Raw genomic sequence first — 93,005 nt, 5'->3', positions numbered from 1 at the left:
AGGATTTATATAATAGAACTTAAGAATTATCTAAACACTGGCTTTGAATTATAAATAAAAACTACTGACAAAAATTTCTATAATACTGACAGATCGCACTCAAAAAACTATTAATAACAGTTACCTAAGTTCGAATAATAACTATAATTAATCAAATATTCATATTTTTAATACTAGAGACATCGGTAAATATTTATTATTATCAGACTCATTTATTAACAGCTTTAATAACACAAGAAACCTTTACTATTAATGAGTTTTGGGGAAATCTAGAAGTTAATATAACGACTAGACTTTAAGTATGGCAGTTTCATAACGTCACAAGAAAACATTAAACTGTTAGAACCTTAATGAGTTCGCTACTGAAATATAAACTACATCGTTGATAATTTGCATACAGTATTTACAGACACCTTTGAGTAAAAACGGCTTATCATTAAATATGAGTTATCGTTTTTAATTATTACTAATAATACATATGGGAGCTTTATAATGAAAAAGAATATTTTATCGTTAATTTTAGGTACTACGCTTGCATTGCCTACACTTGCAATGGCTATGCCGACCAACAGCAGTGATTCTATGCAATCACGTATGCCAAGTAGCTCTGTCAAAAGCAATGTACAAGTCGGTGTAGAAGGACCAACTGGTAAATTGGGAGCTGCACAGCCTAGCCATGTCAATATCAATGACTCTAGCAATAAGATGAACAACTCTCGTAGTGAGATGAATGATTCGAACAAGAGTATGAACAACTCTGACAACAGAGTGAACGAATCTAATGACAAGATGAATGATAAAGCTGGCACTATGAGCAATAGTAATATGCCTACTATGAACGGTAACGTGCCAACGACAACGGGTGCAGCCTCTACACAGTCTACCCAACGTACGCAAACGCCAAACATGCAGCATAGCAATGCAGACTATCAGCCTTTAATCGCTGGTGAAGCCGCTTCTAACAATAAAACGGCAAATGCTACTAGTACCTTGCAAGAAAAGAAAAAAGACAACCGTGGTGAGTTATTAGCCACTCAGCCAGCAAATGTACAGTTTAAAGAAAACCGCCGTATTGCTGTAAATCGTTAATATGGCCATTAATATTTAAGTATATTAACAAACATAAAAAGGGCAGCCTATTGGCTGCCCTTTTTTATATTAAACTATCTATGCTAGCTATTTCAATTTTGATTATTTCTTATTTTTAGTCACGCCAGCTTTTTGTAATAAGGCACCAAGTGTACCCATTTTACTTGGGGCTTCAGCTTTATCATTTTTTACTGGCTTACTACGATTGCTCGCGTTGTCTTTATCCTGACGCTTGCCACGTGGCTTAGACGGACGTTTGTCAGCAGCTGGACGGCTATTATTTGGACGGTCACTATTTGCGTTATTATTGCGTGGACGACTGGTTTTCTCGCCATCTGTACTAGCTGTCGTAGACTTGGCAGCCGTACGTACAGGTTTTTCAGATTCAGGTTTCATGCTAAATCCGATACGACCACGTTTTTCATCGATGGAGATAACACGAACCGAAACGATATCACCAGGTTTGACACGATTCATAGGATCGGCGACAAAGTCATTGGCCATCTGCGAGATATGTACCAGACCATCCTGATGTACACCAACATCAACGAAACAACCAAAGGCCGTTACATTGGTGACTACCCCTTCTAACGTCATGCCTTCGCTCAAATCTTTAATACTATTGACGTCATCACGGAAATTGGCTGTTTTAAATTCAGGACGAGGATCGCGAGCAGGTTTAGCTAGCTCTTCGATAATCGCTTTTACGCTGACATTATCATCGTTAGCAGCCAATGTAGTCGTATCAATCGTATTTAGCACACCGTCGTTACCAATAACTTCTGACAACGGCTTGCCCGCTTGTGCGAGTAAGCTATCGACCAATGCATAGCTCTCTGGATGCACACCAGTAGCATCTAATGGATTGCTACCATTATGAATACGCAAGAAACCAGCTGCTTGCTCAAATGTCTTAGCGCCTAGACGTGGGACGTTTTTGAGCGCTTCACGGCTATCAAATGCACCGTGCTCTTTGCGATAGGTGACGATTTGCTGCGCCACATTGCGGTTAAGACCTGCGATGTGAGCCAAGATAGCTGGGCTGGCTGTATTTACATCCACACCCACAGCATTCACGCTATCTTGAGTTACTTTATCAAGACTATCGGCAAGCTGGTTTTGATTGACGTCATGTTGATATTGACCCACACCAATGGCTTTTGGATCAACTTTAACAAGCTCTGACAATGGATCTTGCAAGCGACGTGCGATAGAAACCGCTCCGCGTACAGAAACGTCTAGATTGGCCAGCTCATCACTAGCGAGTTCACTCGCTGAATAAACAGACGCACCCGACTCATTAACGATGACAGCTTTGGCTTTTAGTGCATCGTTCGCAGCCAAAATCTCTTTGATCATCGCATCTGTTTCGCGACTTGCCGTACCATTACCGATAGCGACCAAATCAACGTTATAAGTGCTCAACAGCGCATCGATGACTTTCTTGGCTTCATCCATCTTATTATCAGGTGCAAACGGATACACTGTCGCTATGACGGGCTTCTCTTTGCTATCTGACATGACATGACCTTGCGCATCAACGATGGCCATTTTTACGCCATGACGGATACCAGGATCGACACCCAAGATTACTTTAGGACCTGCAGGTGCAGACATTAGCAAATGCTGTAAGTTGCTAGCGAACACATCAATCGCATCCGCTTCTGCGGCTAGGCGCTTTTCAGTTAACAAGCGGTGCTCGATATGCGGACGCCATTTGTCTTTCCACAAGCTACTGGCTGCCTCTGACAAAAACTCACGGCGGGCTGCTGGCGCTTTGGCATCAACATCGAAATGATTGATAATTTTTTCGATAAATGGTGCGTCTTCGCCTTCAATCTTTAGACCCAAGACGTTTTCTTGACGACCGCGTAACATTGCTAATAGGCGATGATTTGGTAGTCGAGCAAGGCTTTCGCTATGCTCAAAGTAATCTTTGAATTTTTCGCCAACTTCGCGCTTTTCTTCGCTCGCGACGCTCGATACGATACTGGCAGTTTTGGCAAAACCACTGCGTAAGTTGTCCAACAAGCCCAATGCTTGTGTCCATTCATCAACGATAATCGCTTGTACGCCTGCGAGTTGTTTTTCGATATCGCTAAAATCAACCTCGATTTCATTACCACTGTCATCAGTGATACTTGACTGGACTTGATAATCAGCCAAGGCATCCGTCGGGGTGATTTCTTGGGTCAAGACCGCTTGGGCAGCAGTATCAAGACCAGCGGCGCGAGCTTTGGCAGCAGGTGAACGACGACGCGGACGATATGGCAGATAGATGTCTTCAAGCTCAAGCTTAGAAGTCGCGTTATCAATGCGCGTCTGTAGCTCGTCAGTCATATTGCCCTGTGTGCTTAACAACTCAGTAATTTTGAGGCGACGTGTTGCCATGTCACGCTCATAATTAAGCGACTTCTCTAAAGCACGCAGCTGCGCATCATCAAGATTCTGAGTCTTCTTTTTGCGATAACGCGCAATAAAAGGAACCGTCGCGCCTTCATCATAAAGTTTGACAAACGCATTGACTTGAGCAGTCTTAATGCCAAGCGCGCGAGCAAGCTTGTCGTGAATATTCGCGTGTGTGGTTGCATCTAAAACCTGTGCATTTGTCGAGGTTTGAGATGACGTTAAGGTATCAGTGCTACTCATATACGTATCAATCGTTGAGAAATGTAGCTTTGCATTATAGCAAAAGCTGCATGAATAAAAATCCTTTTTATCTTTTCGTTATTTATTGCGCATTTTAGGACGCAAATCGTTCTATATCGCACATCCTATGGACTTGTTAAACAAACGCATACAGCATTTATTATCATGGGTGATGCAATTCTCGATGCAATCTTATACACTAAAGTATCAATAACACAAATATTGATATGTGCTGACATATTGAACAATAGTTTTTAATTTTATGAAGTGCTTATTCGTAACCAATAATTAAATAATGATAATTAATGGCAGTGTTTTTGCTCATAGCTATTTACTTGTAGTTTCTGATAACAATAATTTTTATAAAAGGATGCCTGTATGACTGATAATAACAGCCCTGACACGTTGACTCAGCGTATTTTAGTCGTCGATGACGATGCTCGTCTGCGCTCTTTGTTACAGCGCTTCCTAGAAGACGACGGCTTTGTCGTTCGTACCGCTCATGATGGTAGTCAGATGGACAAGCTCATGCAACGTGAACTTTTCTCTTTGGTCGTACTTGATTTGATGCTGCCAGGCGAAGACGGTATCAGTATCTGTAAGCGTCTGCGTGAAGACAATGCAGATATTCCTATCATTATGCTGACTGCCAAAGGTGGCGATGCTGACCGTATCGCCGGTCTAGAAGCGGGTGCAGATGATTATCTGCCTAAGCCTTTTAACCCAAAAGAGCTATTGGCGCGTATCAAAGCGGTGTTGCGTCGTCAAAACCGTGAGCTTCCAGGGGCACCAAGTCACCAATTAGAAGTGGTTGAATTTGGTCCATGGACACTAGATCTATCGACTCGCACGCTCAAACGTGATGGGAATGTCGTCACTTTGACGACAGGTGAGTTTTCGGTGTTAAAGGCTTTAGTTCAGCATCCACGTGAGCCGTTGACCCGTGACAAATTGATGAACCTTGCTCGTGGTCGTGAGTGGGGTGCGATGGAGCGCTCTATCGATGTGCAAGTATCACGCTTGCGTCGTCTGATTGAAGACAATCCTTCACAAGCGCGTTATATCCAGACCGTCTGGGGTGTGGGCTATGTATTCGTTCCTGATGAAGCTGAGGTAGAAACCGTCAAGAGTGAATAACCTTTGACTGATGACATTTCTTTTAATATAGGCCGTGTTTGGTTATTCATAAACACGTGCCGATATGATGAGCATACCTGTGAAAAACCCTATTATTTTTCAAAACATACCCTGCACGTTAGTGACAGGGTTTTTAGGTGCTGGCAAAACCACCGTAATCAATCAGTTACTGGCCACAAAACCTGATGACGAACGCTGGGCTCTCTTAATCAATGAGTTTGGCCGTATCGGTATTGATGGCGCACTCCTTGCAAGCTCCCAAGATAACGAGCTTGAGCAAAAGAATATCGCCATTCGTGAGGTAAGTGGTGGCTGTATTTGCTGCACCAGTCAGCTACCCTTACAAATTGCGATTAGTCGTCTGCTCAGTGAGCATCATCCGCAGCGATTACTCATTGAGCCTACAGGATTGGCACATCCACGTGAGCTGATACTACAACTTAGTGCGCCGCACTGGCAAACTGCTCTAAAGATGAATGCGGTGATAACCGTACTGAGTGGCGAGCAGTGGCAACAGATTAAGTATCGTGACCATGATGGTTTTCAAGCGCATGTCCGTGATGCTGATGTGCTGATAATCAATCGTTATACCCAATTAGATACTAGCGAAAAACAAGCCTTAGTAGAATGGATAACCAATCTAAATTCACAAGTAAAAACCATTTGGGCAGCATCAGAACTAACGGCACCTGAAACAACAGACTCACCAGATGTCCATTCATCAGATAAGTTTGTAGCAAATAAACTTGTAGCAGATGCATACTCGACCACGTTAAACGACCAACTGAACAAGCCCAGCTATATCATTTCAAACCAACGCAAAGTCAGTATCGCTCAACCTCAAAAATCAATGATTGGTTTACAGTCTCAAGCTAATTCTTTAGCAGCTATGCCATTGTCGCGCTCATCTACAGATGAAAACGAAGCTCAGACCAATGCTGATAGTGATATGCCCTATCGCTATCACGAAGAACAGCAAGAATTTCAATTGGCTGGATGGCGATTACCTGCATACTACATATTAAACGCTGACGATTTACAGAATTGGTTGTTAGCATTGCCAAACTGGCAACGTATCAAAGGCTTGGTACATACTTCTGATGGCTGGATACAGATCAATTTTAATCCTGGTAGTCTAACCACCAAAACCATTGACCCACAGACGGATAGTCGATTGGAAGTTATTTTGCAATTAGGCAATACTGTCGATACAAATGCTGTCGATAAAGCTACAGAAAAATCAGCAACTGAGAATGATGCCAAAGCGTCATCAGTATTGATAGATTGGGAAGAGTGCGATCGCGAACTGATGGCACTGGTTATATAGCAACAGACAAAAAAAGGGCGTGTCCTCATTTTAAAAATGGTGATAAAAATGAGATAAATCGCAGTCAAACAAGGAAAATAGCGCAGATAATATCGAGATATTAGTCAGCTATTTGACGCCGTTTGGCAAGATTTAGCCATTTTTAACCTATTTAGATGACTATCGATTGAATTGAGGACACGCCCTAACTATTTTTTAACGCAGTTGACTGTCTTTACTACCACGACGATTAAACAGCTCAGCCGCTTTTGCTTCTTGTTCAAGCTCCGTCTGGCAGCTAACACAATGCTGAATACCAGGCACTGCCAGTCGCCTTGCCTCTGGAATAGGCTTACCACATTCGTCACACAACTCAGCACTCACTCCTGTCGGTAATGAACGTCGCGCTCGCTCCAACGCATCATTGACCGTTGCATCCATCTGTTCGTGCTCAGCACCATCTCTTGACCAGCCACCTGCCATAATCTTATCCTATTTTTTATTCATTATAATTAGACAATACAAATGTCTTTAATAATAAATAGATGGGGCTAGCTATGATTAATTACAACCTGCGATAGTGCATAAAACCATCAATAAAGAATGACGCAGTTATTTCGACTCAACTTAAAACTTCGCCACTAGTCTTTTGGTTGTAGCTCAATCACTTGACCGCGTACGCCAATGCTTTCATCACTCATCAGACAGACATAGCCTGCCATGATATCTTCAGGTGTTTTTAAGCTCATAGGATTTTCACCTGGATACGCATGTGCGCGCATGTTGGTACGAGTACCACCCGGATTAACGCAGTTAAAACGTAGATTGGTTGTGTTCTGAGTCTCTTGAGTAAAGATATCACTCATACCTTCTACTGCTTGTTTGGAAAGTGCATAAGCACCCCAAAATGCGCGAGGATGTGTACCTACAGTGCTAGAGGTAAAGACAACAGACCCATGATCAGCATCTTTTAATAGTGGCAATAGCGCTTGAGTCAGCATAAAAGTCGCTGTGAAATTGACTTTCATCACTTGGGCAAAAGTATCGACGTCATACATCTCAAGCGGCGTCAATTGTCCTAATACACCAGCATTATGCAAGATACCATCTAACTGGCCGACTTCTTTATTGATTAGCCCTTCGAGCTGCTGCATTTCGGCGTAAGTCGCCCCTTCTAAGTTCATCGGCAGCATAGCAGGCTGCTTACCACCAAGACTCTCAATCTCATCGTAGACGTACTCAAGCTTGCTACTAGTGCGGCCTAACAATAAGACAGTGGCGCCATAACGAGCATAGGTCAATGCAGCAACACGGCCAATACCATCCCCTGCTCCAGTCACCAAAATAGTCTTACCATCTAGGCAATTACTGGACGGTACAAAGCTACGAATATCATCATGAGTCAAAGGCTGAATAGAACTTTGAACCGTTTTTTTATTGTCTTGTGGATCGACTGATTGATTATTATTGTCACTCATGGCATTGCTCACTACTTATCATTAAATCGTTGAGGATATGTGCTTATAGTTGTAAAACTGGTGATATATAGTAGTCTATAAATACTCAAACTTACCAGACGATAGCAGTAATTTATTTAACTGCTCAGGCGTGTCAGTAATATAGTCGGCGCCCCATTTTTTCAAAGACTTTTGATCTTCAGGTGGAATATATCCATAAGCGGCCAAAATCGTTGGCATGCCAGCAGCGTTGCCAGCTTCGATATCGCGTATATGGTCACCAACATAGAGCACGCAGCCTGCCGCGCCTCGAGGGATACCCAGTTTTTCTAGCGCCATATACATTGGCTCTGGATCTGGTTTGGTACGTGATACATCATCTGGACAGACCAAAACTGCACAGCGCTGATCCAGTTGCATCTCACTTAATAGCTTTTCGGCTAAATAACGCGGCTTGTTGGTAACGATACCCCATGGCACGCCCTTTGCTTCAAGTTCAGTCAGTACCGCTTCAAGCGCCTGAAACACGCAGCTATCGACACAGATATCTGCTTCATAATCATCTAAGAACTGCTGACGAAACTCAAGCAATGCTTCCTCGCTGACTTCGAGTTGATCGTTATGTCTTAGCATCAATTGCACCATGGCCGAGGCACCCGCAGAGACTTGCTCGCGGATTTCCGCTTCAGGCGGTGCCTGCCAGTCATTTTCGAGACTCATTTTACCAATGATACGAACAAAATCAGCAGCAGTATCGATTAATGTCCCATCAAGGTCAAATAAAACAGCTTTTACAAATTGGGTCATAGTGAATGCTCTTGAGATTGATGACGTGTTTAGTGAAAGTATGGCAAATAAATAGCTGCGTGCAGCATTAAACCAATGGCTTTTGTACGGCTATCATATAATTAACATCGACGTTTTGGGCAAGCCAGTAGCGTTTGGTCAGCGGATTGTAATGCAAACCGATAATATCCTGACGAACAAATCCAGTATTGAGTGCCATTTTGTCTAATTCTGCTGGCGTGATAAATTTGGCATAGTCATGGGTGCCGCGATCAAGCAACCGCAGTACATACTCTGCACCAACGATGGCAAACAGATAAGACTTAGGATTGCGATTAATCGTTGATAGTACACAGACACCGCCAGGAGCTAACAACTCATAACAAGCCTGCACGATCGAGCTAGGATCTGGCACGTGCTCTAGCATCTCCATACAAGTCACCACATCAAACTGACCAGCATGTGTTTTTGCCAACTCTTCAACGGGTATATGCTGATAGCGTAGCGTGTTCTCTAACTGGCTTTGCTCCGCATGTAATGCTGCAGCTTTTAGGTTTTCTGTACCTAAATCAATCCCTGTCACATCAGCACCGCGGCGTGCCATAGATTCTGACAATATTCCACCGCCGCACCCTACGTCGAGTACTTTTTTGCCAGCAAGTCCTTGCTCAGCGGTTTTATTAGCAGCATTTTGATAGCCACGTTTGACGTTTTCTTCTATCCAATTTAGACGTAATGGATTGATCTCGTGTAGCGTTGCAAACGCCCCTGTATTGCTCCACCATTCACTCGCCAAGTTATTAAATTTTTCGACTTCGCTAGGATCCACGTTGATGGTGTTAGACTCTGTATTATTGAAAGCACTATTATTATTCTGATCACTCGAAGTTGCTGAAGAATTTAAAGCTGAGCACATGGTATGTTCCTTGATTGTCACTATCGTTATCATCGTTTACAGTGCACGATTATGTGCTTAATATTAGCATGAGAGTAGCAGTTTTGTCGTAAGCACATCGTCACCGATTGTGAATAGGCTCAAACTTTACCCTATTTTTTAGGCAGTATCTCAATATAAAAGAGCTTGTCATTCTCGTGACAATATCGCATCCTGATACTTTCAAATCTCTTAAGTTCCATATAGAAATAAAGCAGACGTTTAAGAAACAGTAGGTTCAGAAAGTAACAAGCAATATACCTTAAATAATAGCTAACAGCTTTACAACTATCGGTTAAGAATGCGATTCACAAGTACATACATTTTACGTTATCATAGTCGATACTTTGCTATTGTTCGATTATACTCGACACTGTCTGGTTTAGACGCTTTAAAAGCTATATATTTTAGAGTGTCACATGTTTAACAACCATATAGACACAAACCTCTTAACCCATTCTAAGTCTCCACACCTCAAGGATAAAGTATGAAACGTGTCATCACACTGACTGGTCTAGCCATGGCCATTGGACTTGCCTCTATGGGCGCACAAGCTGCAGACTATGTCGCTGGAAAAGATTACCGTGTGCTAGACAACCCAGAGAAAATCAGCGGTGATGCTATCATTGTTCGTGAGTTCTTTTGGTATGGTTGCCCACATTGTAATGTGCTTGATCCGCATATGGAAAAATGGGCAAAGACTAAAGACAAAGATGTCGTATTCTTCAAAACACCAGCGGCACTTAACCCTGTTTGGGAAGCCAATGCACGCGGTTTTTATGCGGCTCAGCTTTTAGGGTTCGAAGACAAAACTCATTCTGCATTATTTGATGCTATCCACAAAGATGGTAAAAAACTGTTTGATCAATCATCATTGAGCAAATGGTACGCGTCAAAAGGCGTGAATGAAAAGAAATTTAACAGCCTATATAACTCATTCGCTGTTGGTACAAAAATTGGTCGCTCACAAGAAGGCGCTAAACGTTATCAGCTTTCTGGCGTACCAGCTGTGGTGGTGCAAGGCAAATATGTAGTCACTGGTGAGAGTGCTAAAGTACCTAAAGTCGTCGATTACTTGGTCGACAAAGCCCGTGCTGAAAAGAAATAACTCAAGCAATAAATACTTGAATAATAGTAACGCACAGTACATCCGTACGTCATGCACAAAAAAGCCAATCATAAATTGATTGGCTTTTTTGCATCTTAACATTTTAGCTATTCATTTTTTAACTACTAACCTGTCAACTAATAATCTTTCAATTAATAACCTTCTAGCTTGGTGTAGGTATTATTTTTTCAGCTGCGACAAAATAGCCACTTCACGAATATAACTCGCTAAATCTGCTTTAGATTCTGCCAGCAACTCATCGTCTTGCATATGTTTGGCATATTCTATCCACAACAGCAACTGATACATACTGTGGTGCTCAGAAGCTTTATATTGCTTCACAAACTGCTTGAGCGTACCTTCATCATTGATATTTAGACGCTCGTACCAGCTCTCTATTTTTGAGACTTGTTCTTTAGGAAAAAACGCATCAAATAACGCCTTTATCAGCTCATGGCGATTCTCTTCAATCATCAGCTTGCCAACACGTTTGGTCTGACGATTGCGGGCATTGGCGCTGGTAATATCAGCCAATGCCATTAGCTCTGCCATAAAATAATCACTGGCAGGTAAAGCTTTTAGCTGTTTTTTCGATAAGCTAGCAAGCGGTATCGATAACTGCTGCAAGCGCTCATGGGCTTTTTTGAGCTCTGTGCGCGAGACGCGCATATCCTGTTCTTTCCAGTCGATCATAAAAGCTTTCCAAAATAATAATTAATAAATTAAATAGTGTCTGATATCACTACCAGCGACTTTTTTCGCGGTGTTTTGCCAATACCTTCACACCTTTAGGCATGGCATCAGTAAGGCGGCGTTGTAGATGATCAGTGATAAAAACAGAGCGATGTTTGCCGCCCGTACAGCCTATGGCAACCGTGACCGTATGACGATTATTATGCAAAAACTCTGGTAGCCAACGGGTCAAAAACTTATCAATATCACCCATCATTTCTGCTACTTCTGGATAATCTGAAAAGAATGCGCCTACTTCGGTATCCAGACCTGTCGAGTCACGTAACTCAGGGTTCCAATGCGGATTCGGTAAAATTCTAACATCGAATACAAAGTCAGCATCAATAGGGCTACCGTATTTAAAACCAAAGGACAGTAGATTGATGACAATCTGATTGTCCATGCCTATGTGTTCACGCAGGCTGTCTTTTAACTGATGAATATTTAGGCTACTGGTATCAATCCTAATATCAGCATGACTAGCAATTGGCTCTAATAGCTCAACTTCTTTTTTGATAGCAGCAGGTAAATTAAAGGCTATATGCTTAGCGTTATCACTATCGATATCTTGTGACATTAGAGGATGTACGCGTCGCGTCGCATTGAAACGAGCTACCAGCGTACTCTCTTGTGCAGTCACATATAAAATCTGTACCGCATGAGACCCATAAGTCTCCTTGAGAGAAGCATATGTCACTGCAAAGTTAGATAAATCAGCACGTGGCGTTCGAATATCGACACCCAGCGCAATACGATGAATGCCGCTTTCATTGACCAGTTTATGAGCAGCATTAGGTAACAAAGACAGCGGCAGATTATCAATAGAGTAATAGCCTAGATCTTCTAAGATATTCAATACTGAGGTTTTACCAGATCCTGAACGCCCTGAGACCACCAATATACTGAGCTTATTCGTAGACGTCTGATCCGCTATCGTTGCTGCTGCATTACTATTTTGATCCTGACTTACACCCATGATCTACTCATCCAAGTCTATTTTATCTAGTCTACTGCTATGTCATAAAAGCTAATTTACCACTACCAACTGATTGTCTAACAAACGCGCTTTTCCTAGCCATGCTGCGACTAAAATAACGATGTTTTTGTTTTCTATATTAAAGGTTTTAGAGTCACTTACGATAGAACCTAACTCCTCAGTCTTTATTTCCAGATAATCAATAATAAAACCTGCGTCACTAATACGTGTCCGCGTCTCTACTAATAGTTGGTCATATGCTTGTTGACTAAGAGCCCTACTTTTCAAACTCTGCGCTAAGTCTTGCAATGCTTGATATAATACAGGGGCAACTTGTCGTTCAATTGCACTTAAGTATTGATTGCGCGATGATAGCGCTAAGCCATCATCAGCACGAATAATAGGCGCACCAATGATATTAATAGGATAACTCAAGTCACGTACCAATTGCTTAATGATAGCAAGCTGCTGATAGTCTTTTTGTCCAAATACTGCCACATCTGGTTGTACGATATTGAATAATTTAGCGACCACAATACCAACACCATCAAAGTGTCCAGGACGTGATTGACCACATAACTGATTGGCAATAGCCCCAGCTAATACAGCAGTAGGTGGTGGTAATACTGGATACATCGCATCAATGCTAGGTGCAAACACGTAATCTGCATCAACTGTCGCAAGCTTAGCCACATCGGCATCTAATGTACGCGGATAGCTGTCAAAATCTTCCCCAACGCCAAACTGAGTGGGGTTAACGAAAATACTGACCACCACTACATCTGCATGCTGCTTGGCAATTTTTACTAGCTCAAGATGACCGTCATGCAGATTACCCATCGTTGGTACTAGCGCAATGCGCTGCTGACGGTCTTGTTTGTCACATTGCTGGCCACGATAAGGCTGAAGCGCTTCACGTAATGACGAGATATCATGATAAATAATTGGAGACATGATTACTTTTCTTCTATTCAAACGTTCTGTTGTTCAATAGCTTAAATAACTTTGATAACTTCAAAATCAGCTAAATTGGTGCTGCTCAGTCGGGAAGCTACCTTCGCGTACTGACTGCTGATAGAGCGCAAAAGCACCTTCGATACTGTGAGCGCTATTACGCTCATCTGTTAAAAAATCATGGATAAAACGTGGGACTCGGCCATGCGCCATACCTAGCATATCGTGCATAACCAATACCTGACCATCAGTATCGGCTCCAGCACCAATACCGATAACTGGCACGGCAACGGCTTCAGTAACGGCTTTTGCAAGCGCGCCTGGAACACATTCTAGTACTAGTAATGCAGCACCAGCATCGACGACTGCTTTGGCATCAGCAAGCAGTTTATCAGCCGCTTCATCACCGCGACCTTGAATTTTATAGCCACCAAACACGTTGACTGATTGCGGAGTCAAACCAAGATGCACACAAGTTGGTGTACCTGCTTGCGCCAAGGTCGTTACCAATTCACACAGCTCGCTACCACCTTCGATTTTTACGACATGCGCCCCTGCTTGCATTAGTGTGCGGCTATTAGCGACGGCTTCTGGCAGTGTCACATAACTCATAAACGGCAGGTCAGCCAATATCAGCGCGTGTTTGTTACTACGGGCAATATTGGCGGTGTGATAAGCCATATCATTGACTGTCACAGGTAGTGTCGAGTCATGGCCTTGTACAACCATGCCCAAGCTATCCCCAATTAAAATCGTATCAATTTCGGCTTTTTCCATCATTCGTGCAAACATCGAGTCATAACAGGTCAAGCAAGTGAACTTGGTACCTTCTTTTTTAAACTTATTTAGAGTAGATAATGTTGTCATATGACCCTCAATTAATCTGCAATGCCTTTGATTATCAATATTGCTACTATTCTAGCTGTGATCGAGAGGTCTCAGACCAATCTCCCAATCATCTATCACTTAGCATCATTTACTTATAATCAATCGCTTGATAGTAATGTTAAACCTGTCCAATCGCGACTTTGTGAATAGTCACCTATCAACTTACCTGCGATGGTTAAGTGTGGTGACATCTCTCGCAGTGGTATTAAGACAAAATTGCGCTCACTTAAACCAGCGTGCGGTATTGTCAGTGTTGGATCGGTAATCTGTATCTCACCGTATAGCAAAATATCAACATCTAGACTACGTTCGCCCCAACGGCGCAAACGTGCCCGCTTAGCCATGCTTTCTAAATGCTGACAAAAAGCAAGCAGCTCATAAGGGGCAAACGTTGTCTCAAAACCAGCTACTGCATTAACAAAATCTGGCTGATCTTGCGGACCCATCGGTGCTGAAGCGTAAAAAGAAGAGACACTTACTTTACGTACCTGCTCATGTGCTCGCATTACTGCAAGCGCCTGCTGCAAATGATCAGCAGGCGAACCCAGCTCATTAGCGAGGTTGCTACCCAAACCCACATAACAGGTAACCCAGTTACTATTATCTGTACTGTTATCCATATTATGCGCTTTCAGTACTAGGCTGACGGCGGCGGCGCTTCGATGGTACAGGGCCTTTACTATCAGTTACTTTCACAGCAGGCATCTGATCATTCGTATCTTGCTTCGCTTTAGCAGCCTTTGCAGTAGTTGCTTTCACCGATTTTTTGGCTCTCGCAGGTGCAGCAGTTTTTGTCGCGTCTTTGCTACCTACTGCCTTGCTAGCTACTTCCTTTACACTTTTAGTATCGCTTTTAGCAGTTGATTCAACTGCAGGTTTAGGCGCTTTTTTCGCATACTTCGCTGCTGGCTGTGCTTTGCCTTTACTATCCCTCGCATCGCTATTGCCTTGTACCTCGGTATTGCTCGTATTATCTACAGTAGGTTGACGACGGCGACGCTTATGCGGGATCGGCTCGTTATTCATACTAACTAACGCAGGTGATCTTGCGATCGAGCGAGCTGGTCTAGCCTGACTAGCTGACGCTTGAGCTTCTGGCTTATTAGTATTAGACGGCTGAACATTATTTGAGCATTCAGACTTAACCGCTTGCTTTAATGCATCTTGATTGGTTGATGCTGGCTTTCGTACAGGTGCTTTACTACGCTTCGACGTATCATCAGCTGACAGCTGCTTCTGCAATGGTGGCACTACGTTCTCGTGCTCGATAACAAATAATGGCTTAGGCTTTGCCTGTTGACTTGCTGATTGTTTGTTATTAGCAAGAGACAACTGCTGTAGCTGAGCAAGCTCATTATTGTCTTGCTCTACTTGCTGCACGTTATGTCTACCACTGTCAGTGCAACCAGCTTTAGATTGACTTGCAGCGCGGCGGCGGCGAGCTGGAATATTTGACGAATCATTTACCATTGATTGCTCATTTCTACCTTTTTCAGCACGGTCATCGGCTTTATTTTGCTTTGTACTGTTCTGATTGGGTGCTGCATTATCAGTAGTCTGTGTTTTTGATTCTTGACGATTACGTCCGCGACCACGTTGCCCTTTTTTATAAGCACCTCGGCGAATATTTTCGTCAAACTCATCAATCGCTTGCTGCTGCTCTTGTTCAGACAAGGTTTGATACGTCTGCCACCAGTCACCCATATCGTTGGTTGACTCTGATAGCGGATGCTCTGCATCGCCACATTGCTCACGCAATAACAAAAAGTCAAAGCCCGCACGGAAACGCGGATGCTCTGATAGCTGAACGATTTGTTTGCTACGCGGGGCTGCAAGTTTCGGCTGCAATATCCAGATATCACGGATAAATTGCTCAGCAAATTTCGGAATAGCGGTTTTGATACGCTGACGGTCAATGACTTTACCAGCCGCATGCATTTGCGCTTCGGCAAACGGCATATTACGCTTCTTGGCTTTTGCCAATTGATGCAGGTAATTTTCCCACAGTAAGGCAGCATAGAAGAACGCAGGGTTGATACTCTTGCCCGCTGCAATACGCTTATCGGTATTGATAGCTACCTGATTGACTAAAGCACTTGGCTCAGACGGTGGATAGATAATGAGACTATCAATCGCACCTGATTCAAACAATAATGGCAACAGGGGTACTAGATAGCCACCAGTAAACATCTTTTGCGTTTCATCATAGAGACGATGCGGTGATATTTGCTCAAGCAGCGCCCAGTTCCCGTCATTGAACTGCTCGGACAACGCTTCATCAAATTCAAAACCTAACTTGGCTTTGAAACGTAAGGCACGGAGCAAGCGCACAGGATCTTCTTCGATACGTACTGGCGCATTGCCCAATAGACGAATGATTCTGTTATCAATATCATCAAGCGCGCCGCAGAAATCATGAACGATGCCTTTGAGCGGTTGATAATAAAGCGCATTGATAGAGAAATCGCGACGGGAGAAATCTTGTTGAATATCGCCCCAAACATTGTCGCGCAGAATCATACCGTCTTGATTGGTATTAGCATCACTGGTTGGTGGACCACGGAAAGTAGCAACTTCAATCAACTCGCGACCTGAATACACATGTGCTAACTGGAAGCGGCGACCGATAATGCGGCAGCGCTTACCAAAGACATCTTTAATCTCATGCGGCTTGGCATCAGTGACGGCATCAAAGTCTTTCGGGCGCAGACCTAGTAAAGTATCGCGCACACCACCACCGACGATATACGCATCAAACCCAGCACGGGTCAATGTGGCAATCACTTCAGTAATGGAATTGGGTAATTCAGATTTGTTCAGTTCTAACTGCTTGGCGGCACGCTCGGCCATGCATCTACTCCTCGCCGGTATTCTTTAACTACCCCTGAATAACACAGCGTTTATCAGGCGGATGTACCCGCTAGTTTAACAAATTTTGGACCTACTGGGGGTGTTATGACATTTACTTACATGCTATTTTGTCAATATTGGGGTTAATTAGTGCAAAACACCGCCATTAATCACGCACACTTAAACGTCTTTGGTTTTTCTCGACTGTTTTTGCACCGATACCTTTCACTTTTGCTAACTCATCCACTGTCTTAAAATCACCAAACATATCACGATATAAAATTATCGCCTGCGCTTTACTGCTACCGATACCATCTAACGAAACAAGTTCACCTTCATTGGCTCGATTGATATTGATAACTTTCTGCTCACGCGCTTGTGTAACAGCTTTTTCTTTTGCGATTAAATACTCATAAGCACGCTGAGGGTCGTCAAAACAAGGATCTGCATTGGCGTTATTGAGTGCGACCACAGACAATAGGAGACTAAAAGCGGTGGTCGTCAGTAAGCTGGTAAATGAAAATTTACGATGAGCGTTCATGTCGTTTCGCCGCTTCCCACAGTGCATCCATTTCTGTTATATCGCTGTCTTCAATACGCTTGCCAGAGAGTTCTAGCTGCTCCTCAATATAACCAAAGCGAGATTTAAACTTGTGCACGCAGGTTAAGGTAGCCGCTTCTGCATCAAGGTTTAATTTGCGTGCAACATTTACGAGTGCAAACATACAGTCGCCTAATTCTTTTTCGACCTCTCTGATGTTAGCTTTGACCTCAGCTGTAGACTTATCTGTTAGCTCATGTTTTAGCTCAGCAATCTCTTCGTCTAACTTGTCTACAGCACCTGCAATACCTTCCCAATCAAAACCTAACTTTGACGCTTGCTTTTGTACATCCTGCGCCTGCATCAATGCGCTACCCGCTTTGACTTGATCTAAGCGACGCTTTGATTTACCACGTGCTTCGCGTGCCTGCTGCTCCTCGAGCTTAATTTCGTCCCAGCGTACTTTTACTGCCGCATCGTCTTTGAGCGTTTCGGCTTCAAACACATGTGGATGACGGCGAATCAGTTTTTTTTGCAAAGTACTGATAACATCACTCATATCAAAGCGCCCTTGCTCCGCATACATCTGACAGTGGAAGATGACTTGCAGCAGCACATCACCAAGCTCACCTTTGATGTCTTCATCATCGTCGCTTTGTACCGCTTCACCTAGCTCATAAGCCTCTTCGATGGCATACGGAATAAGGCTATGGTTGGTTTGCTTTTTGTCCCACGGACAGTCTGTTCTTAGTCGTGCCATCAACGCTAACAAATCATCAAGCTGGCCAGTGGCGTCTGGCGTTCCTTGTACAGGCTTAGGCACGGTAATTTTATTGTCTGAGATACTCATAAGGGCGGCTCTTATCGTTTTATATGTTGTTTGATGATTCGTCTAATAGTTAGTGTATCATTGAACACAGCTTGGCTTATAATTGTGCTACTAACCTCTTCATTTTACCACTGCTCATGCGCGAGGAACTTTATCATTATGTCCACTTCTGCGACCACCAGCTATCAACCAGCTGCGACATTCGACCCTATTACTATCAGCTCATTTAAAGCCTATGACATTCGGGGTGAGCTTGGGGTCAATCTCGATGAAGAGATTTCCTACCGTATCGGGCGCGCGTTCGCACAGATTTTGTATCAGCGTTATCAGGCAGCAGCTCAAACCCAAGCCGATGATATAGCAACTCTAAAACCTGCTATCGTTATCGGTAGTGATATTCGCCACTCTAGTGAGCAATTAAAACAAGCCGCTATCAAAGGCATCGTTGATGCTGGCGTTGATGTGATTGATTTGGGCATGAGTGGTACCGAAGAAGTATATTTTGCCACCAGTCACTATCAGGCGTTAGGTGGTATCGAAGTGACTGCCAGTCATAACCCTATCAATTATAATGGCCTAAAACTGGTTAAAGAACATTCAAAACCAATCAGCGCTGATGATGGGTTGGCAGAGATTCAAGCACTGGCAGAATCTGGGCAGTTCACTACGGATAATCAATCAGGCAAATTGCAGTTATTGACGGATAAAAGCGCGTACATCGATCATGTTATGACTTTTATTGATACTGATAAACTAAAACCACTCAAACTGGTCGTTAATTCAGGCAATGGTAGTGCAGGTCCTGTGGTCGATTTATTAATTGATAAGTTAGCACAAGCAGAAGCACCGATTGAAGTGATTAAATTGCATCATACACCAGATGGTAGCTTCCCTAACGGCATCCCTAATCCAATGATTGAAGCCAATAGAGTGGCTACCCAGCAAGCCGTTTTGGAAAATAACGCGGATCTTGGCATTGCCTTTGATGGTGACTTTGATCGCTGCTTCCTATTCGATGAACGTGGTGAATTTATCGATGGTAGCTATATCGTCGGTATGCTCGCTCAAGCTTTTTTAAACAAATACCCGAATGAATCAATCGTCTATGACCCACGAGTAATTTATAATACCGAAGCAGTGATAGAGGAACATAATGGTAGGGCTGTCATTAGTAAATCTGGACACTCATTTATCAAGCAAGTCATGCGGGACTCAGGTGCTGTATATGGCGGTGAAATGTCTGCCCATCACTATTTCCGCGACTTCTTCTATTGCGATAGTGGCATGATTCCATGGTTATTGACCATTGAGCTGTTGTCTAACACTGGTAAAACACTGTCTGAATTGGTCACAGGCTATATTGCCGCCTATCCCAGCTCAGGTGAGCTAAACTTTCGTCTTACAACCTATGACGCACCAACAATTATTAGCGCAATTGAAGATAAATTCAGCAACGAGCAACCAGTTAAATCGACACTTGATGGTTTAAGTCTGAATTTTGGCGAATGGCGCTTCAATCTGCGAGCATCGAATACCGAGCCGCTTATCAGATTGAATATCGAAAGTCGCGGTGAGCAACTGTTACTGGCTGCTAAAACTCAAAAAATTCAGCAATGGCTAGCAACGCAAGGTGCCGTACCAGCATAAAGTCATTAGCCCAGTAAAAATAATTCTGATTGTCAGTCGAAAAGGCTCGCTAATGAGTATTAGCGAGCCTTTTTTCTATACACAGAAAACCTTAAATCAAACTATTTAGTTCGACCAATACCCATATAGTCACCTACTAAGCTATTAATTTGTGAGCGTGTCAGGGCATTTTGCGCATCAAATACGGGCATGGCTTGTTGATTAATTTTGCCAATATCTAATTGATCTCGCGGTGACCAACTAACGATAAAAACAGCATGAGTATCGCAAAGCTGTTGATAAGGACTAGCAATCAGCTCAAGCAAAGGTTGTTGCTGATAAAGCTCGGCAAGTTCATGCTGTGCCTTATCGCTATAAACCAGTGTGCGAATATTATAAGACCACAGTAATGCTAACAACGGATGGATAGCTGAACCAGCGGTACGTCCTGAGCCTGACTTATAACTACCGCCCCAAATCATCACAGTTTTATTGTCAATGAACCCATCAAAATACTGCCAAAACTTACGGAATATCAGCTCTTTTTGATCTTCGTTAATATGTACATTAGATTGCAATAAAGGCATATCCAAACTGTGTGTACGGCTTGATTGTTGCAATTTAGCCAGCTCGGTGGGCAAAGTATTACCACCGAATCCCCACCCTGCTTTTAAATAACTGCTGCCTACCCGCTCATCCAATCCCATAATACGACTGACTTGACTGATATCAACATTTTGACTATCAGCCAAACGTGACATCTCATTCATAAAGCTCACTCTAGTCGCTAGCATCGCCATGATACTACTGCGAGCAAACTCTATCGTTGCGATATCAGCATGATGGGTAGCGCGTGCATGCTGCATTAAAGGCTTCAACACATTCAAGTGCTGGCTACTACTTGCTGTCTTTTCACCTAGTAGCCATAACGAAGGATTCAACATCGAGCTATAAGCATCACCATCCTGTAAGAATACAAATGGCACATAATAGACCCAAGCACGCTGTAAACGCTGAGCCAAACCAGCTACATGTCCTAATTGCTCAATGCCACTCATAATCACAGGGATTGCTTGCTGATAGCTGTGATTAAAAGCAGTAATCCAATTATCTTCTTTCCACACAAGCTTAATACTATCTAAGAACAACCAATAAAGCGTCACCGTATTTTGAGCATCAGTTTCATTATGACCAGCTGCTTCATAGCCTCTTATTAGCATATCGGCACTAGTTGGTAATTTCTTACTAATAATGACCTGCTGCTGCTCATACATTTGCCATAGGGCTTGCAGATGATGCTCAAAACCATACTGCTGTATCTGCTGCGTTAGTAGCGTCTTGTCTGCGTAGAGATGCACACGCTGACCGAGACTTGCTAGCACCACTGCACTGGTAATTACCTCTATGCTGTGACCAATAAGCACACAAACTGTGGAATCAGTTAATTGGTTTGGTTCAGATTCATTATTGTATTTATTCATATGGCTACCATCTAAAACCGTTTCCATGAGCGTGCTTTCCTATATTATTGACACACCACTATCGCTAGGACAGCTGTTTGATACGCTTTAGTAATTGGTCAGTAGATGTATCGAATAGACCTTGAGAATCTTGCTGGATATGCTGCATAGCATGGTGTACGGAGTCTGCCATTTGCTTACCCATCTCGACGCCCCATTGATCAAACGGATTGATATCCCAGATACTGGCCATGACATAGACCTTATGCTCGTAAAGCGCTATCAATGCGCCTAAGCTATGCGGCATCAGCTCATCAATCAGTAATGTGGTTGACGGTTGGTTACCACGGTAGTACTTATACTTGTCTGCTTCGGACACTGTCTGTGGATCGACCAGATCTATTACAGCAGCATTACCAAATGCCAATACTCGACTTTGCGCCAAGCAGTTGGCTAAAGACAATTCGTGCTGTTGCTGCAATGAGGAGTTTGGCGCCTCATCACCGTAGCGACGTATGCAAGCGATAAAGTCACAGGAGACCTGCTGCGTGCCTTGATGTAGCAGCTGATAGAATGCATGTTGCGCATTTGAGCCAATTTCACCCCATAGAATCGGACACGTATCATAGTCAATACGATCCCCATTCCGAGTAACTGACTTGCCATTACTCTCCATCTCTAGCTGGGTAAGATAACTCGGCAAATAGCCTAGCCTACCGTCATAAGGCAATACGGTATGCGCATTTACTTTTAAAAAAGTACTGTTCCAAACAGCTAGCAAGCCTAACAGTACGGGTAAATTGTCGGCAAAGTCAGCTTGTGCAAAATGCTCATCCATACTATGAGCACCGCTTAATAAAGCTTTAAAGCCATTCATACCAATACGAATAGCAATGGCAAGGCCTATCGCCGACCATAAAGAAAAGCGCCCGCCGACCCATTCCCAAAGCTGCAACTGATGCTCAGGATGAATTCCCCAAGCACTCATTTTTTCACTATTGGCTGAAATGCCGATAAAGTGTCGACGCAATACACTATCTTCTGTGCCTGCACGGAGTTTTGCCGTCGCAAGTAGCCAAGATAATGCTGTCTTAGCATTTGATAAAGTATCAACCGTACCAAAGGATTTGGAAGAGATAATAAATAGTGTGGTTTCAGGATTTAAATGCTTGAGCAAATTATCAAGCTGCGTACCGTCCATATTGGAGACAAAATGCACCTCAATACTGGTATCTGCCCATTCATCAAGCGCTGTAGTTGCCATCAGCGGTCCTAAATCAGAGCCGCCAACCCCAATATTGACAACATCTGTAATTGCCTTGCCAGAAAACCCGCGCCACGTGCCATTGCGCACGCGCTCTGATAAGCGTGCTACTTGTGACAAACTATGATGTACATCAGCGACAATATTTTTTCCATCAACTTGTAATGTCGCTGTCGCTGGCAATCGTAATGCTGTGTGCAAGGCAGCACGCTGCTCGCTGGTATTTACCATCGCCCCTTGTAGTAACGAATCAATACGAGCATCTAGCTCACAACTATCAGCCAAACTCAGTAAGTTAGACAATACTGTCTGATCGATACGCTGCTTACTAAAGTCCATATACAGCGCACCAGCCTGCACGCTAAAATGCTTGGCACGCTTATCATCTTGTGCAAATAGCTGTGCAAGTGACCATGGATGCTTTGCAAGCGCTTGTAGTTGCTGCCAGTATTTAGAATGTCGAGCACTACTATATGTTTTGTCGCCCTTTATTTCTTTCATCAGTTACTCATCATCTGCTAGTTGCTGCTCAGCAAAATAGATGAATGCCTGCATATACGAACGCATATCGCCTGCATCGTAGCTATTGCCGCGCATAGTTGTGACATGGGCACCATATTCACTAATGAGCGCATCAATCGCATCTGTCAGCTGAATCTCACCACCGACAGATGCTTTAGTATTGGCTAAGTAATCAAAGATATGGTTACTAAATACATAGCGCCCTACCACAGCCAGATTTGAAGGAGCATCAGCTAAATTGGGCTTTTCTACAAAACCAGCCACTTTAAAGCTAGCATTAATATTTATTTCTTCATCAATCTCATTAGTATTGCTGAGTTTTTCATCTAGTTGAGCGATACCATACTTATGTACGTCTTCATCCGCTACTTGATCAACCAATATCTGTGAATGACCATCTGTAGCAAAGGCATCCAGCATAAAGGCCAAATTATCAGCAGACATATCAGTGGTAAATGGATCAAGCACGACATCAGGCAGTAATACGGCAAAGTCATGCTCACCAATGATTGGCCTAGCAGCAAGTACTGCATGTCCCAAACCTAACGCTTTACCTTGGCGTATCATCGATACCGTTACGTCTTCTGGCAACCAGTTTAAGCTATCAGCCAACTCATCTTTGCCTTTATGACGTAATTGATTATCCAATTCAGCATTGATATCAAAGTAGTTTTCTATCGCGCTCTTTTGCGCATGACCGACCAAGACAATATGCTTGATACCCGCAGCGATAGCCTCTTCAACCACGTAGTGAATAGCAGGGCGACTGCCTAGCGGTAACAACTCTTTTGGCACAGATTTTGACAATGGCAGCATACGTGTGCCGAAGCCTGCGACAGGAATAACGGCGTGAGTGATTTTTTTCATAGTGTGTTAGCTATATTAAGAAGGTGGGTAAGGATGAGTCAATCATAACGCATTATTAGGCAGCTGTAACGCCATACGACTTAAGAGACATCGTAGCCATTCGGGTTCATGCTCTGCCAACGCCATGTATCTTGACACATATTAGTAATCGATAATTCAGCTTGCCACCCTAACAACGTTTTCGCTTTATCGGCACTGGCATAACAACTCGCGATATCACCTGCTCGACGATCTGTAAACTGATAAGCAATAACCTTTCCAGATACATCAGAAAATGCAGATACCAATTCCAAGACAGAAGTACCTTTACCAGTTCCTAAGTTAATAGGTAAAAAGCCTATTGAGTATTGTTGTGTCGTACCACTTTCGTTTGGTCTGGTTTGTTTATCTAGATAATTTAATGCAGCCACATGACCTTGAGCCAAATCAGTAACATGAATAAAGTCACGGACACCTGTTCCATCGACAGTAGGATAGTCATTACCAAAGATACTGAGCTTTTCAAGTTTGCCGACGGCTACTTGAGAAATATAAGGCATCAAGTTGTTAGGAATGTCATTAGGGTCTTCGCCAATCTGTCCTGATGGATGCGCGCCTACTGGATTAAAGTATCTAAGAGCAATCAGGTTCCAGCTGCCATCAGACACAGCTAAGTCTTCTAATATGTATTCGACAGCAAGCTTACTTTGTCCATAAGGATTGGTACAAGAACGCTTTGAGCTCTCATCGATAGGTAAGGATTCAGGATCACCATAGACAGTGGCAGACGATGAAAAAACTAAATTCTTCACATTATATTCTGCCATAACTTCTAATAAGGTTATGGTGCCGCTGACATTGTTATTATAATACAGCAATGGCTTTGCTACTGACTCCCCAACTGCTTTTAACCCAGCAAAGTGAATCACACCAAAAAATTCATGCGAAGCAAAGACCTCTCTGAGTAACTCAGGATCTCGTATATCCCCTTCTATAAAATCAACTGTCTGTCCAATAAGCATAGAGACGCGATTGATCGCTTCACGGCTACTATTAGATAAATTATCATAGACTACAACATGATAGCCTGCTTCATGCAATGCTATGCAAGTATGGGAACCGATATATCCAGCACCGCCAGTAACTAATATTTTATTTTTCATAAAATTTTCAGGCAAAAAAAGACACCCCATTGTAGGGGTGTCTTAGCAGTAATTCAATAGAGTTTTAGTAGTTAGTAGACTAATGCCTATTTTACCAACCAGTAACTTCTTTTAGCTTATCACCAAGTTTAGATGGGTCACGCGTGTACGCGATACCAGCATCTTCAAACGCTTTGAATTTCTCTTCAGCAGTACCTTGACCACCAGAGATAATCGCGCCTGCATGACCCATACGCTTGCCTTCTGGAGCGGTAACACCAGCAATATAACCAACCACTGGCTTAGTCACATGGTCTTTGATATAAGCAGCGGCTTCTTCTTCAGCAGTACCACCGATCTCACCAATTAGAATGATCGCTTCAGTTTGTGGATCTTCTTGGAACAGTTTCAACGCATCAATTTGGTTCATACCAGGGATAGGATCGCCACCGATACCGATACAAGTTGACTGACCAAAACCAAGCTTAGTAGTCTGAGCTACGGCTTCATAAGTCAACGTACCAGAGCGTGAGATGATACCTACTTTACCTGGCTGATGGATATGGCCTGGCATGATACCGATTTTGCACTGACCTGGAGTAATAACGCCTGGGCAGTTAGGACCAACCAAACGTACGTCGCCAGCTTCTTCAAGATAGCGTTTTGCTTTTAGCATATCGATAGTCGGTACGCCTTCAGTGATCACAACGATCAACTTAACGCCAGCATCGATTGCTTCAACGATAGAGTCTAGTACAAATGGTGCTGGTACGTAGATAACAGAAGCGTCAGCTTGAGTCGCTTCCATGGCTTCCGCCATGGTGTTGAATACTGGTAGGCCTAGGTGCGTTTGACCGCCTTTACCTGGCGTTACACCACCAACTACTTTTGTACCGTATTCAATGGCTTGTTCAGAATGGAACGTACCATTTTTACCAGTAAAACCTTGTACCAATACTTTGGTATCTTTATCGATTAATACACTCATTATATTTTCCTTGTATTCGGTTGTCTTGTAACAGTGGTCTTTATAACTATTATTATCAAATTTTGATAACCAATCTTTGCTATAAAACCACTACTACGATTTGACTACTATGCTTAAGCATTTATCTCTAAACACTTATATTTAAAGACTTACGCTTTAACAGCATCGACAATTTTTTGAGCCGCGTCAGATAAACCTTGAGCTGAAATCAATTTCAGACCAGACTCTTCTAGGATTTGTGCGCCTAGCTCAGCGTTGTTACCTTCTAAACGAACAACAACTGGTACTTGTACGTCAACTTCTTTGATAGCAGCGATAATAGCTTCTGCAATCATGTCACAACGTACGATACCGCCGAAGATGTTGATTAGAACGCCTTCAACACTGCTGTCTTCTAGGATGATTTTGAACGCTTCAACAACGCGATCTTTAGTTGCACCGCCGCCAACGTCCAAGAAGTTAGCAGGCTTGCCGCCATACAATTTGATGATGTCCATGGTCGCCATTGCAAGACCAGCACCGTTAACCATACAACCGATGTTACCTTCTAGAGCAACATAGTTTAGGTCAAATTCAGCAGCTTTAAGCTCACGCTCATTTTCTTGAGTCTTGTCTTGTAGCGCTGCGATTTTTGGCAAACGATATAGTGCGTTTGAGTCGATACCGATTTTGCCATCAACACAAACGATTTCGCCATTTTCACGAACAGCTAATGGGTTGATTTCCATTAGAGCAAAGTCGTTTTCAACGAATGCCTTATAAGCGCCAGTCATCAATTTAACGAATTGATTGATTTGCTTGCCTTCTAGACCAAGTTTGAACGCAACGTCGCGCGCTTGGAAAGGCATTAAACCAACTAAAGGATCAACATTTACTTTGAAGATTTTTTCTGGAGTGCTGTGTGCTACTTCTTCGATATCTACACCACCTTCGGTAGATGCCATGAAAGTTACACGACGAGTTGCACGATCAACGACTGCGCCAAGATATAGCTCAGTTTGTACTGGATACATATCTTCTGCAACCAATACGAAGTTTACTGGCTGGCCATCAGCATCAGTTTGGAACGTTACTAGGTTAGTACCGATCAGCTCTTCAGCAACTTGCTTAGCTTCTTCACGAGTTTTAACTAGCTTTACACCACCAGCTTTACCGCGACCACCAGCATGTACTTGCGCTTTAATTACCGCAATATCCGTTGGGGTTTTATCAAAAGCTGCAGCAGCTTCTTCGCCGTTATGAGCGATGATGCCTTCTTGAATTGGCAAACCGTAGCTTTTTAATAGCTCTTTTGCTTGATACTCATGTAAATTCATTGATTGTATCCTTTATTTTTTACAATTAATAAAAAGTGAAATCAAGTGCGCACATATACATATTAATCATACGTCTGACGCACTCATGATTGCGGCATCACCAAAATAGCGATACCCCAATCAGGTTGTAAATCGATAATAACTAAACGAGCAACTACTTATTTCTTACGCTTTTTGCGTTGGATAGCGTGAATAGCACGGCCATCTGCAGATAGAGCAGCTTCATGCACTGCTTCTGAAATAGTTGGATGAGCAAATGTCATCAACTGCAAGTCTTCGATACTAGAAACAAACTCCATCGCGATCATACCTTGATGGACGATATCACCAGCACCAGCAGAGATCGCATGCATACCTAATAGACGATCTGTTTTCGCATCAGCAACTACTTTTACAGAACCTTGCGCTTCACTTTGCGCTAATGCACGACCGTTAGCAGCTAAGTTGAAAGAACCTGTTTTAACTTCATAGCCAGCTTCTTCAGCTTCTTGCTCAGTCAAACCTACCCATGCGATTTCTGGGTGAGTATAAATGACATTGATGATAGTGTCATAGTTAACTTGAGGTTTTTCGCCATGAATACGCTCAACAGCCATCATGCCTTCTTCCATAGCTTTATGCGCAAGCATAGGACCACGGACCAAATCACCGATAGCATAAACGCCATCAAGGTTGGTTTTACACTGGTCATTGACATCGATAAGGCCACGTTCAGTCAACGTGATGCCACTATCATCGCCAAGCAGTTTTTCAGAATAAGCGCGACGACCAACACAAACGATTAGCTTATCAAAGCTCTCCTCGCTCGACTCACCTTTGCTTTCGCTAGTGACGACAACTTGGTCACCTTGAACTTCAGCATTGGTTACTTTGGTATCGACACGGATATCAAGACCTTGCTTCTTCAGCATTTTGCCAGCTTCTTTTGAGATGTCTTTGTCAGCAGCAGCTAAGAAACTAGGAAGTGCTTCATATACGACTACTTCTGCACCTAGACGACGCCATACTGAACCAAGCTCAAGACCGATAACACCAGCACCAATAACGCCTAGACGCTTAGGTACTTCAGTGAAATCAAGTGCGCCAGTTGAATCAACAATACGGTCACCGTCAGTTTTGGCAACAGGAATTTCGATAGGCACAGAACCTGCCGCAAGAATAACATTCTTAGCAGTGATCGTCGTTTCGCTTTCGTCTTCTAGAGCAGTAAATTTGACTTTTTTGTCAGTGCCCGTACCATCAACTAAAGTACCCCAGCCTTGTAGCCAGTCAACACCATTGCCTTTTAGCAACGCTGCAACACCGCCAGTCAACTGCTTAACAATGCCTTCTTTACGCTCTATCATTTTTTCGATATTGATAGCAACGTCACCAGTACTGATACCGTGCTCGTCAAGGTCATGCTTAGTAGCTTCGTAACGATGTGAGCTGTCAAGTAGGGCTTTTGATGGGATACAACCAACGTTTAAGCAAGTACCGCCAAGTGCTGGCTCGCCTTTATAAACACGCTTTTCGATACAAGCAACACTCATACCGAGCTGGCCTGCACGAATAGCTGCTTCGTAACCACCAGGACCGCCGCCGATGACGACTAAATCATAATTGTCTTTCATAGTACGTTCCTATTTTTAATTGTATGTGTCATTTAAACTGGTTGTTATCTCGCTGATAGATCAGCGTTATCTACACTGAACAGTTAATACACTATATCAATGAGATAGACTCACTTATCAATAGCAAATCACCATTATTAAATTCATTTAAATACAGTTATCAGCGCATCAAGCGATCGCTGATTCATAAAAATCATTATCTATACCAAAGTTAAAAAGCTTGTATCAGCGGTTGCCAATACAAGCTTGAAAGCTTACAGGTCTAGTAGTAGCATTGCAGGGTCTTCGACCAACTCTTTGATAGTTACCAAGAACTGTACGGCTTCTTTACCATCGATCATACGATGGTCATAAGATAATGCTAAGTACATCATTGGTAAGATTTCAACTTTGCCATCGACAGCCATTGGGCGGTCATTGATAGCGTGCATACCTAGGATAGCAGTTTGTGGTGGGTTCAGAATAGGTGTTGACATCAATGAACCAAATACACCACCGTTAGAGATAGTGAACGTACCGCCAGTCATGTCTTCTAGACCAAGCTTACCTTGCTGTGCTTTACCGCCAAACTCACGGATTGTGCTTTCAACGTCAGCCATACTCATGCGATCAGTATCACGTAATACTGGAACAACCAAGCCACGATCTGAAGATACTGCTACACCGATATCATAGAAGCCATGATAAACAATATCATCACCATCTAGTGAAGCATTTACTGCTGGGAAGCGTTTTAGTGCTTCTGTCGCTGCTTTTACGAATAACGACATAAAGCCTAAACGCACGCCATGACGTTTTTCAAACTTCTCTTTGTACTTAGCGCGCATGTCCATCAAGGGCTTCATGTTCACTTCGTTAAACGTCGTCAACATCGCTGTATCTTGTGATGCTGATAATAGACGCTCAGCAACACGCTTACGAAGACGAGTCATTGGAACACGTTTTTCAGTACGCTCACCCATTGATTCAGCAACAGGACGACCACTGTCAGACTTGATGCTGCTGTCTGATTTCAATGTTGGGTTAGCCATATCAGTTTTGGTTACACGACCACCGCGGCCACTACCTTCAACTTCTTTAGGATCTACGCCTGACTCTTTTGCTGCTTTACGAACTGCTGGGCTTTGATCTTTATGATCAGCTTCGCCTTTCTTATCTGTTGCTTGAACAGGCTCGCCACCATCAGCAGCTTGCTTTGCTTGAACTGGCGCAGCTGGTTGGTCTGGATCTACTGCTGGTGCTTCTTCTGCGCTAGCACCAGCACTTGCACCGGCTTCAAACTGAGCGATAAGCTCATCAGACAATACAGTATCGTCAACTTGCTTTACGATTTTGGTCAATACACCATCATCAGGTGCCACAACTTCTAATACAACTTTATCAGTTTCAATTTCAGCCAATAGGTCATCACGATTAACTTGTTGACCTTCAGTGACGTGCCACTCAACGATTGTGCCATCGGCAACCGATTCTGGAAAAACGGGGGCTTTGATGTCAGCCATCGATATACTCCTTAGATTTGGATATTCATACTTATTATTAAGTCGTGATAGGCAGCCGGTAATCTTTTAATAACTTTGCTTATATTTTATTAAAAAACACTGACTGTCATCGCCTGATTCATTTATCTTCTATAATCTTTTGATTAGACAAGGTGTTACTGAGCTAATTCATCAACACTTATGCCAAGGCCACCAGCAATGAGTGCTTGCTGTTGTTGAGCGTGTAGTTTCGGTGATCCTGTTGCAGGGGCTGCACTAGGAGGACGCGCTACTGGCTCCATGACTTTTGCTTTGGTTGGATGCGGTACGACAATACGGAACATATGCGGTGCCAAATAGTACCAAGCGCCTTGGTTCAATGGCTCTTCTTGCGTCCATACAATTTCAGTTAGGTTGCTATACTTCTCGATTTCAGCGATTAAGCGAGTCTCTGGCAATGGATACAATTGCTCAATACGAACAATAGCCACATGATCAAGACCTAATGCACGGCGCTGCTCTAACAAATCATAATAAACCTTACCACCACACAGAACCATACGAGTCACTTTATCTGCGTTGTGATCGTCCATCTCTGGCAATACCGTCTCAAACTTACCATTAGCAAGCTCTTCTAGGTTAGAAGTCGCTAGCTTATGACGTAATAAGCTCTTTGGTGACATAACGATCAGTGGCTTACGAATAGGACGTACAGCCTGACGACGTAATGCATGATAAATTTGCGCAGGAGTCGTTGGGGTAATTACCTGCATATTGTCTTCAGCACATAGCTGTAAGAAACGCTCTAGACGTGCAGATGAATGCTCAGGACCTTGACCTTCAAAACCATGTGGTAACAACATTGTCAAACCACAAACACGCTGCCACTTGGTCTCACCACTTGAGATGAACTGGTCAATCACAACCTGAGCACCGTTAACGAAATCACCAAACTGTGCTTCCCAAACGATCAATGCGTTCGGTACTGTGGTCGCATAACCATATTCAAAGGCTAGTACCGCTTCTTCTGACAACAATGAGTTGTAAGTAGCAAAGCGTGCTTGATTTTCGCTCAAATGAGACAACGGTACATACATGCTGCCATCATTTACATTATATATTTCACTGTGACGATGTGAGAAAGTACCACGGCCAACATCTTCACCAGTAATACGTACTAATACACCATCGTTATCAACCAATGATGCATAAGCCAATGTCTCAGCTGCACCCCAGTTAAGAGGCTCTTCGCCAGTTTGCATCGCTAGACGCTGCTCAACGACTTTTTGAACCTGACGTTGTAATTTGTAGCCTTCTGGCATTTCGGCCATACGGCGTCCATAACCTTTGAGCTTTTCGATATCAACACTAGTATCCCAGTCATCAACCAAGTCATGACCTAGATAAGGTTTCCAATCTACGAACAACTGCTCGTTAGGCTCTTGAACCAATGAGCTAACAACATAATCACCACGGTCTAACGACTCACGATAATCATCTTCGTACTGCTTTTCTTCTTCGGCATTCAAGATACCTTCTGCGATAAGCTTCTGCGCATAAAGAGTACGAGTAGTTGGAAGCTTTTTGATCACAGCATACATCAATGGCTGAGTTGCAGATGGCTCATCTGCTTCGTTGTGGCCATTACGACGATAGCAGAACAAATCAATGATGATGTCTTTATCAAACTTATGGCGATAATCTAATGCTAACTGAGCGGCAAATACGACTGCTTCAGGATCATCACCGTTTACATGTAGGATAGGAGCATGAACCATTTTAGCGACATCAGTACAATATTCAGTTGAACGAACATCTTCTTGACGGCTAGTAGTAAAGCCAACTTGGTTGTTAATCACGATATGCACAGTACCGCCAGTGGTATAAGCACGGGTCTGTGACATTTGGAAAGTTTCTTGAACCACACCTTGACCAGCGAAAGCAGCATCACCATGAATCACGATAGGTAATACTGAATTACCACCAGTATTATCTAGTAATGGCTGATCGTTACGACGTACTTGACGGGCACGTACTGAACCTTGTAATACTGGCGCGACAATTTCCAGATGCGATGGGTTAAATGCTAAAGCCAAATGCGCTTCGCCACCTGGTGTCATCACATTAGATGAGAAACCATTGTGGTATTTAACATCACCTGAGCCTTTTTCTGGCTGTACTTTACCATCAAACTCATCAAACAAGTCTGCAGGGTTTTTACCCAAAATATTGACTAATAGGTTTAGACGGCCACGGTGAGCCATACCAATGACCATTTCTTTTGTGCCATATCCGCCAGCACGTTGAATGATTTCATTGATAGCAGGAATGAAGCTCTCGCCCCCTTCCAAACCAAAACGCTTAACACCCGTGTATTTACGAGCAAGGTATTTTTCTAGACCTTCAGCAGCGGTTAAGCGCTCAAGAATAGATAAACGTTTTTCTTTGTCGAATTTGATATAGCCTAGATTGGTTTCTAGGTATTCTTCCATCCAGCGTTTTTCGGTACTGGTGGTAACGTGCATATACTCGACACCGATGTGGCCACAGTAAACACGTTCCATGATTTCGATGATTTCGCGCAATGTCGCTTCATCTTTACCAATAACTAAATCATTGGTTGGGAATACGGTATCGAGATCAGCTTCTGACAAATTATGATAAGCAAGCGTCAAATCTTCTACTGCTGCACGTGGATGCAAATCTAAAGGATCAAGTTTGGCACGGCGATGACCGCGACGACGATATGCTGAGATTAGTTGCTGTACGCCCATCTGCTTAGGATCACAGTTAGCAGAGCTGCTAGAGTCGGTATCAGTACTGCTACTCTTATTTGCCGTTTGATTACGAGCAAGTAGCAAGAACTGATCTTTGATAGCGTTATGCTGAGCATCGTTCTGCGACTTATACTGTTCAAAGTACGTTTGCCAGTCAGTATCAACACTATCAGGGTCTGTTAGGTATTGCTCGTAGAGAGCTTCTATATAGTTGGCGTTATCGGCAGCCAGTTCAGTATGTACTTGGCCAGATTTTTCTTTGGTTATACTATTCATAATAATCGTCTATTTGATAGATAAATGAATGGAATCGTGCTTATTATTGTGTCAGTCGTTGTATGCTCAGGTAGTTAGACAATGTGTCATATCCTGTTAAATACTATTCGATAAAACACTTTTATCCCTAAGTATTGCCATCACCATAGAATATTGCTGTCATTGTCTACAAGAGCAAGTGATGCTAAATAGTGGTAACAAGTCTTATTGCAATACCCGTCTAAAAATAAAACTATTTGTGAACGCTCAGTTTTCTTATCTAGCTCGTTTCACAACATTAATTTATATATACTTCTTTGAGTCATAACCAATCCATTAATGATAAGCTATTAATAGACAATTATATTTTCAGCTAACCTATAAACTGGTTATTGATGCTGAATTACCCTAAATTTGCTGATAAATCCTGCCTTTTCAGACAGACATACATTGCTGTATAGATTATCATGCCCATTTTTTGCGACATAGTTTGTTTGTTCAATACTAGGTATTTATGTAATGAATATCTATCATCAATTATAAACGCATAATCATTGTGCGCATAGTATTTTAGCCTGATAATGTCATAATCTGCTCAAACGATACATATTAAGCGCTAAAAAAGACGCTTTGATCATCTCATTAAATACCAAATACAATTATACCAAAATTCGACTGTGTCTATATTCGATTATATAGGGTGATTGTCTATATATTATTTCTTCTTACATACGACCAACGTATTGACCATACAGTTTTACTCATAAATCATTTAATACCTATTTTTCAATAGGCTAAATTCATCATATCTTTTAAATGACAGGTCAGCTATAAAAGTAGTAAATCTATATATCAGCTTTTTAACTAACAAAAACACCACCTAATGAATAGGTGGTGTTTTTCGTATAGTAACTATTAAAGATCAATTATTTGTGCTTAACCAGCTTGGTCAATCAACATATTACGTAAGTGACCGATCGCTTTGGTTGGATTCAAGCCTTTTGGACAAACTGATACACAGTTCATGATACCGCGGCAACGGAACAAGCTAAACGGATCGTCTAAGCGAGCTAAACGTGCTTGAGTATCACCGTCACGGCTATCAGCAACGAAGCGATAAGCATGCAGTAATGCTGATGGACCTAAGAACTTATCAGGGTTCCACCAGAAAGATGGGCAGCTAGTTGAACAACAAGCACATAGAATACATTCGTATAGACCGTTCAGTTTTTCACGCTGTTCAGGTGACTGTAAACGCTCTGTTGGCGGTGCTGGCTGATCATTGATTAAGTACGGATGTACTTTTTCATACTGCTCATAGAACTGGTTCATATCAACAACCAAATCACGAACCACTGGCAAACCAGGTAGCGGACGAACCGTTACTTTTTCTGGTAGCGTGTTCATGTTGATTAGACATGCCAAACCGTTCTTACCATTGATGTTCATGCCGTCAGAGCCACAAATACCTTCGCGGCAAGAGCGACGGAAAGTAAGTGTTTCATCTTCTTTCTTTAGGCGTAATAGTACGTCAAGCAACATACGATCTGAATCAAGTAGCTCAATCGTATAAGTTTGCATGCGTGGCGCTGCGTCCAGATCAGGATCGTAGCGATAGATTTCGATGGTGCGAGTACCTCGGCTCATAATGCTAAACTCCACACGTAGGTGATGGCGGGCATACAAAGATTGCAACATATTTGCGCTAGCTATTAATCAGTACTGATAACCAATATCGGATACCAATTAATAGCGTCGTAGCGCTGGCATGAGCATGTAGCTGGCGGTCACCTTTTTAATAAATTAATAAGGGATAAAACGTTAACACTGCTGTTATCTATCAACTATATATAAAGTATGCAGTCTAGAATTAGTAGACGCGGACTTTTGGTTCGATATAATCAACGGTTAATGGCACTTTACGTACTGGCTTATAAATGATGCGATTGCCTTCAGAGTACCATAAAGTATGCTTCATCCAATCGTGGTCATTACGGCCGTTAGGTGCGTAATCATCATCTTCTGGACGATCATAATCGGATACACTGTGCGCGCCGCGGCTTTCATGACGCTTCGCTGCAGATATCATTGTCGCTTTTGCTACTTCATACAAGTTAGCAACTTCGAATGCTTCAATACGCGCTGTGTTGAACACTTGTGATTTATCGCCAAGATGGATCTTGTCGATCTTTTCACCTAGCGCTAAAATTTTCTCAACGCCTTCGTCCATCATCGCTTGCGTACGGAATACACTAGCGTGTTTTTGCATCGTAGCACGAATCTCATCAGCCACGTCTTGCGCGTTGTAGCCTTCAGTAGACTGTTGCAGTTTGTCTAAACGCTTCACTGTAAAGTCAAGGACGCGTGGATCAAGCGGCTTATAGTTATGATCAGCATGATGGAACTCATCAACAATATGCTTACCAGCTGCACGGCCAAATACCAATAGATCTAGTAGAGAGTTCGTACCTAGACGATTAGCACCATGTACACTTACACAAGCACATTCACCGATTGCATAAAGACCTTTAACCACATTGCCTTTAGCATATAGGCCGTCTTCATCAGTACCTGCTTCTAGATCCGGTACAATCACTTGACCATGAATAGTGGTTGGAATACCGCCCATCATGTAGTGAATGGTTGGTATTACTGGAATTGGCTCTTTAGTAATATCAACGTTGGCGAAGTTTTTACCAATCTCAAATACTGATGGTAGACGCTTCATAATGGTTTCAACACCTAGATGCGTCATATCCATTACGATATGATCAGCATTAGGACCACAACCACGGCCTTCTTTGATTTCTTGGTCCATTGAGCGCGATACAAGATCACGCGGTGCCAAGTCTTTCACGGTCGGTGCATAACGCTCCATGAACGCTTCACCATCTTTGTTACGCAAGATAGCACCTTCACCGCGGCAACCTTCAGTCAATAGTACACCTGCACCATGAACACCAGTTGGATGGAACTGCCAGAACTCCATATCTTGTAATGGAATACCAGCACGTACTGCCATGCCAATACCGTCACCAGTATTGATATAAGCATTGGTAGAAGCTGCGAAGATACGACCCGCACCACCTGTCGCTAGGACAGTAATTGGTGACTGGAATACTGCAATTGTACCAGTCTCTTGCTCAAGCGCGACGACACCGTTGATGTTGCCAGCTTCGTCTTTGATCAAATCAAGGGCAATCCACTCGATAAAGAACTCAGTGCCCTGCTCTAGGTTTTTCTGATATAGCGTATGTAATAGTGCGTGACCTGTACGGTCAGCAGCGGCACAAGCACGTTGTACTGCTTTTTCGCCATAGTTAGACGTGTGACCACCGAACGGACGCTGATAAATCGTACCGTCTTCGTTACGGTCAAACGGCATGCCCATGTGCTCAAGCTCATAGACTACTTTTGGCGCTTCACGGCACATATATTCGATAGCGTCTTGGTCACCCAACCAATCTGATCCTTTAACGGTATCATAGAAGTGGAAGTGCCAGTTATCATTGCTCATGTTACCCAAACTTGCACCGATACCACCCTGAGCGGCAACCGTGTGCGAACGCGTTGGGAATACTTTGGTTAGGACTGCAACCTTCATGCCCGCTTCCGCTAAATGCAATGAAGCACGCATACCTGAGCCGCCGCCACCAACGATAACTGCATCGTAGTTTAGGGTCTTGATATTACTAATGGTATTGTCTTGTCTAGTTGCCATTACGGTTTTCCTAATGCCTGTTAATGCGTAAAAGTAAATCAAAGACTTTTTGAGACATCTCTATTACAGCTATAAAGGCTTACTATTTGGCCATTTCTAAGCTTATAAAATAAAGAGTCTTAATAGTCGTTAACCACTTAATTTGCATATCTATCGTTATACTGAACTAAGCCTACTCAACTATAATCAGATTAGCTGATCAGTAATGCTAGTCCAATGCTATGACTATTCTTGGCTATCAACGGATGACTCTAAAATACTTTGCCAACTAATGTATTAGTTGGATGCATCCGTCGTTATATATAGATATCAGAGCTTTTTATGAGATGGTTAAACGGCAGCGATACCGAAACCGTTACCCCAAAAAATCATGATGCCCCAAAATAGAAATACTAAAATAGCGATAATCATCAATGACTGTAGTACTAAACGTAAACCTGCTGCGCTTGAGCCCAGTTTGCCTGTTGTAATATAGTCAGTAAATACTGTCCACATCCCAACCCAAGCATGACCAGCTAGTGCAAGTACTGCAACCAAGCTGAATAGACGCATCGGTAGGCTGGTCATAAATGATGACCATTCAACAAAAGTGACATCGCCATGGGTCAAAAAGAAGCCCAGCAACACCACACTATAAACGGCTAAAACAACAGCACTAATACGCTGAATAATCCAATCACGTGAGCCTGAACCTGTCAGACCAGTAGCACTTTTGATTCCTGAATCATTTTTTATCATTAGAACATCACCCATACAAATGACGCGACAACTAAAATCGCTGCAATCACAAAACTGACCATAGAGGCAGTGCGGCCAGATTTTAGCTCTTCGTTCATGCCCATATCAGCAAATAAATGTTTGATACCCATTACAAAATGATATGCAATGGCGGCAACAAATATCCATGCCAAAAAGCGCACAAGTACGTTGTCAAATACGGTCGCAAAACTCTCAGGCGATGCCAATGAGTTCTGTAGTATCCATAACATGACAGGAATCAATAAAAATAAAATAATGCCAGAGATACGATGCAAGATAGAGGCGATCGCGATCGGTGAGCGATTAACGCTAATCACTTGGCTTAAAGGCAGATCAATAGGTCGGTTGCTTTTCACAGCGGGCATCCTTTTGCGGTTATACTCCTGTATCTGCTATCAACGCCTGACATAAATAGTGCCAATTGAGCATTGAGCAACACACGAGACGAATAAAGTAAGGAAGAGCTAGCTGACTTCGTTTAGTTTGCGCTAAATATGAAGAAAGGATCATGTATATAAAGGTATTGATAGACTGTTCAATGTCGCTTGTCGAATCGACAGGCCTATCAAACAACCTATCTATTATACAACAAAGAGAATAAACATGAGTAACATCGACTAACCAGTCTATTTTAGAGGTCGTATGAATAGTAAGACAACGTTACTATGTCTTCTATATCAGAGCAGACCTTATATTAGGCACTTGAAATCCTATGCCAAGCAAATAAAAAAGATTGGTTAAGAAGAAAGTTCAAACCATAGAATGCGGTTTGGTCTATCGTAACATCAGACAATCGTAAACAAGCATGAATAGAAGACGCTCTGAACGACACTATAACATGGTCATTTATTAATTCGCGCAAAGCTAATGCCAGTTAATTCCTACAATTATAAAATGCCTGAGCAATAATTACAAATTTATCCATTCAGTAAGAATATATACATATTTAATCAATAAATGAATGGATAAGGATAATACTGGTTTTAACAGTGATTATTATGACAAACTTTAATCCGCTTACTAGGCATAGTCTGCCAGTTTTTGGTGTCATTATTTATGAGTTTTGTCTCTTAAATATATTTAGAAACCCAAAATATTGGCTCGATAATGCTGCTATAAACTTGCTCAAAAACAGATGAATTTTAAGCAAAATAACCTGACAGACATATTTTGATACAAAAATTACAGCGAATAACTACCGCCACACCGCGCCAATTGGACACATGGTCCATAAAAGTTTTTTCAAATCATCAAGAATTGCTGCTAATATACCCTGCGTACTATAAATGAGTTGAATGCACTTTTACCGTTCAACCGACAATGACGCGAGGGTATGCGTCTGTAGTAATTTATTCTAACAAGTCAAACCAATGGAGAGCAATTTATGGCTGATACTAATGCCAAACTAACCGTGAATGGTGAAGAATACGAACTTCCTATTATTAAAGGTACTTTAGGGCGCCCAGTTATCGATATTGCTGCTTTACAAGAATCAGGATTTTGGTCTTATGACCCTGGTTTTAAAGTAACTGCTCCAGTTGAATCAAAGATTACTTATATTGATGGTGGCAAAGGCGAGTTATTACACCGCGGCTACCCTATCGACGAGCTAGCGAACAACGCTGAATACCTAGAAGTTGCTTATGCACTTTTACATGGTGACCTACCTACTGCTGATCAAAAAGCAGACTTTTTTGAAAAAATCCGCGAGCATACTGCTGTTCATGATCAATTGCGTAAGTTCTTTGAAGGCTTCCGCCGTGACGCGCATCCAATGGCTATCATGGTTGGTGTCGTTGGTGCCTTATCAGCGTTCTATCATGAAGACCTAGACGTAAGCAATGAAGCACATCGCGAAATCACAGCGATTCGTTTGATTGCTAAGATGCCTACGCTTGCTGCGATGAGTTATAAATACTCACAAGGCGAACCGTTCATGTATCCGCGTAACGACTTTAACTACGCAGAAAACTTCTTATACATGATGTTTGCAACGCCTGCTGACGTAGACTATGAGAAAAACGACGTTATCACTCGCGCGATGGACAAAATCTTTACCTTGCACGCTGACCATGAGCAAAATGCTTCTACGTCAACGGTACGTTTAGCTGGTTCTACTGGTGCAAACCCTTATGCATGTATCGCTGCTGGTATCGCAGCCCTTTGGGGACCATCACATGGCGGCGCGAACGAAGCTGTTCTTGAGATGCTAGATGAAATCGGTACTGTTGAGAACGTGCCTGAGTTCATGGAAAAAGTGAAGAGCCGTGAAGTGAAGCTAATGGGCTTTGGTCACCGTGTTTACAAAAACTTCGATCCACGCGCTCAAGTAATGAAAGAGACTTGTGATGAAGTACTAGAAGCACTAGGCATCAACGATCCTAAGCTTGAATTGGCGATGGCACTAGAGAAAATTGCGCTAGAAGACCCGTTCTTCATCGAGCGTAACCTATATCCAAACGTTGATTTCTATTCTGGTATCATCTTGAAAGCCATTGGCATCCCAACGTCAATGTTTACCGTAATCTTCGCACTGGCTCGTACTTCAGGTTGGATCAGCCATTGGTTAGAGATGCACAGCGCTCCGTTCAAAATCGGTCGTCCACGTCAGTTATACACTGGTGAAACGCGCCGTGATTTTGTAAAGGTTGAAGATCGCAAGTAAGCAAAAATAATCGTTACCCAATAAAAAATCCCGCCATCGTGTGGGATTTTTTATTGTCTTAACTCTCGTTATTCGATATTGATTTTTTTATGAGAAATGACCAGCTAAATCAATTCATAAAAATATAGTCAGTTACTGAAACTCTTTTAACGTTTGCTCATATTTGGCAATCTGCTCGTCGTATCCTTCAATAGTTTCATTAAACTTAGCCATTAGCGCTTCAAACTCTTGTTGCTGCTTCTGCTTCATTTGCTGCATATCAACCACTTGTTGAGCTTCTATTTGTTCCCATACCTGATGCTGAATGATTAAACGGGCAAGTGCCGGACTTTTTGCACTTACTCTACCAGCAATCTCTGCATGCTCAAATAGCTGCGGAACCAAGGTCGCCACATTGATTAATGTATCAGAATCCTCTGCGCTCAGCGGTGTTGTCACCGGTTGATATAAGGCATTCATGGTTTGCTGATAGCGTTCTATGATTTGATCCTCAGTCAACATAACAGGTTTGCGCGGCTCAAGACTAATACGTTTTAACACCGTTAAATCACGCTCACCAACTTCAGTGCTAGTATTGACGTCAACCTCTGCATCTACATTTGGATTGCTGTCTATCGGGGCGATATCGTTATTCGATGACACCACTTCTTCAGGACTGGTAGCGCTAGTATTCGCAATGGGAGCGGTATCATCGGTCGCTATTTCGTTATTACTATCTGTATTTTCACTATTATTAGTATTCAGTAATAAAAGCTCCTCACTGTCTGACGCATCTGCCGCTTGCAATGACTCATATTCTGCTTGCAATCGTCTCTGTAAATTCTGCGCCTGTGCAACATATATCGGCTGGAATTGTTTTATGCGCGCAGCAGCTGAGTCACTTTTTGGCATAGGCTGACTGTCTTCTACGCTTGTTTTTTCACTGGTTTGACTGTCATCAGCTACAGGCAATGTTTCAGACTGCTGACAACCTGTCAAAAACAATACTCCTGACAGTGCGGCTACAAGCAAGGTCGATGGATATCGAGTATCAACATTAGGCTTTACTGACAAAAATTTAAACATGAGAGTATATATCCTTTGGTAAAGCAAAATTATAAAAGGGTAAGTTACAATTGCGGTTCATTATTCTTTGATTTTTAGCAACATAACTAACTGTTAAATTGTCCAATATAGTTATCCAGTATTCATCCAACTGACCTGTATTTCAGTTAATGTATAGCTCAATCGTTCTATAGTTCGGTTATGCTTATCACAGTCAAGCTTACTGTTACTTTTGAAAATTAGATGACTGATGGATCATCAGTACTTCTTGCCTTAACAATAGACTGCACCGTCAAGAATGGAATACAAGCTTCCCACTCTTGGCAGTTCTGACCACGCTGACGACGTACAAAATAGTCTTGAACCATGCGTGCCTGCTGCTCAATACCATACTTAAAAAATGATTTGCCTGTTTCTAACACGTAGTCATATTTTCGGTTGATAATCGCTCCGCGTACAACCTTTAAGCCTTTCTGTATCTGCCATACGTGCGTTAGCTCATGTATAAGCCAGCTTTGTTTACTCAATGGAGCTTCGCTAAAATCCGTAATCCAATCGACTGAATTAAAGTAAATATTGCCATTGGGGCTAACGGCATAATGTTTTAGTACCCACCATGCTGTCTTCAATTGCACTTCATCGAGTTTGATGCTATTACCAAATACTGAATACGCCAACGCTATCTCGCCAGCTGTCAGATAACGTGATTGCTGCTTGCCTGTATCACTACGCAAGTAGCGATTGAATAAGCGTTTGAGAGTCGGTTCAGACATCGTTAATGCAATACCTTATATTTGATAAGCCATTTTTAGTGTTTAATAGTTAACAGTCGTAATTAGCCAAATTTTCCCATCGATACGGTAGAACTGTTAATAGTAGAGCCGTTAATATAGGTAAATGATGAAAACTAAAGTGCTCGGGACACAAGCTATACGCTTAGTTAGCTTTCATTAACATATTTTTGCGTTAACCTAGCGCGTATGACATATAACAAGTACCATCCTTATAAACTAGCCTACTTCTACTGCTGATGTCTAATACTCATTACTGTTATAAAATTGATGCGAAAATCATGCCAAACGTATATGAGTGCCAAAATCCAATAAGAATGATGAAGTTAGACTGGTATGCTGTTATTTGGATTTAACTATAGAGACCTTGCCGTTACTACTTTTGCAGCTAGTAAATAGTTTTTTCATTTTTCGATAGAGAGTCTTATGCCACCTAACTTCCATGCCGATACCCCACTTGCTCAGCGTATGCGCCCTACTTCTCTTACCGATATTATTGGTCAAGAGCATTTGCTGGCAACTGGTGCACCGTTACGACGTTTGGTAGAGCAAGGGCATCTGCCATCTATTATCCTGCACGGTGAAGCAGGTATTGGCAAAACAACCATTGCGATGTTGTTAGCCGATGCCGTGAATAGACCTTTTCACGCGCTCTCCGCGTTAAATACTGGAGTCAAACAGTTACGCGAAGTCCTAGATAATAAAGATTCGTTGGCATTTGAATCACCTGTGGTCTTCATTGATGAGATTCATCGCTTTAATAAAGCACAGCAAGATGCACTTTTGGGCGCAGTAGAGTCTGGTGATATTACTTTGATTGGTGCTACCACTGAAAACCCGTCATTTAGTGTCAATAACGCTCTACTGTCACGTTGCCAAGTTTATCGTTTAGAGCCGTTAACGCCTGAGCAGATAAGTACCGTGCTGCAACGAGCACTCTCGGAAGACAATATACTCAAAAGGTTAACCGTCGATTTACAAGCAAAAGATACCATTAGCCAGCTGGCCCATGGTGATGCTCGAAAAGCGCTAAATTTATTAGAGCTCGCGATCCAAACAGCCGACACCACGCAATCACCAACAGTCATTGATGATGAGCTGGTTAGCCGAGTGGCGCAAACGGCGTTGGTACGTTACGATAAAGATGGTGAGCAGCATTACGATATTATCTCGGCCATGATTAAATCAGTACGCGGCTCAGATCCTGACGCCGCGCTATATTGGATGGCGCGGATGCTGGTTGGCGGAGAGCCTGCAGATTTTATTGCGCGTCGATTGGTAATACTCGCCAGTGAGGATATCGGTAATGCCAACCCCAATGCCCTACTCCTTGCTGATGCAGCCCTACGTAGTGTGCAATCTATCGGTATGCCAGAAGCGCGTATTATTTTAGGTCAAGTTGTGGTGTATCTAGCGACCAGCGCCAAGAGTAATAGCACTTACAAAGCGATCAATGCTGCAATGGCGTTGGCTGAAAAAGATGCCTCACCTGTACCGCTACATTTGCGCAATGGCGTGACCAAACTGATGCGTAGTCAAGGCTACGGTCAAGGTTATGCTTACCCGCACGATTATCCTAACCATTACTATCCTCAAAGCTACTTACCAGATAATTTGGTTGGTACCAGTTTTTACGAGTTTGCAGATAATCAGCGTGAGCAACACAGTAAGCAATTTATGGACTGGCTGAAAAGCCAAGCAGCGAGCAATGACTAACTGCGATATAGATTAATAAAAATATAACGCACAGATTTATGAGTCAGTTTTAATGTTCATTGATAATATTTATGACTATTTTTGACATACTGAACGATATAGTGGGAAGATGGCGCAGCACGTGACGCTGAAAAGCGTTAAAATAACCTCATAATGATATATACAAGCAATTAAGCAAGTTACTTTTATATCAAATTATATTGCTTATAGCGCGATTTACTTGACCGTAGTAGCGCTTTGCTTGACCGTAACAGCGCTTTGTATTACCTACTGCTACAATAAGCAGATAGAGCCCTATATTCCAAATGACACCTATTTATAAATAATAAAATATTGAGATTTACTATGAGTTTAAATGCAATCCCTGAGATTATCGAAGATATTCGTGCTGGAAAAATGGTCATCTTGATGGATGATGAAGACCGCGAAAACGAAGGTGATATCATCATGGCAGCGACCCATGTGCGCCCTGAAGATATTAACTTTATGATTACTCACGCGCGTGGTCTAGTTTGTTTGACCTTATCACAAGCGCGTTGCCAGCAATTGGCACTGCCACTGATGTCAGATCGTAACGAGGCGAAGTTTAGCACCAACTTTACTGTCTCGATTGAAGCTGCTGAAGGCGTCACCACGGGTATTTCTGCTGGTGATCGTGCACGTACTATTCAGGCAGCGGTATCTTCGTCAGCGAAGCCTGAAGACATCGTTCAGCCTGGTCACATTTTTCCAATTATGGCGCAAAACGGCGGTGTTCTTCACCGTGCAGGCCATACAGAAGCGGGTTGTGATTTAGCACGTTTAGCAGGTCTAGAGCCTGCAGCGGTGATTGTAGAGATTATCAATGCAGATGGTACGATGGCGCGCCGTGACGACCTTGAAATATTTGCAAAAGAGCATGACATCAAGATAGGCACGATTGCTGACCTTATTAATTATCGTATCGCTAATGAGCAAACGGTAGAAGAAATTGAGTCACATCCGTTTGAAACTGAACACGGTACTTTTACGCTACATCGCTTCCGTGAGTTTGGCGCTGAAGAAACACATTTAGCCTTGGTAAAAGGTGATGTCAGCGAAGGCGTCAGTACCGTACGTGTTCATGGTTTCCACCCATTACGCGATTTGTTTGCAGCTAAAAATGATATGACTGGCCGTAGTGGCTGGAGCGTACAGTCAGCACTAGAAGAAATCAGTGCTTCAGATCGCGGTGTGCTCGTATGGATTGGTAGCAATCAACCAGTTGATTTGGGAGATGCGCTGGACAAAGCCGCAGACAACGAGTCTCAATCAACCATTACGCAACAGCCATATCGTAGTATCGGCGTTGGTGCACAGATATTACGTCATTTAGGTGTCCGTGATATGCGCTTACTGTCATCACCAATGAAGTTTTTTGCATTGTCAGGTTTTGATCTAAACGTGGTTGACTTTGTTCATGCGCCGCAACAAGACTAACGACTGTTTAAGAGATTAGTTGAAGAATGAGTGATAAAAAAGGCACGCTAACATTATGTTAGCGTGCTTTTTTTGTTTTTAGCTTTTAATTTAGGATAGTTTTTTTGAAAAAATGAACAATCGGTTCATATAGAACATGCCCTAAAGCTCAGGCGTATGACCAAACTTGGCTTCCAGTGCTAGCAGCTGTTGACGCTCTGCCGCCGTCCATGGCAATTTACCTTTTCCCTCACTATCCAGACGCACTACCACAGCCTCTGCTGTAGCAACGATGATCTCTTGCACGATACTATAGTAACTATATTCCATCGCCATACTTGTATTGCCTAAACGCTTACAGCGAACTCCTAATAATAATGTATCAGGATAAGTGACTGGGCGTAAATACTGGCAGCTAGACTGGGCTAAAACAGTGACCATACTGCCATCAAACATTCCTAGCGCATGCAGATAACTTATGCGCGCTGACTCAGCGTAACGATAGTAAACCACATTATTCAGGTGATTGAAGGCATCCATCTCTCCCCACTGTATCGGCTGATGATGAATAACAGGATAATGAGCCAATAATTCAGGGCGGTGTTCGTTTGCTGTATCAGATACAGATGCTGACTTTTCATTAGAATGGGTCATTGCTTACCTTACATTTTATATTTTCTATATTAACTATTGTGACTAACTCTCGTTAGCGTTGTGGCTTATCCAAAATTTCTGTCGTCAATAATGGCGTTGGTTTGGGTGCATGAGCAATCAACTGATTTAGCCATACAATTACTTCTGGTATGTCACTCGGCGCTTTCATTGTCTCAAGATTACTTTGACCATCGATTGGTTTTTTATCAGCTTGTACAATTCCAATTGCGCCAGCTTGTACTGACTTTTTATTGTCGCTAGTTGAAGCTTTAGGTACCAACGTTTTTAACTGTTTGCGTGCCTGCGTCAAATAGCTGACAAGTTGATCTTGCTTACGCATATTGCTTGCTTGGCTTGCTAAATTCAGTGTCATGATGACTTCATGGATAGTGAGCTGACGACGCGTTAAATTTGTATCACTAGTCGCTGAGGTATCAGCAGCATTGGTTGCTTTAGGCTGCTGTTTATTTTCAGTAGCCGCATCCACCAGCTCTCGACGCTGTAAATCCGTACCTTCATAGCTGCCAAGACGCTCATGACTATGCAAAAATTCCTGAATATTTTGAATCGCAAGATTTTGTATTTGCCACGGGCTTGGCTGCGATCTTTGTGCCTGCAGACGCTCAATATCTTTGAGCAAACTTTGCTTGATAACGATGGTTAACGCAGGCGCAATCTCATTACTGCTTTGCGATAACTGCCAATGTAGACCTCGCAATAACTCAATCGCGGCACTGTCATTACTATCCGCCAACAGTCTATCAGCCGCTTTAATTTGGATACGCAATAGGTCCAACTGATTCTGCGCTTGGCTACTGGCTTTAACTCTAGGTTCTGGCAGCGTCTGCTGACTCATGGCAAATAGACGATCGTCCATTTCGTTTAATCGACTGATTACTTGCTCATTGCTTTGCAAACGATCGTTGACACTATGCTGAAAGCGCTGCTGACTAATATATAGCCACAATAATGCAGCGATCAGTAATAAGATAACCAGCCATTGCATCCGTAGCAGCAAAATATTTGCTTGCCGGCGCTGCTGAACAGTTGAAGGATCCTTAGATAAGGACTCAGAATTCATTGACATAAGGCAGTACCGTTATTGGTATAGATAAACATGTTTAAAGCAAATGAGTTTAAGGTATTATATTTTAGAATGAATGGCTGAAAGAATCGTATCTGGCAACAAATCCTCTACTCGCCAGTAGCTCAACTGCTGTGCGGCAACCATATTGGCAAGACGCTCACCCAACACAACATAGGAAAAATCTTTTAGCGTAAGCGAAAGCCTCTCTGCTATATCAGCCACTGCATCAGAATTTTGCTTGTTGTCTAACGTCTTTGATTGGCCATTATTGACGATACTTGACCAATGCTCAAAAGCCGCTGCACTACTAATGACAACAATTGGCTTTGACTGCTTCAGTAGGGCAATATCTGACGCAGTACTATGAGTAAGAAATGCTTGTTGCCACTGCTGATATTCAGCCATTGCATCGATAGGCATCGTACGCTCGTACCAAGCAATACTATCGATATGTACACCGCGCGCCTGCAATGTATCAACCAATAATCGTCGTCCACCAAGCCCGCGCCATATCAGCAATTTATCGCCTGCTTGTAAGTTATCAATTTCAGGCATTGCTAGCATGCCTTCGTTATTGGCAGTCTCAGGCTGAAGTATTTGATAGTCTGTTGTATTTATACGCACCTGACTGAACTCTGCCGCCGTTGCTTCACCAACCGCAACCAGAGGACTAGGTAATGATAAACCTTCTAGTAAACTATGTGCGTACTTGTCATTATCGTCTTTCGTTTTGTGTTTACGCTTTTCATGTTCAAGTGATTGCCAAACGGCTAACCCTGAAGCCGCTGCAGTTGGGCTAACGACAACAAGTGCTTTGTACGCCCCCGCCAACCACTGATGCATTAATGCAATATCTAGATCAGTTGTTGGACGTGGTCGTAGCGTCAACATTGGCATCTCAACCACTACCAATCCTGCCGCTTGCAAATGCTGCGTCAACGGTGCTGCTCGCTCTACTGGGCGAGTATTAATGACAATTTGCGGCATTACGTTTGACTTATCATTAGCATAATTCTTATGAGAAGTTATGTATGTAGATTGAGTTGGTATTGATGACATCGATATACCATGACAAAAAAAGAATGAAAAAGGCTTAAGTATACAAAAATGGCTGATGCTTAGATCAGCCTATCTTGCGATTAATCAAGCCTATAGCGACTGTACTTTTACTATTCAGGCTGATAGATCGCTGACAAAATAGCGCCTGCACCATCGGCAAGTAGCATTTCTGCGACATCGATACCCAGTTGGTTGGCTTGGGCTTCTTGCTCAGCTTGTGTCCCAACCAACGTAGCTCGTTTGTCAGCTTTCAACAATTCGCTACCATCAGCCTGACCCACTCGACCGCGTAGCCACAGCACATTCCCACTATCGTTATTGCCATTATCACCATTGTTATCATTATTAACACTGGTTTCTTCAGCTGTCTGCAGAACTGCATAAGCGGCGATCGGTACTTGGCAGCCGCCCTCTAAATGACGGTTCAGAGCACGCTCAGCGATAAGTCGAATACGGGCTTTATCATCATTGAGTGGTGCAAGTAATTTGAGGACTTCTTCATCACCTTCACGGCATTCGATTGCTAAGGCACCTTGTCCAACTGCAGGCAAGCAAGCTGCGATATCAAGCTCACCGCGTATTCTCTCGTCTAGCTCAATACGCTGCAAGCCGCTAGTTGCCAGAATAATGGCATCGTATTCACCAGCATCTAGCTTGCCCAAACGAGTGCCGACATTGCCGCGCAATGTTTTGATCTGCAGGTCAGGACGATAGGCTTTGATCTGGCATTGACGACGTAAACTTGATGTCCCAACGACTGCACCTTGTGGTAGCTCATCAATACTATTATAAGTGTTTGAGACAAAGGCATCTGTTGGTGAGGCGCGTTTACAGTAGACGCCTAATGTGAGGCCTTCGGGAAGCTGCATCGGTACATCTTTTAGCGAGTGCACTGCAATATCGGCTTGCTTGTCATACAGCGCTTGCTCAAGCTCTTTTACAAACAATCCTTTACCACCGATTTTGGCCAAAGGCGTGTCCAAAATCTTGTCACCCTTAGTGACAATTTTTAGTAAATTAATCGTCAGATTGGGATACAACGCCAATAAACGATCGCGAATATGCTCGGCCTGCCATAAGGCTAAAGGACTTTGACGTGTAGCGATATTTAGAGTAGTCAAAACAGGTTGCTGCGGATTGCTCATAAAGGGCCTCAATAAGTTCGATACTAATACTATAATGGCTATATTCCCAATGTCAGTACTGTTCATCTTTATACTGAATAATATCGATATTACTCGATAGGGCAAATTTGCCAAAGCATAGGCGACTCAAATGATTAATAGTAGATGCTGACGCAAAAAAATACCCCTATTTAAGCATAAATAAGGGTTTGATGATATGGAATGATTGGTCGCTATCAGGACAGCCTATCACATGCTTTGGATTTTATCACGTAAGGCAGGTAAGTGACGACGACTGACCGCTAGCGTCTCATCAATACCTTTAAAACGTATTTGATACTGGCCTGCATCTAGAGTTTCTAAAAAGTCCAAATAACTAAGGTTGATGATGGCATTGCGATGTACTCGGAACAGACGATCATCAAACTCTTGCTCTAATTCTTTTAGCGTTTCATCAATCAATACCATGCCATCTTTGTGACGCACTTTGACGTATTTTTGATCTGCTGCAAAATAGTAGATATCTTTTAGCTTAATCAGTTCAACACCGCGATGCGTACGAGCAGCGATATGTTCACGTATCGGACGTGCTGTCGGGTCTTCAAGCTTGCGAATTTCGTTTAGTTGAGCGGCATTTAGGTTCTTTGCTTTGTTTAATGCCTCTAGTAGCTCATCTTTGTTTGCAGGTTTCAGCAAATAGCCAATTGCATTGGCTTTTAATGCTGCGATCGCATAATGGTCGTATGCCGTCACAAATATAATCGCTGGTGGATGCTCAAGTTTGGCAAGTTCTTGAGCACAGCGTACGCCGTCCATTTCAGGCATTCGGATATCTAATAATATAATATCTGGCTGCTGGGTTTTTACAGCGACGATGGCTTCTGCACCTGTTGTGGCCTGAGCAACGACTTCATGGCCTGACTCCTGTACAATTCTCACCAAGCGCTCACGCGCTAGGGGCTCATCATCACAAACTACGATACGCATGCAAACTCCCATCCAAGGACATACTTAATATTTTATTTAATAATATTACGGCTATATTAGCACTCATTATCAATCACTTAGAATATAAAATCTAAATTATTTAATAAAATTCTGACAAAAACCACCAGTTTTTATAGCGGACAATATACTCCTGCTATAGGTAGGTTTTATATGATGTAATTGTGTTTCACGGTAGTTATGATATTACTGATTCGTAATCATTATTTATCAAACATAAATTATGACGTCTATACGAGGTATTGCAATAAGTATGCCACATAGGCTTTTAGGAGTTGGAAAAAGAGAGAAAGCTAATGAATAACAGTAGGTTATAAACCAACGTCTTGTAGAGGATAGTCGATGATGGTGATAATTTGAGTACTGGCTACCGAGCTTTGAATGTCCGCACTTTGTCCAAAATGGGCGCGCAAACGATCAGCTTGAATATAGAAATTCATATGTTGGCGCAAGTCATGATTGATGATTAGTGTTTTTTTGGGAAGCGCAACATCAATCATGATTTTAACTCGGTGTTGTTCCCACGTGACTTCGATATTAATGCAGATAGTTTCTGTCGTCATCTCTACCACATTGAGCAGTATTTTCTCTAGCACGCTTTGTAGCGTTAGTGCAGTGATAACCATGTCATACATGATATCTTCTTCAGGTAACGTCCAATTGACTTCGAGCTTGTCTGCTAAACGACTAGATTCGATTGCCAAATAATGCTCACAAAGATCAACCTCTTCTTCAAAGCTAATCTCGCGTGTACCACTAAAACTAGCGCGGAATAGTGCAGAGACGTGCTGTAATAAGTCAGCGGCTTTTGGCGGGTTTGATTCAATCAGTGATACGAGTGTGTTGATAGTATTAAAGAAGAAGTGCGGTGCCGTACGGGCTTTTATCAGGTCGTTTTGTGCAGTCAGTTTATATTCAAAAGACAGCTTTAGCGCATTAAGCTCACGGTAGCTGCGCAGAAAATATAATAAGAACACAGCAGTAAAACCACCGGTAAGCACTGTGTTGAAAAGCAAATTAATGACAAAAGCTTGACGGTTATACTCCATCCACCCTAGATTGATCATAACCAAAACCACCAACACCATAGAGACCGTGGCAGAAAACATCATGAGCATGACAATACGCAAACTCACACTAGGAATGCTCGCGTTTTTGAAGACAGGACGCAAATAATCGACCAAATATAGTGCGGGAATAACTGTCAGTGCATTTTGTATCACGCGAGAAAAAAACTTGATAATAAAATCAGACCAGCCTGATAGACCATGGCGCTCAATCACCGTCAAAAACAGTGACCAAAAAAAGATATATGTCAGCCACTGCCAAGGCCTCATGATTTCCATGAGTTTAGGAATAAAAAACTCTAAGCGTGTAGCTAGTAAGGCAACCTCATCATTTGCTATACTCGAGTTCTTATTCTCTTGACTTGTCTTGTACCGATATGAACGCCAATTCTTCAAAACCTAGTAATCCTGAATCAAGTAAAAGTTCATCTGACTCTGATTTTAGCACAGATGCTCCGATAACAAGTACCACAACGCAGACTGCGCCTGCTAGTAGCCAAGGCCAACAAATGTGGGGCGGGCGCTTTAGTGAAGCGACAGATAGCTTCGTTGCCGCCTTTACTGCCTCTGTAGGCTTTGACCAACGCTTTGCTCGTCACGATATTCAAGGCTCGATTGCTCATGCAACGATGCTAAAAGAATGTAACATTTTAACTGCTGATGAAGTTGCCACCATTATCGATGGCCTTCAGCAAGTATTGCGCGAGATTGAAGCAGGTGAGTTTAACTGGTCGATCGCCCTTGAAGACGTGCATATGAACGTCGAGTCACGTCTGACTGACATTGTAGGTGCCGTTGGTAAAAAGCTACACACTGGTCGTAGCCGTAACGATCAGGTAGCCACAGACATTCGCCTATGGTTGCGCGAAGAGACTGATAATATTATTGAGTTATTAGTACGTTTACAAAGTGGTTTACTTGATTTGGCTGAGCAACATACTGATACTATCATGCCAGGCTTTACTCATTTGCAAACAGCACAGCCTGTTAGCTTTGGGCATCACGTGATGGCATGGTTTGAGATGTTGTATCGCGATACTGAGCGTCTTGTCGATGCACGCCGCCGTATCAATCAGATGCCACTTGGTAGCGCAGCGCTTGCTGGTACGACTTTCCCAATCGATCGTACCATCACTGCTGAATTGCTAGGTTTTGAAGGTATCTGTCAAAACTCACTCGATGCTGTTTCAGACCGTGACTTTGCGATTGAGTTTACTTCAGCAGCTTCTATCCTGATGATGCATATGTCGCGTATGAGCGAAGAGATTATTCTTTGGATGTCGGCACAATTTAATTTTGTGCAGATACCAGATCGCTTTTGTACTGGCTCATCGATCATGCCGCAAAAGAAAAATCCTGACGTACCTGAGTTGGTACGGGGTAAAGCGGCGCGTGTTTTTGGACAGTTGATGACTTTGCTTAGCCTAATGAAAAGCCAGCCACTCGCCTACAACAAAGACAATCAAGAAGACAAAGAGCCTTTGTTTGATTGCGTTGATACGTTGACAGGTTCGCTATTAGCATTTGCTGATATGCTACCCAACATTACACCAAACAAAGAAAGCATGCGTGCCGCTACGATGAAAGGCTATGCGACTGCGACTGACTTGGCAGATTACCTAGTACGTCAAGGTGTGGCATTCCGTGACGCCCATGAAGTGGTTGGTAACGCTGTTGCTTTAGGCATCAAAGAAGGTGTTGATCTAAGTGATTTGTCATTGGCACAGCTACAGCAATTTAGCGATGCTATCGGTGAAGACGTCTTCGACTATCTAACGCTAGAAGGCTCATTAGCAGCTCGTGACCATTTAGGTGGCACTGCGCCAAACCAAGTCAAGCAAGCGGTGATCAATGGCCGTGCTCGCTTAAAAACTTTTGCCTAATCAGTACTTTTGAATAAAAGCTAACCTGCTAATATAAATTTAACACCCGCTATCTATGCGGGTGTTTTTATTTGTCTTATGACCTCTACTGGTTTGGCCAATGTCATTTTCAAAATATCACTAGCTTTGGAAATTTCAATAAAAAGGTCAAACGTAGTTAGTGTTTGTCATATACCAACTACCAGAGACTTTATAACAAATGAATAGAGGCTTGACGATATACATTAGTACCCTTTGCTAAATCTACCAAGACCGTTATCATAGACTCATATGATATTTGATTTAATCACTTAATATAATGAATAAGGAATGCCTTATGACTGAGACTTTTAATCCTCAAGCAAATACTGTGTTTTGTCGTAAATATAAGCAAGATTTACCAAAGATGCCGCATCCACCCTTCCCTAATAAAAAAGGTCAAGAGCTGCAAGAGACCGTATCTGAAAAGGCGTGGAAAGAATGGCTTGAGCATCAAACGATGCTTATTAACGAAAACCATCTAAGCATGATGGATCCTGCTGCCAAAAAGTTTTTGACAGAGCAGCGTGATAAGTTCTTAGACAACGAAGACTATGAGCGTGCACAAGGCTGGACACCAGAAAGTTAGTATTTACTAGCTTTCTACTAGCTACATTTAGTAATTATAAAAAAACGCGCTTACTATAGCGCGTTTTTTGTTATAAGGTGAAAATCAATGTCTTTCTTATCAGCCTTCATCACTATCTGACGTTTCAAGATCATTGGCTGACAATGTACTAACTTGACGAGCAGCCAATCGGTCATTGGCTTCTTGTACCGCTTTTTCGACCATGGTATAGTCTGAATGACGTACGTCTTGTCCACTGATATAGTTAATCACTAGCTCTGCGACATTTTGTGCATGGTCACCGATACGCTCTAGCGATCGTAATATCCACATGATATTGATGACTTTTGATACGTGGCGTGAGTCTTCCATAATATAGGTCATCAAAGCACGAATGGCTGACTGATATTCGGTATTGACCACGCTATCATTACGCATCACTTCAAACGCTTGCTCCGCATTTGATTGACTGAAAGCTTCTAGCGAGTTGTTTAGCATCAGACGAACTTGATTGCTCAAATGCTGAACCTCAGCATAGCCGTATGCTGATTTGCCTTCTGCCGCAATTTTACTGGCCATTCGCGCAATTTTTACCGCTTCATCACCGATACGTTCCAAATCAACCACACCTTTACTGATTGACATGACTAAACGCAAATCACTGGCAGCTGGCTGGCGTTTGGCGACCAATAATAAAATGTGCTCGTCGAGTTCGACCTCCATTCGATTGATATCGAAGTCCATATCGATGACTTCTTGCGCCAGTGTTTCGTCTTTATCGATCAGAGCATGGATAGCTTTGGCCACTTGGTTGGCCGCGCTATCACCCATGTATAAAAATAAACGGATGGCTTCATCAAGATCTTGGTCAAAACTTTTGGAGATATGCTTATCACTTTGCATGAGAGGTATTCCCTAGAATCTATATTTTAATAGCGCAGTGTGCTTGTGAAGTTAGAAAGTCGGCTTATGACATGCTAATCAGCGTTGTCTGCTTGTACCGATTTCAATTTCAATCAATGTTAGCCATAACGACCTGTAATATAGTCTTCTGTCGCGGTTTGGGTAGGTTTGGTAAATATCTGATCGGTCTCTCCCATCTCAATCATGTCGCCCAAATACATATAGACCGTGTAGTCAGATACACGTGCTGCTTGCTGCATATTGTGAGTGACGATAGCGATGGTGTAGTCGTTTTTCAGATCTTCGATCAAATCTTCGATAGCACCCGTCGAGATAGGATCCAGTGCTGATGTCGGCTCATCAAGCAACAGTACTTCAGGCTTAGTCGCCACACTACGTGCGATACACAGACGCTGCTGCTGACCACCTGATAACGACAGTCCTGATGCTTTTAGCTTGTCTTTCACTTCTGGCCATAGCGCTGATTTTTTCAGTGCCCACTCGACGCGATGATCCAGCTCGTCTTTACTTAACTTTTCATACAGTCTTACACCAAAGGCGACATTGTCATAGATTGACATCGGGAAAGGCGTTGGCTTCTGAAAGACCATACCAACTTGTGCACGCAGTAAGTTCACATCGATGTCTTTACCCAAGATGTTTTTGCCATCTAAATTGATATTGCCCTCTGCACGCATACCTGGATATAAATCGTACATGCGGTTAAAAGTACGTAGTAGCGTAGACTTACCACAACCTGAAGGACCAATAAAAGCGGTCACTTTTTTATCCGCGATATCGATATTGATGTTTTTTAATGCCTGAAAATCATCGTAATAGAAGTTTAGATCTCGAACTTCCATTTTGGCAGCAGGCATGTTCTTGGGAATATCTTGGATCGTTTGCTTATTAAAATCAGCAGTGTTTGGTTGCTGAGCTTGGGCGCTAGTAGACATGGGTCTATTTAATAGGCTGCCTGTTGCCGTATTAAAGTTGTCAGCAGTCGTGTTCGTACGGACGTTGCTTAGGACATCATTCATAATATTTCAACCTAGCTCAATTAATTTCATATAAGTTTAAGTAAATGCTTAGCGTGTAGCGTGCTACGGTCTGGTCTGCTCTCAGCCCTTATTTGGGCTGACCTCTACCACCGATAAATCTTGCCAAAATATTCAATACTAGGACAGACGCGGTGATAAGTAATGCTGCCGCCCAGGCCAATGTATGCCAGTTGTCATAAGGACTCATCGCAAACTGGTAAATGGTATTGGGTAAGTTAGCAATAGGCTGACCCATATCAGTACTGAAGTATTGATTGTTAAGTGCGGTAAATAGTAACGGCGCTGTCTCACCAGTGATTCGAGCAAAAGCCAATAGCACACCTGTGGTCAGTCCAGCTCGTGCAGCTTTTACCGTTACCTGAGTGACCAGTTTCCACTTAGGAGTACCTAGCGCATAGGCCGCTTCGCGTAGACTATTCGGTACCAGATTCAGCATGTTTTCTGTCGTACGCACGACCACCGGAATAACAATCAATGCCAATGCCAACGCGCCTGCCCAACCAGAGAAACTTTGACCTTTTACCATCAGGGCATAGATAAATAGACCGATGACAATCGATGGCGCTGACAACAGAATATCATTTAAGAAGCGTGTGACCTTGCCCAGCATACTGCCTTTAGAAAACTCAGATAAGTAAATACCTGTCATAAGACCAATAGGTGCACCGATGAACAATCCTGAAAACGCTAACATGACTGAACCAACGATGGCATTACGTAAGCCGCCCGCACTCATCGGTGGCGGCGTATCAGCGGTAAAGATTGGCAACTGCACCATGCCTTGAAAGCCTTCAACAAACAAAGTCACCAAAATCCATGACAACCAAAATAAGCCAAAAACCATCGCTGACATGGCAAAGCCTAAACCTAACTTGTTGGTCAAACGACGCTTGTTATAAAGGCTTTGATTGTAGCGGGTAGCGCCGTTTGGCTTAGTAGGTAGTGGTGCATTGATCGCATTGTTAGCAGGCATAATATTTATTTCCCGTATCTTTTATCAATATCTATCAAGGTTCAATAAATCGGTAACAGATCTATCGATTACCTGCTTTGTGATCCATGCGCATGAGCATCAGTTTTGCTAAAGACAGCACAATGAAGGTGATGACAAATAAGATTAAGCCTAGATGTAGTAAAGACGCTAGATGTAGCTCACTAGACGCTTCAGCAAACTCATTGGCCAAGGCCGAGGTAATTGTCACACCAGAAGTAAATAGGCTTGGACTGATATTAAACGCATTACCAATCAAGAAGGTAACTGCCATCGTCTCACCCAATGCACGACCAAGACCCAAAATTACGCCACCAACAACACCAGCTTTGGTATAAGGTAGGATAATTTTGAACATGACTTCCCACGTCGTCGCGCCCATGCCATATGCTGACTCTTTCAGTAAATCGGGTACGACAGAGAAAACATCGCGCATGGTGGCAGCGATGAACGGTATGATCATAATGGCAAGTACTAGGGATGCGGTAAACATACCCAGTCCCATAGGGGCACCTGCAAACAATTTACCGATAATAGGCAAAGGGCCGATGTGTTCAATGAACCATGGCTGAATGTGATCACCAAAAAATGGCGCAAATACGAATAAGCCCCACATGCCATAAATGATAGATGGAATACCAGCCAACAACTCAATGGCGATACCAAGTGGCTTTTTGAGGAACTTAGGGCACATCTCGGTTAAAAATATCGCAATACCGAAACTGACTGGAACCGCGATAACAATAGCGATAAATGACGTGACTAAGGTACCGTAAATAGGCGCTAATGCCCCGTATTCATTGGCGACTGTATCCCAGTTATTGCTGGTATAAAATCCCAGACCAAACTCTTGAATACTCGGCCATGCTCCAACAATTAGAGACACCAAAATGCCCCCTAAAGATAGGAGGACGAGTATGGCAAACGCTTTAGTAGAGTTCACAAATAAAGCGTCGTAACGTTTTTGTTTAGCCAGTTGGGACCTTAAGTCTGTCATAAGTGTCTCAGCATTGAATGGGATGAATCGAAATATTAGAAAGATGTATCTCAGGTCTTAACACAACAAACTTAAACGGTATGAGTAAACATATCTATCGAGATGTATTCATCAAATTTGCTGTGTTAAAACCTCTCAAACAACTACCGGAGAATAGTTATTCGAGAGGATAACTTGTCGGTTGCTAAATAGTATTTAGCAGAAACAAATTACTGAGCTGGCTTGTAGACAGGCTGTCCATCGCTACCTTTTACTTCGTTCCACTTCTCTTTGAACAAGGCCACTGCCGTGTCAGAGAATGGTACGTAGTCTAGTTCCATAGCGTCATCATCACCTTGGGTATAAGCCCAGTCAAAAAAGTTCAACACGCCAGCGACTTGCTGAGGATTTTCTGGTTGCTTATGTACTAAGATAAAGGTCGCAGCAGCGATAGGCCATGCTTGCTCAGTCTCAGAGTTGGTGATGACTTTATAAAAGCCTTCTTGTTGTGACCAGTCGATATCACCTGCTGCAGCAAACGTCTCAGCAGATGGCTGTACGATGTTACCAGCTGCGTTTTTCAGCGCAGTATGTGACATCTTATTCTGCTTAGCGTAAGCATACTCAACATAGCCGATAGAGTTTTTCATACGGTTTACGTAGCTTGAGACGCCTTCGTTACCTTTACCGCCTGCACCAGTAGCAGAGGTCGGCCACTTGACGGTTTTATCAACGCCAACGGTGTCTTTCCAGTCTGGTGAAACCTTGGCAAGATAGTCAGTAAAGTTAAACGTCGTACCTGAACCGTCTGAGCGGAATACTGTTGTGATTGCGGCATCTGGCAAGGTCAAATCTGGGTTCATCGCCTTAATCGCAGGGTCATTCCAGTTGCTAATCTTACCCAAATAGATATCAGCCAACGTTGTGCCGTCTAGCTTCAGTGCACCAGGCTCAACACCGTCGATGTTGACAATTGGTACAACACCACCGATGACTGTTGGGAACTGAATCAAACCTGCTTCGTCTAACTCTTCAGGCGTCATCGGTGCATCAGAAGCACCAAAGTCTACTGTTTTTGACTGGATTTGTTTGATACCACCAGATGAGCCAATCGACTGATAGTTGACTTGGCCGCCGGTCGCAGCATTGTAGTCATATGACCATTTCGCATAGATAGGCTGCGGGAACGACGCACCTGCACCTGTAATATTCATAGCAATATTTTCAGCAGATTTAAAATCTGACGTAGCAGAAGATGCTGTCTGAGAGGTTGTTTCAGCTGTTGTCACAGCGCTACTGCTAGTATCAGCAGTTGGCTCCGCCGTATCTGTTGACTTATTACACGCCGTAAGCATTAATGTACAACTGACGGCCACTGCTAATAACGAATAACGCATGTAGGACTCCTGAAGTTTAACAACGGTATAAAAAAGCATTGCTTGTGATATGCGTGTTATCTTGCCAAATCTTTATGACAGTTTAATGACAACTTCTAGAATCCTTCATTCGCTTTACATAATATTTGAATAATTTGTCTACAACCTAGTAATACTAAGCATCCTCATCTATTAACACTCAGGAAAATTATTCACGAAAATATTGAATAGTATGTGTGGCACAGAATATTTGTATCCAAATACTATTAGCCGTTGGTACAGAATTTTGTTAGTATGAAGGCTGATTTACAACACTGACAGACTCGGGGTGCGGTGTATTTTTGGCTCACTTTATTAAACTTGCTTTATTAAAGTAGTCGCCTTAATACATTCGCTGAGAGATCACCCGCCGAACCTGATGCGGTTAGTACCGACGCAGGGAAGTCTTAAGCACTTTGTTATTTATGACAAAGGGCGCGTAGAAATACATTTTTATCGTCACTACTGTCTTAATATGCGTGATGCATAACCAGATAAGAAGAGAGGATATCAAGCTGCGTCCAATATTTGATGAGCACCATGCGCGACGATATTTTTTGGTCGAAGTTGTGTGTTCATAATATAAATTTGTCTAGATGATGGATGCCTACCCCCGCAGATACTGGCGGTGTTGATTTTATTCAAAAACCAACACGCTAGGACAGCATATGACTACTGCAGACACTACCTCAATTGCACCGAAAGCCCAAACGCATAACCCAGCCGACAACTCAACGCTTGCTTCAAATGCTGCTGACACGACCAACGTCAAGGCAGATAAAAAAGCAGATGCGCTAAAAACCCCTGCTCACCGTGCCGCAAGTGATGCCCGTTTCGAAGAAGATGCGCGCGACTTGCACCGTATTTTACCTGCCTCAAGAAAAGTCTATATCGAAGGCTCAAGACATGATATCCAAGTACCGATGCGTGAAATCAGCTTGGCTGATACGCCTGTTGGCGGTACTGGAGATAAAGACGGTGAGCATAATCCTCCGTTTTATGTGTATGACACCTCAGGTGTATATACCGACCCTAATGTCGATATCGACCTAACACGTGGATTGCCAAAACTGCGTGAGAACTGGATCGCAGAACGTGGTGATACCGAGCAACTAAGTGGCCTATCCAGCTCATACGGACAAGCACGTGCTCGCGACATCAGCACTGCTAACCTTAGATTTGCTCATATCGATAAACCGCGTCGCGCCAAAGCAGGACAGAACGTTACGCAAATGTACTATGCGCGTCGCGGCATCATCACCCCTGAGATGGAATATATCGCTATTCGTGAGACGCAAAAGCAGCATGAACTGACTGATATGCGTCAACACGATGGCGAGAGCTTCGGTGCCAATACGCCTCAAATCATCACTCCTGAATTCGTTCGCGATGAAGTGGCGGCTGGACGTGCAATTATTCCAAACAACATCAACCACCCTGAATCTGAGCCGATGATCATCGGGCGCAATTTCTTGGTGAAAATCAATGCCAATATCGGTAACTCAGCGTTAGGTTCATCTATCGATGAAGAAGTGTCCAAAATGACGTGGGCCACACGTTGGGGTGCGGATACCATCATGGATTTATCAACGGGCAATCACATTCATGAAACCCGTGAATGGCTAATCCGTAACTCTCCTGTGCCGATTGGTACCGTACCGATTTATCAAGCACTAGAAAAAGTCGATGGCGTCGCTGAAGATCTTACATGGGAAATATTCCGTGATACGTTGATTGAGCAAGCAGAGCAAGGCGTAGACTACTTTACTATTCACGCCGGCGTACTATTACGCTATGTGCCGCTCACCGCAAAACGTCTGACAGGTATCGTCTCACGTGGTGGTTCTATCATGGCGCAGTGGTGTCTAGCCCATCACAAAGAAAGCTTTTTATATACGCATTTCGAAGACATCTGCGAGATTATGAAGCAGTACGATGTGGCATTTAGTCTAGGTGATGGCCTACGTCCTGGCTGCTTGCAAGATGCCAATGATGAAGCGCAGTTCGGTGAGCTACGTACGCTTGGTGAATTGACTAAAGTGGCATGGGAGCACGATGTACAGGTGATGATCGAAGGCCCTGGACACGTTGCGATGAACCGCATCAAAGAAAACATGGACTTGCAGCTTGAGCTATGTGCTGACGCGCCTTTCTATACTTTAGGGCCATTAACCACAGACATCGCCCCAGGCTATGACCATATCACTAGCGCCATCGGAGCTGCAATGATTGGATGGTTTGGTACAGCGATGCTGTGCTATGTCACGCCAAAAGAACATTTAGGTCTACCAAACAAAAAAGACGTCAAAGACGGCATTATTACTTATAAAATCGCTGCACACGCTGCTGACCTTGCTAAAGGTCATCCAGGAGCGCAGGCACGTGACAATGCACTATCTAAAGCACGTTTCGAATTCCGCTGGGATGATCAGTTCAATCTAGCGCTCGATCCTGATACTGCACGTGAATATCATGATGAGACGTTGCCAAAAGACGCACACAAATCGGCACACTTTTGCTCCATGTGTGGCCCTAAGTTTTGTTCAATGAAAATCACTCAAAACGTGCGTGAATATGCAGCAGGACTGGATAAAGCTGCTGCTAATCAAAAAGTGACGCCGCAAACGGGCGACTTAACCGATGCTGGTCACCTAATCAAAGAGGTAGATACAGAGCTTGTCGGACAAGTTGGGGAGGCCACTGCTGAGGAAATTCGCCAAGGCATGGCCGAGATGACTAAAAAATATAACAACGAAGGACGTCAGTTATATAAAGAGGTGTAGAGTTAATAACCGATACTTTTAAAATAATAAAAGCCCTACTATTCAAGTATTTTTATACTTATCTAGTAGGGCTTTTTTGCTTATTTACTCATGATTTATGTGCGAATTTTTATTTACTACGTTTACACTTTTGACGCTTCATAAATCTCTTCAATTGAAGCATTAATGGTTTCAGAGAATTCACTATCGCTTTGTTGCTTACTCAAGCCTTCAGTAAAGGCACGCGAGAAGCTCGCAATCATACCTGGGTTTTGTTTGAGCTTGGCACAAGCATCGCTACGACTATAGCCACCAGATAACGCCACAACTTTTAACACTTTAGGGTGGTCAATCAGCTCCTGATAAAACCCTGCCTCTTCTGGTAACGTCAGCTTGAGCATCACTTGATGTTCGTCATTCAAGCGTTCCAGATTGCGCAGTATATCTGTCTTCAACAGTAACTCGCACTCATGCTTTTGAGTGCTCTCAATATTGACCTCTGGCTCGACGATAGGCATCAGACCTTTTGAAATAATCTGCTTAGCCACATCGAACTGCTGCTGTACCACAAGCTCGATACCATCGACGTTTGGCTCATAGATGACTGAGCGCATTTTAGTACCGAATACGGGATAGTTTTTTGCTTTATCTAATAATAGATCTAGATTCGGAATCGGCTTCATAACTTGCACGCCGCTCATTTGCTCAGCCAGACCTTTATCTACCTTTAAAAATGGTACGATATTTTTATCTTCCCATAGGTAATTAGCTGTCGACTTACCATTGACTTCGCGCTCCATGGTATCTTCAAATAAAATTGCACCAAGTACACGCTCGCTATCAAAACAGTCGCACGTCATGATACGAGCACGCATTTCATGAACCAAATCAAACATGGCTTCATCGTTATCATAGTCGTCGCTGCTGACACCATAAGTCTCTAACGCTTTCGGTGTGCTGCCACCACTTTGATCAAGCGCAGCAATAAAACCCGAACTATTTTTTATACGCTGTAATTGCTTATCGTATTCCATTGAGCCTGCATCCTATTTTTATTGGTTAAGTTAACTATCATAAATTAAGCTTTTTTATTCCATACAAGCCGTGTTATTTGTAGATAACCTTATCATAGGATGATTTGTATGCCTATATAGGATACGTGACAATATAGCTAAAAAACCATGAAACCAATACTTTTGGACAGTGTGCATTACGCCAAAAATAGTACCCCTACACAGCAGACTGCCAATACTAATCCTATTATATTGATACGGTTCAGCTGCTCTTTAAATACACCTACGCCAATCAATGTCGCTACGGCAATAACACCGACATTCATACCAGTGAAAACAATACTAGGAGAATCATGCAGCACTTGGTGTGCCCGCACATAGGCGTAGATATTGCCCATGTTTAATGTACCGAGCAGCAAGCCTGTCATAAGTGCTTGTTTTTGCCAACGTACCCGTGTGATAAGTAAATAGATTAGAAGCAATACACCTGCTACCCCGAAGCTAACCAGTAGAGTCAACGGAAAAGCTGCCCCTTGTTTGGCAACTTGTTTGAACAAAATATCAATAATGCCGTAGCCTGCCCATACCCCGAATAACCACAGTGGCGTATGCTTTGCTTGCCGAGTAATATCGTTATGCTGTGGTCGATAGACAAGCGCACCTAATGCCAAAAAGCCCAACGCCAGTCCAAGTATACGTGTACCAGTCAGCACCTCACCGAATAGCAAAAAAGCCGCTACGATAGGAATAATAAGTGATAAGCGCTGAGACGCGTCGGTTGCTACCATCCCCACCGCTTCAATAGCCCGTCCCAGAATGATAAATACAGCAGGTAATAGTACTCCAAGCGCAATGATGATGCCCCAAGCGCTATCAAGCGCATGAATGGCACTTACATCAGGTTTTAGTAACACCCAAGTCAGTAAAAAAGCCACAGGATAGCCTGCCACGATGGTCTGACGAATATCTATATTTTTCTGGCGCAATATTTTCAAAAGTACTGAGACAGCGACGCTACATAGCACCGCTATTATTAAATACATCATTCACTGCTACCTTTTGAACTTCAATGTTGAGTTATTACTGTTCGTACATTTATAAAAACCATTAAATAAAATGCCTGCTAATCAGCTGATTTTCGCAATGAAATCATGCTTATAAAAGCAATATTTAAAATATGAATAAGTTTGGATGTGGAATGTAACAAAATATGTTTTCCACAGCAATCTATTTATTATTGTTGTGACTAAGGCACTAAAGACACAGCTATTCTTAAGTAAATTACAATTAGCATGCAGGTATGATTAGTAATTTTGCTAAAATAGCACCTAATCCCAATCACAAAAGTAAAGATTCTAGATAACGAGTGCTCTCGTTCATCTTGACGTACTGCTATTGATGTTTTATTACTGCCTATGAATGCTTTATTTCGCTTTTTTGAAAACCGCCTACCCGCCTTTCCAGACACACCCATGCCATTGCCATCACCTAAAGATGGTATGCTGAAGTTTTTGTGGGCATGTACCAATGGCTTACGCGGCTGGCTACTAATTTTTATGATTTTGTCCGCTGGTATCGGTATTTACGAGGCCATGCTGTTTGCTTGGATAGGTAATATCGTCGATTGGTTGGGCGTTTATACGCCGCAAAACTTATGGGTAGAAAAAGGCGATATGCTACTCATCATGCTCGCTGTCATGATAGTGAGCCCATTGTGGATCGCCTTGTCATCATTTATCCATTTTCAGACCTTGCAAGGCGTGTTTCCTATGCAGATGCGCTGGCGGTTTCATCAGCGAATGCTTGGGCAATCTATGCAGTTTTATCAGGATGAGTTTTCGGGTCGTGTCTCAGCTAAGGTAATGCAGACAGCCCTAGCAGTACGCGATACCGTAATGACCGTCACCGATATGTTTATGTATGTCTCTGTCTACTTTATCACCTCAGGGGTGATTTTGTTTAATTTAGACAGCTTACTACTCATTCCTTTTGTCATTTGGCTGGTCTTGGTTGCCATCACCATTTGGTACTTTATCCCTAAGCTCAAGGAGACAGCGATTGTGCAAGCAGATGCCCGTGCCTTGATGACGGGACGAATTACGGATGCTTATGCCAATATCATGACCGTCAAGCTATTTAGCCATTCGCGTCGTGAGCTCGGTTATGCCAAAAATGCCATGGGACAATTTCTAGGTACGGTACATGCACAGATGCGCTGGGTCAGCTATTTAGAAGTATCGACCCATCTTATCAGCGTGATCTTGGTCAGTAGTACGGCAGGTATTGGATTGTACTTGTGGCAACAAGGCGCAGTTGGTGTTGGTGCTATTGCTGCTGCGACTGCTATGGCGTTACGTCTAAATGGTTTGACGCGTTGGATTATGTGGCAGACAGCCAGTTTGTTTGAGAGTATCGGTACAGTTCAAGATGGTATGCGTACGTTGTCAGCACCGCAGACAATCATTGATAAACCTGATGCGCCAGCCCTAGCCGTTACGGACGGGCGTATCGTGTTCGACCATGTTGACTTCAGTTATGAAAATGACGAAGAAGACAATGACCAAACTAGCGAGCCTATTGATAGTACCAACATCGCTAAGCGCGCTCCTAACTCATATATCAAACTATTAGACAACTTCCACTTAGATATTAAGCCGGGTGAAAAGATTGGTTTGGTTGGGCGTTCAGGTGCTGGTAAATCGACCTTAGTTAATTTGCTACTGCGCTTTTTTGATGTCGATAGTGGTAAAATTCTGATTGATGGTCAAGCTATCGATGAGGTCACACAAGAATCGTTGCGCCAACAGATTGGTATGGTGACTCAAGATACCTCGTTGCTACATCGTACCGTGCGTGAAAACATCGCCTATGGTCGTCCTGATGCTACTGATGAAGAGATTATGATCGCTGCCAAACAAGCTCAGGCATGGGATTTCATCAAAGATCTGTACGATGATAAAGGCAATACAGGACTTGATACCCAAGTGGGTGAACGCGGAGTCAAACTATCTGGCGGTCAACGTCAGCGTATCGCTATCTCACGTGTTATGCTAAAAAATGCGCCGATTTTACTTTTGGATGAAGCCACCAGTGCGCTAGATTCTGAGATTGAATATGCTATTACCGAAAGCTTAAATGACATTATGACTGGCAAGACCGTTATTGCCATTGCCCATCGACTGTCTACTATCGCCGCACTGGATAGACTGGTCGTCATGCATCAAGGCCGTATCATTGAGCAAGGTAGTCATGATGAGTTATTGGCATTGAATGGTGTCTACGCTCGACTGTGGCAGCGTCAAAGCGGTGGCTTCTTAGGTGAAGATAACTAGGACTTGTTAAGTCAGCTCAATCATAAGAAGATAAACTGCAAGAAATCACTCAAAATAAGTCACAAGGAAGTGTTTATTTTATGGAAGCATTCACAAACCGTATTAATCTTGGCGGAAAACAGGCACGCTACTATGACCTTAGCCAGTTTAATCAGCCGTTAGATTCAAGCTCTACTCCTCGCGCACCAGCACATTTTTATAGTGGTAATAGTTTTACTGTTGGTACTTATACGCCACTATTGAACAAGCTATCCACCGAATTTGATATCAGCTCACTTGCCCTACGTGGCTACTGGTATGATAAGCCGCAAAGTCGTCGTCTGACGAGAGAGCAAGATGCTGATCTGCTGATTGAGTTTTTAGAAAAGACCCAAGATAAGCCTGTCGTAGGTATTGGTCACTCGCAAGGGGCGACGGCCACAGCAATGGCAGCTGCCAAACGTCCAGAGTTGTTTTCGCAGTTGTACCTGATCGAGCCTGTTACATTTACCAAACACCAAGCCACCCTATATAACCTTTTGCCACGCTCTGTCCTACTGAGTCGCGAGCCTTTTAAAAGCACGTTAACTAAGCAATCTACTTGGCCAAGTATCCATAGTTATTACGAGAGCCTACGTGCGCAGCGTGCTTATAAGCGTATTAGCGATGAGCACTTGCAAGTGTTTGCTGAGCAAAGCTTGAGCAAAAATACAGATGGTAGCTATACGCTTATGTTTGCACCAGAACAAGAGCTGGCCAATTATTTTGGCGCACCTCATATCGATGCCGCCCTTAAAAAACTACGCTGTCCCTACACCTTGATTACGGGCAAACCTACCCTGTTTATTAATGATAAAGTACGAAAGCAATGGAAAAAGTTTGTCCCAGATAGCAGTCTTATTTCGCTGTCAGATTATGGTCATCTATTGCCAATGGAAGCGCCTGAATTATGCGCTCAAATTATCAACGAGCACTACCAAAGCAGTAAATAAGGATTTACAACGACTAAATTATGACTGACCTCTTTGCTCCTGCACCCACGGATAACTTACTACCCTATGATGGTAAGGTGAATGATCTAGGCGTGATTATCGACGATGCCACTGCCCTTTATAATACTCTACTAAATGAGCTACCTTGGCAATCAGACATCGTGACGTTATTTGGTAAGACCCATATAACTACTCGGAAAATTGTCTGGATGGGAGATACAGATGCAGACTATCAATACTCAGGACACGTGCGCCAAACTGTTCCATGGTCAGATATAGTGTTTCACGTGAAACAGGAAATCGAACAAGCTTTAGCAGAGGTTGGCGTAACTGCCAATTTTAATACCTGCCTGCTTAATTACTATCCTTCTGGCGCTGATGGTATGGGCTACCATGCTGATGACGAAAATGAGCTCGGTCATCAGCCAGTCATCGCCTCCTTATCGCTTGGTGCAACACGCAAATTTGTTTTTAAGCATAAAAAAACTCAAGACAAAGTTGAACTTTATCTTGAGTCTGGTCAGCTCGTTGTGATGCATGGTGACACACAGACCTTTTGGAAACATACGATCACTAAGACAAAGACGGTCGATACTGGGCGAATCAGTCTAACGTTTCGGCGTATGCTTACATCTTGATACTATCGCTGACTGAACGAGCCATTAAGTGTTTATGCGAGACGGTCCAAAAAACGCTCACGGTAACACTGGTAAGCAGCTTCACAAACATTGGCAGTGTAGCTAGCATTAACACCACCTGCGACTACTGCACCCACCGCTGGAATGATTTGCGCCGCTTTTGTCTTAACGATGTTAGTGGCTACTTTAGTCGCTGTCTGACGCAGTACACGAGACATGACTTCTTCATTAATCTGATTGAATGCCTGAGTTTCTGGATCTTTAATCATTGCATGAGTGTCATCTAACGCCGCTTTACGCTCTTCAACAGAGGCAGAAGTTGCCACAGCCAACAAAGACATCGCAAATAGCTGCTCGCCTTTATCATTGATATCAAAGCCATAGTACGTTGCATATTCTCCAATCGCACGTAGATTGGCTGTAATAAGCCCAACGACATCAGCAGGGATACCTGCCCAGCCTACAATCCCTGTAGTCACCCCTTGCGCACTGGTTAGCGCTACATATTTGCTTTTAAAAAGCTTAACTTGTTTATCTACAACCGCAATGGGTAGACGTTTAATGTCAGCCAGCGTTTTGATAGAGGAGTCGTTAACATCTGCTTCCTCTTGATAGCTATCGATAACGTCTTGAGTATCTAGTGTCCAGTTGGCTGCGTCACTCAAAGCACTAATCGTTTCCTCAGTTGCTTTTTTTAGAGAATCGCCAAATTGTGGAGCTTCCATCAACGCATCACCGGCTGCTACCACAGGGGTATTAAGCACTGCGAGCGTCTTATCCAAAATCCCTTTATCAGGGTTCTTCCACGCTTCTATCTCTGCACGAACTTTTGCTTCATAAGCAATGTGGTCATCTGTTTTTTCATTGCTGGTCTTATTATTGGTAGTCTTATTATTGATAGTCTTATTATTGATAGTCTTATTATTGATAGTCATATTATTCCCTTTATTAGTATCGTTCGCTTTCTATCCTATGATAAATAAGCGAAGACTACAGGGACGTTCTGTTGTCCAAAATAAAACTTTTGTATGATTTGTTAAATCATCAGTTAAGTTTACTGGGTTTCAACAGACATCCCTTTACTAATAAATCCTACCAAACACTACCGAACACTACCTAATACTTGGGCAATCTTGACATTCACTCAGTTGCCGCTAAGACAATCTTGCCAAAAGCATCGCCTTTTTGTAGCTCGTGGTGCGCTGCAACAACTTCTGAGAGTGGATAAGTTTTTTGAATTTTTAAAGTTAGCTTACCATCGGCTACTTCCTGTAAAACACGCGTCATATCTTGACCACTACGCTGCGCTTTATAGCCTGCTACTGCTAAGTCTTTTTGCTGACCGGCTTCTTTGAGCTTATCAACCCAGATAGTTGGTAACACATTCACGCGGGCGCCTGATTTGAGCACGCTAAGTGCACGGACACCTGCTTCATCGCCGACTAAATCAAGTAGTACGTCGGCTTGTAGGTCAGGAAACGCTTCATCTTTGGTATAATCTATCCAACCCGCCAGCTTAGATACGTCTATCAACTCATCAAGCTTGGTGTACTTTTCTGGCGAGCAAATTACCGTCACCTTGATGTTATCTTGCGCCACTTTATTCATGAGCAGTTGGATCAAAAAATGACCGACACCGCCTGCTGGTGCATTAATAACCACATGCTCGCCTGTTTTTATATCAGCAAAATCTACAAACTGTAGCGCCGTTTGTCCGATACAAGGCAAAGCACCTGCCTGCTCTAAGCTGACATTGTCTGGTACTTTCGCAAGCAACTTGGCATCTACTGCCACATATTGCGCGTAGCCACCACCGCTAAAGGTCAAGGCCGCTACTCTATCGCCCACAGCAAACTCATCGCTATTGCTGCTGACTACTTCGCCTGATACATCAAATCCTAAAATAGCTGGCTGATCATTCTCAAACTTGTCTTTGCGGATGTTCTCTGCACCCCAGCCTTTACCTTGACGAGTTTTATAATCGACAGGATTAATTCCAGCATAGGCAATTTTTACTAGTACTTGGTCGGCCTGTAGCTCAGGGACGTCAGCACCATCTTGGTATTTCATTACTTCAGGCTCACCGAACTCGCGTATAAGTACGGCGTGCTGGCTCTTAGGTATGTTATGGTTAGCTTGTTGATTGTTATCAGTAGTAGACGCTGTTGCCATCGTAGAATATCCTTATATTTTGTTTATTAGGCTGTACTTGTTATTCATTTTATTGAAACGTTATGCTGTTAATAGCACTTTCAATCGAAAACATAATTAGTCAATAATATGATCAATAAAGACAATTGTTCATATATTGATAGATTGCCAATATAATACATTTAGACGCATTATTATAGTTAGGTATTAGGGCAGCATCAGCTCTGCACTAATGGGCAGATGATCTGATAGTGATGACCAAGGTTTTCCAGTGTGTACCCAAGCATCCTTCACAAGCAAATTGCGCACGTAGATACGATCTAAGCTGAGTACTGGCAGTTTTGCTGGAAAGGTTGGCAACAACTTGCCATGACAATGCTTGAACGCTTCTATCATACCGAGATCTGATGCCAGTTTGTCGCAAGACATCTTTTTCCAATCGTTAAAATCGCCTGCCAAGATAAGCGGTTGATTCGGCGCAATCTCATTTCGCACATAGTCACTAATCGCTTGATACTGCTTGATACGATCACGCTCAAATAAATTTAAATGTGCACACAGCACCACAACAGGCATCTCCCAACCAATAGGCTGTACCTCACAGTGCAAGACACCGCGCTGCTCAAGCTTGTTGACCGTAATATTTACATTGTGTTTGGGGTCTAGCGGAAAGCGGCTTAATACTGCATTGCCGTGGTGGCCGTTTTCGTATTCGGAGTTTTTACCGTAACTATTTTGCAGATCTAAAAACTCGCCAAACCATTCATGCTGTGATTGATCTGGGTATTCGTTATATTGCATATTGCGTTTAAGGTTTTGGCCTTGTACTTCTTGCAAACACAGGACGTCTGAACCCACAGACTCCAGTGCCTGAGCAATACCTTGCATCTTCACTTGGCGATTTAGCGGTGACATGCCTTTGTGGATGTTGTAGCTGGTTAAAACAAAAGAGGTGGTAGTCATAGTTTGGTTAGTTGTACGCTCATTATTTATGGAGTAAAGATCAATAGCTCAGCTACGATAGCATCCATAGTGATGGTAATGACAGACATAAAAAGAGCACTGGCTCGTATTGAACCAATGCTCTCATAGTACACCTATGTATTATTAATGGCTAATTCATAAATGGCTGATTCATAAATGAACATCGCGCATAGGTGTCATCGTCAGATTAGTAGCGAGTTACTAGCGCTATTGGTTGATCTTCACCCATAATATCTTGTGGCATAAATACAGCTTCGCCGCCATTGTGAATGACGTGCTCGATGATTTCACCGATTGCATCATCTGTGATGCCTTCCGTAGTAGCATCATTGGCAGGGCTTAACGTTTGTGCCTTTTCATCAATCTTAGCAGATTGTATATAGCCACGTCGTACATAAAGTGTCTCGCCAGCTCCTTGGAAAGCACTTCGATATACTTCCTGCAAGTCAGTCTGCAACATATTCGCACCGCGAGCTTTATCGATTTCGCCCAATGCAGCTTTATGTAATGAGGTGCGATACTCTTCTACGGCTTCTTGCACGCTATCTACGATATGCTGAGCACTACCGTCTTCTAGATTGGTCGCATTCGATACTGTAGCGATGATATTGTCTGGACGATCACAGATTTCTTTATAGTAGCCAATATTTTTTGCATCACCAACTATAACAAGAGGCATTTTATGCTCGCCCCACAATTCTTGGACACTTTTATCAACTTGGTTAAAGAATTCTTTTAAGTGACTGCTTTCGTTGTTTGATGAACGATCTGAGCCACCGTCGCCTGTTGTGTATAGTCCGTTGTTTTCGACAGGGAACTGAATGTTCTCCATGTTGTTTTGTGCATCGTCATCTTTATCGAACTCTCTCACGACGCGGTCATTAGATGCTTCAATCAAACGCGCATTGTCACGGGTTAAGACCACCGTATAATAATGAACCGCACTTGCCATATCACGGACCAAGTCACGCGTAGCAAATCTATCTGAAATCACAACGCGCTCTGTCGTATCAATTGGCATACGGATAACTTGTACATCATCTGTGCTAGCAAATATAGCTAACGTATCAAGGTTATAATTGTGATTGAGCTCACTGATTTTATTTTGAATATTATCTAGAATGGTAGTCGCTGTGCGTTTATCGTACTCTTTCGTCAGGCGATCTTCGGCAACTTTCAATTGGTTTTTTAGAGCGATAGGATCTTGCTCGTTAGCTGGATGTTCACGATGCGTTTTAACAAAGATACTTACTGCAGGATTAGCTTTAGTTTCACGTAAACTTTTAAGAGTCGCTTTCATATATTGCTCCTTGTTTTATTATCGTTCATTTTTAACTTTATGTATCTCTTCACTCATGTACTTTTATAAGTGTAGAAATTTCTATCCGTGTTTTTCTTGCATCTCATTGACGCATAATATTTAAATTCCATTATCTTGATGCTAACAGCTATACCCCACTCCCTGTAGGGTTAATTTGCAAGCAAATGATAGCGCTTTGTAAGTAGAGCACTCTATATTGTTAAAGAACTGCCTTAGCGAACATAGCTACATATTCGGATAATTATCTTGAGAAGTGGAATCTAAGTATCAGAATTTTGATATTTACTTTCAGATTGCTAGCACTATCCTAATTACTTGAATCGTATAAAAGTGCTTAGGTTGTATTTTTACCAAACGAACCCATCTTTTATATAATCTATATATAAAATAAGAACACACTGTATATTTCAATAGTAGCCAGACTTTTCTCATTTTGATTAATAATAATTCATTGATATCGGATACCTATATGACACCTTCTCCTTTAGATTTACGCCTTGTCGACTTTGCCGACACTGCGCCACATACGTTACAGAACCAAGTGATTGACGCTATTGATGCTGCCAATGCTTTTTTAGATACCTTAACCGTGATAGAAAGCGACAGTGCTGAAAAAATAAGCGCTGAACAAGCTTTGGCAGATGTGATGAGCTTTGATCATATTAATTTGGCATTAGATCGTAGCTGGGGTATTTTGTCGCATCTCAATAGTGTGATGAGCAACGATGAGATTCGACATGTTCACCATGAACTGCTACCAAAGCTGTCTGCCTACGGTACGCGAGTTGGCCAACATCAGCCTTTGTTTAATCGCTATCAAGCTATCGTCAATGCCACAGATTTCTTTGCTACGTTAGAGCCTGCTCGTGCACGTGCAATCGAACTGGCATTACGTAGTTTTGAGCTATCAGGCGTTGCGTTACCTCAAGCTGAGCAAGAAAAGTTTGCCGCTATTCAAAGCGAGTTATCTACCTTGTCTGCAACCTTTTCGGACAATATCTTGGATGCGACGCAAGCATTTGCCCTACCTTTAGAAGACTCTCAATTAAAGGGTCTAACAGAGAGCGGTCTGGCACTATTGGCAGATGCAGGCGAGCAATACAAAGCGCGTGAGCTTGCTAATGGCACTCTGAGTCAAACAGATATAGATGCACTTCCTACTCCTTATTATGTGGCCAGTTTAAATATCCCTGCATATCTAGCGATCATGACTCATGCGGACGATCGCAGCCTGCGTGAGATGTTGTATCGTGCTTATGTTACGCGTGCTTCTGAGTTTGATACGCATACCAATGCAAAAGGAAACTCATTAAATAATGCTGACAATATGAGTCAAATACTCTCATTACGTGAGCAAAAAGCCAAGCTACTTGGTTTTGCAAATTATGCTGAAGTATCGCTATCGACCAAGATGGCAGATAGCGTCTTAGAAGTTGAAACATTCTTACGTGACTTAGCAACGCAAGCAACCCCTGCTGCCAAAGCAGATTTGGCACAGCTACAGAAATACGCAAGCGATTATGGCATTGACGAATTGCAACCGTGGGATAGCGCCTACATCGCTGAAAAAGTGAAACAAAGTGAGTTCAGTTTATCGCAAGAGGAAATTCGTCCATATTTCCCATTACCCAAAGTGATTAATGGCTTGTTCACTATCGTTGAGCGTCTATACGGTATCAAAGTACAAGAGCAAAGTCATAAAGATGCAGAAAGTGATTCAGTCTCTCGCTGGCATGACGATGTGAGTTTTTATCAATTATTCGACGCTGATGATCGCTTGCTCGGTGGCTTCTACTTTGACTTATTTGCACGTAGTGGTAAGCGTGGCGGTGCATGGATGAGTGGTTTTCAATCTCGCTATAGCTATGAAGAACAGAACCATCAGCAGCTGCCCGTTTGCTTTATGGTTGGTAATTTCACGCCAGCACTTGATGGCAAACCTAGTTTATTGACCCATGATGAAGTATTAACCTTATTCCACGAGTTTGGTCATGGCTTGCATCATTTATTGACTCAAGTGACGGTCGGTGATGTCGCTGGTGTCAATGGCGTTGAATGGGATGCGGTCGAGCTTCCTAGTCAGTTTATGGAAAACTGGGCTTGGGATGCTGAAGGTATCGCCCTTATCAGCAGCCACGTTGAGACTGGCGAGCCATTGCCTAAAGACAAGCTCGATGCACTATTAGCAGTGAAAAATTTCCAAAGTGGTATGCAAACGCTGCGTCAGATAGAGTTTGCTCTATTTGATTTACTCATTCACGCTCATACGCCAGCACTTAATTACGATGGCATTTTAGAGACGCTCAATACTGTCCGTCATGATATCTCCGTTATGCAAACACCTGACTATAACCGCTTTGCTAATGGTTTTAGTCATATCTTCGCGGGTGGTTATGCTGCAGGTTATTACTCATACAAATGGGCGGAACTGCTATCAGCTGATGCGTTTAGCAAGTTTGAAGAAGACGGTATTTTCAACCCAGCGACAGGTAAAGCGTTCCGTGAATCTATCTTATCTGTTGGTGGCAGTTTCCCAGCCAAGACCAACTTTGAAAACTTCCGCGGTCGTAGCGCCAGTATCGATGCCTTGCTACGTCATAATGGTTTCACGGATGCTAAAAATATTGATGCGGCAAACACTCAAACGACGCACGAGGTCATTTAAATGCGTTATCAGTCATCTAGTCCTAAGCGCCGATTTTTAGCAGGGGTACGTTGTCCGAAATGTCAGGAGATGGACGCTGTGGTGCAAGTCAATATCGTGACTCCTGCCCCAGATGAGTATATTGAATGTACTCAGTGCGGACACACAGAGCACCGTCCCGATCCTGATGCCATTAGTGCAAAGAACCATTTAGAAGATCAGATGGCACGTGATGCGATGGCGACTGGCACCAGCGGCACTGTGAAATTTAAATCTTAGTTATTTAGTTTTCATACTTAAAAACAGATTAAGTTCTTTATTATTTAATGGTCTATTAAGCCTATCTATCAATAGATAGGCTTTTTATTTTGAGTTTGCTATAGTATGGCTACTTATATTCTTGACATGAATCGATCATAATATGAAACCAGAAAACATCCGGCCTTCATCAACCCACACTTCTCAGAAGAAACAGACTAAATCACGTCAGAAAATTTTGGCAATACTTATCTCTGTATTGCTACTTATTATTATTGTCTACCTTATCATAGGAAGGTCTGGCACTCAGTCCATACTCCCTGTAGATGACGCCACTTCGGCACCAGTAACTGAGCAAACGCAGACAGAATTAGTCACAGACAGCACTTCGAAAGAAACAGATGATTCTGTGATTAACGATGGTGTGCTCATAGATGAAAACTCTGGAGCAGCCAATAATGACAATAACGCGATACCAAATCCTACTGCTATATTAGATGCGCCTCTACCAGAAAATGACAGCTTGGCTAAAGAAGAGATTGATCGTTTAGAAGATGAGCGTCAGCGACTGGCCGAACAAGAAAATTTAGCCGCTGAACAAGTGGCTATGAATAAGCAGTTGACTGATATGAAGGCAGAACAAATTGCGCTACTCGAACAACAAATTGCTCAGTTAGAAGCAAACGACTCTAATAAAGCGACGGTTCAATAACCGTATACTTGATTTGGTTATAGAGAGGCTTACGATGGCGATTTTGCAATTCACACATGCCTCTATTTTAAATAGCAATGCACAGCTGCTTGTTTTACCTGTCAACAATACTGGTATCGTTTTAGATCCTGTACTCACACGAGCAAAAACTCTATTTCCTGATAACTATAGTCACTATCATCGTGCATGCCGCGATGGTAGTCTGAATGTTGGTAGCTGCTTACTTAATAAGCGTACACGTGAGCAGGTCGGACTTGGTATCAGTAGTAACGGTAACCAGCCAAACTATATTGCCAACCTTGTGATATCAAACCATCCTTATCATCCAGCGCGCACACGTTGGCTGACTGCTGCCTTGATTGATTTGCAACAGCAAATAATGCCGCTTATACGTTACCAAGGCATACGCAGAGTTGCATTGCTTGCGCGGCCACTTATCTCAGGCAGACCACGTGATATCGTATCCAGTGAAAGCACTACAGTAGATACCCTGCCTTTAGACTGGCATGCTGATACTTTGCCATTACTAACTGAGTACTTACAAGACCTACCAAAACTTCGTATCGATATACACCTGCCTAAAAGCATTGAGTTATAAATGGCCTTTTAGCTAGCCAGTCATCATCTTTTTGGACACATAAAAAAACCGCCTTGAATACTCATAACGAGCATTTCAAGGCGGTTTTTTCTTATTTAAACCACATCAGATATTGAGTATTAGTTCTGCTCAACACCTTTCATAGTTAGTTTGATACGACCACGGTTGTCAACGTCTTGTACAAGTACTTTAACGACCTGACCTTCTTTTAGGTAGTCTGACACATTCTCTACGCGCTCTTCTGCGATTTGTGAAATATGTACTAGGCCATCCGTGTTTGGCAAGACATTTACAAATGCACCGAAGTCGACGATACGCGCAACGGTACCTTCATAAGTTTTACCAACTTCAACTTCAGCAGTTATTGCTTCGATTTTGCCGATAGCTGCTTTGGTCGCTGCTTTGTTTTCACCAAAGATACGGATAGTACCAGCATCGTCGATATCGATAACCGCGCCAGTTTCTTCCGTTAGCTGACGGATAGTTGCGCCGCCTTTACCGATAACGTCACGAATCTTGTCTGGGTTGATTTCGATAACCGCGTAGTTTGGTGCATGAGCATTGATTTCAGTACGGCTTTCAGGCAATACTTGGTTCATTGCTTCTAGGATATGAATACGACCTGCATGGGCTTGTTTAAGCGCTTGCTCCATGATGTCAGGTGTAATACCTTCGATTTTGATATCCATCTGAAGTGCAGTGATACCATTTTTAGAACCGGCTACTTTAAAGTCCATATCACCTAGATGATCTTCATCACCCAAGATATCTGACAATACAGCAAAACGATCGCCTTCTTTAACCAGACCCATCGCGATACCAGCAACTGGTGCTTTTAATGGTACGCCTGCGTCCATCAATGCCAAGCTTGCGCCACAAACAGAAGCCATAGAAGATGAACCGTTAGATTCAGTAATTTCTGATACCACACGAATCACATACGGGAAACGCTCACTATCTGGTAGCATTGCTTGTACACCGCGACGTGCAAGGCGGCCATGACCGATTTCACGACGTTTTGGAATACCTTCACGGCCCGTTTCACCAACTGAGAAATGCGGGAAGTTATAATGCAGCATGAAATGGTCACGAATCGTGCCACCTAGTGAGTCAATCATGTTGACATCACGGCTGTTGCCAAGCGTAGTCGTAACCAATGCCTGTGTCTCACCGCGGGTGAACAGTGCTGAACCATGCGTATATGGCAATACACCAACTTGTACGTCGAGCGCACGAACTGTCTCAGGATCACGACCATCGATACGCGGTTTACCTGACAAGATATTGTCACGAACAGTACGATATTTAAGGTCGTTATAGATTTCTTTAAGCTCAGATACGGTATCAGCATAGCCTTCTGATTCGGCATCACCAGCAAGTGCATCAATAATTGATTGCTTAATTTCGTCAAGTTTAGTGTAACGTGCTTGCTTATCAGTAATGGTATAAGCGTCAGCAACTTGCTCGCCGAACTGCTCTTTCATGCTGCTAGTAAGCGCTTGGTCACGCTCAGGTGCAGAATACTGCTGCTTAGTAGTACCAATTTCTTCAGCCATTGACGCGATATTATCAATAACGATTTGTTGTTGCTGATGACCATATAGTACCGCACCTAGCATCTGGTCTTCTGATAGCTCTGCTGCTTCGGACTCAACCATCAATACGGCAGATTTCGTACCAGCTACAACCAAGTCTAGATCACTACTCTCAAGCTGCTCAGACGTTGGGTTTAGAACGTATTCACCGTTAATGAAACCAACACGAGCGGCAGCAACAGGACCATTAAATGGCGCATCAGAGATAGCCAATGCCGCTGAAGCACCGATTAGTGCAGCGATATCTGCAGACTGAGTTTTATCTGATGATACAACCGTCGCTGTGATTTGGATTTCGTTTACGTAGCCTTCTGGGAATAGCGGACGAATCGGACGGTCAATCAAGCGCGAGGTTAAAGTTTCAAATTCGCTTGCACGGCCTTCACGTTTGCCGTAAGCACCTGGAATTTTACCCGCTGCATACATTTTTTCTTGATAGTTTACGGTGAGCGGAAAAAAGTTTTGACCCTCTTTAGCTTCTGACTTTACGACTGCTGCAACTAATACTGTTACGCCGCCCATGTGTACTAAAATAGAGTTTGCTTGACGAGCCATACGGCCTGTCTCGATAACAACCTGCTGGTTACCGTACTGAAATTCACGCTTAATGGTGTTGAACATTGTCATATAATTTTCCTAATGTTGACTGACAAAAGTGATATCAGCAACCTAACAAGCTGATATCTGTCATTAAAATTCTGTGTATATGGCTATCAGTTGCGATGCTTTCTATCAGAAAGCATCGCAACCAATGCCAATAACGTTACTTGGTTATCTCATATATTTATCTGAGTTAGACATCGTACTATTATGTATATTCGGTCGTGCAATTTTGGCTTTACTATAAATACTATCAAAAAGACATTAAGTCAAAAGACTTCGATGCTAAAAACCCTACAGGCTATTTTCTGAACTTTCAAATATCAGCTATCTGCGCTGATTACCAAGCCAAATAATAAGTATTCTATCAATAATCACCATATCTGTAGCAGATGCGCTATCAAACTCACAAGGCATTATTTTACAGTGATTTATAGCCATTGACCAATTAATTGCACAGTAGCGCAATTATCGTCAGAAAATACCGTATTTGAGGCTTGGTTAGTACAGTTTATACCAATATTCCTCTTAACTATTCTATAGAAGGAGTTATAGCTCTTACTATTTGAGCACGGTATCTAAAACGAATAAGCATAAAAAAACGGCGTGAAACTATTCCACACCGTTTTTAGAAAAATCTATTTTATCGATAATAACCAACAAGTTCCAAGCGACTTAGCAAAAAATTCAGCATCCACTCGTACTATTGTCGTTAGATTAACGACGTAGACCCAACTGGCTGATTAGAGTAGTGTAACGACCAAGGTCTTTACCTTTTAAGTAATCAAGCAGTTTACGACGCGTGTTAACCATACGGATAAGACCGCGACGGCTATGATGGTCAGCTTTGTGTGCTTTAAAGTGGTTCTGCAAATCATTGATACGAGCACTCAACAAAGCTACTTGAACTTCTGGGGAACCAGTGTCATTTTCGCCACGTTGGTATTGAGCGATGATTTGTTCACGATCGGTATTAGTTAGCATAAATATCTCCGGCAATGCTAAAAACTTTAAAAAACGGACTGCAATTTGAGTCAGTATTAAAGCAATAGAATAATAAATAAAATAACCTGTACGCCATTCAGGACAACCCTGCATTACTAGAGTTGACCTAGTGTACGACAAGCTCAGTTAACAACCATTTAGTACGTTTTGAATCGTACATTGTATTTAGCTATAGCACTACTTAATCAAAGTAATGGGCTAACTACAGTACATCATCCAAAACCTAATTTAAATGTGGGGGTAATTATAACAAAAAACTGCTGAACTAGCAGCAGTTTTTCATAATACTTGTAAAGCGACATTTAATTTCTAGTAACTAATATCCTACAGATAACTAGCTATTAACATCCTACCTAAGCAGACTACTTATTAACATCAGATTCTTTTGCATTGCCGCCTAGTTCATCATCTTCAAGAGGCGCGGCAGTAGTCACTTCTGCTAGACTGTCTGGGGCAGTATGCTCGCTTGGATTGATTTCTTCTGCAAGCTTTTCAATCTCTTTTTCTTGCTCGTCCATATTGTTCGGTGAATTACTCATATTAGCTCCTAAATTATTATTTTGTGGACTAACTGTACTTGCACTCATCGATCATAAGACGTGCAAACTATAAACATATCGATGCCACCTATTACAGGTGGCATATTAAAAACCTACTTGTCTTCTTTCGCATTTTCTAAGTTAGCTGCGATACGTTCTGCTGCTGCTTCGCTGTTTTCACTATGATTGTCTTCAGTTTGACCTTTAAGTGCTGCTTCTGCTGAATCAGAACGTTGTTGCTCAAGCTTAGTATCATTTGGATTAGAGTTTGACATAGTATCTTCCTTAGTTATGGTTATAAATGTTAGTTATAAAAATTTGAAATTTAATAGTACTTAGTTAATTGAAATTATTTAGTTAGAAGTCGAAATTCTAAGATAATGCTTTATCTATGGCATCAACAAAATTAGGAATATCATCTGGGTTACGCGAAGTAATAAGATTACCATCTACTTGTACTGTCTTGTCTACGTAGTTTGCTCCAGCATTTTCTAGATCTAATTGCAAAGTAGGGTAAGCGGTAAGGGTTTTACCTTTAGCAATACCTGTATTGATGAGAACCCAAGGAGCATGGCAAATAACAGCTAACGGCTTTCCTGCTTCATTAATAGCGTTGATAATTTGATGAGCCTTTTCGTTACCACGAATAGTATCAGCGTTGACAGTACCACCTGGTAACACCAATGCATCATAGTCAGAGACGTTGGCATCTTCTGCAAAGATATCAGCAGTAAAAGTATCACTCTTATCTACGTCTTGCTGCATGGCTTGCACTTCTTTTTTATCATTTGTTGTTATGAGAAGTGTTTTATAGCCTTTGTCTTTTAGCTGATTATTGACGTCTTCATACTCTGCTTGTTCAAAGTGGTTATGTAGTAAAAAAGCGATCGTTTTCATAACTTTCCTTCTTCTTATCTATTAGTTTTTGTGAGCCAGTATATTTTTATAAGTTAGTTTTATTATTGTTTGGCAGTACATTCTCCTTTGAACTATTTTATTTTTGTTCAAATGCGTCCTTTCTGCATTGGTTTTTACTTTTAATTGTTTATCGTTTTAGTTATTAACCTTATGGCAATTTTTTATTTTTATAATATTTGTCCGTTTTATTTTTTAACTCAGCATTCCCTATCTGATGAATCTAGAGTACAAAAAAAACAGGTTTCACCATAGGCGAAACCTGCAATAAAATGTGACGGTATGTGATTAGTGTAAACTATTAGTAAATCAAACCAATATTAGGTGGTAGTTTCTCTATTTAAGTAGCATTGATGAAAACGTTACTATTAGCGCTGAATCAATTTCTTAGGTTGTAAACGTCCGTTTAAGCTCACAGACCCCAAACCGAGAAATTCTCCCTGCTCATTGAGTAAACGTATATCAATAGGTATTTCATGCTCTAGGAGCTGAGGCGCATCAAGACCAATATTAGCTTTACTGTGAGTACTAGCATCATCATTAATATCGACAGAGCTATTCTTAGACAGCTGGTCAGAAACCATTCTAACAACATAATCCTTGAGCTTACCTGTTAGCTCATCAAATACGTTTAAGCGTTGCCCCATATGTACGCGGGCGCATTGTTCCTCTGTCAGGGTTAGCTCAGCATCGATATCAATACAAGCATCGATGGGCAGTAGCCAAGACTGACGCTCCTCTAAACCATGCTCTTCTAATGAAGATAAAGCGATCGCATCATCAATGTTAAAGCTCCCTACTTGTGTACGACGCAATGCCGTCAAATGTCCTAGCGTACCTAGCTGCTTTGCAATATCTTCCGCTAATACTCGTACGTAAGTACCTTTCGTACAAGTAACCGTGAGATTAATCTGGGTATCATCTATCATCTGTAGATTGATTGCTTTAATCGTGATATCTCTAGGCGGTCTATCAACCTCAATACCAGCGCGAGCATATTCATACAGTTTTTTGCCATCTTTTTTTAGCGCTGAATACATCGGAGGTATCTGCTGCTGAGCACCCAAAAACTGCTGGGCAATAGTCGCCAATGATGCTTCGTCAAATACGGGAATAGATGCCTGCGTTACGATTTGACCATCAGCATCACCAGTATCGGTTTGACTACCTAGCAAGATAGTCGCTTGATAAGATTTATCAGCATCCAGTTGATAATGGCTAAACTTGGTGGCTTCACCCAAACAAATAGGTAACAGGCCAGTTGCCATCGGATCAAGCGTCCCTGTATGCCCTGCCTTTTTACTATCGTGTATCGGTGATTTAAATAAATACTTCACTTTTGACACGACTTGCTGCGAGGTCATACCTTTGGGTTTATCCACCAATATGACACCTGAAACTTTTACTTTTTCAGGTACTTTATTGGCTTTTTTATCAACTTGCTTAGACGCTATAGACATAATAATAATTTACTCGTCATTCTCGTTTTGCTCAGTTTTAGTCACGGCCTTACTAATCAAGTCCATCATATAGTTACCACGAGCCGTTACTTCATCATAATGAAAACGTAAGCGCGGCGTAGTACGTGTTTTTAAGCTATGGCTTAGTTCCGTACGCAAAAACCCTGCTGCTTTATTCAATACTTTGATACTTTCTTCATGATTGGTCTTGTTCATAGAATCATTGAGCTCAGGCTCCATGATAGTGACATAGACGTCCGCATAGCCTAAATCTGGGCTAACTTTGACACTAGAGATTGTGACAAAACCCGTTAGACGAGGGTCATTGACTTCATCACGAATAAGAACAGCAAGCTCACGCTGAATCTGATCCGATAATCTTTGTAAACGTTGGTTCATGTTATTACCTTACTTTAATGGGCTTATTTTATTACTGTATAAATCTGCTGATTAATAAATGTTGCACTGATATGTGCTAAAAAAGGCCTAGCAGGATGTACCTGTTAGGCCTAAGTACAGCTGGATATTAGCAAAGTATCTAAAAGCTCAGCGGATCACGCATATTGCATTAATACATACTCTGCTATCGAACAGCAGCTTTAGATAGTACGTGCGAACTCTTGGATTTCAAAGACTTCGATCTTATCGCCAGCTTCAACATCATAGCCACGAACGGCCAGACCACATTCCATACCAGTACGTACTTCGTTAACGTCTTCTTTATAACGACGCAATGATTGCAATTGACCAGTAAAGATAACTTGATCATCACGCAATACGCGGATAGGTTTGTTGCGATAAATTGTACCTTCGACCACCATACAACCAGCAGCAGCACCAAACTTACTAGAACGGAATACTTCACGAACGTCTGCAACACCAAGGATTTTCTCGCGATGTTCAGGAGCAAGCATACCGCTCATTGCTGCTTTAACATCATCGATCAAACCATAGATTACGCTATAGTAGCGAATATCCATGTTAGCAGTATCTGCTTTACGGCGTGCAGTAGCATCTGCACGAACGTTAAAGCCTAAAAGTACCGCTTCACTCGATTCTGCAAGGGTTACGTCAGACTCAGAGATAGGACCAACACCTGAACTGATCACTCTGACTTTTACTTCATCAGTAGACAATTCATTTAGGGCAGCTAGTAGTGCTTCAAGTGAACCACGTACGTCTGTTTTCAGTACGATATTCAAGAATGACACATCGCCTTGGCCCATCTGATCAAACATGCTTTCTAAACGCATGGCATTTTGACGCTCAAGTTGACGCTCACGCTCACGGTTGGTTCTAAAGTCCGCAACTTCACGAGCTTTTTTCTCATCCGTTACAACTAGGAACTCGCTACCAGCAGCAGGTGTCTCAGGCAGACCTAAAATCTCTACAGGGATAGAAGGACCAGCTGACTTGATACGTTGGCCATGCTCGTCAGTCAATGCACGAACTTTACCATAATGCTCACCAGCTAGAACCAAGTCGCCTTGTTTCAAGGTACCTTTTTTGACGAGGACACTAACAACAGGACCACGACCTTTTTCAAGTCTTGACTCAATAACCACACCCTGAGCAGCACCGTCTAATGGTGCTTCTAGTTCCATTAACTCAGCTTGTAAGCTAATGAACTCTAGCAAGTCTTCGATACCTTCGCCTGTTTTGGCTGAGATACGAGCCATTGGTGTATCGCCGCCCCATTCTTCCGAAACAACTTCTTTCGTCGTTAATTCATTAAGAACACGGTCAGGATCAGCGCCCGGCTTATCCATTTTGTTGATAGCAACAATAATCGGCGTACCAGCTGCACGTGCATGATCAATCGCTTCTGCTGTTTGTGGCATCATGCCATCATCAGCTGCAACAACCAATACAACGATATCAGTCGCTTGAGCACCACGTGAACGCATTGCGCTAAACGCTGCGTGACCTGGAGTATCAAGGAAAGTAATAACACCGCGATCAGTTTTTACATGGTAAGCACCGATATGCTGTGTAATGCCGCCCGCTTCACCATTCGCAACTTTCGTTTCACGAATTTTATCTAGTAGTGAGGTCTTACCATGATCGACGTGACCCATAATAGTCACTACTGGTGGACGAGTCTGGATATTACTACTACGCTCATCAACTGCGTACTGTAAGTCATCTTCGACTTTAGTATCACTAACTGGTACTGGGTTGTGACCCATTTCTTCAACAAGCAAGCTTGCGGTTGCTTGATCAATCGTATCTGATTCATGAGCCATTTCACCCATTTTCATAAGTAATTTGGTTACTTCGCGAGCTTTAACTGCCATACGCTGAGCAAGATCGGCAACTGAAATTTGCTCACTAATCTCGACATCATAGACAATTTTTTCAACAGGTTTTTCAAACTTATGTTGTGATGCTTGAGTTGAACGCAAACCGTTTTTGCGGTTTTTGATTTCGCGCTCATCTTGGTTTTTACGACGACGACCACGAGTACCAGTACTGTTCGAACCGCGCTTGATTTCGCGACGTTCTTTTTCGAAAGACTCTTCTAGTGCATCACCGACCAAACCTTCAGCCAATGGCTCATCTTTACGTACTTCAGTAACAGGCTCACGATCTGTATATTTACCAGCCATTTTGCGCATTTGCTCAAGTGTACGCTTTTGCGCTTCTTCAGCTTGTGTGCGGCGGGTTTCTAATTCGATTTCACGCAGACGCGCTTCTTCTTTCTCACGAGTCTCGCGAGCTTTACGTTCAGCAGCGGTTTCAACTTTAGGCTTGGTTGCAGCAACTTTCTTTTTCGGCTGCTCTTTAGGCTTAACTTCAGCAGTCGCTTTGCCGCCTTTTTTGACGACAACTGATGTAGAAATATCATCGTTTTTGTCGTCTGATTTTTTGCTAGAGCCTAAGCTTGCGCGCATTGCTGCTAGTGTTGCTGCTTGACGCTCTTCCGCTTTTTTCTTAGTAGCGGCGCGTTCTTCAGCTTCTTTTGCTGCACGTTCTTGAGACTCAATTAGAGCCTGCTCACGAGCAGCTAGCTCTTCAGCCATTTTTTCTGGATCAGGCTTTTCAAATACTTTCTTTTTACGCACTTCTACGTTGACGCTCTTAGATTTACCAGAAGAGCCGGTCACACGTGCAGTACTGGTCGTCTTAGATTTAAGACTAATACGACGCTTTTCTTGTTGACCATGACTTTGCTTTAAATACGTCACCAGCTTTTCTTGCTCAAGCTCGGTGACTAGGTCATCCTCTGCGCGAGCAGGCAGGCCAGCATCTACTAATTGCTGCTTTACAGCATCTGTAGTTTTGCCTACCATTTCTGCCAGTTCTTTGACGGTCTTATCTGCCATTTATTATCACCTACTGTCTATTATTTGCTATATGTTCAATTCAGTTGTTGGCTACAAATGATTGGGTTAAGGCTGATACTTATAAATAATATCAGCGCTTTATTCTCAATAGCATATCACCAAAAGACAGCGATATGCAGTTACCGCTTATTCATCGAACCAAGATTCCCGAGCTTTCATGATGAGTTTTCCTGCAGTTTCAGAGTCTAATCCTTCGATATCTTCTAGATCGAAGACGGCTTGTTCTGCCAAGTCATCAACAGTAATGATGTCTTTTTGCGCCATTTTATAAGCCCAACTGACTGTCATACCTTCAAGCTCTTGAAGCTCTTGACTTGGCTCTTTCATGTTCTGTTGTTTGACCAGTTCATCAGCGATGACAACTTCTTTAGCCCGCTCTTGAATCATATCAATCGCTTCATCGTCTAGACCTTCGATATCATAGAAAGTCTCAACTGGTACATAGGCAACTTCTTCGATACTGGTAAAACCAATATCGACCAACGCCTGTGCTAAATCTTTATCTACTTCTAGGCGCTCATAGAATAATTCAATAAACGCTTTCGATTCGTTTTGTTGACGTTGCTGATACTCTTCTTCAAGCATCATATTAAGCTTATAGCCCGTCAACTCAGACGCTAAACGTACGTTTTGACCTTGTGAGCCAATAGCACGCGCCAACTGATCATTGGTGCTAAAGATAATATCTGCCGTTTGCGTATCTTCATCTAAAATGATACTGCTTACGTCAGCAGGCTCTAGAGAGCTGATGATGAACTGGGCAGGATCATCTGACCATACCACCACATCAATACGCTCACCGTCTAACTCTTGCTGTACTGCTTGGATACGTGTACCACGCATACCAATACAGGCACCAACTGGATCAATACGATGATCGTTAGTCTTCACGGCTATTTTAGCACGAGTACCTGGCAGACGAGCGACGTTACGAATTTCGATAATTTGTTCTGCAATCTCAGGCACTTCTTTTTGCATCAATGCTGATAGCATTTCAGGATGCGTGCGAGATAACAATAACTGCGCACCGCGGTTTTCACGGTTCACATGGTACAAGATAGCGTTGATACGCGACTTTGCACGAAGTTGTTCACGTGGCAACATTTGATCACGTGACAAATAACCTTCGGCATTGTCACCCAAATCGATGATATAGCCATCACGAGTCTGTTTTTTGACTTCGCCATACATCATCTCACCAACACGTGGCTCGAAAGCATCTGCAACTAATGCACGCTCAGCTTCACGAATCTTTTGGATGATGACCTGTTTGGCTTGAGTAGCAGCAATACGACCAAATTCGATTGACTCAATTTGCTCTTCTTTAATATCACCAATTGACCATTCTTCCTGATCAAGATCGGTGATAGCAAGCTGACAAGCTGGCATTTCATGGTCTTCATCTGCAACCACTGTCCAGTAACGATAAGTATCGTAATCGCCAGTTGCACGGTCGATTGCTACCCGTACAGCCACTTCTGGCTGCTCGGTATATACTTTCTTTTTAGTCGATACCACCAAAGCGTCTTCAATTGCTTCAAAGATATCTTCAGGATTTAAGCCCTTTTCATTACTGACAGTTTCTACTACCGTTAAGATTTCACGACTCATGCTATACCTGTCCTATCATTTTTTAATTGACTTAAATTTTATAATTTGGGTGCTGCTATTATATAGTTGCTATAAGCCACATAAGCTATTGGAAGATAAAACTGTCTATCTATAAACAGTTACCCTAGTAAAAATCTAGGCATCTTCATAAATCAAATTGGCTTTATCAATATTACTTAATGCAATCTCAAACTGCTCGCCATCACTTGACGTCAGTTTTAAAGAGTTTTCATCAATACTATCTAAAGTACCTGTGGCTTTACGACGTTTCTGATCGCCTGTACCGATAGCTTGAATCAGACGCAAGCTCACAGTTTGACCAACATACGCATGCATTTGCTCATCTGAGAAAAACGCACGGTCAAAACCAGGTGAAGATACTTCTAAGATGTACTCACCAGCGATAGGATCATGAACTTCTAAGATACCGCTTACTTGATGGTTCACTGCCGCGCAATCTTCAATCGTTACTTGTTTATCTTGGGCTTGCTCTTCTGGCAATGCCTCAATATAGATACGTAGTAAAGAGCGACGACCTTGTGGCGCAAACTCGATACCCCATAGTGACACATCACAAGCGGCCACGGCAGGGGCAATAATATTAGTCAGTTCTGCAACTTTAGTCGAAAGCTTCATAATCTCTTTGTATTTTCCTATTCACTTATCTATCGTACTTAGTAAACCATATTAAAGATTGACTCTTATCTATATATAGCAATCTTGTAATGATAAGAATAACGGTCAGTATATAATTTTAAATCACAAATATATGATACATATTGTGCATTTATATAGGGACGAGCGTAAAAAACATCAAGCTCGGCCAAACAATGCTTTTATTATTTATAAAGCACTACTATCGATAAAAGTATGAGGAATAAAAGATAGTGTTGCTTAAGAAGCATCGTGCCGGTAGCGGCCGATGATGACCAGTGACGAGTAATATCATACTCTATAGACTTAGAGCTTAGCATAAGTAGGATAGATACCGCGATAACACTGACCTTCAGATACAAAAAAACCCACAAACATAATGGTGGGCTAATCGGTACTGACAAATTTAGTGTACAAAACATCAGTATAAAAAGTGGTAGCGGGGGCTGGATTTGAACCAACGACCTTCGGGTTATGAGCCCGACGAGCTACCAGACTGCTCCACCCCGCATCAATCTAGAACGCATATTATAGGGAGGTTTCGTAGAAGTGTCAATACTTTTTTTAAATTAATTATAAAATTAGTATTATCTACTAAAAATCCAACCTGACGCTATGCTGCGTCTGTAAAACTTGGTGCGATTGGGGGGACTTGAACCCCCACAGCTTTCGCCACCACCCCCTCAAGATGGCGTGTCTACCATTCCACCACAATCGCATTGTACTGCTCTGCTTCTATCATCCAGTCTATAATCAATAATGCTTAAGGTAGGCATCTACAGAACAGGAGTTGCGAAAACAGGAAAGCATTGTAAATCTAACCTATCAAAATAGCAAGCGCTGCCTACTTAAAAGAGGCTTACTCAGGATTTTGAGTCAATGGACGCGGCGTTTGCGGTGCTGAAACTGGCGCATCTAGACGAAACTGATCTTCTGCTTGCTTACGCGCATGAACAGCAAGCGTCATACTCGTAATAAAAAATATGACCGTTAGTACTGCCGTAGCACGTGTCAAGAAGTTAGCAGTTCCTGCTGCGCCAAACACGGTACCTGATGAACCAGCACCAAAAGAAGCTCCAGCGTCTGCCCCTTTACCATGCTGTATCAGAATCAAGCCGATCATGGCAATGGCCACAATAATATGCAGGGCTAATATAAACGTAAACATGGTGGCCTCTTTTGCCGCGTAATGACGACTGATAACGGAAAATAAAACGTAAGGTTAATAGAATGACAATCGGCATGATCAAATGCCAAATCGACTATATAAATAAGGCGCATTGTACACGATTGCAAGGGTAGTGTTAAACCTACTTTTACTAACCGATAAAACCATACTCTCTATAAGCTATGATCTTGATATCTGAGCGTTATTTATTCATTTAAGCATTGGCTTGGTTAAAGGCATCGGCAATCCCTAGAAAGCTCTCTGCTTTTAATGAAGCACCGCCTACTAGTGCCCCATCAATCATAGCATCAGAAGCAAAACTATTGGCATTATCAGCATTAACACTACCGCCATACAATACGGTAATCGTATCTGTTATATCAGCAAAGCTTGCAACCGTTTGCTTGATATACTGATGAGTCTTACTCACTTCTGCCACAGTAGGCACTTTACCTGTACCAATGGCCCATACAGGTTCGTAAGCGACGAGCAGCTTTTCAGATAACGATGATGCTAAACCTGGCTGCTGAGTCAGTAAGTCTTTAATCACCGAGAGTTGCTCATTGATAACCTCGAGTGTTTGACCATTGTCATACTGCTCTTGCGTTTCGCCGATGCAAAACACCACGCCTAATTTCTGAGAAAACGCATGAGACAATTTGCTTATCAGGCATTCATGAGACTCTTTGTGATATTGACGACGCTCAGAGTGGCCAAGTAGCGTCCAAGTAGCACCTGCATCTGCTACCTGTTGTGCTGAGCAGTCACCCGTATAGGCTCCTGTACTTGCACTATAAGTACTAACGTCCTGTGCGGCACAGAGTATTGAGCTATCTGCTAGACGTGTACTCACTGTACTTAAATGCACACAACTGGGCGCTACCATTAATTTACAGCGGTTTTTTGATGTCTGCGAGTTGGCTTGTTCTTCAGTATTAATTTTAGTCAATAAGTCGTCTAACAATACATTGACAGCACTGTTAGTCGCAGGATTCTGTTTCCAATTGCCAATTACCCAAGCTTGCATACTTATTTACCTTGTCTCATGTATTCATGCCAATTCGGCTAATATGCGCGTCAGTATAACAAATAATTCGTAAGTGCTATAGTAGCGTGCCACCATGAGCAGAATCACTTCTGCAAACTTATCTACAGATAATACATCAATAGACCGTTATTTTTACGAGCTAGTCGTCTAATGGTATATATAATTTTTTCAAACTAAAGTAAAGTTCTATACTACAGAGTTTATAAAATCAAATATTATTGCTAGTTCTATATATAGATATACAGGTAGATAGGATAAACAAAGCAAGACAGTTATCGACTAGCAACGACAAGTGTATAGCTTGTAATATCAAGCATTTCTACAGAATATTTTGTATCAAAGGAGAGGTTACAATGTCTATCGCAACCAGTAAGTACGGCGGTCTAGCGCAGCAACTGATTAGCGACGGTGTCGTTAGCGAAGCGAATATGAAGACGGCGCAGATTGAGTCGCAACAGCAGCAAATAGGACTGGTACCCTATCTGGTAGACAATAAATTGGCCGATGCTTATCAACTTGCCCAAATGCTATCCCAAGCTTTCGGCGACCCTCTATTCGATCTTGATGCATTAAACGTTGATGTTATTCCAAAAGACTTGGTGGATGAAAAAATCGTTCGCAAGTTTAATGCATTACCACTCTTTAAACGAGGACAACGCCTGTTTGTCGCACTGAGTGATCCCACACGCGTTGATGCTATTGATGCGATTGCTTTTAACTCTCGACTGTCGATAGAAACCATTGTTGTCGAAGAAAATAAGCTTAAAAAGCGTATCGAAAGTGCATACGCAGATACGATGCAGAGCTTTGATAGCTTCTCTGATAGTGATTTAAATGTCGATTTCGATGATGGACAGGAAGAGGAAAACGAGACCAAGCTTGATGATGGTATCGACGAAGCACCTGTTGTAAAGTTCGTTAATAAAATGCTAGTCGATGCTATCCGTATGGGAGCTTCTGATTTACATTTCGAGCCATACGAAAAGTCTTTTAGAGTACGATTTCGCGTCGATGGCGTCATGCAAAAAATGGCCAATCCACCAGTTCAACTTGCGAATAAAATTGCAGCACGCTTGAAAGTCATGTCGCAAATGGATATCTCAGAACGTCGGGTACCGCAAGATGGGCGTATTAAGCTTAAAATTTCTAAAAATAAAGCGATTGATTTCCGGGTCAACTCACTACCAACACTGTTTGGTGAAAAACTTGTTTTACGTATCCTTGATCCATCCTCAGCCATGTTAGGTATTGATGCGTTAGGGTATGAACCAGATCAGCAGGAAATGTTTCTAGAGGCGTTGCACAAACCGCAAGGTATGTTGCTTATCACTGGTCCTACTGGTTCTGGTAAGACAGTATCACTTTACACTGGTATCAACATCTTGAATACTGGCGCAACCAATATCTCAACGGCTGAAGATCCAGTCGAGATTAACCTTGAAGGAATTAACCAAGTCAATGTCAATGCTAAAGTTGGTCTAACGTTTGCCAATGCGCTTAAGTCTTTTTTACGTCAAGACCCTGATATTGTCATGGTCGGTGAGATTCGTGACCTTGAGACTGCTGAGATCGCTATTAAGGCAGCACAGACTGGACATATGGTTCTTTCTACTTTGCATACCAACTCAGCACCCGAAACACTAACGCGCCTACGTAATATGGGCGTCGCCTCTTTTAATATTGCCACATCAGTCAACCTAGTCATTGCTCAACGATTGGCACGACGTCTCTGTAAGAACTGTAAAAAACCTATTAACATCCCGCGTCAGAGCTTATTAGAGATTGGTTTTACCGATACTGATCTAGATAACACTGATAACGTTATTTATGAACCAGTCGGCTGTAATGAATGCCGTGAAGGCTATAAAGGTCGTGTAGGTATCTATGAGGTGATGAAAGTGAGTCCTGATATTTCACGCATCATCATGGAAGATGGTAACGCAATAGATATCAAAGACGCTGCCATCAAAAATGGTTTTCGCGACCTACGTCGTTCTGGGATTTTAAAGGTGTTGCAAGGTGTCACGAGTATTCAAGAAATGATGCGAGTAACTTCTGAATAATAAATAAAATTTATATTATAAGTCTTAGTACTCCAACTATTAGTTGGTAACTGATTCATAAACCAGCAATGTTCTTTATCAGATACTTTTAAAAATAAAACAGATAGACACTGGTTTTTTACGCTAAAATAAAGTATGCCTGACTG

The 93,005-nt window shown here is 42.6% G+C and carries 76 protein-coding genes, 2 tRNA genes and 1 riboswitch; of the genes, 19 read left to right on the top strand and 59 right to left on the bottom strand.

What is annotated here, in order from left to right; translation table 11 throughout:
* The first annotated feature begins 492 nt into the window (after nt 1–492).
* Nucleotides 493–1,089, top strand: coding sequence for a hypothetical protein (locus CXF60_RS07345; RefSeq protein ID WP_102091403.1), 597 nt, complete (start codon nt 493–495; stop codon nt 1,087–1,089).
* Nucleotides 1,090–1,191: 102 nt separating this feature from the next.
* Here the strand turns inward: CXF60_RS07345 and CXF60_RS07340 are convergent, their stop codons facing one another.
* Entirely contained in the window at nt 1,192–3,738 is a 2,547-nt protein-coding gene (locus CXF60_RS07340; RefSeq protein ID WP_102091402.1) for a Tex family protein, read from the bottom strand.
* Nucleotides 3,739–4,116: 378 nt separating this feature from the next.
* On the opposite strand from CXF60_RS07340, the gene ompR reads away from it, so the two are divergent.
* Both ompR and CXF60_RS07330 read left to right on the top strand, forming a co-directional pair.
* The gene (ompR, locus tag CXF60_RS07335; protein WP_058023990.1) at nt 4,117–4,875 is read left to right on the top strand and encodes an osmolarity response regulator transcription factor OmpR; all 759 of its coding nucleotides are present in this window, start codon (nt 4,117–4,119) and stop codon (nt 4,873–4,875) included.
* Between the two features lie 64 nt (nt 4,876–4,939).
* The gene (locus CXF60_RS07330; RefSeq protein WP_228707065.1) at nt 4,940–6,202 is read left to right on the top strand and encodes a CobW family GTP-binding protein; all 1,263 of its coding nucleotides are present in this window, start codon (nt 4,940–4,942) and stop codon (nt 6,200–6,202) included.
* A 195-nt stretch (nt 6,203–6,397) separates the two neighbouring features.
* Here CXF60_RS07330 and CXF60_RS07325 read toward each other — a convergent pair whose 3' ends face one another.
* The 4 genes from CXF60_RS07325 to ubiG form a co-directional block, all read right to left on the bottom strand.
* Nucleotides 6,398–6,664 carry a DksA/TraR family C4-type zinc finger protein gene (locus tag CXF60_RS07325; RefSeq protein ID WP_101204603.1) on the bottom strand — a complete coding sequence of 89 codons (267 nt, stop codon included), beginning with the start codon at nt 6,662–6,664 and terminating at the stop codon, nt 6,398–6,400.
* Nucleotides 6,665–6,822: 158 nt separating this feature from the next.
* Nucleotides 6,823–7,659: a YciK family oxidoreductase gene (locus tag CXF60_RS07320; RefSeq protein WP_228707064.1), complete on the bottom strand. Its 837-nt coding sequence runs from the start codon at nt 7,657–7,659 to the stop codon at nt 6,823–6,825.
* A 75-nt stretch (nt 7,660–7,734) separates the two neighbouring features.
* Nucleotides 7,735–8,445 carry an HAD family hydrolase gene (locus tag CXF60_RS07315; RefSeq protein ID WP_102091401.1) on the bottom strand — a complete coding sequence of 237 codons (711 nt, stop codon included), beginning with the start codon at nt 8,443–8,445 and terminating at the stop codon, nt 7,735–7,737.
* Nucleotides 8,446–8,512: 67 nt separating this feature from the next.
* Nucleotides 8,513–9,340, bottom strand: a complete 828-nt coding sequence (ubiG, locus tag CXF60_RS07310) for a bifunctional 2-polyprenyl-6-hydroxyphenol methylase/3-demethylubiquinol 3-O-methyltransferase UbiG (protein WP_102091400.1) — start codon at nt 9,338–9,340, stop codon at nt 8,513–8,515.
* A gap of 505 nt (nt 9,341–9,845) precedes the next feature.
* Between ubiG and CXF60_RS07305 the strand changes: the two genes are divergently transcribed.
* On the top strand, nt 9,846–10,466 hold the full coding sequence (locus CXF60_RS07305; protein ID WP_102091399.1) for a thiol:disulfide interchange protein DsbA/DsbL: 621 nt from the start codon (nt 9,846–9,848) through the stop codon (nt 10,464–10,466).
* Nucleotides 10,467–10,646: 180 nt separating this feature from the next.
* On the opposite strand, the gene yjgA is transcribed toward CXF60_RS07305, so the two are convergent.
* The 8 genes from yjgA to mazG all read right to left on the bottom strand — a co-directional run bounded on the left by yjgA (nt 10,647) and on the right by mazG (nt 18,257).
* Nucleotides 10,647–11,159, bottom strand: coding sequence for a ribosome biogenesis factor YjgA (gene yjgA, locus CXF60_RS07300; protein WP_057757930.1), 513 nt, complete (start codon nt 11,157–11,159; stop codon nt 10,647–10,649).
* 49 nt (nt 11,160–11,208) lie between these two features.
* On the bottom strand, nt 11,209–12,174 hold the full coding sequence (gene rapZ, locus CXF60_RS07295; protein ID WP_102091398.1) for an RNase adapter RapZ: 966 nt from the start codon (nt 12,172–12,174) through the stop codon (nt 11,209–11,211).
* Nucleotides 12,175–12,225: 51 nt separating this feature from the next.
* Complete coding sequence (gene panC / locus CXF60_RS07290; protein WP_102091397.1) at nt 12,226–13,128, bottom strand: pantoate--beta-alanine ligase; 903 nt, start codon at nt 13,126–13,128, stop codon at nt 12,226–12,228.
* 66 nt (nt 13,129–13,194) lie between these two features.
* Nucleotides 13,195–13,995, bottom strand: coding sequence for a 3-methyl-2-oxobutanoate hydroxymethyltransferase (gene panB / locus CXF60_RS07285; protein ID WP_102091396.1), 801 nt, complete (start codon nt 13,993–13,995; stop codon nt 13,195–13,197).
* A gap of 119 nt (nt 13,996–14,114) precedes the next feature.
* Nucleotides 14,115–14,636, bottom strand: a complete 522-nt coding sequence (folK, locus tag CXF60_RS07280; protein WP_102091395.1) for a 2-amino-4-hydroxy-6-hydroxymethyldihydropteridine diphosphokinase — start codon at nt 14,634–14,636, stop codon at nt 14,115–14,117.
* A 1-nt stretch (nt 14,637) separates the two neighbouring features.
* Nucleotides 14,638–16,866, bottom strand: coding sequence for a polynucleotide adenylyltransferase PcnB (gene pcnB, locus CXF60_RS07275; protein WP_102091394.1), 2,229 nt, complete (start codon nt 16,864–16,866; stop codon nt 14,638–14,640).
* Between the two features lie 166 nt (nt 16,867–17,032).
* Nucleotides 17,033–17,407, bottom strand: coding sequence for a ComEA family DNA-binding protein (locus CXF60_RS07270; RefSeq protein WP_102091393.1), 375 nt, complete (start codon nt 17,405–17,407; stop codon nt 17,033–17,035).
* On the bottom strand, nt 17,391–18,257 hold the full coding sequence (gene mazG, locus CXF60_RS07265) for a nucleoside triphosphate pyrophosphohydrolase (RefSeq protein WP_102091392.1): 867 nt from the start codon (nt 18,255–18,257) through the stop codon (nt 17,391–17,393). Before mazG ends, CXF60_RS07270 begins: the two co-directional genes overlap by 17 nt.
* A 138-nt stretch (nt 18,258–18,395) precedes the next feature.
* On the opposite strand from mazG, the gene CXF60_RS07260 reads away from it, so the two are divergent.
* On the top strand, nt 18,396–19,883 hold the full coding sequence (locus CXF60_RS07260) for a phosphohexomutase domain-containing protein (RefSeq protein WP_102091391.1): 1,488 nt from the start codon (nt 18,396–18,398) through the stop codon (nt 19,881–19,883).
* Between the two features lie 101 nt (nt 19,884–19,984).
* Here CXF60_RS07260 and CXF60_RS07255 read toward each other — a convergent pair whose 3' ends face one another.
* The 13 genes from CXF60_RS07255 to sdhC all read right to left on the bottom strand — a co-directional run bounded on the left by CXF60_RS07255 (nt 19,985) and on the right by sdhC (nt 38,371).
* Nucleotides 19,985–21,370: a UDP-glucose/GDP-mannose dehydrogenase family protein gene (locus tag CXF60_RS07255; RefSeq protein ID WP_228707063.1), complete on the bottom strand. Its 1,386-nt coding sequence runs from the start codon at nt 21,368–21,370 to the stop codon at nt 19,985–19,987.
* 37 nt (nt 21,371–21,407) lie between these two features.
* Complete coding sequence (gene pgi / locus CXF60_RS07250; RefSeq protein WP_102091390.1) at nt 21,408–23,087, bottom strand: glucose-6-phosphate isomerase; 1,680 nt, start codon at nt 23,085–23,087, stop codon at nt 21,408–21,410.
* A gap of 3 nt (nt 23,088–23,090) precedes the next feature.
* The gene (locus CXF60_RS07245) at nt 23,091–23,975 is read right to left on the bottom strand and encodes a UTP--glucose-1-phosphate uridylyltransferase (protein ID WP_102091389.1); all 885 of its coding nucleotides are present in this window, start codon (nt 23,973–23,975) and stop codon (nt 23,091–23,093) included.
* A gap of 80 nt (nt 23,976–24,055) precedes the next feature.
* Nucleotides 24,056–25,117 (bottom strand): UDP-glucose 4-epimerase GalE, encoded by a 1,062-nt coding sequence (gene galE / locus CXF60_RS07240; RefSeq protein ID WP_102091408.1) that lies wholly within the window; start codon nt 25,115–25,117, stop codon nt 24,056–24,058.
* Between the two features lie 91 nt (nt 25,118–25,208).
* Nucleotides 25,209–26,084 (bottom strand): succinate--CoA ligase subunit alpha, encoded by an 876-nt coding sequence (gene sucD, locus CXF60_RS07235; RefSeq protein WP_102078643.1) that lies wholly within the window; start codon nt 26,082–26,084, stop codon nt 25,209–25,211.
* Nucleotides 26,085–26,233: 149 nt separating this feature from the next.
* Entirely contained in the window at nt 26,234–27,400 is a 1,167-nt protein-coding gene (gene sucC / locus CXF60_RS07230; protein ID WP_057757869.1) for an ADP-forming succinate--CoA ligase subunit beta, read from the bottom strand.
* Between the two features lie 158 nt (nt 27,401–27,558).
* The gene (lpdA, locus tag CXF60_RS07225) at nt 27,559–29,013 is read right to left on the bottom strand and encodes a dihydrolipoyl dehydrogenase (RefSeq protein ID WP_102091388.1); all 1,455 of its coding nucleotides are present in this window, start codon (nt 29,011–29,013) and stop codon (nt 27,559–27,561) included.
* Nucleotides 29,014–29,267: 254 nt separating this feature from the next.
* Nucleotides 29,268–30,515, bottom strand: coding sequence for a 2-oxoglutarate dehydrogenase complex dihydrolipoyllysine-residue succinyltransferase (odhB, locus tag CXF60_RS07220; protein ID WP_101204629.1), 1,248 nt, complete (start codon nt 30,513–30,515; stop codon nt 29,268–29,270).
* Nucleotides 30,516–30,670: 155 nt separating this feature from the next.
* Complete coding sequence (locus tag CXF60_RS07215) at nt 30,671–33,547, bottom strand: 2-oxoglutarate dehydrogenase E1 component (RefSeq protein ID WP_102091387.1); 2,877 nt, start codon at nt 33,545–33,547, stop codon at nt 30,671–30,673.
* A 915-nt stretch (nt 33,548–34,462) separates the two neighbouring features.
* Nucleotides 34,463–35,173, bottom strand: a complete 711-nt coding sequence (locus CXF60_RS07210; protein WP_055123743.1) for a succinate dehydrogenase iron-sulfur subunit — start codon at nt 35,171–35,173, stop codon at nt 34,463–34,465.
* Between the two features lie 223 nt (nt 35,174–35,396).
* Entirely contained in the window at nt 35,397–37,247 is a 1,851-nt protein-coding gene (gene sdhA, locus CXF60_RS07205) for a succinate dehydrogenase flavoprotein subunit (RefSeq protein WP_057757857.1), read from the bottom strand.
* Nucleotides 37,248–37,577: 330 nt separating this feature from the next.
* The gene (sdhD, locus tag CXF60_RS07200; protein ID WP_057762261.1) at nt 37,578–37,982 is read right to left on the bottom strand and encodes a succinate dehydrogenase, hydrophobic membrane anchor protein; all 405 of its coding nucleotides are present in this window, start codon (nt 37,980–37,982) and stop codon (nt 37,578–37,580) included.
* A gap of 2 nt (nt 37,983–37,984) precedes the next feature.
* Nucleotides 37,985–38,371, bottom strand: coding sequence for a succinate dehydrogenase, cytochrome b556 subunit (gene sdhC / locus CXF60_RS07195; RefSeq protein ID WP_082624524.1), 387 nt, complete (start codon nt 38,369–38,371; stop codon nt 37,985–37,987).
* 1,019 nt (nt 38,372–39,390) lie between these two features.
* Here sdhC and gltA point away from each other — a divergent pair.
* Nucleotides 39,391–40,671, top strand: a complete 1,281-nt coding sequence (gene gltA / locus CXF60_RS07190; RefSeq protein ID WP_102091386.1) for a citrate synthase — start codon at nt 39,391–39,393, stop codon at nt 40,669–40,671.
* A gap of 132 nt (nt 40,672–40,803) precedes the next feature.
* On the opposite strand, the gene CXF60_RS07185 is transcribed toward gltA, so the two are convergent.
* Both CXF60_RS07185 and CXF60_RS07180 read right to left on the bottom strand, forming a co-directional pair.
* On the bottom strand, nt 40,804–41,736 hold the full coding sequence (locus CXF60_RS07185) for a hypothetical protein (protein ID WP_102091385.1): 933 nt from the start codon (nt 41,734–41,736) through the stop codon (nt 40,804–40,806).
* A 218-nt stretch (nt 41,737–41,954) separates the two neighbouring features.
* Nucleotides 41,955–42,488 (bottom strand): type IV secretion protein Rhs, encoded by a 534-nt coding sequence (locus CXF60_RS07180; protein ID WP_102091384.1) that lies wholly within the window; start codon nt 42,486–42,488, stop codon nt 41,955–41,957.
* Between the two features lie 444 nt (nt 42,489–42,932).
* On the opposite strand from CXF60_RS07180, the gene CXF60_RS07175 reads away from it, so the two are divergent.
* On the top strand, nt 42,933–44,222 hold the full coding sequence (locus CXF60_RS07175; RefSeq protein ID WP_102091383.1) for a replication-associated recombination protein A: 1,290 nt from the start codon (nt 42,933–42,935) through the stop codon (nt 44,220–44,222).
* 345 nt (nt 44,223–44,567) lie between these two features.
* On the top strand, nt 44,568–45,680 hold the full coding sequence (ribBA, locus tag CXF60_RS07170) for a bifunctional 3,4-dihydroxy-2-butanone-4-phosphate synthase/GTP cyclohydrolase II (RefSeq protein WP_057757842.1): 1,113 nt from the start codon (nt 44,568–44,570) through the stop codon (nt 45,678–45,680).
* Nucleotides 45,681–45,821: 141 nt separating this feature from the next.
* Here the strand turns inward: ribBA and CXF60_RS07165 are convergent, their stop codons facing one another.
* The 6 genes from CXF60_RS07165 to CXF60_RS07140 form a co-directional block, all read right to left on the bottom strand.
* Nucleotides 45,822–46,313: an acyl-CoA thioesterase gene (locus CXF60_RS07165; RefSeq protein WP_102091382.1), complete on the bottom strand. Its 492-nt coding sequence runs from the start codon at nt 46,311–46,313 to the stop codon at nt 45,822–45,824.
* A gap of 52 nt (nt 46,314–46,365) precedes the next feature.
* A complete protein-coding gene (locus CXF60_RS07160) occupies nt 46,366–47,400 on the bottom strand; it encodes a hypothetical protein (protein WP_102091381.1) in 1,035 nt (344 codons plus the stop codon).
* Between the two features lie 57 nt (nt 47,401–47,457).
* Nucleotides 47,458–48,459, bottom strand: coding sequence for a uroporphyrinogen-III synthase (locus tag CXF60_RS07155; protein WP_102091380.1), 1,002 nt, complete (start codon nt 48,457–48,459; stop codon nt 47,458–47,460).
* 110 nt (nt 48,460–48,569) lie between these two features.
* On the bottom strand, nt 48,570–49,604 hold the full coding sequence (gene hemC, locus CXF60_RS07150; RefSeq protein WP_102091379.1) for a hydroxymethylbilane synthase: 1,035 nt from the start codon (nt 49,602–49,604) through the stop codon (nt 48,570–48,572).
* A 228-nt stretch (nt 49,605–49,832) separates the two neighbouring features.
* The gene (locus CXF60_RS07145; RefSeq protein WP_102078269.1) at nt 49,833–50,570 is read right to left on the bottom strand and encodes a LytR/AlgR family response regulator transcription factor; all 738 of its coding nucleotides are present in this window, start codon (nt 50,568–50,570) and stop codon (nt 49,833–49,835) included.
* Between the two features lie 329 nt (nt 50,571–50,899).
* Nucleotides 50,900–51,925: a histidine kinase gene (locus tag CXF60_RS07140; RefSeq protein WP_227673289.1), complete on the bottom strand. Its 1,026-nt coding sequence runs from the start codon at nt 51,923–51,925 to the stop codon at nt 50,900–50,902.
* 239 nt (nt 51,926–52,164) lie between these two features.
* On the opposite strand from CXF60_RS07140, the gene argH reads away from it, so the two are divergent.
* Together argH and CXF60_RS07130 are read left to right on the top strand one after the other, a co-directional pair.
* Nucleotides 52,165–53,538, top strand: a complete 1,374-nt coding sequence (gene argH, locus CXF60_RS07135) for an argininosuccinate lyase (RefSeq protein WP_102091378.1) — start codon at nt 52,165–52,167, stop codon at nt 53,536–53,538.
* Between the two features lie 316 nt (nt 53,539–53,854).
* Complete coding sequence (locus CXF60_RS07130) at nt 53,855–54,145, top strand: oxidative damage protection protein (protein ID WP_057757820.1); 291 nt, start codon at nt 53,855–53,857, stop codon at nt 54,143–54,145.
* A gap of 99 nt (nt 54,146–54,244) precedes the next feature.
* On the opposite strand, the gene phoU is transcribed toward CXF60_RS07130, so the two are convergent.
* The 5 genes from phoU to pstS form a co-directional block, all read right to left on the bottom strand.
* Nucleotides 54,245–55,027, bottom strand: a complete 783-nt coding sequence (gene phoU, locus CXF60_RS07125) for a phosphate signaling complex protein PhoU (protein WP_102091377.1) — start codon at nt 55,025–55,027, stop codon at nt 54,245–54,247.
* Between the two features lie 119 nt (nt 55,028–55,146).
* The gene (gene pstB, locus CXF60_RS07120) at nt 55,147–55,983 is read right to left on the bottom strand and encodes a phosphate ABC transporter ATP-binding protein PstB (protein WP_101204716.1); all 837 of its coding nucleotides are present in this window, start codon (nt 55,981–55,983) and stop codon (nt 55,147–55,149) included.
* A gap of 172 nt (nt 55,984–56,155) precedes the next feature.
* A complete protein-coding gene (pstA, locus tag CXF60_RS07115; protein WP_102078265.1) occupies nt 56,156–57,061 on the bottom strand; it encodes a phosphate ABC transporter permease PstA in 906 nt (301 codons plus the stop codon).
* A 61-nt stretch (nt 57,062–57,122) separates the two neighbouring features.
* Nucleotides 57,123–58,076, bottom strand: coding sequence for a phosphate ABC transporter permease subunit PstC (gene pstC / locus CXF60_RS07110; protein WP_102091376.1), 954 nt, complete (start codon nt 58,074–58,076; stop codon nt 57,123–57,125).
* A 209-nt stretch (nt 58,077–58,285) separates the two neighbouring features.
* A complete protein-coding gene (gene pstS, locus CXF60_RS07105; RefSeq protein ID WP_102091375.1) occupies nt 58,286–59,452 on the bottom strand; it encodes a phosphate ABC transporter substrate-binding protein PstS in 1,167 nt (388 codons plus the stop codon).
* Between the two features lie 293 nt (nt 59,453–59,745).
* A riboswitch (TPP riboswitch) is annotated at nt 59,746–59,890 on the top strand.
* Nucleotides 59,891–60,138: 248 nt separating this feature from the next.
* On the opposite strand from pstS, the gene thiC reads away from it, so the two are divergent.
* On the top strand, nt 60,139–62,253 hold the full coding sequence (thiC, locus tag CXF60_RS07100) for a phosphomethylpyrimidine synthase ThiC (protein ID WP_228707062.1): 2,115 nt from the start codon (nt 60,139–60,141) through the stop codon (nt 62,251–62,253).
* A gap of 122 nt (nt 62,254–62,375) precedes the next feature.
* On the opposite strand, the gene CXF60_RS07095 is transcribed toward thiC, so the two are convergent.
* Both CXF60_RS07095 and CXF60_RS07090 read right to left on the bottom strand, forming a co-directional pair.
* Entirely contained in the window at nt 62,376–63,266 is an 891-nt protein-coding gene (locus tag CXF60_RS07095) for a fructose bisphosphate aldolase (RefSeq protein ID WP_102091374.1), read from the bottom strand.
* Nucleotides 63,267–63,442: 176 nt separating this feature from the next.
* The gene (locus tag CXF60_RS07090) at nt 63,443–64,291 is read right to left on the bottom strand and encodes a hypothetical protein (RefSeq protein ID WP_102091373.1); all 849 of its coding nucleotides are present in this window, start codon (nt 64,289–64,291) and stop codon (nt 63,443–63,445) included.
* Nucleotides 64,292–64,660: 369 nt separating this feature from the next.
* On the opposite strand from CXF60_RS07090, the gene CXF60_RS07085 reads away from it, so the two are divergent.
* The 3 genes from CXF60_RS07085 to CXF60_RS07075 all read left to right on the top strand — a co-directional run bounded on the left by CXF60_RS07085 (nt 64,661) and on the right by CXF60_RS07075 (nt 68,186).
* Nucleotides 64,661–66,577 (top strand): ABC transporter ATP-binding protein, encoded by a 1,917-nt coding sequence (locus CXF60_RS07085; protein WP_102091372.1) that lies wholly within the window; start codon nt 64,661–64,663, stop codon nt 66,575–66,577.
* Between the two features lie 80 nt (nt 66,578–66,657).
* Nucleotides 66,658–67,548, top strand: coding sequence for an alpha/beta fold hydrolase (locus CXF60_RS07080; protein ID WP_102091371.1), 891 nt, complete (start codon nt 66,658–66,660; stop codon nt 67,546–67,548).
* Nucleotides 67,549–67,568: 20 nt separating this feature from the next.
* Nucleotides 67,569–68,186: an alpha-ketoglutarate-dependent dioxygenase AlkB family protein gene (locus CXF60_RS07075; RefSeq protein WP_102091370.1), complete on the top strand. Its 618-nt coding sequence runs from the start codon at nt 67,569–67,571 to the stop codon at nt 68,184–68,186.
* A gap of 32 nt (nt 68,187–68,218) precedes the next feature.
* Here CXF60_RS07075 and CXF60_RS07070 read toward each other — a convergent pair whose 3' ends face one another.
* The 4 genes from CXF60_RS07070 to CXF60_RS07055 all read right to left on the bottom strand — a co-directional run bounded on the left by CXF60_RS07070 (nt 68,219) and on the right by CXF60_RS07055 (nt 72,621).
* A complete protein-coding gene (locus tag CXF60_RS07070) occupies nt 68,219–69,121 on the bottom strand; it encodes an EcsC family protein (protein WP_102091369.1) in 903 nt (300 codons plus the stop codon).
* A 205-nt stretch (nt 69,122–69,326) separates the two neighbouring features.
* Nucleotides 69,327–70,358, bottom strand: coding sequence for an NADP-dependent oxidoreductase (locus CXF60_RS07065; RefSeq protein WP_102091368.1), 1,032 nt, complete (start codon nt 70,356–70,358; stop codon nt 69,327–69,329).
* A gap of 186 nt (nt 70,359–70,544) precedes the next feature.
* Nucleotides 70,545–71,300, bottom strand: coding sequence for an endonuclease/exonuclease/phosphatase family protein (locus CXF60_RS07060; protein ID WP_102091367.1), 756 nt, complete (start codon nt 71,298–71,300; stop codon nt 70,545–70,547).
* 208 nt (nt 71,301–71,508) lie between these two features.
* On the bottom strand, nt 71,509–72,621 hold the full coding sequence (locus tag CXF60_RS07055) for an AOC03_06830 family ribosome hibernation factor (RefSeq protein WP_102091366.1): 1,113 nt from the start codon (nt 72,619–72,621) through the stop codon (nt 71,509–71,511).
* 490 nt (nt 72,622–73,111) lie between these two features.
* On the opposite strand from CXF60_RS07055, the gene CXF60_RS07050 reads away from it, so the two are divergent.
* The 4 genes from CXF60_RS07050 (at nt 73,112) to CXF60_RS07035 (ending at nt 76,854) form a co-directional block, all read left to right on the top strand.
* Nucleotides 73,112–75,307: a M3 family metallopeptidase gene (locus CXF60_RS07050; RefSeq protein ID WP_102091365.1), complete on the top strand. Its 2,196-nt coding sequence runs from the start codon at nt 73,112–73,114 to the stop codon at nt 75,305–75,307.
* A complete protein-coding gene (locus tag CXF60_RS07045; protein ID WP_101204656.1) occupies nt 75,308–75,565 on the top strand; it encodes a YheV family putative zinc ribbon protein in 258 nt (85 codons plus the stop codon).
* A 142-nt stretch (nt 75,566–75,707) separates the two neighbouring features.
* Nucleotides 75,708–76,256 carry a hypothetical protein gene (locus CXF60_RS07040; RefSeq protein ID WP_102091364.1) on the top strand — a complete coding sequence of 183 codons (549 nt, stop codon included), beginning with the start codon at nt 75,708–75,710 and terminating at the stop codon, nt 76,254–76,256.
* A gap of 34 nt (nt 76,257–76,290) precedes the next feature.
* Nucleotides 76,291–76,854: a hypothetical protein gene (locus CXF60_RS07035; RefSeq protein ID WP_102091363.1), complete on the top strand. Its 564-nt coding sequence runs from the start codon at nt 76,291–76,293 to the stop codon at nt 76,852–76,854.
* A 119-nt stretch (nt 76,855–76,973) separates the two neighbouring features.
* On the opposite strand, the gene pnp is transcribed toward CXF60_RS07035, so the two are convergent.
* The 14 genes from pnp to tpiA form a co-directional block, all read right to left on the bottom strand.
* Nucleotides 76,974–79,076: a polyribonucleotide nucleotidyltransferase gene (gene pnp, locus CXF60_RS07030; protein ID WP_102091362.1), complete on the bottom strand. Its 2,103-nt coding sequence runs from the start codon at nt 79,074–79,076 to the stop codon at nt 76,974–76,976.
* A gap of 690 nt (nt 79,077–79,766) precedes the next feature.
* Entirely contained in the window at nt 79,767–80,033 is a 267-nt protein-coding gene (gene rpsO, locus CXF60_RS07025; protein WP_045443035.1) for a 30S ribosomal protein S15, read from the bottom strand.
* A gap of 383 nt (nt 80,034–80,416) precedes the next feature.
* Nucleotides 80,417–80,593, bottom strand: coding sequence for a hypothetical protein (locus CXF60_RS14435; RefSeq protein ID WP_167514323.1), 177 nt, complete (start codon nt 80,591–80,593; stop codon nt 80,417–80,419).
* Nucleotides 80,594–80,706: 113 nt separating this feature from the next.
* Entirely contained in the window at nt 80,707–80,868 is a 162-nt protein-coding gene (locus CXF60_RS14430; RefSeq protein WP_162799524.1) for a hypothetical protein, read from the bottom strand.
* A gap of 97 nt (nt 80,869–80,965) precedes the next feature.
* Entirely contained in the window at nt 80,966–81,490 is a 525-nt protein-coding gene (locus CXF60_RS07020; protein ID WP_102091361.1) for a type 1 glutamine amidotransferase domain-containing protein, read from the bottom strand.
* A 386-nt stretch (nt 81,491–81,876) separates the two neighbouring features.
* Nucleotides 81,877–82,968, bottom strand: coding sequence for a tRNA pseudouridine(55) synthase TruB (gene truB, locus CXF60_RS07015; protein ID WP_102091360.1), 1,092 nt, complete (start codon nt 82,966–82,968; stop codon nt 81,877–81,879).
* Nucleotides 82,969–82,977: 9 nt separating this feature from the next.
* Nucleotides 82,978–83,367 (bottom strand): ribosome-binding factor A, encoded by a 390-nt coding sequence (locus tag CXF60_RS07010; RefSeq protein ID WP_102091359.1) that lies wholly within the window; start codon nt 83,365–83,367, stop codon nt 82,978–82,980.
* 200 nt (nt 83,368–83,567) lie between these two features.
* Complete coding sequence (infB, locus tag CXF60_RS07005; protein ID WP_102091358.1) at nt 83,568–86,294, bottom strand: translation initiation factor IF-2; 2,727 nt, start codon at nt 86,292–86,294, stop codon at nt 83,568–83,570.
* A 147-nt stretch (nt 86,295–86,441) separates the two neighbouring features.
* Nucleotides 86,442–87,926, bottom strand: a complete 1,485-nt coding sequence (gene nusA / locus CXF60_RS07000) for a transcription termination factor NusA (protein WP_057757751.1) — start codon at nt 87,924–87,926, stop codon at nt 86,442–86,444.
* A 135-nt stretch (nt 87,927–88,061) separates the two neighbouring features.
* Nucleotides 88,062–88,562, bottom strand: coding sequence for a ribosome maturation factor RimP (gene rimP, locus CXF60_RS06995; protein WP_057757748.1), 501 nt, complete (start codon nt 88,560–88,562; stop codon nt 88,062–88,064).
* 452 nt (nt 88,563–89,014) lie between these two features.
* A tRNA-Met gene (locus CXF60_RS06990) sits at nt 89,015–89,091 on the bottom strand.
* Nucleotides 89,092–89,214: 123 nt separating this feature from the next.
* Nucleotides 89,215–89,298: transfer RNA gene (locus CXF60_RS06985), tRNA-Leu, on the bottom strand.
* Between the two features lie 141 nt (nt 89,299–89,439).
* Nucleotides 89,440–89,748, bottom strand: a complete 309-nt coding sequence (gene secG / locus CXF60_RS06980; RefSeq protein WP_021814138.1) for a preprotein translocase subunit SecG — start codon at nt 89,746–89,748, stop codon at nt 89,440–89,442.
* Nucleotides 89,749–89,962: 214 nt separating this feature from the next.
* Entirely contained in the window at nt 89,963–90,775 is an 813-nt protein-coding gene (tpiA, locus tag CXF60_RS06975; RefSeq protein ID WP_102091357.1) for a triose-phosphate isomerase, read from the bottom strand.
* 374 nt (nt 90,776–91,149) lie between these two features.
* Here tpiA and pilB point away from each other — a divergent pair, with 374 nt between their 5' ends.
* On the top strand, nt 91,150–92,859 hold the full coding sequence (pilB, locus tag CXF60_RS06970; RefSeq protein WP_102091356.1) for a type IV-A pilus assembly ATPase PilB: 1,710 nt from the start codon (nt 91,150–91,152) through the stop codon (nt 92,857–92,859).
* Nucleotides 92,860–93,005 lie beyond the last annotated feature (146 nt).

Source organism: Psychrobacter sp. 4Bb, assembly GCF_002836735.1.
GTDB lineage: Bacteria > Pseudomonadota > Gammaproteobacteria > Pseudomonadales > Moraxellaceae > Psychrobacter.
The sequence above is the reverse complement of the archived record's forward strand: the minus strand, read 5'-3'. Positions and strand labels throughout refer to the sequence as shown.

Bases quoted from the DNA above. Each gene is read 5' to 3' on its own strand.
- CXF60_RS07180 (WP_102091384.1), bottom strand. From the start codon at position 42,488: ATGTCTGAACCGACTCTCAAACGCTTATTCAATCGCTACTTGCGTAGT.
- CXF60_RS07260 (WP_102091391.1), top strand. From the start codon at position 18,396: ATGTCCACTTCTGCGACCACCAGCTATCAACCAGCTGCGACATTCGAC.
- galE (WP_102091408.1), bottom strand. From the start codon at position 25,117: ATGAAAAATAAAATATTAGTTACTGGCGGTGCTGGATATATCGGTTCC.
- folK (WP_102091395.1), bottom strand. From the start codon at position 14,636: ATGGATAACAGTACAGATAATAGTAACTGGGTTACCTGTTATGTGGGT.
- CXF60_RS07045 (WP_101204656.1), top strand. From the start codon at position 75,308: ATGCGTTATCAGTCATCTAGTCCTAAGCGCCGATTTTTAGCAGGGGTA.
- tpiA (WP_102091357.1), bottom strand. From the start codon at position 90,775: ATGCAAGCTTGGGTAATTGGCAATTGGAAACAGAATCCTGCGACTAAC.
- CXF60_RS07010 (WP_102091359.1), bottom strand. From the start codon at position 83,367: ATGAACCAACGTTTACAAAGATTATCGGATCAGATTCAGCGTGAGCTT.
- CXF60_RS07325 (WP_101204603.1), bottom strand. From the start codon at position 6,664: ATGGCAGGTGGCTGGTCAAGAGATGGTGCTGAGCACGAACAGATGGAT.
- sucD (WP_102078643.1), bottom strand. From the start codon at position 26,084: ATGAGTGTATTAATCGATAAAGATACCAAAGTATTGGTACAAGGTTTT.
- pstA (WP_102078265.1), bottom strand. From the start codon at position 57,061: ATGCCTGCTAACAATGCGATCAATGCACCACTACCTACTAAGCCAAAC.
- pstS (WP_102091375.1), bottom strand. From the start codon at position 59,452: ATGCGTTATTCGTTATTAGCAGTGGCCGTCAGTTGTACATTAATGCTT.
- CXF60_RS14430 (WP_162799524.1), bottom strand. From the start codon at position 80,868: ATGTCAAACTCTAATCCAAATGATACTAAGCTTGAGCAACAACGTTCT.
- pnp (WP_102091362.1), bottom strand. From the start codon at position 79,076: ATGACAATGTTCAACACCATTAAGCGTGAATTTCAGTACGGTAACCAG.
- hemC (WP_102091379.1), bottom strand. From the start codon at position 49,604: ATGAGCAATCCGCAGCAACCTGTTTTGACTACTCTAAATATCGCTACA.
- ompR (WP_058023990.1), top strand. From the start codon at position 4,117: ATGACTGATAATAACAGCCCTGACACGTTGACTCAGCGTATTTTAGTC.
- ubiG (WP_102091400.1), bottom strand. From the start codon at position 9,340: ATGTGCTCAGCTTTAAATTCTTCAGCAACTTCGAGTGATCAGAATAAT.
- argH (WP_102091378.1), top strand. From the start codon at position 52,165: ATGTGGGGCGGGCGCTTTAGTGAAGCGACAGATAGCTTCGTTGCCGCC.
- rpsO (WP_045443035.1), bottom strand. From the start codon at position 80,033: ATGCTAACTAATACCGATCGTGAACAAATCATCGCTCAATACCAACGT.
- CXF60_RS07320 (WP_228707064.1), bottom strand. From the start codon at position 7,659: ATGAGTGACAATAATAATCAATCAGTCGATCCACAAGACAATAAAAAA.
- CXF60_RS07085 (WP_102091372.1), top strand. From the start codon at position 64,661: ATGAATGCTTTATTTCGCTTTTTTGAAAACCGCCTACCCGCCTTTCCA.
- rapZ (WP_102091398.1), bottom strand. From the start codon at position 12,174: ATGGGTGTAAGTCAGGATCAAAATAGTAATGCAGCAGCAACGATAGCG.
- yjgA (WP_057757930.1), bottom strand. From the start codon at position 11,159: ATGATCGACTGGAAAGAACAGGATATGCGCGTCTCGCGCACAGAGCTC.
- infB (WP_102091358.1), bottom strand. From the start codon at position 86,294: ATGGCAGATAAGACCGTCAAAGAACTGGCAGAAATGGTAGGCAAAACT.
- lpdA (WP_102091388.1), bottom strand. From the start codon at position 29,013: ATGAAAGACAATTATGATTTAGTCGTCATCGGCGGCGGTCCTGGTGGT.
- nusA (WP_057757751.1), bottom strand. From the start codon at position 87,926: ATGAGTCGTGAAATCTTAACGGTAGTAGAAACTGTCAGTAATGAAAAG.
- CXF60_RS07185 (WP_102091385.1), bottom strand. From the start codon at position 41,736: ATGTTTAAATTTTTGTCAGTAAAGCCTAATGTTGATACTCGATATCCA.
- CXF60_RS07040 (WP_102091364.1), top strand. From the start codon at position 75,708: ATGAAACCAGAAAACATCCGGCCTTCATCAACCCACACTTCTCAGAAG.
- CXF60_RS07020 (WP_102091361.1), bottom strand. From the start codon at position 81,490: ATGAAAACGATCGCTTTTTTACTACATAACCACTTTGAACAAGCAGAG.
- sdhA (WP_057757857.1), bottom strand. From the start codon at position 37,247: ATGGCAACTAGACAAGACAATACCATTAGTAATATCAAGACCCTAAAC.
- CXF60_RS07215 (WP_102091387.1), bottom strand. From the start codon at position 33,547: ATGAATAGTATAACCAAAGAAAAATCTGGCCAAGTACATACTGAACTG.
- phoU (WP_102091377.1), bottom strand. From the start codon at position 55,027: ATGCAAAGTGATAAGCATATCTCCAAAAGTTTTGACCAAGATCTTGAT.
- secG (WP_021814138.1), bottom strand. From the start codon at position 89,748: ATGTTTACGTTTATATTAGCCCTGCATATTATTGTGGCCATTGCCATG.
- CXF60_RS07330 (WP_228707065.1), top strand. From the start codon at position 4,940: ATGATGAGCATACCTGTGAAAAACCCTATTATTTTTCAAAACATACCC.
- CXF60_RS07060 (WP_102091367.1), bottom strand. From the start codon at position 71,300: ATGACTACCACCTCTTTTGTTTTAACCAGCTACAACATCCACAAAGGC.
- pstB (WP_101204716.1), bottom strand. From the start codon at position 55,983: ATGTCTACTAGCGCCCAAGCTCAGCAACCAAACACTGCTGATTTTAAT.
- CXF60_RS07165 (WP_102091382.1), bottom strand. From the start codon at position 46,313: ATGACCCATTCTAATGAAAAGTCAGCATCTGTATCTGATACAGCAAAC.
- CXF60_RS07160 (WP_102091381.1), bottom strand. From the start codon at position 47,400: ATGTCAATGAATTCTGAGTCCTTATCTAAGGATCCTTCAACTGTTCAG.
- CXF60_RS07270 (WP_102091393.1), bottom strand. From the start codon at position 17,407: ATGAACGCTCATCGTAAATTTTCATTTACCAGCTTACTGACGACCACC.
- CXF60_RS07345 (WP_102091403.1), top strand. From the start codon at position 493: ATGAAAAAGAATATTTTATCGTTAATTTTAGGTACTACGCTTGCATTG.
- gltA (WP_102091386.1), top strand. From the start codon at position 39,391: ATGGCTGATACTAATGCCAAACTAACCGTGAATGGTGAAGAATACGAA.
- CXF60_RS07175 (WP_102091383.1), top strand. From the start codon at position 42,933: ATGCCACCTAACTTCCATGCCGATACCCCACTTGCTCAGCGTATGCGC.
- CXF60_RS07070 (WP_102091369.1), bottom strand. From the start codon at position 69,121: ATGACTATCAATAATAAGACTATCAATAATAAGACTATCAATAATAAG.
- CXF60_RS14435 (WP_167514323.1), bottom strand. From the start codon at position 80,593: ATGAGTAATTCACCGAACAATATGGACGAGCAAGAAAAAGAGATTGAA.
- CXF60_RS07255 (WP_228707063.1), bottom strand. From the start codon at position 21,370: ATGGAAACGGTTTTAGATGGTAGCCATATGAATAAATACAATAATGAA.
- sucC (WP_057757869.1), bottom strand. From the start codon at position 27,400: ATGAATTTACATGAGTATCAAGCAAAAGAGCTATTAAAAAGCTACGGT.
- CXF60_RS07245 (WP_102091389.1), bottom strand. From the start codon at position 23,975: ATGAAAAAAATCACTCACGCCGTTATTCCTGTCGCAGGCTTCGGCACA.
- pcnB (WP_102091394.1), bottom strand. From the start codon at position 16,866: ATGGCCGAGCGTGCCGCCAAGCAGTTAGAACTGAACAAATCTGAATTA.
- CXF60_RS07210 (WP_055123743.1), bottom strand. From the start codon at position 35,173: ATGAGCCGAGGTACTCGCACCATCGAAATCTATCGCTACGATCCTGAT.
- CXF60_RS07055 (WP_102091366.1), bottom strand. From the start codon at position 72,621: ATGAAAGCGACTCTTAAAAGTTTACGTGAAACTAAAGCTAATCCTGCA.
- CXF60_RS07080 (WP_102091371.1), top strand. From the start codon at position 66,658: ATGGAAGCATTCACAAACCGTATTAATCTTGGCGGAAAACAGGCACGC.
- CXF60_RS07090 (WP_102091373.1), bottom strand. From the start codon at position 64,291: ATGATGTATTTAATAATAGCGGTGCTATGTAGCGTCGCTGTCTCAGTA.
- CXF60_RS07155 (WP_102091380.1), bottom strand. From the start codon at position 48,459: ATGTCATCAATACCAACTCAATCTACATACATAACTTCTCATAAGAAT.
- pilB (WP_102091356.1), top strand. From the start codon at position 91,150: ATGTCTATCGCAACCAGTAAGTACGGCGGTCTAGCGCAGCAACTGATT.
- CXF60_RS07340 (WP_102091402.1), bottom strand. From the start codon at position 3,738: ATGAGTAGCACTGATACCTTAACGTCATCTCAAACCTCGACAAATGCA.
- panC (WP_102091397.1), bottom strand. From the start codon at position 13,128: ATGTCTCCAATTATTTATCATGATATCTCGTCATTACGTGAAGCGCTT.
- CXF60_RS07315 (WP_102091401.1), bottom strand. From the start codon at position 8,445: ATGACCCAATTTGTAAAAGCTGTTTTATTTGACCTTGATGGGACATTA.
- CXF60_RS07095 (WP_102091374.1), bottom strand. From the start codon at position 63,266: ATGGAATACGATAAGCAATTACAGCGTATAAAAAATAGTTCGGGTTTT.
- CXF60_RS07035 (WP_102091363.1), top strand. From the start codon at position 76,291: ATGGCGATTTTGCAATTCACACATGCCTCTATTTTAAATAGCAATGCA.
- CXF60_RS07140 (WP_227673289.1), bottom strand. From the start codon at position 51,925: ATGAGGCCTTGGCAGTGGCTGACATATATCTTTTTTTGGTCACTGTTT.
- sdhC (WP_082624524.1), bottom strand. From the start codon at position 38,371: ATGCCCGCTGTGAAAAGCAACCGACCTATTGATCTGCCTTTAAGCCAA.
- rimP (WP_057757748.1), bottom strand. From the start codon at position 88,562: ATGAAGCTTTCGACTAAAGTTGCAGAACTGACTAATATTATTGCCCCT.
- panB (WP_102091396.1), bottom strand. From the start codon at position 13,995: ATGACAACATTATCTACTCTAAATAAGTTTAAAAAAGAAGGTACCAAG.
- CXF60_RS07145 (WP_102078269.1), bottom strand. From the start codon at position 50,570: ATGCGTATCGTAGTTTGTGATGATGAGCCCCTAGCGCGTGAGCGCTTG.
- odhB (WP_101204629.1), bottom strand. From the start codon at position 30,515: ATGGCTGACATCAAAGCCCCCGTTTTTCCAGAATCGGTTGCCGATGGC.
- CXF60_RS07130 (WP_057757820.1), top strand. From the start codon at position 53,855: ATGACTGAGACTTTTAATCCTCAAGCAAATACTGTGTTTTGTCGTAAA.
- mazG (WP_102091392.1), bottom strand. From the start codon at position 18,257: ATGAGTATCTCAGACAATAAAATTACCGTGCCTAAGCCTGTACAAGGA.
- pgi (WP_102091390.1), bottom strand. From the start codon at position 23,087: ATGAAAGAAATAAAGGGCGACAAAACATATAGTAGTGCTCGACATTCT.
- CXF60_RS07305 (WP_102091399.1), top strand. From the start codon at position 9,846: ATGAAACGTGTCATCACACTGACTGGTCTAGCCATGGCCATTGGACTT.
- CXF60_RS07075 (WP_102091370.1), top strand. From the start codon at position 67,569: ATGACTGACCTCTTTGCTCCTGCACCCACGGATAACTTACTACCCTAT.
- thiC (WP_228707062.1), top strand. From the start codon at position 60,139: ATGACTACTGCAGACACTACCTCAATTGCACCGAAAGCCCAAACGCAT.
- ribBA (WP_057757842.1), top strand. From the start codon at position 44,568: ATGAGTTTAAATGCAATCCCTGAGATTATCGAAGATATTCGTGCTGGA.
- truB (WP_102091360.1), bottom strand. From the start codon at position 82,968: ATGTCTATAGCGTCTAAGCAAGTTGATAAAAAAGCCAATAAAGTACCT.
- CXF60_RS07065 (WP_102091368.1), bottom strand. From the start codon at position 70,358: ATGGCAACAGCGTCTACTACTGATAACAATCAACAAGCTAACCATAAC.
- CXF60_RS07050 (WP_102091365.1), top strand. From the start codon at position 73,112: ATGACACCTTCTCCTTTAGATTTACGCCTTGTCGACTTTGCCGACACT.
- pstC (WP_102091376.1), bottom strand. From the start codon at position 58,076: ATGACAGACTTAAGGTCCCAACTGGCTAAACAAAAACGTTACGACGCT.